General features: G+C 37.8%; 100 protein-coding genes, 10 tRNA genes, 2 riboswitches and 2 other annotated features (1 of these 114 running past the window's edge). Of the genes, 30 read left to right on the forward strand and 80 right to left on the reverse strand.

Features of this window, described 5'->3' with window-relative positions:
* Nucleotides 1-104: 104 nt before the first annotated feature.
* From JOC86_RS22290 to JOC86_RS22340, 11 genes are all read right to left on the reverse strand, one after another.
* Nucleotides 105-178 (reverse strand) — tRNA-Gly (locus tag JOC86_RS22290).
* 13 nt (nucleotides 179-191) lie between these two features.
* Nucleotides 192-268, reverse strand: a tRNA-Pro gene (locus JOC86_RS22295).
* A gap of 58 nt (nucleotides 269-326) precedes the next feature.
* Nucleotides 327-403: transfer RNA gene (locus JOC86_RS22300), tRNA-Arg, on the reverse strand.
* A 17-nt stretch (nucleotides 404-420) separates the two neighbouring features.
* Nucleotides 421-506, reverse strand: a tRNA-Leu gene (locus JOC86_RS22305).
* Between the two features lie 69 nt (nucleotides 507-575).
* Nucleotides 576-657 (reverse strand) — tRNA-Leu (locus tag JOC86_RS22310).
* Nucleotides 658-671: 14 nt separating this feature from the next.
* Nucleotides 672-747 (reverse strand) — tRNA-Lys (locus JOC86_RS22315).
* Nucleotides 748-752: 5 nt separating this feature from the next.
* Nucleotides 753-827, reverse strand: a tRNA-Gln gene (locus tag JOC86_RS22320).
* 87 nt (nucleotides 828-914) lie between these two features.
* Nucleotides 915-986: transfer RNA gene (locus JOC86_RS22325), tRNA-Glu, on the reverse strand.
* A 17-nt stretch (nucleotides 987-1,003) separates the two neighbouring features.
* A tRNA-Ser gene (locus JOC86_RS22330) sits at nucleotides 1,004-1,094 on the reverse strand.
* A gap of 9 nt (nucleotides 1,095-1,103) precedes the next feature.
* Nucleotides 1,104-1,178 (reverse strand) — tRNA-Asn (locus JOC86_RS22335).
* A 112-nt stretch (nucleotides 1,179-1,290) separates the two neighbouring features.
* Nucleotides 1,291-1,752, reverse strand: a complete 462-nt coding sequence (locus JOC86_RS22340) for a SprT family protein (RefSeq protein WP_205175347.1) — start codon at nucleotides 1,750-1,752, stop codon at nucleotides 1,291-1,293.
* Nucleotides 1,753-1,832: 80 nt separating this feature from the next.
* On the opposite strand from JOC86_RS22340, the gene cmpA reads away from it, so the two are divergent.
* The gene (gene cmpA, locus JOC86_RS22345; protein WP_205175348.1) at nucleotides 1,833-1,946 is read left to right on the forward strand and encodes a cortex morphogenetic protein CmpA; all 114 of its coding nucleotides are present in this window, start codon (nucleotides 1,833-1,835) and stop codon (nucleotides 1,944-1,946) included.
* A 185-nt stretch (nucleotides 1,947-2,131) separates the two neighbouring features.
* Here the strand turns inward: cmpA and JOC86_RS22350 are convergent, their stop codons facing one another.
* From JOC86_RS22350 to acpS, 14 genes are all read right to left on the reverse strand, one after another.
* Nucleotides 2,132-4,309, reverse strand: a complete 2,178-nt coding sequence (locus tag JOC86_RS22350) for a Tex-like N-terminal domain-containing protein (protein ID WP_205175349.1) — start codon at nucleotides 4,307-4,309, stop codon at nucleotides 2,132-2,134.
* A gap of 100 nt (nucleotides 4,310-4,409) precedes the next feature.
* Nucleotides 4,410-5,006 carry a PP2C family serine/threonine-protein phosphatase gene (locus tag JOC86_RS22355; protein WP_205175350.1) on the reverse strand — a complete coding sequence of 199 codons (597 nt, stop codon included), beginning with the start codon at nucleotides 5,004-5,006 and terminating at the stop codon, nucleotides 4,410-4,412.
* Nucleotide 5,007: 1 nt separating this feature from the next.
* Entirely contained in the window at nucleotides 5,008-5,796 is a 789-nt protein-coding gene (sigB, locus tag JOC86_RS22360; RefSeq protein WP_205175351.1) for an RNA polymerase sigma factor SigB, read from the reverse strand.
* On the reverse strand, nucleotides 5,774-6,241 hold the full coding sequence (rsbW, locus tag JOC86_RS22365) for an anti-sigma B factor RsbW (protein ID WP_472925697.1): 468 nt from the start codon (nucleotides 6,239-6,241) through the stop codon (nucleotides 5,774-5,776). The genes sigB and rsbW overlap by 23 nt, the downstream gene beginning before the upstream one ends.
* Entirely contained in the window at nucleotides 6,241-6,573 is a 333-nt protein-coding gene (locus JOC86_RS22370; protein ID WP_205175355.1) for an anti-sigma factor antagonist, read from the reverse strand. The genes rsbW and JOC86_RS22370 overlap by 1 nt, the downstream gene beginning before the upstream one ends.
* Nucleotides 6,574-6,730: 157 nt before the next feature.
* On the reverse strand, nucleotides 6,731-7,741 hold the full coding sequence (locus JOC86_RS22375) for a PP2C family protein-serine/threonine phosphatase (RefSeq protein WP_205175357.1): 1,011 nt from the start codon (nucleotides 7,739-7,741) through the stop codon (nucleotides 6,731-6,733).
* A gap of 10 nt (nucleotides 7,742-7,751) precedes the next feature.
* Nucleotides 7,752-8,153, reverse strand: a complete 402-nt coding sequence (locus tag JOC86_RS22380) for an anti-sigma regulatory factor (RefSeq protein ID WP_205175359.1) — start codon at nucleotides 8,151-8,153, stop codon at nucleotides 7,752-7,754.
* A 3-nt stretch (nucleotides 8,154-8,156) separates the two neighbouring features.
* Nucleotides 8,157-8,513 carry an STAS domain-containing protein gene (locus JOC86_RS22385; protein ID WP_205175361.1) on the reverse strand — a complete coding sequence of 119 codons (357 nt, stop codon included), beginning with the start codon at nucleotides 8,511-8,513 and terminating at the stop codon, nucleotides 8,157-8,159.
* Complete coding sequence (locus JOC86_RS22390; protein ID WP_205175363.1) at nucleotides 8,510-9,340, reverse strand: RsbT co-antagonist protein RsbRA; 831 nt, start codon at nucleotides 9,338-9,340, stop codon at nucleotides 8,510-8,512. Before JOC86_RS22390 ends, JOC86_RS22385 begins: the two co-directional genes overlap by 4 nt.
* Before the next feature lie 754 nt (nucleotides 9,341-10,094).
* Nucleotides 10,095-10,445 carry a type II toxin-antitoxin system endoribonuclease NdoA gene (gene ndoA, locus JOC86_RS22395; protein ID WP_006838214.1) on the reverse strand — a complete coding sequence of 117 codons (351 nt, stop codon included), beginning with the start codon at nucleotides 10,443-10,445 and terminating at the stop codon, nucleotides 10,095-10,097.
* Nucleotides 10,446-10,449: 4 nt separating this feature from the next.
* Nucleotides 10,450-10,734: a YlcI/YnfO family protein gene (locus JOC86_RS22400; protein WP_205175365.1), complete on the reverse strand. Its 285-nt coding sequence runs from the start codon at nucleotides 10,732-10,734 to the stop codon at nucleotides 10,450-10,452.
* A 145-nt stretch (nucleotides 10,735-10,879) separates the two neighbouring features.
* Nucleotides 10,880-12,070 carry an alanine racemase gene (gene alr / locus JOC86_RS22405; RefSeq protein WP_205175367.1) on the reverse strand — a complete coding sequence of 397 codons (1,191 nt, stop codon included), beginning with the start codon at nucleotides 12,068-12,070 and terminating at the stop codon, nucleotides 10,880-10,882.
* Nucleotides 12,071-12,313: 243 nt separating this feature from the next.
* Complete coding sequence (locus JOC86_RS22410) at nucleotides 12,314-13,327, reverse strand: LolA family protein (protein ID WP_205175369.1); 1,014 nt, start codon at nucleotides 13,325-13,327, stop codon at nucleotides 12,314-12,316.
* 211 nt (nucleotides 13,328-13,538) lie between these two features.
* Nucleotides 13,539-13,889 (reverse strand): holo-ACP synthase, encoded by a 351-nt coding sequence (acpS, locus tag JOC86_RS22415; protein WP_205175638.1) that lies wholly within the window; start codon nucleotides 13,887-13,889, stop codon nucleotides 13,539-13,541.
* Nucleotides 13,890-14,179: 290 nt separating this feature from the next.
* Between acpS and JOC86_RS22420 the strand changes: the two genes are divergently transcribed.
* Nucleotides 14,180-14,779 carry a rhomboid family intramembrane serine protease gene (locus JOC86_RS22420; RefSeq protein ID WP_205175371.1) on the forward strand — a complete coding sequence of 200 codons (600 nt, stop codon included), beginning with the start codon at nucleotides 14,180-14,182 and terminating at the stop codon, nucleotides 14,777-14,779.
* 218 nt (nucleotides 14,780-14,997) lie between these two features.
* Here JOC86_RS22420 and JOC86_RS22425 read toward each other — a convergent pair whose 3' ends face one another.
* The 3 genes from JOC86_RS22425 to JOC86_RS22435 all read right to left on the reverse strand — a co-directional run bounded on the left by JOC86_RS22425 (nucleotide 14,998) and on the right by JOC86_RS22435 (nucleotide 19,025).
* Nucleotides 14,998-16,530: a PH domain-containing protein gene (locus JOC86_RS22425; protein WP_205175380.1), complete on the reverse strand. Its 1,533-nt coding sequence runs from the start codon at nucleotides 16,528-16,530 to the stop codon at nucleotides 14,998-15,000.
* The gene (locus JOC86_RS22430; RefSeq protein WP_338021807.1) at nucleotides 16,523-17,002 is read right to left on the reverse strand and encodes a PH domain-containing protein; all 480 of its coding nucleotides are present in this window, start codon (nucleotides 17,000-17,002) and stop codon (nucleotides 16,523-16,525) included. Before JOC86_RS22430 ends, JOC86_RS22425 begins: the two co-directional genes overlap by 8 nt.
* Nucleotides 17,003-17,561: 559 nt before the next feature.
* Nucleotides 17,562-19,025, reverse strand: a complete 1,464-nt coding sequence (locus JOC86_RS22435; RefSeq protein WP_205175382.1) for a degradosome RNA helicase CshA — start codon at nucleotides 19,023-19,025, stop codon at nucleotides 17,562-17,564.
* Between the two features lie 874 nt (nucleotides 19,026-19,899).
* Between JOC86_RS22435 and JOC86_RS22440 the strand changes: the two genes are divergently transcribed.
* From JOC86_RS22440 to JOC86_RS22455, 4 genes are all read left to right on the forward strand, one after another.
* On the forward strand, nucleotides 19,900-20,268 hold the full coding sequence (locus JOC86_RS22440; RefSeq protein WP_205175383.1) for a group-specific protein: 369 nt from the start codon (nucleotides 19,900-19,902) through the stop codon (nucleotides 20,266-20,268).
* Nucleotides 20,269-20,287: 19 nt separating this feature from the next.
* A complete protein-coding gene (locus JOC86_RS22445; RefSeq protein ID WP_205175649.1) occupies nucleotides 20,288-20,788 on the forward strand; it encodes an RNA polymerase sigma factor in 501 nt (166 codons plus the stop codon).
* A gap of 1 nt (nucleotide 20,789) precedes the next feature.
* Nucleotides 20,790-21,017: a hypothetical protein gene (locus tag JOC86_RS22450; RefSeq protein ID WP_205175385.1), complete on the forward strand. Its 228-nt coding sequence runs from the start codon at nucleotides 20,790-20,792 to the stop codon at nucleotides 21,015-21,017.
* Between the two features lie 62 nt (nucleotides 21,018-21,079).
* Nucleotides 21,080-21,745 carry an HAD family hydrolase gene (locus JOC86_RS22455; RefSeq protein ID WP_205175387.1) on the forward strand — a complete coding sequence of 222 codons (666 nt, stop codon included), beginning with the start codon at nucleotides 21,080-21,082 and terminating at the stop codon, nucleotides 21,743-21,745.
* 163 nt (nucleotides 21,746-21,908) lie between these two features.
* Here the strand turns inward: JOC86_RS22455 and JOC86_RS22460 are convergent, their stop codons facing one another.
* Both JOC86_RS22460 and JOC86_RS22465 read right to left on the reverse strand, forming a co-directional pair.
* A complete protein-coding gene (locus tag JOC86_RS22460; RefSeq protein ID WP_205175389.1) occupies nucleotides 21,909-23,291 on the reverse strand; it encodes a UDP-N-acetylmuramoyl-tripeptide--D-alanyl-D-alanine ligase in 1,383 nt (460 codons plus the stop codon).
* A gap of 122 nt (nucleotides 23,292-23,413) precedes the next feature.
* Nucleotides 23,414-24,493, reverse strand: a complete 1,080-nt coding sequence (locus JOC86_RS22465; protein ID WP_205175391.1) for a D-alanine--D-alanine ligase — start codon at nucleotides 24,491-24,493, stop codon at nucleotides 23,414-23,416.
* Between the two features lie 295 nt (nucleotides 24,494-24,788).
* On the opposite strand from JOC86_RS22465, the gene JOC86_RS22470 reads away from it, so the two are divergent.
* Nucleotides 24,789-25,982, forward strand: a complete 1,194-nt coding sequence (locus tag JOC86_RS22470; protein WP_205175393.1) for a dicarboxylate/amino acid:cation symporter — start codon at nucleotides 24,789-24,791, stop codon at nucleotides 25,980-25,982.
* A gap of 83 nt (nucleotides 25,983-26,065) precedes the next feature.
* Here the strand turns inward: JOC86_RS22470 and JOC86_RS22475 are convergent, their stop codons facing one another.
* The 5 genes from JOC86_RS22475 to JOC86_RS22495 form a co-directional block, all read right to left on the reverse strand.
* Nucleotides 26,066-26,482: a universal stress protein gene (locus tag JOC86_RS22475; protein ID WP_239587801.1), complete on the reverse strand. Its 417-nt coding sequence runs from the start codon at nucleotides 26,480-26,482 to the stop codon at nucleotides 26,066-26,068.
* Between the two features lie 281 nt (nucleotides 26,483-26,763).
* Complete coding sequence (locus JOC86_RS22480; protein WP_205175397.1) at nucleotides 26,764-27,780, reverse strand: histidinol phosphate phosphatase domain-containing protein; 1,017 nt, start codon at nucleotides 27,778-27,780, stop codon at nucleotides 26,764-26,766.
* Between the two features lie 2 nt (nucleotides 27,781-27,782).
* Nucleotides 27,783-28,547, reverse strand: coding sequence for a DeoR/GlpR family DNA-binding transcription regulator (locus JOC86_RS22485; protein WP_205175399.1), 765 nt, complete (start codon nucleotides 28,545-28,547; stop codon nucleotides 27,783-27,785).
* A gap of 250 nt (nucleotides 28,548-28,797) precedes the next feature.
* Nucleotides 28,798-31,059, reverse strand: coding sequence for a metallophosphoesterase (locus JOC86_RS22490; protein ID WP_205175402.1), 2,262 nt, complete (start codon nucleotides 31,057-31,059; stop codon nucleotides 28,798-28,800).
* A gap of 389 nt (nucleotides 31,060-31,448) precedes the next feature.
* On the reverse strand, nucleotides 31,449-32,915 hold the full coding sequence (locus JOC86_RS22495; RefSeq protein ID WP_205175651.1) for a SulP family inorganic anion transporter: 1,467 nt from the start codon (nucleotides 32,913-32,915) through the stop codon (nucleotides 31,449-31,451).
* A 307-nt stretch (nucleotides 32,916-33,222) separates the two neighbouring features.
* Here JOC86_RS22495 and JOC86_RS22500 point away from each other — a divergent pair, with 307 nt between their 5' ends.
* The 3 genes from JOC86_RS22500 to JOC86_RS22510 all read left to right on the forward strand — a co-directional run bounded on the left by JOC86_RS22500 (nucleotide 33,223) and on the right by JOC86_RS22510 (nucleotide 36,382).
* Nucleotides 33,223-34,494 (forward strand): MFS transporter, encoded by a 1,272-nt coding sequence (locus tag JOC86_RS22500; RefSeq protein WP_205175404.1) that lies wholly within the window; start codon nucleotides 33,223-33,225, stop codon nucleotides 34,492-34,494.
* Between the two features lie 190 nt (nucleotides 34,495-34,684).
* Nucleotides 34,685-35,248: a GNAT family N-acetyltransferase gene (locus tag JOC86_RS22505; RefSeq protein ID WP_419096143.1), complete on the forward strand. Its 564-nt coding sequence runs from the start codon at nucleotides 34,685-34,687 to the stop codon at nucleotides 35,246-35,248.
* Between the two features lie 60 nt (nucleotides 35,249-35,308).
* Nucleotides 35,309-36,382 carry an NAD(P)/FAD-dependent oxidoreductase gene (locus JOC86_RS22510; protein ID WP_205175408.1) on the forward strand — a complete coding sequence of 358 codons (1,074 nt, stop codon included), beginning with the start codon at nucleotides 35,309-35,311 and terminating at the stop codon, nucleotides 36,380-36,382.
* Nucleotides 36,383-36,474: 92 nt separating this feature from the next.
* Here JOC86_RS22510 and sfsA read toward each other — a convergent pair whose 3' ends face one another.
* Complete coding sequence (sfsA, locus tag JOC86_RS22515) at nucleotides 36,475-37,200, reverse strand: DNA/RNA nuclease SfsA (protein WP_205175410.1); 726 nt, start codon at nucleotides 37,198-37,200, stop codon at nucleotides 36,475-36,477.
* 20 nt (nucleotides 37,201-37,220) lie between these two features.
* Nucleotides 37,221-37,994 carry a hypothetical protein gene (locus tag JOC86_RS22520; RefSeq protein ID WP_205175411.1) on the reverse strand — a complete coding sequence of 258 codons (774 nt, stop codon included), beginning with the start codon at nucleotides 37,992-37,994 and terminating at the stop codon, nucleotides 37,221-37,223.
* 152 nt (nucleotides 37,995-38,146) lie between these two features.
* On the opposite strand from JOC86_RS22520, the gene mgtE reads away from it, so the two are divergent.
* From mgtE to JOC86_RS22550, 6 genes are all read left to right on the forward strand, one after another.
* Complete coding sequence (gene mgtE / locus JOC86_RS22525) at nucleotides 38,147-39,508, forward strand: magnesium transporter (RefSeq protein ID WP_205175413.1); 1,362 nt, start codon at nucleotides 38,147-38,149, stop codon at nucleotides 39,506-39,508.
* 110 nt (nucleotides 39,509-39,618) lie between these two features.
* Nucleotides 39,619-40,911, forward strand: coding sequence for a hemolysin family protein (locus tag JOC86_RS22530; RefSeq protein WP_419096145.1), 1,293 nt, complete (start codon nucleotides 39,619-39,621; stop codon nucleotides 40,909-40,911).
* A 675-nt stretch (nucleotides 40,912-41,586) separates the two neighbouring features.
* On the forward strand, nucleotides 41,587-42,936 hold the full coding sequence (locus JOC86_RS22535) for a hemolysin family protein (protein WP_205175415.1): 1,350 nt from the start codon (nucleotides 41,587-41,589) through the stop codon (nucleotides 42,934-42,936).
* A 303-nt stretch (nucleotides 42,937-43,239) separates the two neighbouring features.
* The gene (locus JOC86_RS22540; protein WP_205175417.1) at nucleotides 43,240-44,418 is read left to right on the forward strand and encodes an FtsW/RodA/SpoVE family cell cycle protein; all 1,179 of its coding nucleotides are present in this window, start codon (nucleotides 43,240-43,242) and stop codon (nucleotides 44,416-44,418) included.
* Between the two features lie 94 nt (nucleotides 44,419-44,512).
* Nucleotides 44,513-44,727: a binding site (T-box leader), on the forward strand.
* A 224-nt stretch (nucleotides 44,728-44,951) separates the two neighbouring features.
* Nucleotides 44,952-46,649, forward strand: a complete 1,698-nt coding sequence (argS, locus tag JOC86_RS22545; RefSeq protein ID WP_205175419.1) for an arginine--tRNA ligase — start codon at nucleotides 44,952-44,954, stop codon at nucleotides 46,647-46,649.
* A gap of 510 nt (nucleotides 46,650-47,159) precedes the next feature.
* A complete protein-coding gene (locus JOC86_RS22550; protein ID WP_205175421.1) occupies nucleotides 47,160-47,741 on the forward strand; it encodes a YqaA family protein in 582 nt (193 codons plus the stop codon).
* Between the two features lie 111 nt (nucleotides 47,742-47,852).
* On the opposite strand, the gene JOC86_RS22555 is transcribed toward JOC86_RS22550, so the two are convergent.
* Nucleotides 47,853-48,137 carry a hypothetical protein gene (locus tag JOC86_RS22555; RefSeq protein WP_239587793.1) on the reverse strand — a complete coding sequence of 95 codons (285 nt, stop codon included), beginning with the start codon at nucleotides 48,135-48,137 and terminating at the stop codon, nucleotides 47,853-47,855.
* Nucleotides 48,138-48,201: 64 nt separating this feature from the next.
* Nucleotides 48,202-48,351: an Lmo0850 family protein gene (locus JOC86_RS25105; RefSeq protein ID WP_338021808.1), complete on the reverse strand. Its 150-nt coding sequence runs from the start codon at nucleotides 48,349-48,351 to the stop codon at nucleotides 48,202-48,204.
* A 232-nt stretch (nucleotides 48,352-48,583) separates the two neighbouring features.
* On the opposite strand from JOC86_RS25105, the gene JOC86_RS22560 reads away from it, so the two are divergent.
* Nucleotides 48,584-49,093, forward strand: coding sequence for a hypothetical protein (locus JOC86_RS22560; protein ID WP_205175423.1), 510 nt, complete (start codon nucleotides 48,584-48,586; stop codon nucleotides 49,091-49,093).
* Between the two features lie 153 nt (nucleotides 49,094-49,246).
* Nucleotides 49,247-49,660, forward strand: a complete 414-nt coding sequence (locus JOC86_RS22565) for a CBS domain-containing protein (RefSeq protein ID WP_239587794.1) — start codon at nucleotides 49,247-49,249, stop codon at nucleotides 49,658-49,660.
* 552 nt (nucleotides 49,661-50,212) lie between these two features.
* On the opposite strand, the gene JOC86_RS22570 is transcribed toward JOC86_RS22565, so the two are convergent.
* The 3 genes from JOC86_RS22570 to JOC86_RS22580 form a co-directional block, all read right to left on the reverse strand.
* Nucleotides 50,213-50,512, reverse strand: a complete 300-nt coding sequence (locus JOC86_RS22570) for a hypothetical protein (protein ID WP_205175425.1) — start codon at nucleotides 50,510-50,512, stop codon at nucleotides 50,213-50,215.
* A 291-nt stretch (nucleotides 50,513-50,803) separates the two neighbouring features.
* Nucleotides 50,804-52,507 (reverse strand): putative ABC transporter permease subunit, encoded by a 1,704-nt coding sequence (locus tag JOC86_RS22575; protein ID WP_205175433.1) that lies wholly within the window; start codon nucleotides 52,505-52,507, stop codon nucleotides 50,804-50,806.
* Entirely contained in the window at nucleotides 52,504-53,289 is a 786-nt protein-coding gene (locus tag JOC86_RS22580) for an ABC transporter ATP-binding protein (protein ID WP_205175442.1), read from the reverse strand. Before JOC86_RS22580 ends, JOC86_RS22575 begins: the two co-directional genes overlap by 4 nt.
* Nucleotides 53,290-53,508: 219 nt before the next feature.
* Between JOC86_RS22580 and JOC86_RS22585 the strand changes: the two genes are divergently transcribed.
* The gene (locus tag JOC86_RS22585; RefSeq protein ID WP_205175444.1) at nucleotides 53,509-54,711 is read left to right on the forward strand and encodes a DUF819 family protein; all 1,203 of its coding nucleotides are present in this window, start codon (nucleotides 53,509-53,511) and stop codon (nucleotides 54,709-54,711) included.
* Nucleotides 54,712-54,986: 275 nt separating this feature from the next.
* Here the strand turns inward: JOC86_RS22585 and JOC86_RS22590 are convergent, their stop codons facing one another.
* From JOC86_RS22590 to JOC86_RS22610, 5 genes are all read right to left on the reverse strand, one after another.
* On the reverse strand, nucleotides 54,987-55,847 hold the full coding sequence (locus tag JOC86_RS22590) for an AraC family transcriptional regulator (RefSeq protein ID WP_205175446.1): 861 nt from the start codon (nucleotides 55,845-55,847) through the stop codon (nucleotides 54,987-54,989).
* 256 nt (nucleotides 55,848-56,103) lie between these two features.
* The gene (locus JOC86_RS22595; protein ID WP_239587795.1) at nucleotides 56,104-56,700 is read right to left on the reverse strand and encodes a GNAT family N-acetyltransferase; all 597 of its coding nucleotides are present in this window, start codon (nucleotides 56,698-56,700) and stop codon (nucleotides 56,104-56,106) included.
* 128 nt (nucleotides 56,701-56,828) lie between these two features.
* Nucleotides 56,829-57,932, reverse strand: a complete 1,104-nt coding sequence (locus JOC86_RS22600) for an ABC transporter permease (RefSeq protein ID WP_205175448.1) — start codon at nucleotides 57,930-57,932, stop codon at nucleotides 56,829-56,831.
* Nucleotides 57,929-59,194 (reverse strand): ABC transporter permease, encoded by a 1,266-nt coding sequence (locus JOC86_RS22605; RefSeq protein ID WP_205175450.1) that lies wholly within the window; start codon nucleotides 59,192-59,194, stop codon nucleotides 57,929-57,931. The genes JOC86_RS22600 and JOC86_RS22605 overlap by 4 nt, the downstream gene beginning before the upstream one ends.
* Nucleotides 59,195-59,206: 12 nt before the next feature.
* Nucleotides 59,207-60,139 (reverse strand): ABC transporter ATP-binding protein, encoded by a 933-nt coding sequence (locus tag JOC86_RS22610; RefSeq protein WP_205175452.1) that lies wholly within the window; start codon nucleotides 60,137-60,139, stop codon nucleotides 59,207-59,209.
* A gap of 960 nt (nucleotides 60,140-61,099) precedes the next feature.
* On the opposite strand from JOC86_RS22610, the gene JOC86_RS22615 reads away from it, so the two are divergent.
* Entirely contained in the window at nucleotides 61,100-61,372 is a 273-nt protein-coding gene (locus JOC86_RS22615) for a hypothetical protein (RefSeq protein WP_205175454.1), read from the forward strand.
* A 181-nt stretch (nucleotides 61,373-61,553) separates the two neighbouring features.
* On the opposite strand, the gene JOC86_RS22620 is transcribed toward JOC86_RS22615, so the two are convergent.
* From JOC86_RS22620 to JOC86_RS22640, 5 genes are all read right to left on the reverse strand, one after another.
* The gene (locus JOC86_RS22620; RefSeq protein WP_205175456.1) at nucleotides 61,554-62,819 is read right to left on the reverse strand and encodes a LysM peptidoglycan-binding domain-containing protein; all 1,266 of its coding nucleotides are present in this window, start codon (nucleotides 62,817-62,819) and stop codon (nucleotides 61,554-61,556) included.
* Nucleotides 62,820-63,504: 685 nt separating this feature from the next.
* Nucleotides 63,505-64,143: a response regulator transcription factor gene (locus tag JOC86_RS22625; protein ID WP_205175458.1), complete on the reverse strand. Its 639-nt coding sequence runs from the start codon at nucleotides 64,141-64,143 to the stop codon at nucleotides 63,505-63,507.
* The gene (locus JOC86_RS22630) at nucleotides 64,121-65,239 is read right to left on the reverse strand and encodes a sensor histidine kinase (protein WP_239587796.1); all 1,119 of its coding nucleotides are present in this window, start codon (nucleotides 65,237-65,239) and stop codon (nucleotides 64,121-64,123) included. The genes JOC86_RS22625 and JOC86_RS22630 overlap by 23 nt, the downstream gene beginning before the upstream one ends.
* A 74-nt stretch (nucleotides 65,240-65,313) precedes the next feature.
* Nucleotides 65,314-65,880, reverse strand: a complete 567-nt coding sequence (locus JOC86_RS22635) for a hypothetical protein (protein ID WP_205175460.1) — start codon at nucleotides 65,878-65,880, stop codon at nucleotides 65,314-65,316.
* A gap of 119 nt (nucleotides 65,881-65,999) precedes the next feature.
* Complete coding sequence (locus JOC86_RS22640; protein WP_205175462.1) at nucleotides 66,000-67,382, reverse strand: L-cystine transporter; 1,383 nt, start codon at nucleotides 67,380-67,382, stop codon at nucleotides 66,000-66,002.
* A gap of 178 nt (nucleotides 67,383-67,560) precedes the next feature.
* Here JOC86_RS22640 and cls point away from each other — a divergent pair, with 178 nt between their 5' ends.
* Entirely contained in the window at nucleotides 67,561-69,006 is a 1,446-nt protein-coding gene (cls, locus tag JOC86_RS22645; protein ID WP_205175464.1) for a cardiolipin synthase, read from the forward strand.
* Between the two features lie 77 nt (nucleotides 69,007-69,083).
* Here cls and JOC86_RS22650 read toward each other — a convergent pair whose 3' ends face one another.
* The 4 genes from JOC86_RS22650 to JOC86_RS22665 form a co-directional block, all read right to left on the reverse strand.
* Nucleotides 69,084-69,935, reverse strand: a complete 852-nt coding sequence (locus tag JOC86_RS22650) for an EcsC family protein (protein ID WP_205175466.1) — start codon at nucleotides 69,933-69,935, stop codon at nucleotides 69,084-69,086.
* Nucleotides 69,936-70,578: 643 nt separating this feature from the next.
* Entirely contained in the window at nucleotides 70,579-71,364 is a 786-nt protein-coding gene (locus JOC86_RS22655; RefSeq protein WP_205175468.1) for an endonuclease/exonuclease/phosphatase family protein, read from the reverse strand.
* Between the two features lie 4 nt (nucleotides 71,365-71,368).
* A complete protein-coding gene (locus JOC86_RS22660; RefSeq protein WP_205175470.1) occupies nucleotides 71,369-73,006 on the reverse strand; it encodes a PTS transporter subunit IIBC in 1,638 nt (545 codons plus the stop codon).
* Nucleotides 73,007-73,319: 313 nt separating this feature from the next.
* Nucleotides 73,320-74,507, reverse strand: coding sequence for an MFS transporter (locus tag JOC86_RS22665; protein WP_205175472.1), 1,188 nt, complete (start codon nucleotides 74,505-74,507; stop codon nucleotides 73,320-73,322).
* A gap of 242 nt (nucleotides 74,508-74,749) precedes the next feature.
* On the opposite strand from JOC86_RS22665, the gene JOC86_RS22670 reads away from it, so the two are divergent.
* Entirely contained in the window at nucleotides 74,750-76,036 is a 1,287-nt protein-coding gene (locus tag JOC86_RS22670; RefSeq protein ID WP_205175474.1) for a Na+/H+ antiporter NhaC family protein, read from the forward strand.
* 584 nt (nucleotides 76,037-76,620) lie between these two features.
* On the opposite strand, the gene JOC86_RS22675 is transcribed toward JOC86_RS22670, so the two are convergent.
* The 5 genes from JOC86_RS22675 to JOC86_RS22695 all read right to left on the reverse strand — a co-directional run bounded on the left by JOC86_RS22675 (nucleotide 76,621) and on the right by JOC86_RS22695 (nucleotide 81,150).
* On the reverse strand, nucleotides 76,621-77,382 hold the full coding sequence (locus tag JOC86_RS22675; protein WP_239587797.1) for a (S)-benzoin forming benzil reductase: 762 nt from the start codon (nucleotides 77,380-77,382) through the stop codon (nucleotides 76,621-76,623).
* A gap of 355 nt (nucleotides 77,383-77,737) precedes the next feature.
* Nucleotides 77,738-78,043, reverse strand: a complete 306-nt coding sequence (locus tag JOC86_RS22680) for a PTS sugar transporter subunit IIB (RefSeq protein WP_205175476.1) — start codon at nucleotides 78,041-78,043, stop codon at nucleotides 77,738-77,740.
* A 168-nt stretch (nucleotides 78,044-78,211) separates the two neighbouring features.
* The gene (locus JOC86_RS22685; RefSeq protein ID WP_205175478.1) at nucleotides 78,212-78,532 is read right to left on the reverse strand and encodes a PTS lactose/cellobiose transporter subunit IIA; all 321 of its coding nucleotides are present in this window, start codon (nucleotides 78,530-78,532) and stop codon (nucleotides 78,212-78,214) included.
* Nucleotides 78,529-79,821, reverse strand: a complete 1,293-nt coding sequence (gene celB / locus JOC86_RS22690; protein WP_205175480.1) for a PTS cellobiose transporter subunit IIC — start codon at nucleotides 79,819-79,821, stop codon at nucleotides 78,529-78,531. The genes JOC86_RS22685 and celB overlap by 4 nt, the downstream gene beginning before the upstream one ends.
* Nucleotides 79,822-79,842: 21 nt before the next feature.
* Entirely contained in the window at nucleotides 79,843-81,150 is a 1,308-nt protein-coding gene (locus tag JOC86_RS22695) for a 6-phospho-beta-glucosidase (protein ID WP_205175482.1), read from the reverse strand.
* Between the two features lie 220 nt (nucleotides 81,151-81,370).
* Between JOC86_RS22695 and JOC86_RS22700 the strand changes: the two genes are divergently transcribed.
* Together JOC86_RS22700 and chbG are read left to right on the forward strand one after the other, a co-directional pair.
* On the forward strand, nucleotides 81,371-82,096 hold the full coding sequence (locus JOC86_RS22700; RefSeq protein ID WP_205175484.1) for a GntR family transcriptional regulator: 726 nt from the start codon (nucleotides 81,371-81,373) through the stop codon (nucleotides 82,094-82,096).
* 16 nt (nucleotides 82,097-82,112) lie between these two features.
* The gene (gene chbG / locus JOC86_RS22705; protein ID WP_205175486.1) at nucleotides 82,113-82,799 is read left to right on the forward strand and encodes a chitin disaccharide deacetylase; all 687 of its coding nucleotides are present in this window, start codon (nucleotides 82,113-82,115) and stop codon (nucleotides 82,797-82,799) included.
* Between the two features lie 758 nt (nucleotides 82,800-83,557).
* Here chbG and JOC86_RS22710 read toward each other — a convergent pair.
* From JOC86_RS22710 to JOC86_RS22725, 4 genes are all read right to left on the reverse strand, one after another.
* On the reverse strand, nucleotides 83,558-84,331 hold the full coding sequence (locus tag JOC86_RS22710; protein WP_205175489.1) for a divergent polysaccharide deacetylase family protein: 774 nt from the start codon (nucleotides 84,329-84,331) through the stop codon (nucleotides 83,558-83,560).
* A 231-nt stretch (nucleotides 84,332-84,562) separates the two neighbouring features.
* Nucleotides 84,563-85,477: a DUF1002 domain-containing protein gene (locus JOC86_RS22715; protein WP_205175491.1), complete on the reverse strand. Its 915-nt coding sequence runs from the start codon at nucleotides 85,475-85,477 to the stop codon at nucleotides 84,563-84,565.
* 159 nt (nucleotides 85,478-85,636) lie between these two features.
* On the reverse strand, nucleotides 85,637-86,092 hold the full coding sequence (locus JOC86_RS22720) for a hypothetical protein (protein WP_205175493.1): 456 nt from the start codon (nucleotides 86,090-86,092) through the stop codon (nucleotides 85,637-85,639).
* Nucleotides 86,093-86,096: 4 nt separating this feature from the next.
* Nucleotides 86,097-86,528 (reverse strand): VOC family protein, encoded by a 432-nt coding sequence (locus JOC86_RS22725; protein ID WP_205175495.1) that lies wholly within the window; start codon nucleotides 86,526-86,528, stop codon nucleotides 86,097-86,099.
* 199 nt (nucleotides 86,529-86,727) lie between these two features.
* Here JOC86_RS22725 and JOC86_RS22730 point away from each other — a divergent pair, with 199 nt between their 5' ends.
* Entirely contained in the window at nucleotides 86,728-87,432 is a 705-nt protein-coding gene (locus JOC86_RS22730; protein ID WP_205175497.1) for a DUF421 domain-containing protein, read from the forward strand.
* 351 nt (nucleotides 87,433-87,783) lie between these two features.
* On the opposite strand, the gene JOC86_RS22735 is transcribed toward JOC86_RS22730, so the two are convergent.
* Nucleotides 87,784-88,770 carry a Gfo/Idh/MocA family protein gene (locus JOC86_RS22735; RefSeq protein WP_205175499.1) on the reverse strand — a complete coding sequence of 329 codons (987 nt, stop codon included), beginning with the start codon at nucleotides 88,768-88,770 and terminating at the stop codon, nucleotides 87,784-87,786.
* Between the two features lie 123 nt (nucleotides 88,771-88,893).
* Complete coding sequence (tyrS, locus tag JOC86_RS22740; protein ID WP_205175502.1) at nucleotides 88,894-90,135, reverse strand: tyrosine--tRNA ligase; 1,242 nt, start codon at nucleotides 90,133-90,135, stop codon at nucleotides 88,894-88,896.
* 47 nt (nucleotides 90,136-90,182) lie between these two features.
* Nucleotides 90,183-90,396 (reverse strand) — a binding site (T-box leader).
* A gap of 422 nt (nucleotides 90,397-90,818) precedes the next feature.
* Here tyrS and JOC86_RS22745 point away from each other — a divergent pair.
* Entirely contained in the window at nucleotides 90,819-91,442 is a 624-nt protein-coding gene (locus tag JOC86_RS22745) for a hypothetical protein (protein ID WP_205175665.1), read from the forward strand.
* Between the two features lie 147 nt (nucleotides 91,443-91,589).
* On the opposite strand, the gene JOC86_RS22750 is transcribed toward JOC86_RS22745, so the two are convergent.
* Entirely contained in the window at nucleotides 91,590-95,678 is a 4,089-nt protein-coding gene (locus tag JOC86_RS22750) for a S8 family serine peptidase (protein ID WP_205175504.1), read from the reverse strand.
* 347 nt (nucleotides 95,679-96,025) lie between these two features.
* Here JOC86_RS22750 and JOC86_RS22755 point away from each other — a divergent pair, with 347 nt between their 5' ends.
* A complete protein-coding gene (locus JOC86_RS22755; protein ID WP_205175506.1) occupies nucleotides 96,026-97,276 on the forward strand; it encodes a helix-turn-helix domain-containing protein in 1,251 nt (416 codons plus the stop codon).
* Between the two features lie 136 nt (nucleotides 97,277-97,412).
* Here JOC86_RS22755 and JOC86_RS22760 read toward each other — a convergent pair whose 3' ends face one another.
* Together JOC86_RS22760 and sipW are read right to left on the reverse strand one after the other, a co-directional pair.
* Nucleotides 97,413-98,009 carry a TasA family protein gene (locus JOC86_RS22760; RefSeq protein ID WP_205175508.1) on the reverse strand — a complete coding sequence of 199 codons (597 nt, stop codon included), beginning with the start codon at nucleotides 98,007-98,009 and terminating at the stop codon, nucleotides 97,413-97,415.
* Between the two features lie 86 nt (nucleotides 98,010-98,095).
* On the reverse strand, nucleotides 98,096-98,638 hold the full coding sequence (sipW, locus tag JOC86_RS22765; RefSeq protein WP_205175510.1) for a signal peptidase I SipW: 543 nt from the start codon (nucleotides 98,636-98,638) through the stop codon (nucleotides 98,096-98,098).
* A 344-nt stretch (nucleotides 98,639-98,982) separates the two neighbouring features.
* Here sipW and JOC86_RS22770 point away from each other — a divergent pair, with 344 nt between their 5' ends.
* Both JOC86_RS22770 and JOC86_RS25110 read left to right on the forward strand, forming a co-directional pair.
* Nucleotides 98,983-100,761, forward strand: a complete 1,779-nt coding sequence (locus tag JOC86_RS22770; RefSeq protein WP_205175512.1) for a M4 family metallopeptidase — start codon at nucleotides 98,983-98,985, stop codon at nucleotides 100,759-100,761.
* Between the two features lie 235 nt (nucleotides 100,762-100,996).
* Complete coding sequence (locus JOC86_RS25110) at nucleotides 100,997-101,728, forward strand: UTRA domain-containing protein (protein WP_205175514.1); 732 nt, start codon at nucleotides 100,997-100,999, stop codon at nucleotides 101,726-101,728.
* 50 nt (nucleotides 101,729-101,778) lie between these two features.
* On the opposite strand, the gene JOC86_RS22780 is transcribed toward JOC86_RS25110, so the two are convergent.
* The 10 genes from JOC86_RS22780 to JOC86_RS22825 all read right to left on the reverse strand — a co-directional run bounded on the left by JOC86_RS22780 (nucleotide 101,779) and on the right by JOC86_RS22825 (nucleotide 114,337).
* Nucleotides 101,779-102,600 (reverse strand): PfkB family carbohydrate kinase, encoded by an 822-nt coding sequence (locus JOC86_RS22780; RefSeq protein ID WP_205175516.1) that lies wholly within the window; start codon nucleotides 102,598-102,600, stop codon nucleotides 101,779-101,781.
* Nucleotides 102,601-102,614: 14 nt separating this feature from the next.
* Complete coding sequence (locus JOC86_RS22785; RefSeq protein ID WP_239587803.1) at nucleotides 102,615-103,442, reverse strand: carbohydrate ABC transporter permease; 828 nt, start codon at nucleotides 103,440-103,442, stop codon at nucleotides 102,615-102,617.
* Between the two features lie 58 nt (nucleotides 103,443-103,500).
* Nucleotides 103,501-104,325, reverse strand: a complete 825-nt coding sequence (locus tag JOC86_RS22790; RefSeq protein ID WP_205175667.1) for a carbohydrate ABC transporter permease — start codon at nucleotides 104,323-104,325, stop codon at nucleotides 103,501-103,503.
* Nucleotides 104,326-104,525: 200 nt separating this feature from the next.
* Complete coding sequence (locus JOC86_RS22795) at nucleotides 104,526-105,818, reverse strand: ABC transporter substrate-binding protein (protein WP_205175526.1); 1,293 nt, start codon at nucleotides 105,816-105,818, stop codon at nucleotides 104,526-104,528.
* An 81-nt stretch (nucleotides 105,819-105,899) separates the two neighbouring features.
* Entirely contained in the window at nucleotides 105,900-106,889 is a 990-nt protein-coding gene (locus JOC86_RS22800) for an SIS domain-containing protein (RefSeq protein ID WP_205175528.1), read from the reverse strand.
* A gap of 324 nt (nucleotides 106,890-107,213) precedes the next feature.
* Entirely contained in the window at nucleotides 107,214-107,657 is a 444-nt protein-coding gene (locus tag JOC86_RS22805; RefSeq protein WP_338021809.1) for a DUF6220 domain-containing protein, read from the reverse strand.
* 522 nt (nucleotides 107,658-108,179) lie between these two features.
* A complete protein-coding gene (locus JOC86_RS22810; RefSeq protein ID WP_205175530.1) occupies nucleotides 108,180-109,211 on the reverse strand; it encodes a serine hydrolase domain-containing protein in 1,032 nt (343 codons plus the stop codon).
* Between the two features lie 197 nt (nucleotides 109,212-109,408).
* Complete coding sequence (locus tag JOC86_RS22815) at nucleotides 109,409-110,236, reverse strand: glycerophosphodiester phosphodiesterase (protein ID WP_205175532.1); 828 nt, start codon at nucleotides 110,234-110,236, stop codon at nucleotides 109,409-109,411.
* A 237-nt stretch (nucleotides 110,237-110,473) separates the two neighbouring features.
* Entirely contained in the window at nucleotides 110,474-112,771 is a 2,298-nt protein-coding gene (gene metE, locus JOC86_RS22820; RefSeq protein ID WP_205175534.1) for a 5-methyltetrahydropteroyltriglutamate--homocysteine S-methyltransferase, read from the reverse strand.
* A gap of 159 nt (nucleotides 112,772-112,930) precedes the next feature.
* A riboswitch (cobalamin riboswitch) is annotated at nucleotides 112,931-113,125 on the reverse strand.
* A 65-nt stretch (nucleotides 113,126-113,190) separates the two neighbouring features.
* Nucleotides 113,191-113,299: riboswitch (SAM riboswitch) on the reverse strand.
* Between the two features lie 411 nt (nucleotides 113,300-113,710).
* Nucleotides 113,711-114,337 (reverse strand): metal-dependent hydrolase, encoded by a 627-nt coding sequence (locus JOC86_RS22825; protein ID WP_205175536.1) that lies wholly within the window; start codon nucleotides 114,335-114,337, stop codon nucleotides 113,711-113,713.
* 505 nt (nucleotides 114,338-114,842) lie between these two features.
* Between JOC86_RS22825 and JOC86_RS22830 the strand changes: the two genes are divergently transcribed.
* Nucleotides 114,843-115,343, forward strand: partial view of a D-2-hydroxyacid dehydrogenase gene (locus tag JOC86_RS22830; RefSeq protein ID WP_205175538.1) — the 5' portion only. The gene runs 462 nt beyond the window's last position; 501 of the gene's 963 nt are visible here — the first part of the coding sequence; it begins with the start codon at nucleotides 114,843-114,845; its stop codon lies beyond the right edge, outside the window.

Raw genomic sequence — 115,343 nt, forward strand, 5'->3', positions numbered from 1 at the left:
GACTTGCTCATTTGTGTAAGAACCATGTTCTTACGTTGTAAATCTTTTAGAATTAACGTTGACGTTTTGTCTTGTTCAGTTTTCAAGGTTCAATAAGGTAATATTGGAGCGGGTGAAGGGAATCGAACCCTCATCATCAGCTTGGAAGGCTGAGGTTTTACCACTAAACTACACCCGCATATTAAATTCACTGGTCGGGAAGACAGGATTCGAACCTGCGACCCCTTGGTCCCAAACCAAGTGCTCTACCAAGCTGAGCTACTTCCCGATATGGCTAGAGTTAGTAGCGAATCAGTATCAGCTTCGCACACTAGTTAGATTAGGAGTGGCGCGCCCGAGAGGAGTCGAACCCCTAACCTTTTGATCCGTAGTCAAACGCTCTATCCAATTGAGCTACGGGCGCATAAATTAATGTTTGGTTGGTGCGGCCGAGAGGAGTCGAACCTCCACGGGGTTGCCCCCACTAGGCCCTCAACCTAGCGCGTCTGCCATTCCGCCACGACCGCGTAAAAGCGACATTCACTATGTTACATCTTATATTAATTTATGTCAACAACTTTTTTTAAAAAATTAAATGCGGGTGAAGGGACTTGAACCCCCACGCCTTGCGGCGCCAGATCCTAAGTCTGGTGCGTCTGCCAATTCCGCCACACCCGCGTATTCAATACAAATGGTGAGCCATGAAGGACTCGAACCTTCGACCCTCTGATTAAAAGTCAGATGCTCTACCAACTGAGCTAATGGCTCATTAATGGCTGGGCTAGCTGGATTCGAACCAACGCATGACGGAGTCAAAGTCCGTTGCCTTACCGCTTGGCTATAGCCCAATGTTGTACTCGTTTTTGAAGACGAGGATTCTATATTAACATCACAAGAAGTCGAAGTCAATAACTTTTTTTAAAAAAATAACATTATGACCCGTACGGGATTCGAACCCGTGTTACCGCCGTGAAAGGGCGGTGTCTTAACCGCTTGACCAACGGGCCATGTTCAAGATCATACATGGCGGAGAAGGAGGGATTTGAACCCTCGCGCCGCTTACACGACCTACACCCTTAGCAGGGGCGCCTCTTCAGCCACTTGAGTACTTCTCCTCAAAAAAATGGCTCCGCAGGCAGGATTCGAACCTGCGACCGATCGGTTAACAGCCGATAGCTCTACCACTGAGCTACTGCGGAATAATTTAGAAGCAGTTGATAAATCTTCGCAGTATTTGCTGCGACTCTTAGAATTATATAACCCTTTAGACCCTTTGTCAATGAGTTTTTATTCAAATTCTTTTAAGGTATTTTAACTTTTATTTTCCTTAGTTATTTTTAATTTCCCTCCACATTTTCCACAAACATACCTAGCTGTATTGATCCTCTTCTTTCTCTTAAAGAGTAACTGACATGATTGACAGGTGTAATAAATTACTTTCCTGTTAGATGTTGTTTTAGTTAATGGACTACAGAATCTAGGTGCTCCTACTCGATTTAATAGTTCTTTGAAATCACGGTCTCGATGCTGATAACCTTTCCCTTCTAAATGAAGATGATAGTGACATAACTCATGTTTAATAATTCCAGAGATCTCTTGTTCTCCGTATTCATCCAAATACTTTTTGTTAATTTCTATATTATGAGACCTCAGCAGATACCTCCCCCCTGTTGTTCTCAAACGCAAATTAAAATATGCTTGATGCCGAAATGGTTTATGGAAGTATTGAAGGGAAAGTCGTTCCACTAAGGACTGCAACTCGTTGTTCTCCAATATTAAAGCCTCCTTACTTACGAACATGACAACCTATTTTAACATATAGTAGTGATAACCCATTAAAAGGAGGAGAATTCATGCCTAATTGGCTTCAAAAACAAATGAGGAAGGCGTACTTAGAAAAGGACCGTTACCAAATTAAATTACTAAACCAATGTTGGTTTTTCTATAGAAAGAAGCACTGTTCATAGGAAAAAGTGGAATGTCTAGCTGGTATAGAGAAGTTCCAATCAAGGTAACAACTATAGCCACTTTCCCTGTTCCCACGCCCTATGGGAAACAGGAATAAAAGAAGACAAGCCTCTAGAAAGAAAATTCCCTTTCCAGACAGCTTGTCTCGTGACTTCGACTAGCTTTTTAACTAGATTAAAAAATTTTATTGATCTTTAGGAGCTAACATCGTAAGGGAGACTCTCCCCTTTTGAATTTCTACTCCTTCTACCCATACGGATACGACATCGCCAACTGAAACCACATCTAATGGATGTTTCACGAACCCTTTTTTCAATTTTGAAATATGAACAAGACCGTCTTGTTTGACTCCAATATCTACGAATGCTCCAAAATCCACTACATTTCTAACTGTCCCTTGAAGCTCCATTCCTTGTTTAAGGTCCTCCATTTTCAGTACATCAGTTTTAAGAAGAGGTTTTGATAATTCATCCCTTGGATCCCGACCAGGACGAACTAGTGCGTCCATGATGTCTTTTAAAGTTAGTTCCCCAATCTTTAGTTCCTCTGCAAGTTCTTTTTGATTAACATTTTCCAATCGGTTTTTAAATTCGTTGCTTCCAAGTTCATTTGCATTTAATCCTACTCGATTTAGAAGATTACGAACGGCATCATAATTCTCTGGATGAATCGGGGTTCTGTCTAATGGTTCATCCCCGTCGACTATTCTTAGAAAACCGATACATTGTTCATACGTTTTCGCTCCTAAGCGAGGGATCCCTTTGAGTTGTTGACGAGATGTGAATCTTCCTTCTTCTTCTCGTTTATTCACTATATTGTTCGCAACAGTCTTGGAAATGCCCGCTACATATTGAAGGAGTGAAGAGGAGGCAGTATTCGCATTTACCCCCACTTGGTTTACAACCGTTTCTACAACAAAGGTTAGAGACTCATTCAGCTTTTTTTGTGACACATCATGTTGGTATTGACCGACTCCAACTGATTTTGGATCAATTTTCACTAATTCTGCCAGCGGGTCTTGAAGCCTTCTTGCTATAGACACAGCACTTCTTTCTTCGACTTGTAAATTTGGAAACTCTTCTCTTGCAATATCTGACGCTGAATAAACACTTGCTCCCGCTTCATTAACAATAATATAAGAAACTTCAGTAGGAATCTCTTTTAATATATCAACAACAAATTGTTCTGTTTCCCTTGAAGCTGTTCCATTTCCAATGGCAACAATCTCAATATTGTATTTTGTAATCGTGTTTTTTACAGTTGTAATCGCTTCTTCTTTCTTCGCTTTTGGTGGATGCGGGTAGATAACATTAATGTTCATCATTTTTCCCGTCTCATCTACCACTGCCAGCTTACAACCCGTTCGGTAAGCAGGGTCCACACCCAACACCATTTTGCCTTTTAAAGGGGGGCTTAGTAATAGCTTTCTAAGGTTTTCTGAGAATATATGTATGGCTTGGTCTTCGGCTGTCACCGTTAGTTCATTTCTAATTTCTCTTTCAATTGATGGTTGAATAAGCCTTTTATACCCATCTTCTAACGCTTCACTTACAGCACCGGCAACTGTCGATCTTTCATTTTTTATTACCTTTTTATTTAAGTATCTAATCATTTCCTCTTCGTTAGGCTGTATCGATACTCTTATAATCTCTTCTTTCTCACCACGATTTACCGCTAGAATTCTATGAGGAACAATTTTATTCACAGGTTCGCTGTATTCGTAATACATTTCATATACATTTTTTTCATCTTGATCTTGATTCTTAACCTTTGTTTCAAGAATGCCTTTACGGAAGGTTTGGTTGCGAATCCATTCTCTATACATGGCATCGTCTGCGACAATTTCAGCAATAATATGCTGTGCACCAGTAATAGCTTCTTCAATCGTTGAAACTTCCTTCTCCTCTGAAAGGTATCGGTGAGCTTCCTCCGCTAAGCTACCTTCTACAGGAAATCCCAACATCCAGTTTGCAAGTGGCTCTAATCCCTTTTCCTTAGCAACCGTCGCTTTTGTTCTTCTTTTTTGTTTATATGGGCGATAGAGATCTTCTACTGTTTGTAATTTATCAGCGTTCACTATTTTCGTCTTTAATTCCTCTGTTAATTTACCTTGTTCCTCTATTAAACGGAGGACCTCCGTTTTTCTTTGTTCGAGGTTTTGAATATATGTCCAATTCTCCATAATAGAACGGATTTGAACTTCATCCATCGCCCCAGTTAATTCTTTACGGTAACGCGCAATAAACGGAACAGTATTTCCTTCTTCTAATAGTTGAATAACATTAACAATTTGTTTTTTATTTAGTCCTAACTCATTCGAAATTCGTTGAATTAAATGATCTTTTTCTAGAACCTGAACCACCTTATTACCTCCATCCTTTACAATCTATTTCAGTTTACCATAACTGATTATCCTATTTCTTATCTCTATTGAATTGGTTGAATATAAAGAAGCCTACTCTTTAGAGTAAGCTTCCTGCAATATAGGTAGTATCGTCAGATTTCACAGATAAACGCTGACTAATCTCATCCATGATTCCTGTAAGGGACTTCTTATATTGGAGTAAAGACTTTGTGCTTGTGATATTTAAGCCGTCAGAGTGGATTAAAAATTTTGAGTTTCTTTGGTATGAAAAGCGTTGAGTGCGGAATGATTGAGGTCTCCCGGAAAGATACCCGGTTACGGGAAGAGGATAAGTCATTTTTCCATCTGGTGAATATAGATAGAATCGAATATTCCCTACGCAGCTATAGACAAATTCTCCTGCCCTAAAGTACGCCTTAATAATGGCAACAGCAGCACCCCTTTTATGAAGAAGAGCTTCATTACAAAACCTCATTAGTGTATCTACATCTTGATCGTGATGTTTTTCAACCATTTCCGCCACTGCGTTTGAAGATTCATACGCAAATTTCCCGCTGCCTAATCCGTCAGCTAAAACACATACAAAATAATCTTCAGTAGCCGTTAAGAAGTAGCTATCTCCATTATATCTGTTCCCGTCTTTAGAGGTTTGTTTTGCAAAGACTTCGATATGATTCTTTAAAAGGTGCGTCATCTTATAAGCTCTCCGTGTTAAGCTCGGAGTGGATTGCATCCTTTAATTTCTCCACAGCTCTCCTTTGAAGTCTTGATACATGCATCTGGGAGATCCCTAGTTTCTCACCAGCATCTTTTTGACTGAGATTGTCCAAAAAGGTGTATTGAATAATGAGTTTTTCACGTTCAGAAAGGACGTGTAAAACCTTCTCAAGTACAAGTCTTTGGTCGACCTTCTCATAACCGCCATCTACATCCCCAACAATATCCAGAAGAGTGACCGTACTACCTTCAGAATCAGCCTCAATGGAATGGTCAACAGATAGGGCTTGATAGCTTTTCCCCATTTCCATCGCTTCCAAGACCTCTTCCTCTGTTACCTCTAAGTGGTCTGCAATTTCCTCGACTCGAGGTGAACGCTCGAGCTGGTTTGTTAATTCTTCTACAGTAGATTTAATCTTTGGGCCCAGTTCTTTTATCCTTCTTGGAACATGGACACTCCATGTTTTGTCCCTAAGAAATCGTTTAATCTCTCCTACAATTGTTGGAATAGCAAATGCTTCAAACGTTTTCCCATAAGAATCATCATACCTGCGAATGGCACCAAGTAATCCTATCATTCCTACCTGTGCGATATCCTCATGATAAGATTTACCTCTTGAGTATTTGCGAGCAATAGATTCCACTAAATTTCGATAGTGATGAACAAGATGATCCTGGGCTATTTCGTCATTATTTTCTTGGTATTCTTTTATCCAGCTCTTTACTTGTTCTTTCATATTTTGATTAGGTTGAGATAGTTTTGGCATCCCTCTCCACCTGCTCTCCTTCTAGGAATTTGGTCATAAAGACCGTTACTCCCTCCTTATGATGAACCTTTACTTCATCCATAAGACTCTCAATTAGGTAAAGACCTAACCCACCTTCCCTTAGGAACTCTACCGAATTTTCGGCATTATATGGTCCTACTTCTTCACGAGTTTTTTGAAAGTCGAAGCTCTTCCCGTTATCAGCAACCATGACTTCCAAACGATTATCATATAAAGCGAAACCAACGACCACTTCACCAGTCTCTTCTTTATATGCATGTTGAACAGCATTCGTAATTGCTTCACTTGTTGCAATCTTCAAATCTTCAATCGCATCATATGAAAAACCTGCTCTACTTGCTATACCAGATAATGTTAATCTAGTCACTCCAACATACTCAGGTTTTGCAGGGAGCTTCATCTCGATGTAATCAAATTCTTGCATCATTCAGCGCCACCTTTTACACCAGAATTTATATTCATAATATCTCCAAGACCCGTAATATCAAACAAGCGTCTTAGCCGATCAGATAACCCATATAAATATAACTGTCCTTCGTTTGAATTCACGGTTTTAAATAGGCCTACAAATACTCCAAGACCGGTACTATCCATATAGGTAACATCTGATAAATCAACATTTATCGTTTTCCCTTTTTCTTCAGCAGAAGACGATAAGGCTTCGCGTAGTTGCGGAGCAGTATAGGCATCTATTTCACCACTAACCTTTACATCGATTACTTGATTATTATCTTTCATATCTAGACTTATGTTCATTTACGTCACCTCATTTTGATATCACTTCAGTACATTTACCCTACTTTCAATAATGGTAAACATAAGTTAAAGTTGTTTTCGCAAAATGTTGTTACGAATAGAAAAGCAGAAGCAACTTGAACAGCTCACGAAACTAATTTCCATTTTTCAATAAAATTTAATGAACTCTTTTTAAAATAATGAGTGTAAAATCATCTCTTAGTTGAAAATGTTGCAGCTTCTCCAATTCCTTATAAACTTTTGTAACAATTTCTTGTGCAGGTAGATGAATATTTTTTTCTATATATCCAATTAAGTCTTCCCTTTCAATAAAACCTTCATCTGTTCGACATTCTGTTACACCGTCAGAAAGCAAGATTATCGCGTCTCCAACTTCCACTCTTTTTTCGTATTGTCTATACTTTGCTTTTTTATCAACACCGAGTAAAAGCCCTTTTGCATCCAAATCCTCAAATTGCTTTTCTTTAGCATGATAATAAAAACCAGGCTCATGTCCAGCTGAAGCATAGTGTAAAATATTTCTCTGTGTGTCGAACATACCATAAAACATTGTAATGAACATACTCGGGTCAACATTTTGTTCAACAACACGATTTAAGCTTTCTAATACCATATGTGGAAAAGATCGATTCTCCGGAAGACTATCCATCGCGTATTTAATCATTGACATGCATAATGCTGCCGGTATTCCCTTTCCGATAACATCTGCAATGGCAACGCTAATGGAAGATTGATCATCCTGTACAAAATGATAATAGTCTCCATTCATTTTTCTAGCGGGTACACTGATAGCACCGATATCAAGTGATTCAACATTAGGAATACTTGTACCAAGCAAGGTCTGCTGCATATTGGAGGCTATATCAATTTCCGTATTCAATTCTTGTTGTTTAGATCTTAAGCTTTGATGCTCCCTATAAGCAAAGCCATAACCAATCATCACCTCAAGAAGGATGTCAAAAGAGTGAAGAATCTTCTCAGAGAGATTCGGTTCCATCTCTTGGATGATACTTCTATGTAAACTGATAATTTCTTCAGGGGATATGTTATGTTCGATTGTCTTCCGGCTAAATTTCTGTCCTAAATAAAGTGCCTGTTCATCTTGTTGCTTTAAATAGGTTTCAATAATTTCTTTATATTTAAGATCCATTAATTCTCTAAAACTCATTGCTCTCCCCCTAGCGAATCCACTTTATCGCACGAATATCTGTTCCATCTCCCGGGGTAGACTCGACATTAAATTCATCCATTAAGCGCCTTACTCCTGGCAAACCGGCTCCTAATCCCCCAGATGTGGAATATCCATCCTCCATTACCTTGCGGATGTCATTAATTCCTGGCCCATTATCTAAAGCAATGATTCGAACACCTTTTTTTCCACTTTCAAATAGCTTTTCAATGCAAATTTGCCCATGACCGGCATATAAATAGATGTTTCTCGCAAGTTCAGAGATAGCTGTCGTGATTCGTGCCTGATCAACAGTCCCAAACCCAAGTTCACGTGCCACATTACGACCTAGTTGACGTGCTGCCACGATGTCCCATTCATTGGTAATCTTTACGCAGGATTGGATTTCCATAGACTAGTCCCCCAGTTCCTGTTGTAATTTCTCCAAACCTTTTTCTAAATCCATAGCGGTTAGGACATCTTCTAAACGAATTCCCAGTTCGATAAGAGTGATAGCAACTGCCGGCTGTATTCCGGTAATAACCACTTTAGCTCCCATCAACCTGGACATATTAATCACATCTCCAAGAACTTTTGCAATAAAGGAATCAATAAAGTCAATAGACGTAATGTCTAAAACAACCCCCCTAGCACTTGTTTCATGGATTTTGTGTAATAAATCTTCTTGAAATTGAAGCGCCGTTTGATCATCTAATTCCCACTGAATCGAAATTAAAAGACAATCATGAAGCTTTAGAATCGGAATTCTCATATCGACCCCTCCGTAGTAACAATTTTACGATTTGTCATTTCTAGAGCTTGTTCGATTCCTTTTCTTAACGTACTATTGGTATGGAATTGGTTTAAGTTAATTCCCAAATTCACAATCGTCTGGGCAATTTCCGGGCGGATTCCTACTAACATACATTTTGCGCCTACCAACCGAACCGCATCTGCTGCTTGTATGATATGATGAGCCACCATGGTATCCACAACCGGTACTCCTGTGATATCGATTAATACTACCTCAGCACGGTGGTTTACAACACCGCTTAGTAAGTTTTCCATAATCAGCTTAGCTCTTTCAGTATCAATGGTGCCAACTAATGGCATGACGGAAATCTTATCAAAAACTGGAATTAGTGATGCTGAAAGCTCCTGTAAAGCAATTTTCTGTAATGAAACGGTTCGATCCCATGTAGTGGTATAGGCATTGACGATTTCATTGTGCATCGGAGACATCCATTTATCGAGTTTATGTACAAAGTCTGCGTAATTCTCTTTATTAATCGTTCCTATTTCCATTAAACCATCGTAGACTATTCGGTCAAAAATTCTTAGCCCACTCGTTACAAAAGCTAACGGCCACCCAAGACGAACAACTTTCTCGGCAAATCCTTTTAATTTTGAAGAATAATCATCTGAATCTTCTAAATTTGAAATAATTAAATCAACAAAGTCATGACTCGTTTTGGAAAAAACTTGTTCAGAGATCACCTCTAAAACCTTTTCGTCAGCTTCTGCCTTTACCCTTTCTTTCCATTTTTCTACAAGGTCTGCCTTGTTTTCCAGTATGAAATCTTGCACTTGACTATACATGTAGTCATCTCCATTCTACCATATCCATTTTCTATTAATTTTCCTAAATTGAAGTTGTAACTTTATTTTAATGCTATTAATCATATACTTCTTTGAATCTCACTCAACCTTAATGAACTTTTTCATCCATGTTACTTTCCAAATTCCGTATATTAATATTATAAAGCTCATAGTATAATTTGTCATTTAGTGAGGAAAAGTGAAGATGGCTAGATTAGAGAGGGAATGGCCAAGGTTGCCACTTCCATTGGCAACGCCATTCTAACTGAACACCGTGAAAGCGAAAAATGACGGTATAAAAAAAGCTCTATGGTGCCACGAAAAACCGAAATAGAGAAAAAGACGGTACGAAAAGAGCTCTTTGGCGCCATGAAAAACCGGAATAGAGAAAATGAGGGTATGAAAGAGATCCATGATACCGTAAAAACAGAAATAATGTTATTACTTTTGTAGGTTTTATAGGGATCAGAGGACCTTTTGAGGACGTCATTTACTTTTCGAGTTTTTATGACCTTATAGACTTTTTTTAAGGTTGGCATTTTTCTATTGTATGCTTCACGACCACATACAACTAGCGGAGTGTCATTTTTCTTTTATACTTCCTCGTTTTATCAGCGAGCATGGTCCTTATGATTTGACTCGGCTTATGACTCCTGCCGGGTCTAAACACTCATGCCTGACAAGCATTACCAAGTCTTAAAGAAGCTTTTAAACACAACAAAAAAACACCCCTCGGATTGGAAGAGCGTTTCTTTTAAAACTGTATAAGTCCGACACTAATTTGTAGAGCGTCATCTACTTTTTCCATCATTTCATCATCTAGATGGGTAATTTTATCCGTTAAGCGCTGTTTATCAATCGTTCTAATTTGTTCGAGCAAGATAACGGAATCTCGTTCAAAGCCATATCGCTTTGCATCAATCTCAACATGAGTAGGCAGTTTTGCTTTTTGGATTTGGGCTGTGATAGCAGCCACAATCACAGTGGGACTAAACCGATTTCCTATGTCATTCTGAATGACTAGTACTGGGCGTACACCACCTTGTTCAGAACCAACAACAGGAGATAGGTCCGCAAAATACACGTCACCACGTTTAACAATCAAAGGTTTAGCCTCCGCTTACTAATCGTTCGACTGTGTGCTCTGCCTCGTATTCCGCTTGAATTGCCTCAGAAGCAATGGCCAAATTAATTTTAGCCATTTCCATATATCCGCGTCTCATAGATTCACGAATTTGGCGTTTCTTGCGTTCACGTAAATACATTTTAGTCGCACGATAAATAAACTCATTTCGATTCACATTTTCTTGTTCAGCAAAGCCGTCTAGTTCCGTTACGAGCTGTTGCGGTAAGCGAATTAAGATTTCTGTTGTTGTTGCGCTGGTTTCAGACACAAACTACACCTCCACAAATCACTACAAATACCGTTTCGTTTAAATACCATACCTATCATACCATCTATTTAGGCAAGATAAAAGACAAATTGTAAATTCTTTCTCTATTATAGGCTTAAAAGTGCTTTAATTATGCATATATCTTCTATTCTACATGATTTTTCAAAAAATCACTAGATACTAGAAGCTTATTCGACACTTCAATTGGTTTTTCGTTTTGAATATAAATTCTTGGAACACGATTTGATATAATACAAGGAATTTCGTAATTGATGGTATCAAGCCTTTTTGCGACTTCATCCATAGAAATAAATCCTTCTCCTTGACTGCCAATCAATGTAACTTTTTCACCTAATGGGATTTCTTCAGAGAGTTTCACCATACATTGATCCATACAAATCCTCCCGATAATCGGGGCTCTTTTATTATTCACTAAAATTTCTTGTCCCTGAAGCTTTCTTAACCACCCATCGGCATATCCAATTGGAATTGTACCAATCCATTCTTCTTGACTCGTTTCATAGGTTGCTCCATAGCTGACTTTTTCCCCTTCCGATAATTTTTTCACCAGAGATAAACGTGAATGTAAGGAGAAAACTTGTTTTAATTCAAAGGGTAATCGATCTTTTATTTCTATTGATGGCGAGAGCCCATACATTGAAATTCCTACCCTTACAGAATTAAAATGAGACTCTGCAAACCTTAAAGTTGCTGCACTATTGGCAGAGTGAATATATTTAGGAGGAATTTCCAGTGAATTCTTCAACTCTAAAAAGGTTTTCAGCTGCTTCCTATAGTAGCTTTCATCGAGTTCATCCGCTGTCGCAAAATGGGTGAATAATCCCTCGAAGACAAAATTTGATTGAGTGTTGATATATTCCTCAATCATTTTTAAATCTTCCACTTCCCTGACACCGATGCGCCCCATCCCTGTGTCACATTTTACATGTAAGTTCAGGAGATCATCTACATTTAGAAACTTTCTAGCTTCTTTTAACCAATCATAATAAAAAACAGTAAGTGAAATTTTATTCTCACAAGCAAGTTTAACATTTTCAGGTCTAGTAGCTCCAAGAACTAATATAGGAGCATCGATTCCGTTACGCCTTAACGCTAATGCCTCATCCAAAAATGCTACTGCGAGTCCATGGGCACCATTTTCAAGTGCTGTTTTGGCCACTTGAATATCTCCATGCCCATACGCATTGGCTTTTACAACTGCAAACATATGAACATCCTGAGGCAAATGTTTTTTAATAGATGTAACATTATGCTTTAGGTCATCTAAATTGATTTCAACCCATGTATCCCTATAAAATTGCGTCTGAGTTTCCATCTAATCACTTCCAAAATTAAAGACTCTCATTCAAACGAGAACGATAACTTTGATTATTCAACGAATATGGAAAACTGTCAAATACTAATAGAGAAATCTGTAAATGAATTGTTGGTTATCATTCCTTAAATTTCTCATACCACCAAATTATGAATATGCCCACTCGAGTACAAATATGAACAAAAAAAGAAAGACTGTTGCAAAGCTTCTTACCTTGCATCCAGTCTTTCTGTGAACTATTTATTACTTACTCATTGAACCCTGAACCGATTGGGCCACGGAAATCATTTCTTCCGGTGATAGATCTTGTGAAGCAAGCATATAGTCTACTCCATCAAAAGTCCAGCGGATGGAATGGTCAGTCATTGCCCCCATTGTATATCCAAGGTTTACGAGGTCTCCATTAACCGTTGTTGAAACGGTCATCGTTGGGATTACCTCTGACTTTTCTTGTACAAGTGTATAGGATTTTTCACCCTCATAGGTTAATACAACCCGTTTACCAGTTGATGTTAAAATCTCCTTTTCATCCACTAGTTCTGTACCCGTAATTTCTGTTGTCGGATACAGTACTGTAAACTCTGAATCACTGACCTTTGCATTAACTGGGACTTCTAATTGGGCTCCCGTCATGTTTTTCTTCATATCAAAATCTTTTTTCTCAAAGCTTGCTTTTGTATCCATTTTCGAAAACTCAACCGTTACAAGGGCATTTCGGTCCGCATCCATCACTTTAACTGAAGCAGGTGTTAAATCTTTTTTGTTAAAGCTGATTTCTTGGGTAGGAAGCATTTGGCTATTTTGGTATCTTGTTTTCGTTTCGAAAACATAATGGTTTTTCGTCTCTTTAAATTTAGCTTCCTTATCTTCCTTAATATCTTTTACGAGGGATTCAAATAAATACGCTTGACTACTGTTAGATGGCCATTCACTTTGAAACTTAAAGCTTTTGTTGAGGGCTGGTGTTAAAACAAAAACCCCTTCTTCATTTCTCAAAATCATTTGGCTTTGATCTCTGGCTTCATTTTTCAAATGAACACGATAATAATTGGGATCATTATGCCAAACCTCAACATCATATGTTTGCGGCTCTTCGCCTACTTGGAGGGTCATTTTGGCATCCGCCTTATACCCCTTGATATCTTCCACTTTTGCGCTAAGATCTTTAACAACATCTTCTTGCGATTTTGCTCCACATGCGGTAAGGACGAGAACCGTCACCATGGCTGCTAATAAAATCAATAATTTTCCTCTCATTCTTTCAACCCCTTTTGTCTCTGATACGGTTATGAGAGAGGGGAAAGCTTGCCACCCACAATGAACTTTCTTATCTTTATTCATCCGTCCTTTTAACAAAAAAGATGACAGAAAGTGATTAGAGAATGATCAAGCCTTGTCTCTCCTATTGCACTATGAATATATGAGACAACCTTGGGGATTATGCTATGAAAGATGACAAGCCATTTGATTATTTTTCAATCACAACCTGTGCCACAGCATACTCTTTACTATGACTAATAGATAAATGTACACCTTCTATCTGTGGCCTCATAATGTAGGGTTTCCCCATCGCATCCTTCATAATTTCGATATCCAAGAAAGACAAACGAGAACCGATTCCAGTTCCTTCTGCTTTCGCATAGGCTTCTTTTGCCGCAAACCTCCCCGAAAGAAATTCTCCTCTTCTATCACTACGCAACGACAAGTATTCATCCTTTTCCTTGTCCGTTAAAATTCTATCTAAAAATTTCGGTTGTTTACTGGAAAGGGCTTTAATTCTTCCAATTTCTACGATATCTACACCAATCCCTTTAATCATATTCATTTCATCTCCTTCTATTTATATAAATACAAGCATATGTTTCTGTACTAAGAGGTAAAATGAGTGCCATTCAACTCTAAAATCGTTACAATAATCATTAAGTAAGACTCTTTTCGTAAACTTTGTTGTTCTTGGTCAAATATGATAAATAATTCAAGATTAGTAAAACATCCATTGCTTTGATGAAAAATGCCCCGAAACCTTCATCATTATGGGTTTCTATTCTTGTTTGAAAAGCAGCGATCTTTGCGAAAACAGCCTTAAGTATAGTGTAGGAGGGGAAAAATTTGTTCGTTCGAACAGAAAGCTTCTCACAATTCATTCGATTCTATCCTATCATTTCCATCATCGTCTTTATACATTTGGTTTTATACGGCATGACTATTCTTCCACTTGTGCCTCACTTATGGGTATATGAACAATTAGCGGGAGTGAATCTTTATATTTTTAACGGTGAATGGTGGCGACTCTTTACCCCCATTTTCGTCCATATGGGATTTGCTCATTTCTTATTCAACTCATTTTCATTAGTATTATTTGGTCCAGCTTTGGAACGATTTTTAGGTAAGTTCTGGTTTGTAACCGTATATTTAGGTACGGGAATCATCGCCAATATTGCTACCTACTTATTTAAACCATTAACATATAGTCACGTCGGGGCTTCAGGAGCTATCTTTGGGTTATTCGGTCTTTACTTAGCCATGGTCATCTTTCATAAACATATGCTAACTCGACAAAATAAACAAATCATCCTTCCGATCGTTGTTATCGGATTAATCATGACCTTTGTCCAATCAGGAATAAATCTTACCGCACATGTCGTCGGTTTACTAGCAGGGGTAGCCATTGGCTGGGTTTTATTACCTCGGTTAAAAAGGACGTTTTAAGATTTAATCGGCGCTCAATATGTAACATCCGAATACGAACATTATAAGATTTTGTCGAACGGTCAATATCTATTAGAGTTTGGACAAATTAATGGCCGCAACGGACAAATTAGTTGACGTAATAGTCAATTCAGACTCATTTTTGGACAAATTAATGAATTTCAATTCCTTTATCATTAGCAAAGGGTTGACCCTATCATTAGGTCAACCCTTTACTCTTAAAATTCATCCATTATGGGGCCGTCATCACCCTTATGGAAATGAATCCTCGTACCGGTTGAATGATGATCTGGCTGATACCAATGATAGACTTCATTAATGGCTTCTGTTTCTAAGTCCACGACTTTCCCTACTGCACCGCCAACTCCAGATTTTATTGTTACACGTAAAGTCGCTAAGTCTTTTTTAGTCTGAAACCAACTCTCGGTTACCTCCAATGATTGAATACGATTCTTTTTCATATAAACGGTATGTTTCACAATGTTTCTATATCTAACAGCCAATTGATGATCGTTTATATTCCATCCCGCAGCTAGATATTTCCCATATCCTATCAAGAGTGCCGGAACTAAGAGTAATAGTGAATACAATCCTATAGGCCAAAAAATAATCGGCAAGGCAATGACAACAGGGAGAACGACTAAACAATGTCTAAATAGATATCTTTTCAGAGCACGTTTTGGTACGGTTTCATAATCTAAATCCAAATTATATTGAGGTAAAATGGTCGATAAAATATTCTCGATTTCTTTCTTTTTCACCATTGGCAGAAGTTTTATATCTGTACTGTCCTTATCCAGCACTGATCCCCCAGCACTCTCAATTTGAACGGTGGCGTACCCAAGAGGTTGTCGGATTAAATTCTCAAGGATGCGAATTCCTTGAATTCGATTAAGAGGAATCGTCGTTTGTTTCTTTTCAAGAAGACCTCTTGTAATAATGATATCTGTGTCTATTTTTTTCACGGTAAAGTTAGCATTCACAAGTATAGTACCAAAGATCGCTAATCCATAGGCGAGCAGTAATCCAAGGAGCACCACCACACTAACAATAAGAACGCCACTTCTGACAAATTCCTCTAGCTCTTTAAAAACCAACTCATAAGGAATAATTTCGTTAAACTGAGATAGAAATAGCATCGCACCACCTATTACGACACCAATTCCACCAGAGGTTACCGCCATGAGGATGAGGTCTTTAAATGACATCTGGTAAATGACTTCTTCCTGCTGTTTATCTTCGTGTTCGAGTTTAGATGAATTCCCTACTTTTTCGGAATTCCTTTGTTTTTTTGCATTATAAATAATCTCTTGAAGCTCTTTTGCATCCTCGAGAGAAATCGCGGTTAATTCCGCTTCTGCTTGTGATTTATCAGAAGCACCTGCTGTTTCTACCTTTATTTTCACCAAACCAAACGGTCTATGAATGATGCTTTCCGTTGAATTTAAGCTTTGAATTCGATCAAAGGGAATATATCTCTTTTTCTTAACCCATAAACCATATTCTATTCTAAGTTCATCATTTTCTATCCAATAGGTAAAACGCAGCCACTTAATGATCCCAAATGCCAGAACAAAAACAAGAGTAACGACAATTGCAAAAAAAGGAAGATTATCAATAAAGAAATTTCCAGATGAAGATTCACCGCGATTCAGAAAAATAAGGAAGATGAATGGAATAATTAATTCTTTTAATTGTTTTAAAAAGCTAGCAACCGCAGATATTGGATGAAGCTTCTTCTTCTCAGACATCATCTTCCGCCACCCTTGCTAATGAGGAAATTGAATCACGTAATTCATCTGCTTCATACATATCAAGTGCCGGAATCTCGTGGGTCGTAGCAGCAGTAGAAATGGTAATCGTCGCAAGCTTATACTTTCTTAAGATCGGACCCTGAACAGTATCGACATGTTGTACCCTGACCATAGGAACTAGAGTTCTTTTAATAATAATGACTCCGTGCTGCAATTCAATTTCTTGTTCTCTTACTTCATACCTCCATCTTTTCCAGCGAATGTATGGAATGATTCGAATAAACAAAATTGCATAAATAATCGTAAAAACTACTGCTATTAAAGAAACCCAATAAGGCCAATCAAATATAATCGTTAACACAATGCTTGCAATCGTTAAAATTCCAATAATTGCGGAATGAATCATTCCATATAATCTCCAGACCGTTAATGCACGTTCTGAGATCCTTCTATTGGGTGCTCTATTCACGCCTACCCCTCCCAAAAACTAACATATTATCTATACCTTTCTATTGTATACGAATCTGTAGTCCTTTTGGTTTCATCTTCAAGGAATTCGGACGAACATACAAGAATACTTTATGATAGCATAGTCATGGACAACAGACTTCATACAAGAAAAGCAAGCATCTTCAGGACCGACAATAAAGCGGATCTAATAATTACTCACGCTCAAATTTATGAGTAAGGGCAAAATTATGTTGGCGCGGTCAGTTTTTGTGGAGAAAACCATGATAATTTGTAATAGGATAGGTTTCCGAAGCTTTTAAGGTCGTATTTTTACTTTAGTAGATTTTTATGGCATCATTGAGTTCTTTGCTTACCTTCATTTTAGATTCTGCTTGTTTTCATGGCATCGTGGAGCTCTTTTCTTACCATGATCCTCACTTTTGCGATTTTTCATGGTATCATTAAGCTCTTTTCTTACCACCATCCGCACTATTTTTGATCTTGAACTCCATGATTCTCTACATTATCAGGACTAATAAAAAAAGAGGCTAACCCATATGGATTAGCCTCTTAAATCATTAAGATTCTTTTCTTGTGCGGCGGTTTCCGCGTTGTTGTTTACCTCTTGATGAAGAGTTGTAGCTTCTGCCGCTTCTTCCTCTTGAAGAGCCACCTTTTTTATCTCCTCTACGGAAATCACGCTTATCTCTTCCTCTTTTTTGTGGAAGTGGGCGTTCTTCTGTAATTTCAACAGGGGTATTGTCAGGCTCTTTTGTCAGGATGCGTAGTGCAGCTGCTACTACTTGTTCAGGTGTGTGACTTTCCATAATTTCCTTAGCCATTGCTTGGTAATCTTGAAGCTCATTATTTTTGATTGTTTCTACGATTTTTTCCATCGCTAAACGTTGTTGTCCTTCGAGTGCTTCATTACGAGATGGCGGCTTCATTGGAGTCATACGCTTCTTCGTTGTTTGCTCAACGATACGAAGGTAATTCATTTCTCTTGGCGTTACGAATGTCATCGCCATACCTTCTTTGCCTGCTCGTCCAGTACGTCCGATACGGTGAACGTAGCTTTCTGGATCTTGAGGAATATCGAAATTATAAACGTGAGTAACCCCAGAAATGTCTAATCCACGTGCAGCAACATCTGTTGCCACTAAGACATCAATTCGACCTTCTTTAAATTTGCGAAGTACGCTCATACGTCTAGCTTGGCTTAGGTCTCCGTGAATGCCCTCTGCTAAATAACCACGAATATTTAATGCTCTAGCTAGTTCATCAACACGACGTTTTGTGCGTCCAAAAACGATCGCTAATTCGGGTGATTGAACATCCAATAATCTTGAAAGAACATCAAATTTTTCTTTTTCATGGGCTTTTACAAAATACTGCTCAATGTGTGGGACAGTCATTTCTTTCGATTTCACACTAACCGTTTCAGGGTCAGTCATGAAATTCTCAGCAATTTTTCTGATTGGCCCAGGCATTGTTGCAGAAAATAACAGAGTTTGGCGATTTTCCGGTACATTTTTCAGAATGGACTCAATATCTTCAATAAAGCCCATGTTCAACATTTCATCTGCTTCATCCAGTACAAGTGTTTGTACATTTTGAAGCTTTAATGTGCGACGGTTAATATGATCCAATAGTCTACCAGGTGTTCCCACAATAATGTGTGGACCTTTTTTCATTGCTCTAATTTGGCGTTGAATGTCTTGTCCACCATAGACAGAAAGTACACGGACATGCTTATCATATCCGACTTTGTAAAGCTCTTCAGATACTTGAATCGCTAATTCACGTGTTGGAGCAATAATAAGACCTTGAACATTCGGTTCTTTAACGTTGATTTTCTCAACCATTGGAATTCCAAATGCAGTTGTTTTACCTGTACCCGTTTGTGCTTGACCAATAACATCCTTACCTTCTAAACTAACAGGAATTGTTCCTGCTTGAATAGGCGTTGCTTCTTCAAATCCCATACGCTTAATGGATTTAAGCGTAGAAGGACTTAATTCTAAATCTGAAAACTTTGTCAATGTTTCTCATTCTCCTTCTAAACATTAAAACGTTTATTTTATTGACATATTCGACATTTTTATAAAGAAAACCCGGCTAAAAACAGAAGAAAATTTCAAACAACCTTTATATATCACGCTTCAAAATACAGGATGTTCCAATTCTCTCTTCTTCATACCGAGGGTTAAGTTATATAGTAAAGCCGCGTTATCCTTATCGGCAATTTAGGGCATAACCCTACCAAAAAAAAGACACTCTTCTGTCGAAGAGCTTTTGCACAAAATGTGAACGATGTTAGAAACAATCTTAACACTAATATAGGAAGATTTCAATTGTATCAGAAATTGTCGCGCTATTCTTGTTTTAGAAAACGCAACCCATTTTCGAACAATTCTTCTCGATCATCATTATGGCAAATGAAATGCTCCGCTTCAGAAAATAAAAATCCTTTTTTTCTTACAAGGGATTTCTTTGAAAAGGAATTCAGTAAATTTTAAAAGATCCCTTCATACAAAACAACATCCCTTCTATAGCTTCCCACAATTGTTTAGGATTTATATACTATACCGCCTCACATAATGAACCCATTTTTAAACAGGATCAAAAGTGCTTCGATCAAGAGACTTTTCACCCTCGTTTAATCATCTTTTCTGAGAAATCTATTAATTGGAAGCTCCTATCACCATAATCCGAAAATCCAGGAATAAGATGTATAAATGCCGGGCGAGCAGCTCGACCTCATAGGGTAAAAATTTTCCAATTATTAACCTCATTAACCTTCCTCGAGTTAAATTCAATTTTCGGTTAGTTTCCACATTACAAAAATAAAATGAACCTTTCCAAAGGGATAACAGTATAAGAGGTAAAATAACATTACAAAAGGATGGATTTATTATGGATACTGGATCTCTACTATCATTGATTATTACTCCTGTGTTGATTACGATTATTTTATCGATATTAATTCCAATGCAAAAGAAATACATCGTAAGAAATGAGAAATGTAAAATTGATTATAAAAAATCAGAGATTATTTTTCAGTGGAATCGTTTTGACTATGTTTCAATAGCCGTTGCCATTTATGCGACTTTGAATACCTTAACTTTGTTTTTTCTGATCGCTAATGGCGAGGATTTTACAAACTCCTTCGTTCAATTCACTTCCAATCAGGCTCAAACATGGACATTTGTTGGATTTTTATATTTTATCATTCGAATTTCACAAATTTTAAAAGGGATTAAGGAGCTTAAAATGCATGAATAATGATCACCTCCAATCCCTAATGCTTCGATATCAGAAGGGTGACGAGGAAGCTTTGGAACACCTTTATGTCTATTTAAAGGGTCCGCTTTACGAGTTTTTATTTAGGTATTGTCGAGATGAACAGTTAAGTATAGACCTAGTACAAGATGCTTTTGTAAAATTACAACAGAATAAGGTTTCTTTTGCACCAGAAAAAAGTAATATAAAAACGTATTTATATCAAATTGGGTATAATTTGATGATAACAAAATTAAATCGACGAACGAAATGGAGGAAACTTCTTCCCTTCTTACTTTTTGAGAGAAAGCCTTCTGAATTTGATGATGAACATCTTAGTTTGCGCCAGCTATTAATGCAGCTACCAGAAAAACAAAGGGCCATTATTATTTTGCACTACTTTGATGACATGACACAAAAAGATATCGCTGAGGTTTTAAACCTTCCACTTGGTACAGTTAAGTCCCGTCTACACCATGGAATAAAAACGTTAAAAAGTATGATTGAAAAGGAGGACGACTAGTATGAAGCATCCAGATGGAAAAATTAAAAAACTGGTTGAAGAAGACCGTGTAAATATTCCTGAATTCCAGCTAAAAAAGCGAAAAATGGATTTCTTCATTGATTATCTTGCATCACCTGTTATAAATCCAATAGAAGATATTGCAGATCACACTTCAACGATTCTCCTAATCCATTTTACCCCGATTATTATGACATTTATTGGTGTGGGCGTTTATTTTCTCGTTTAACATGGAACTACAAACCTTGTTTCGTAAATGGGCTAATTTCAAATCAGAAAGTTGGAGGGAAATTGAAAGCTATTTTATTTGATTTGGACCGAACTTTACATGATCGCGATGCTTCTGTACAGAATTTTTTAAAGTATCAATCGGATTGGTTACTTCGGGACCACCCTAGTCTGGATGTTGAAGCTTTTAAAGAACGGTTTTTCGTTCATGAAAAAGGTGGTTATGTTTGGAAGGATATTGTCTACGAAAAGCTTGTTGAGGAGTTCTCACTTGAAGTGACGGGAGAGCAATTATTGGCTGATTATGTTGATCATTTCGCACAGCATTCTCAAGAAATGAAGGGTGCGTCGGAATTATTGACTTTCTTGAAGAATCAAGGTTTTAAACTTGGAATGATTACAAATGGAAAAGGGGCCTTTCAGGATGCAACCATTGATTCTTTAAAAATCAGAGACTTTTTTGATGTAATATTAATTTCTGAATATGAAGGGATAAAGAAACCAGATCCCTTTTTGTTTGAAAAGGCTACACAGGTGCTAGGCCTGACGCCTAAGGAATGTGTGTATGTTGGAGATCATTATGAGAATGATATTGTGGCTGCGAAGAGAGTTGGACTTAAGACAATATGGTTAACGAATAAAGAAATTGCCCCCTGTTTCTCTGAAGCGGAAAGGATCATTCGCTCTTTAGAAGAATGGTTAAAAGAATTAATTCGGGCTGTCCCATAAGGGTCAGGAACCACTGCGATTGTCCATATAAAGAAAAATTCTTACAGGTTCTTCTTCTATATATGGAAGTCGGGGTTCCTGACATTTTGGTCTTGGACAGTCCTTATTTTATTTGAGTCAAATCGGCACTATAAGTTTTCGTTTTAAAAAGCATGCTTGCTTATTATGAACTACTCTTTAAGTATTCTATCACTTCCTCTAATTTCATCCCTCTAGAGCCTTTTACAAGAATTAAATCATCGCTTTCCACAATTGACTTTACTTGCTTTGCCAATTTTTCTTTATTTTCAAAAGATGTGACTCTCTCTGTTCCTAGATTTTCTGCAGCACCCTTTGCGATATGGGAGGCTAAGTTTCCAAAGGTGAAAACATAATCGATGGTTGAAGTAGGGATATCCTTCCCTACTTCATAATGGAAAGTTTCCTCCTCTTTACCAAGTTCAAGCATATCACCAAGGATCAGAATTTTTTTGTTGAAGCCTTCTAATGTTGACACAAGTTCAATTGCCGCCCTTACTGATGTTGGGCTCGCGTTGTATGCATCGTTGATGATTTTTTCACCATTTTCTCCTTCTATAAGCTCCATTCTCATCGCAGTTAGCTTTAATTTTTTTAGAGCCTCTGGCATTTCTTCATAAGCAACTTTAAATTCATCTGCTATAAGCATAGCAGCAAGGGCATTTAAAATATTATGCTGTCCGAGAACAGGCAGGGAAAAAGCAATTTCTGTTGATTGATTTGTATAAAATAAACTTCCATTTGGTGTCGACTGGACCTTTGTTGGATAAAGGTCGTTTTGTGCCGTCTTCCCAAAAGTTTTCGTTTTAAATGAAAAATCGTTACCGAGTTGGTCTTGAATAAGTGGCTCTTCGCCAAAATAGACTAGAAGACCGTTCTTCTTAAGACCTTTGGTAATTTCTAGTTTAGCTTGGGCTATACCTTCCCTTGAACCTAAGTCCTGAAGGTGGGATTCACCGATATTGGTGATGATTGCTGCGTCTGGAAGCGCAATATTCGATAATTCTTCGATTTCACCGAACCCACTCATACCCATTTCAAGGACTGCTACTTCCGTAGTTGGTTCTAATGCAAGAATGGTGAGCGGCAGACCGATATGGCTATTATAATTACCTTCCGTTTTTTGGACACGATATTTTAATGACAGTAGATTGGCTGTCATGTCTTTAGTTGTTGTTTTACCGTTGCTTCCAGTGATGCCGACTACTTTTAGTCCTAACTGTTTCCGGTACGAAGTTGCCAATTGTTGAAGAGCATTTAGTGAATCCTCCACAATGATAATTGGAAGGTCTGTTGGAGGATTAGGAACGTCCTTTTCCCAAAACGAAGCTGCTGCACCGTTTTCAATTGCTCCTCTGACAAACTTATGACCGTCTACATGCTCCCCCTTAAAAGGAATAAATAAATTCCCTGCTTCGATCTTTCTAGAGTCAATACAAACATTCTTAAATAAGACATCCTGAATCTCTGTAATGTCGTTTTCAACCGTTATCATCTCTGCTAACTGGGCAATGCTTCTCTCAATCATTCATCCTACTTCCTTTCAAGGAATTTAGGGACGGTTCTCGATCGCGTTAATGCTTTAAAGCGATCGAGAACCGTCCCTCAATGGTTTAATGTGTTAAAGAGTGTTGTCACGCTTTAGGTTTGTTACATGGTGTGCTTGATGTTTTGTTTGTCTTCGTGACGCTCGAGTGCTAGTGTGACAAGTTTTTCGATTAGTTGAGGGTACTCAACTCCTGTGTGCTTCCAAAGAAGAGGGAACATGCTGAATGGCGTAAAACCAGGCATTGTGTTCACTTCATTCATGTAGATTTGACCGTCTTCTGTAAGGAAGAAGTCTGCTCGAACAAGTCCTGAACAGTCTAATGCCTTAAACGAATCAATAGCAATTTCTTTCATTTTTTCATAAATACCTTCTGAAATTTCAGCAGGAATAATTAAAGCCGTGTCACCATCTTCATATTTCGCTTTGTAGTCATAGAAGTCTTTCTTTGGAACAATCTCTCCCGCAACTGAGCATTGAGGATCATCATTTCCTAGGACACCCAGCTCGATTTCACGTGCTTTTACTCCCTGTTCAATAATAATTTTTCGATCAAACTGGAAGGCTTCTTTAAAAGCCACTGCTAGTTCTTCACGATTGGTACATTTACTAATTCCTACTGAAGATCCTAAATTGGCTGGCTTAACAAAACAAGGGTAGCCAATTTCCTTCTCGGCGATTTCATATGCCTGATCTTCTTCCTTCTCCCATGTACGACGAGTAAACCAAACATAGTCTACTTGTGGAATACCCGCTTGGGCAAATAAGTTTTTCATGATTACTTTATCCATTCCCGCCGCAGAAGAAAGAACCCCATTTCCAACGTAAGGAAGGTTTAATAAATCTAACATCCCTTGAACGGTTCCATCTTCACCATTCGGTCCATGAAGTAATGGAAAAATGACATCATAGGATTCACTGCCTGTCGAGTTTGCAGTCGACAATGTTGTACTTAATGCATTCGGGGCAATCGCTTCTCCCTCTTTGTATTCCAATACTTTAATATCCTCTACAGGACCTTGTAATTGCGGTCCTTTAATCCATTCACCCTCTGTGGAAATATAGATGGGGAACACATCGAATTTATCAGCATCAAGTGCTCCTATAACAGCTTTTGCTGTTTGGAGTGAAACTTTATGTTCAGCGGATTTACCACCATATAATAAACATAGTTTTGTTTTCATGTAAAAATAGACCTCCAGTTAAACATTAGATGTTTCTATTTTATCACTTTCATAAAAAAGAAAAAGAAGGATTCAAAAGGAAAATTTTAAATGAACCATTCAGATTATTAATTAGACACTCGCCCACTCCTATATATCTATGATCATAGTGAGTTGTCCTGATACCATCATACACTAACTGAATATTAGTAATTATTTTATTGTTCCGCCTTATTAGTATTCTATTAACAAATGAAGAAAACCTCGGTATAATCCACGTAAAGTAAACAGCTGTTTATACAAGGGGGACATCATGATGAAAAAGCTAGGTTTACTACCCAGAATCCTTATAGCCATTGCATTGGGGATTGCAATTGGTACCATTTCACCAACCTGGTTAGTTGAAGTGTTTGCAACATTTAACAGTTTGTTTGGTAATTTCCTTGGATTCGCGATTCCACTCATTATTATTGGATTTATCGCTCCTGGGATAGGAACAATGGGTAAGGGAGCTGGAAAGCTATTAGGACTAACAACGTTTATAGCCTATAGCTCAACCGTTTTAGCTGGATTGCTTGCGTTTTTTGCTGCAAAGGGATTATATCCTACTATTTTAGCAAATCAAACTTCACAAGCTTTTGAAAATCCTGAAGAGGCATTGGCAAAAGCACTATTTACAGTGGACATGCCTCCCGTTATGGGCGTTATGACGGCTTTATTAATATCATTTACACTAGGGTTAGGTATGGCTTCTCTTAAAGGAGATCGACTTCTAAATGTCATGAATGAGTTTAGGGACATTGTTGAAAAGGTCATTGAGAAGATCATCATCCCTTTACTTCCACTTCATATTTTTGGAATATTCGCGAACATGACTTATGGTGGACAAGTTGGAGCCATTATGTCCGTTTTCGCCAAAGTATTTATTATGATTATTGCTCTTCATATTTTATATCTTATGATTCAATATACAATTGCGGGTTCAGCACGAAAACAAAACCCATTTAATATGATTAAAAACATGTTCCCTGCTTATTTCACGGCACTAGGAACACAGTCTTCTGCCTCTACTATACCTGTTACATTGGAACAAACGAAAAAAATGGGGGTACGAGAAAAAATTGCGGACTTTTCTGTTCCATTACTAGCCACGATTCACTTATCAGGAAGTACGATTACAATCGTAAGTTGTGCTATGGCGGTTATGGTGATTCAAGGGGAAACTGCAACATTAGGGACCATACTTCCGTTCATTCTTATGTTAGGTGTAACAATGATCGCCGCTCCAGGCGTTCCTGGTGGAGCAGTTATGGCTGCTTTAGGGCTACTTGAATCGATGCTTGGATTCAACTCAACTATGGTTTCATTAATGATTGCATTATATTTGGCACAAGACAGCTTCGGAACAGCATGTAACGTAACCGGAGACGGAGCCATCACTGCCCTGACAGACAAACTAATGAAAAAAGACAAAAAACCAACCAAACAAACCCAACAACAAGCAAGCTAACGAACCTTTACCACTTTAAAGCACCCAGGGACGGTTCTCGAGTGCGTTAACGTATTAACGCGATCGAGAACCGTCCCCTTTTTTTATTTTACGACTAAGACTGGGCGATCTGCTTTCTGGACGACTTTATGACTGACACTGCCTAATACAAGCTCTTGTATGGCGTTTAGCCCTCTGCTTCCCATTACAATAAGGTCTGCATTAGCTTCCTGAGCTTTCGAGATAATCTCTTCTGCCGGGTCTCCTTTTAGGATTTCGACTACATATTCGATGTCGTTCTCATCTAGTATTATAGAGACTGGACTTAGCTTTTTATCACGTTCTCGTTGTAATTGATTAGGATCAATCCCCAACCAAGCATCGTGTTTTGAAGCCTCATAATCTACAACATGGACAACATTCAAGGTGTAACTCTTTTGACCCTTCAATATCTTCACAGCATGTTCTGCTGCCTTTCGCGAATGCTGTGATCCGTCAGATGCCAACAAGATTTTCTCCATCTTCGCCACCCTTTATCTCCTTTATTATCATTATTCTATCTGAAATCAGCCTATGACGAAACTCATTTGCTCAAACCTTCACAAATATCTATATTAAAAAACGCTAGCCTCTGCAAATAAACCAAATTATGAAGGGAGGTTGCTTTCTCCCTTCAATCATGGCTTGACAATACACAAAATAAAGCTAGGCATAAGGAGACGGACATGGATAGACTTTTTCATCTTTTTACTCGATACTGAAAATCCAAGACACTGATTTTATTATCGATCTTTTATTGACCTTAATTGAGGACGGATATCTGAAGAGGTTTCATGATTCGTTTCCTTTGATTAAAAGTTGCAATCTCGGTCACTCCTGAGTTTAAGAGGTCACGAATACTTTGATCAACATATGCGCCTAAATCTTCAGGAAAGTGAGCATCTGAGGATACAGTGAACGGTACACCATGAGAAGCTAAAATAGACATAAATGTTCTACCTGGACATTTTTCTTTGACTGGGAAACGATAGTAAAGCCCTGAATTTACTTCAGTGGCGACATTATGTTGGATTAAACACTCTGCAATTATATGATAAAAAGGAAGTAAAGACTCAACTTTTGGAATATGATTAAACACCTTTATATTATCAAGATGCGACATATAATCAAATAGCCCGCTTTCAATCCCCTTCTGTACAACACTGAAAAACTTAACGTATAAATCCTCTAGAACATACTCTTGAAAATGAGCTTGTGTTTGTGGATTATCAAATCCCCATCCATCTATAAAATGAATAGAGCCATTTATAAAATCGCATTCTATTGGACCTAATAGCTGATGTAATTCACCCTCTGCTCCCTCAAAATAGTCCGCTTCAATTCCTACTCTTAACGTAACACCATAGTTTTGCCACCGCTTTTTTGCTTTCTCTATTGCTACAAGAAATTCTTCCATGTTCTCAGTCATAACCTGATTTAGCCATTTACTCTGTAATTGACCAATATCTGATCCATCCAGCCTCATGTTTCCTTCAAAATAATTCCTAGTTTCCTTGAAGCGATATAAATGCTCTACTATACCTACTTCTTTTATTCCTTTTTTTAACGCTTCTTGCAGGTAAAGGTCGATCCATTCCTGATCATAAGCCCCTTTAATCAGTCTTTCTGATAGTAGATCCATTGTGTGCGTAAGCCATTCTTTCGTATGATTCAGTCGATGATTAGATTTTTTCGCCGTTTCATAAGACCTTAACGTTCTTTCCAACCATTTCATGGAATAAGGCCCTTCCTCCAAATGTACATGGTAGTCACACAACATATTTATCCCTCAATCCATTGAATATTGTTAAAATTTTGATTCGATAAAAACTCATTTGGAATGGTTCTGTTTGAAATCATGTACTGAAAAGAAGAGATTGAACACATCGAAACATTTGTTTCCACCCCTATTTTAGAAGAGTCAAAAAGAAGAAATGCGTCGTTAGAATTTTGAGTCATAAGCGAAGAAGCAGATGACTCATCATTATGAAAATCATATACTCCATCCTTTGTAATCCCTCCACACGATACAAAAGAAAGATCGAATTGACAATGACTTAGGTTATGAATGGTCCAAGGACCAGACACTGTTTGAAGATGGGAATTGATCGCTCCTCCTAGAAGAATAACCTCCCCATCAAACCTTTTTACATCAGAAAGTTCGGTTAATAAATTTGCTACTGCCAATGAATTGGTAATTACAGTAACATTCCTTGCCTTTATATTTCTTGCGACATGCAATGTGGTCGTACCCATTCCTATCGCAACACAATCACCATCTTTAATATATGATGCCGCTTTTTTCCCCACTCTCTCTTTCTCTAAATAATACGTAGTTATTTTCTTTTCAAATTTTGATTCCATTACAAATTCATTCGCTCTAACGGCTCCACCATGAAATCGTTTTAAACTGCCTTTCATGGCTAAAATTCCAAAATCTTTTCTAATTGTTTCAGGTGTAACGTTTAATTTTTGGGCCATCTCGGTAACCAGCACTTTGTTCCGAATCTCTAACTCTTTTAATATTAATAGATGTCGTTTCTTCATATCCTTGTTTCCTCGCATTTTCTAATTCGTTTCATTAGGTAAGTAAAAGTGACTGCCCCAATCAGCCCGGAAACGCATGGTTTATTAAAAGGATTTCTATAAACCCAAGTGTCAGGAACCACAACTTCAATATGTAGAAGAAATTCTCAGGGACATCTTCTAAATATGGACAATCATAGTGGTTCCGGACCCCTTTTATAGAAATTGTGTTACCTGAACTTATGATGGGGACAGCCTACTTAACAACTAATTAGTTAGGAGCTTTAATAGCTTGATCATCTAGCCTAATATCATCAATCGCCCAATACCAATTATTCTTTGCATCGAACATTCTCCAATGAAGCTGCATTGTAGTAGCTCCTTTAGGTACTTGTATTGCACGAGTTTCATACTTATTAAGGGTATGCTGCCCACTATTATCAGAAGAATTGTCGTTACTATAGAGTAGAACTCGTTTCTCATCTCCCGTATTAAAGGTAGCGGTCACTTCTGCCTTTTGAATTCCTTCTTGCTTATAATGTGAGGCAAACCCAATAAACATTTCTGATTTACCCTCAATGCTAATAGCAGGTGAAGTTAAGGTACTATCGAAAAATCCTTTGGAAGCCGGCGAATTTTTGTCATCCCATTCATCCGGGTCTGCCACAGCGATCACACCTTCTCCAAGAGAAAAGTCTCCACGGTTTTGACCATCCGCACTTGTCCAAAATTCTTTCGTTGTGAAACTCCAGCCTTGCCATTCTGTTGTCCCTATAGGCATATCAGTACTGTTTGTAACAGTCCACCCATTAGGGGCAGTATGGGTATAGCCAAGGATTGAACTTGGAATATTTTCATCTGTTGCTGGTTTTAACAAGGATTGTAAGGGATTGAAATTTTCTCCAAAAGTCATATTTACTAATACTTGAACGGTTTTTGCATCAACCAATGTTTCTTTTTCATATACCTTTACATTTATCGGCGATTCACCATTCAACTCTTCTGAAGGTGTTGCATTAACGGAAAGAGTCGTCTCTTCACCACCAGCTAAAGTGTATGGAATTTCTTCTTTACTCAGCACCCAGCCTTCCGGAGCATCTACTATTACCTTTCCTTCTGTTTCTTTTTTACCGTGATTTTTTAATGCTATATTCAGCATTGTGGAATCGCCGTTCTGTAAAAAGGAAGGAGTTGCTTGTGCAGAAACCATCTCTAAAGCCTTCGTCGTTCCTTTCCCTATTAATGTTCGTTTACTCGAATTTCCAAACGAATCTTTCGCTATGACCTCAACCTCATAGGTTTTCCCTGGTTGTAGTCCACTAATAGGAAAACGAAGTGTTTTCGGCATCGGATCATAATAGAACTCTGAAAAGGCTGTTACACTTTTCTCGACCTGTCCCGTTTCTAGATCCTTAGCATTAATTTCATAAGAATGGACTAGTAAATTATCCTTTGCTTGAGGAAACTCTACCGTTAGACTGTTTAATGTGGTTTGGTTTTCTACTATGGTTGCTCTATCCTTTTTTCGGAAAGTTGGATTCTTGTCATCACGGTCTTCAGTATACTTAAACTTTTTTGATTTTGCAGGATGCTTTATCACCCATGGTTCGCCTGCCCAGTCATCTTTATGAAAATCTCTTCTTTTAACAACTACTTTATTTTTATACACTTCAACAACTAGCCCTTGGCTAATGTTGCCGTTTTTAGGAGGATGGGCACCTTGAAGTTTTCCTGGCTCCAATTCTAAATAGCTAACAGAAGATGTACCTATGGATGTAAAATCTTTTTGATGAATGGTTCTAGGATCCTCCAATGGGTAATGGGAATGTCCAGAGAACGTAATGACTTGAGGATAATTCTTTAATGTATCATATAATAACTCTTTGTTTTCCTCTGTCCCCCATAGATGACTTCCATAAACTGTATCTTTTATATGCTGATGAAGAAAAACAAAGATCGGTTCACCAGGATTATCCTTTTCCGCCGCTTTTAATTGTTCACCTAACCATTTAATTTGATCTACTGAATACAACCCATGTGTTGTTCCACTCTCTGGACTGAGGGAAATAAAATGGTAGCCACCAACCTCTTTGTGATAATAGATGGATTCCATTCCCGTTTCTTCAAGAAAACGGTCTTGGGCAGCACTCACCGAAAGGCCATTCCAATAATCATGGTTCCCCATGGTAAACATAGATTCAGCTTCATCTTTTTTCGATTCATCATAAATTGAGAAAAACCGCTCATACTCAGATTTATACCCGTAATCAGTTAAATCCCCTACAACGACAAATGCATCTTGTTCTGGAGCCACTTTGTTCAATTGATCCATAGCGGATTGAAATTTTTTCACATCTGCATCTGAACTATTATCAATATGAACGTCACTAATAACAGGAAAAACTAACTCTGGCTTTCTATTATGTTTTTCAATATTTGATTCTTCTGAGAAAGCCTGAACATTTGTAAAGCTAGTTGTAAAACCAATGCTTAATGCAACCAATATTGCTCCCATTCTTGTCCTTTTTTTCAACACGTTTTCCTCCTTGAAAGTGAAATTAATTGGTATTACTTGTTTTTATGTGGCTTATACTCTTTATAATAATGGATCCATATTAATTTCCCTTTAATGTTTAGTTAACTTAGTGTTAACAAATCAAAGAATAGGAGCAGTATTTTTTATTTGGAATGACCCTTCATAGGAAATGCGCAAACACCTTCTCCTTTTCAAGTAAATAAGGTAAATCAAGTAGTGTAAATATTTGGGGCTAGTTTGACTTCAAGGGTTTAGTGCTGGAGCTGGGTTAAGACAAAAATTTCAACGTTATCAATACATAGTACTTTCAGGAATTCTTATAAAACAAAAAGCCCGCCCCTTTACCGCGTTAACGCGACCAGGGACGGACCTTATATTTATACAAATTAATGGCCTGAAAGTTTTGCACCTTCTTTATTATGAACGGCAAGTTTGTCAATGAGGAGTGTACTTTCTTCGTTTACTCCTTTTAGATTGACAACCGCCCCATTTGCACGAAGTTTTAGCACGATACGGTCAATAGCATTAACTCCTGAATCATCCCAAACATGCGCTTTTGATAAATCAATTTCAATAAATCGAACATCTTCATTATAATCAAATGCTTCCATGAATTCTGTTACAGAAGCAAAGAATAATTGTCCTGTAACATAATACACGCGTTTTTCCGCCGTTTGATCCAGGGTGGACGTTACGTGCACCTTTGAAATTTTTGCAGCGAAGAATAATGCACTCAAAATAATTCCAGCAAACACACCTTTTGAAAGATCATGTGTTACAACAACTGTTACTACCGTTACAAGCATAACAAGGGAATCGGAAACAGGGGCATGCTTCAATGCTTTTAAAGAGCCCCAATCGAACGTACCAATGGAAACCATGATCATAACTCCAACTAAAGCTGCCATTGGAATTTGAACAACCAAGTCCCCTAAAACGAGAATTAGGAACATAAGAAATAGCCCTGCTACCAACGTGGAAAGACGCCCTCTTCCCCCAGACTTAACATTTATGACCGATTGTCCAATCATGGCACATCCAGCCATCCCGCCGAATAAACCTGAAACGATATTCGCAATACCTTGTCCTCGTGACTCTTTATTCTTATCGCTTGCTGTATCTGTCATATCATCAACAATCGAAGAAGTTAAAAGCGACTCAAGTAATCCGACTATCGATAATGCTAATGCATAAGGAAAAATAATCGATAACGTTTCAAAATTTAATGGTACATCAGGAATAAAGAAACTCGGTAAAGAACTAGATAGTTCTCCCATATCTCCTACCGTCTTTACACCAGCATTCGTAGTGATCGCCACGATGGAAATAATAATGATTGCCACAAGTGGTGATGGAACTGCTTTTGTTATTCTAGGAAATAAATAAATAATGGCTAAAGCTCCTGCAACAAGAGCGTACATCACCCATGTCGCACCTACAAATTGTTCTAATTGCGCCATAAAAATCAAAATCGCTAATGCGTTTACGAATCCAACCATAACAGACCTGGGAATAAACTTCATGAACCTAGCTAGTTTAAATACTCCAAAAAGGATTTGTAAAACTCCTGTAAGAATCGTTACGGCAAATAAATATTGAAGACCGTGTTCTGCTACTAAAGTCACCATGAGTAATGCCATTGCTCCAGTGGCAGCAGAAATCATTGCCGGGCGTCCACCGACAAAAGCAATAACAACCGCAATACAAAAAGAAGCATAAAGACCCACCATTGGATCTACACCTGCGATAATTGAGAAGGCAATTGCCTCAGGAATAAGTGCTAGCGCTACGACGATTCCCGCTAGAATATCCCCTCTTACATTGCCAAACCATTCATTTTTAATGTTTTGAATCAATCATTGCACCTCTTTCATTCATTTTTTTATTTCTTTTCCCGCAGAAAAGATACCGTCCAAAACATGAGTTATCATACCTATTTTTCGAAAATCACACAACCATCATTGTAAGCGCTATTTTCATATAATATCTCTTTAAAACTATTAAATACTCTCATAATCTACTTATGTTAACAAAATGTACATTTTTTAAAGTTTAAGTATTCGGAAAACAAAAAACACATTGCGAAACTTTCGACTCACGAATTTTTATTTATATAATTTCAAAACAGAATTTGGTAGCATTGTAACTGGAGGGATAGTAATGAACCTTAATGCGAATGCACCCATTATGACAAAATTTTATTATGGATGGATGGTTGTGGCGATCGCTGCCCTGAGTGTTTTTTTCTCTGGACCTGGGCAGACCTATTCCGTTTCTGTTTTTATCGATTCCTACATAAATGAATTCGGTTGGAGTCGCTCAGAGGTTTCAACCATTTACTCCGCTGCAACATTACTGTCTGGTCTTTGTATGTTCTTTGTAGGCAGGTTTATTGATCGTTTTGGTCAGCGAAGAATGATGGTAATTGTGTCTATAGGATTAGTGTTAGCATGTTTGTGGAACAGCTTTGTTATGAATATGATTATGCTCTTTGTAGGTTTTTTTCTCATAAGATTGCTTGGTCAAGGTTCAATGACCCTTATTCCAAACACTCTTGTTCCCCAGTGGTTTATTACGAATCGCGGAAAAGCGTTGAGTTATATGGCTATTGGAGGATTTGCAAGTTCTGCTCTATTCCCCCCTTTAAATACATGGCTAGTTACTCAATATGGCTGGAGCTTTTCTTGGAAGTTCTGGGGCATAATTATCCTGCTTGTTTTTACACCTCTTGCTCTCATCTTTGTTAGAAATAAACCAGAAGATGTTGGATTATTGCCTGACGGAAGAGAGGTAAGACACTCGCAGGATGGAGAAGTTCAAGAGGAAGTAGAGGGTTTAGAAGTTAACTGGACATACCAAGAAGCTATACGGACAAAATCCTTCTGGCTCATCTTGTTTTGTGTCAGTATCCCAGCACTAATCAATACAGGACTCACCTTTCATTTAATCTCTATTTTCAAATGGAATGGTCTGTCTGCTGGATCAGCTGCAATGGTACTAAGTCTCATGGCCTTGATTGGATTTCCCGTAACTCTGATTGCAGGAAGAATTCTTGATCGTGTAAAAGTAAACTATATCCTCGCAGCTATTTTTCTTGGAGAAATCATTTATACCCTTTTTCTTTTTATAACCAAATCTCCTTGGATGGCGATTATATTCGGAGTCTTGTGGGGAATTAGTGGTGGTTTTGAACGGATTGCTCTTAATTATGTATGGCCTAGTTATTTTGGAAGAACGGCTCTCGGAAGCATTAAAGGAACGGCAGCCACAGTAATGGTTCTTGGCTCTGCATTCGGTCCTTTACCTTTCGGATTTGCTTACGACCAGTTTGGTGGATATACAGAAATCTTATTACTTAGCTTATTTTTCCCAGCGTTAGGAATACTTTGTTCGATTCTTGCAGTGAAGCCTGAAAAAGAAGTTGTAAGTTAGCCCAAGGGATTGCTCGTCAACGAGTAGTCTCTTTTTATATTGCTTATTCTTTCACTTTTTGTCTATAAACCTGCACCTCTACCCTGACACCTCATAATGATCAAACGTCCTTAACAATCACTTCTCTCTTACTTATGGCCCTGCTTTATGTTTTAATAGAATTAGAAAATTCAAATAACAAAGGGGCTTTATGATGAAAATAGCAGGAAATAAGGTGACATTAAAACCAATAGATGTACAAGATATTCCAGTCCTTTGGGAACTGACATATGGAGAAGATCATCCACAATGGAAAAAATGGGATGCCCCCTATTTTCCTTTTAAAATAATTGACTTTGACACGTTCTTTTCACAAACAAAAGAAAAAATAGAAAAGGGGGAAGATACTCGACGTTTAGGGATTTTTGTAGGAAACGAGCTGATCGGAACGGTTACCTATTATTGGGAGTTCAAGGCAACGAAATGGTTAGAAGCGGGGATCGGCATTTATAACCCTTCTTATTGGAATGGCGGTTATGGAACGGAGGCTCTTTCTCTTTGGGTTGACCATCTGTTTAAAACCCTAGATATCCCAAGAGTGGGTATTACAACATGGTCTGGGAATATTAGAATGATGAAAGCTGCTGAAAAGGTTGGCATGCAATTAGAAGGTCGGATGCGAAAATGCCGATACTATAACGGAGAGTATTATGATTCCATCAGAATGGGCGTATTAAGAGAAGAATGGGAAGCTTTATCCGCGGCTTGGGCTTAGCTTTTTTCTTATAGCTTGATTTGTGATACGCTGATGAAAAATGGACAGAAGAGGTTTTGTATGAAAACAGTTGTTCTTGTTGGGGGCGGTCACTCCCATCTTTATTGTTTAAAGCAATTGCAAAAAGAAAGACACTCCGACATGAATTGGGTGTTAGTCTCCAATTCAAAGTACCAATACTATTCTGATATGTTCGCTGGATATACAGAAGGAATTTATTCTGATGAGGATTGTAGAGTTAATCTTGAACAGCTTTGTGAGAGGTCGAAAGTTTCTTTTGTGCAAGGAACTGTTCTTTCGATTGATCCGCATCAGCAGGTCATTCTGACGGATCAGGGGCATATTCAAAGATATGATATTATCTCATTTAATATCGGGTCAAAAAACACCACAGATTTCGTTGATGGATTAGATCAAAATAACGAAAGAACTAGACTGAGTCACTTGGTTCCCGAGAAAATCGATGTAATACGAGAAGGGGAAAATCCAGTCATAATCGGGAATGGATTTAAGGGATTAGAATTTGGGCTTTCCCTACTAGCTTGGAAAAAGAACCAGCAAAAAGAGAAGCCAAATGTGACTATTATTCACTCAGCTCCATTAGAGGCTCGCTCTATTGGTTTTGAAAAAATGTCTATGTTGGTACAGGAAAAATCAGGTTCATTGATCGCATCTAAGCCTAAGAGTATTGATGATGCGTTTATCTATACAGAAGATGGTCGGAGGATCCCGTTTAGTCATCTTATCGATATAGGTGAACCAAGTGCTCCAAAAATATTTCAAAGTAGTCCCTTAAAAGTCGATGACAAAGGGTTTCTACTTACACACCCAACCCTTCAAAGCGTCTCAAAAGAAAATGTTTTTGGTGTGGGGAGTTGCACCTCTATTAAGAAAGGTTCTGAAACGTCTAAAGGACATGGAATAAAACAAGGACCATTTCTATGGGAAAATATTCATCATCTTATCGGAGGCAAATCTCTTACTCCATATAAGCCAAGAACTTATCGCTTTTCGATTATGTCTACAGGCGGTAAAAAAGGACTCCTTACATACGGTAGATATTCTTCTTACGGAAAATGGCAATGGAAGCTTAAAAACCTCCTTAATCGTAGGTACATAGCAAAATACAAGTAAAAAGGGACGATTCTCTAACGCTTTAAAGCAATCGAGAACCGTCCCGCAGTGCTTTACCGCATTAAACCATTCGAGGACCGTCCCGCAGTGCTTTAGTGTGTTAACGGGTAGACCGGTATTGCTTTTCTTAGGGTTATTCCGTTGGGGTTGATTTTACAGGAGCGTCCGTAAAATGACACGCCTTCATGAGCAGCGTCCTTCATAGCCTTTGAAAATTGCGGGTCAATATGTGAGGCAGGGAGGATCTTCCTTGCATCGTTTCTTTGGACGATGAATAGGACACTTGTCTCGTAAACATTTTCCTTTTGAAGGTTCTGTAGTTCTGACAAATGGCGAGTTCCTCTTGCCGTCACCGCATCAGGAAATAAGGCTACCCCATCTTCGACCATTGTTACACTTTTCACTTCAACCAGCATCTTGCGAGTTCCGTTTTTCTCTCGTAACAAAAAGTCAAACCTCGATGCCCCCACTTTGAACTCTGCCCGTTCATATACCCATTGATCAAACTCACTTAATGCATTCATTTGAAATGCCTTCATAACCAACTGGTTAGGGTACAATGTATTCAATGAGACATACCCTTCTTCTCCGGGCACCCGACACATAACAGCTGTCCACTTTGTTTTTCTATTTGGATTAGTTGCTTTCTCTAACCATATCTCCACATTTGGCAGTAGAATTTCTTTCAATCGACCAGGGTCAGCCAAATGAACCTCTACGATTTCGCCAGAGGATAGCTCACACTCAAGAATGAATCGATTTACTCGTCTGAGGAAGATTGCCTGTATAAGATTCTGTTTAAATAATAGTTCCGTCATTCACCTATTCCCTTTCCCACCTACTTTACTAAAGCACTCCATTCATTTGTTTTCCGATCAAATACCAGAAATCCATCTGCTGGAGTTTTCATCACTGCCTCATAATCTTCATACATGGCATCCATATTTAAGTAGTCGCCCATTACCCAAATTGGAATTTCAAGCTTTCCTCTACTTTGTATACTTTTTTCGATCGAGATAACCATTCCTTCTTTCATTTTATCCTTGAAAGAGTATAGTACTTCTTTGGAAATGAAAGGATAGTTTTTCCCTTTCTTTAAGCCAAAAAAGAGCTTTTGCCCTTTTAAATGACTTAGTTTATAGGATACCGTGGACCCGAGCATAGAATAAAAATCATTAAGATTACGATAATAGGTCTTATTGAACCATCCATCGTCATGTGCTAAATAAGCGAACTGATTGTTTAGTTTAGAATAAAAAGGAGGTTGGAGATGTTGTTTGGTATGGCCTAAATAAAGAAGTTCGGCAATTTCTTGACCTTCAAGTTCATCAACCCCTGCTTCTTCTTCGAAATCAATCCAACAAAAATCCCCGTATCCATAAATATCATCATGTGCAAGCTTCTGAATCTTTTCCGATTCGACAAATTCTAATAATGTATGCATATTAAAAGACCCATGGTCATACTGGTGATTCAGTAATAACAAATTATTTAGCTTAAATGGTAAGTTTTTTGCGAACTCAAAGAACTCAATCCCATATGACAAGACATACTTCTTGTCAGCATTCTCATGAATATAGATAATATTTCGGATTTCTCCATTCTGCTTCATTCCCCTACCTCCAACCGTAACAAATAACAAAAGGATATATAGAGTCATTTTATCAAAAGTAGGCAAAATAAGTAAAAAAATTAAGTATTTTTTAAAATTTATTATCGGCTATAATAGGAATATTTAAGAAAGAAAAATAGGGAGGACTGCAGATGATCACTTCTTTAACAGAAGAACAAATTTCAACTCTCATCCAAAAAAATTTAAAAGAAGGAAATAAGACGGAGCTTCAAACAATCTTAGGTCAATTGCACCCCTATGATATGGCCATTATTTATACAAATCTACCTGAAGATTACAAACTAAAATACTTACTTCAATTAAGTATCCCGATATTGGCTGATATGATTCAGGAACTCTCACAAGATGATCAAATCAGCGCTCTCCAAAAATTGGGGAAGGAAAAGTCCGGGAAAGTACTCGATGATATGGATAATGATGATATTGCCTCATTATTAGACCAAATGTCACCTGAGAAAATAAAGCAATTTTTGTCAGGAATGAAAAAAGAGGAATCTTCTATTGTTCAAGATATGATGACCTACCCTTCGGAGACTGCTGGTCGATTAATGACCAATCGTTTTGTTTGGATCCGACATTATTATAATGTTCGTGAAGCTGTAGACAAGTTAAAGTCATTCGCAGAGTTCGCCGAAACGATTAACTATTTATATGTAATTGATGAAAATCGAAAACTTGTGGGGGTTGTCTCTTATCGCGACTTACTTTTAGCCGATATGAACGATACGATAAAGAACATTATGTTTGAACGAGTCATTTCTGTACCACTTCTAACGGACCAAGAAGAAGTCGCACGTATGATTGAACGTTATGATTTTCTAGCCATTCCTGTAGTCAATGATGATGGAATTTTAAAAGGAATCATTACAGTGGATGACATAATTGATGTCGTTATTCAAGAAGCGAATGAGGATATTGAGAAGCTATCGGCTTCTGGTAAAAGTATTGATTTTGAAACGAAGCCCCTTATCGCAGCCTATCGTCGACTCCCTTGGCTTGTATTATTACTATTTATCGGACTTGTTTCAGGAAGTATTATTTCTTCCTTTGAAGATACCTTATCTAAAGTGGTAGCCCTCGCATTCTTTATGCCCATGATTGCAGGTATGACTGGGAATACAGGAACACAGTCACTGGCAGTTGTCGTAAGAGGCTTGGCTTCAAAAGACATCGATATGAAAACCGTGATTCGTTTAATCAGTCGTGAATTCGCAGTTGCAATCATCATTGGGATTACCTGTGCTCTCTTAATCAGTATGATTGCTTATGTGTGGCAAGGCAGTACCGTCCTTGGTTTTGTTGTAGGTGCCTCCCTTTTTATCACATTAATTATTGGAACGATGGCTGGAACGATTATTCCGTTAATTCTTTATAAACTAAATATCGATCCTGCAGTGGCATCAGGACCATTGATTACAACGATTAATGACATCCTTTCATTACTGACCTATTTCGGTATTGCCTCCTATTTCATTCATCATCTTATGCAATAACGATTACTTCATGAAGATTAGGGAAACATAACAAAAAGATTTCTATGGACGGGAGGTGACTAAGGGCTTTTTGTTCATTCTTGTGAATGAATCACTTATGCCTAATGCCATTGATTACATTGAAATTATTCCTTGTCGTTCTTTTAATTGCCTTAACTGCTTTTTTTGTTGCCTCTGAATTTGCGATTGTTAAAATAAGAGGATCAAGGATTGACCAATTAGTATCAGAAGGAAATCAAAAAGCCTTAGCAGCTCAAAAAGTCATTAGTAACCTTGATGGATATCTATCTGCCTGTCAGTTGGGCATCACCATTACAGCTTTAGGACTTGGATGGTTAGGGGAACCTACTATTGTTGTTCTATTGAATCCTATTTTTGATACCTTAGATATTCCTACCTCTGCATCTCATATTATTGCTTTTATCATTGCCTTTACTGTGATTACATTCTTACATGTAGTCATCGGGGAACTTGCGCCGAAAACATTTGCAATCCAAAAAGCAGAGGCTATTTCCTTACTTACAGCAAAACCTTTAATCTGGTTTTATCGAATTATGTACCCTGCCATCTGGGCGCTTAACGGGTCGGCACGTGCAATAACCAGCTTGTTCGGGATCAAAAGTGTGTCAGAGCATGAAGTGGCACACTCCGAGGAAGAATTACGAATTATCCTCTCAGAAAGCTATGAGAGCGGGGAAATTAATCAGTCAGAGTTTAAATATGTTAATAAGATTTTTGAATTCGATAATCGGGTTGCTAAGGAAATCATGGTTCCTCGGATGGAAATAGTTAGTCTCGAAAAAGATACTTCTCTAAAGGTCATTTTAGATGCAGTAAAAACGGAAGGCTACACACGTTACCCAGTAACAAACGGAAACAAAGATTCCATCGAGGGTGTCATTAACATTAAAGAAATTTTGACAGATTGTTTAAGGAATCATTGTCCAGAGGAGGAACCACTAAACCATTATATTAAGCCCATTATTCGTGTAATCGAGACCATTCCCATCCATGATTTACTACTGAAAATGCAGAAGGAACGAATGCACATGGCTGTACTGATCGATGAATATGGCGGGACAGCAGGAATTGTAACAGTAGAAGACATTTTAGAGGAAATCGTCGGTGAAATCCGGGACGAATTTGACATTGATGAGCTCCCGCTCGTTCAAAAGTTAGCAGAAGATCATTTTGTCATTGATGCAAAATTACTTATTGGACAAACAAACGACCTTCTCGGAACCAACCTTTCTGATGAAGATGTTGATACAATTGGCGGCTGGATGCTCACACAAAAATACGACCTAACCCAAGGTGATACAATCGCTTCAGAAGGCTTCGCATTTACGGCCAAAGAAATGGAAGGTCACCATATTATGTATGTTGAAGTTAAGAAGGAATGACATCATTTGGGACTGGGAATCCCTGAACCACTGCATAAGACCCTCATATGGATACTAATGGGTTCACATGATAGGTGAAAAACAGTAAAACACAAGTTAAATTGCAGATTTATTCGCTAGTTTTTCATTAATCCATTCATAGAAATACCTTACGGAAAGATATGAAAGACATTTTCCTGTTCTACTAGGAGATTTGTGGCTGTCTAATAAGTCAATTTTCAACTATTGGATCAGTTTCCTTGTCCTGATTTGAAAATGCACAACTTTTTAGATTTTTATGCACTAAAATTTTGAGCAAATGTACGAGATCCCAAAATTTATGCACATGTTAATCTGTAGAAATACTATTAGAACTTCAACCATAGCCCATCCGATTCATGGATGGGCTATTCTATTAAAAAATTCTTGTTTCACATCTAATGCGATACAAGTTATTAAGCATAGAGAATGGCTTGATTAGGTAATGATTCTATTTATGAAAAATCAACCAATAGTCCACATATTTTACAGTAGAAACGAATAAAATATGATAAATTTAATTAAGTTTGATGGTTTGACTGACAGGTTACATTTTCCTTATAATTATCTAAACTATATTAATAGTTTTAAGATAAAAATATTTTTCAAACCCACAGGAGGTGACTCCTTACTCGCATTGCGGGTCAAGGAAACTTATTGGACATATTTAGTTTGGTGCTTGTCGCTTTATTAATTGCTTTAACAGCATTCTTTGTTGCTTCTGAATTTGCTATTGTGAAAATTCGTAGTTCTCGAATCGATCAATTACTTGAGGAAGGAAATCGGAATGCTATTTCAGCGAAGAAAGTGATTACCAACTTGGATGAGTACCTTTCAGCCTGTCAACTCGGGATTACTCTTACAGCCCTTGGTTTAGGGTGGTTAGGGGAGCCTGCTATCGCTGATCTATTACATCCTTTATTCGATGAATTAGGGATATCTGCTTCATTATCCCACGCAATCTCCATTGGTATTGCCTTTACGGTTATTACCTTTTTACATGTCGTCATCGGTGAGCTAGCTCCGAAAACACTAGCGATTCAAAAAGCAGAGGCGATCACCCTCTTATTCTCTAAGCCACTTATTTTGTTTTATAAAATCATGTTCCCTTTTATATGGACATTAAATGGCTCGGCCCGGATCATTACAAGATTTTTCGGACTCAAAGCCGTATCCGAACATGAATTAGCTCACTCTGAAGAAGAATTACGAATTATTTTATCAGAAAGCTATAAAAGTGGTGAGATTAACCAATCTGAATTTAAATATGTAAATAAAATTTTCGAGTTTGACAATCGAATCGCAAAAGAAATTATGGTTCCAAGAACTGAAATTATCTCTTTTTCAAAAGATGACAACCTCGAAGAATTTCTTAATATAGCTAAAGTCGAGAAATATACACGTTATCCTGTTATTGATGGTGATAAAGATCATATCATCGGATTAATTAATGTCAAAGAAATCTTTACGGACCTTATTCAAAAAGAGATCCCTGAGAAAACCATTGAAGGATATGTTCGCCCTATTATCAGAGTAATAGATACAATCCCGATACACGAATTACTCTTAAAAATGCAGAGAGAACGAATTCATATGTCGATTCTGATGGATGAATATGGCGGTACATCAGGACTCGTGACCGTAGAAGATATTATCGAAGAAATCGTCGGGGAAATCCGGGATGAATTCGATATGGATGAAGTTCCGTTAGTGCGAAAGGTAAAAGAGGACCATTTTATCATTGACGGAAAAGTTCTTGTTTCTGAAGTTAATGACCTACTTGGCATTAATATAAATGATGAAGATATTGATACAATTGGTGGTTGGGTTTTAACCGAAAACTATGAAGCCAAACAAGGGGATACCCTCTCCTATGGTTCATTCGAGTTTAAGGTAAAAATTATGGAAGATCACCAAATCAAATATATTGAAGTAAGAAAACGGAAACAACTTATTGAAAACCATGCTAACCCCCCGCAAATTACGAAGCCAGAAGCGGCTTCCTAAATATTGTTAATAAAGGAAAGGCTAACGAAATGGGATATTACTGTCCATTTTGTTAGCCTTTTTGCTATAATCAATGGGTGTATAGGTTCATTGTGGAAAAAAATGAATTTTGTTAGCATAGTAATGATTGGGATTTATGAGTAAGATCTTTTTTAACTATGAAGATTGGTCATCATAAAATATCTTCGATTCTGACCTCTCCCTTCTGACATAAGCTACACAGGAAATTGATTATCGGCTAATAGCAATAAAGTTTGCGAAAACAACTTTTTAATATATAAAGAGAAAACTAGGTGAAATATTATGGAGACCCGTCAAAAATTTGCAGATAAATTTGACTGGGGTTTGGCTTTCTTATTGTTTTTATTTTTTATCGTAAGTTCTATCGCAATAAGCAGCGCCCAAACCTCTGGACAATATGGGGAAATCAACTTTGTCTTTAAACAAGCCTTTTGGTATGTTGTTGGTTTTTGTATTATTGGATTTGCCTTATTATTTGATCCTGAACAATATAAGCGTTTAGCTTGGTATGCCTATGGTTTTGGTATGCTGCTATTAATTTTACTTTTCTTAGCACCTGAGAGTATTGCCCCTGAAAAGAACGGGGCAAAAAGCTGGTTTGAATTAGGACCACTAGGTGCTCTCCAGCCTTCAGAGTTTATGAAAACTTTCCTGATTCTCACATTAGGAAGAGTGATCTCTATTCATCATGAAGTAACCGTCAGAAAGACATTACAAACAGATTTTCAGCTTTTACTTAAGATCGGGGGAATTACCTTCCTTCCGCTTGCATTTATCATGCTTCAACCTGATTTAGGAACAGGACTTGTTATCATTGCGATCATGACAGGGATGATTCTTGTATCAGGGATTACTTGGAAGATTATCGTTCCTATCTATAGCGGTATTGCCCTATTAGGCGGAACCATTTTATCATTAGTTATTTGGGCTCCAGAATTTTTAGAGAAATACTTAGGTGTGAAGCAGTATCAATTTGGACGGATTTACTCTTGGCTTGATCCATATAACTACAAAGAGTTAGAAGGTTATCACTTAGTTAACTCATTAAAAGCGATTGGATCAGGACAAATTTTCGGTAAAGGGTTTCAAGACAGAGAAGTGTATATACCAGAGAATCATACCGATTTTGTATTTAGTGTAATTGGAGAAGAATACGGTTTTATTGGGGCAAGTGTTGTCATCAGCCTATTTTTTCTGCTTATTTACCACTTAACCAAGACCTCTCTTGATACGAAAGAACCATTTAATGCGTATGTATGTGCTGGGGTCATCAGCATGATAACATTCCACGTCTTTCAAAATATTGGGATGACCATACAGGTACTGCCGATTACAGGTATTCCATTGCCATTTATCAGTTACGGAGGAAGTTCCCTGATGGGAAATATGTTAGCTATAGGGCTTGTTTTCAGCATGAGGTTTTATCATAAAAATTATATGTTCTCTTCTGATGAATCATAATAGAAGAAGTGACTGGATGGGTCGCTTCTTTTTTTCCATTAAAACCCCTTGATTTTGTTTGAAAGACGTGTATAATATCTTTTAACTAAATCTTGGTAAATCAATGAGGAAGAGAGTAATTTTGACAGGGAACTAAAGCGAACTAGGAAATGGTGAAAGCCTGGTGTGAACTTCAAAATGAAACGCACTTCTGAGAAACCCTTCTGAAATGATAGTAGGCGGGGTCGGGTCCATCCCGTTATTTGATGAGTTGCCCTTTTAGGGAAACAGAGTGGTACCGCGGGAATATACGATAATCTCGTCTCTATTTAGAGACGGGATTTTTTTATTTTTACAAAAGGCTCTTTTCTAAAAGATTGTGGTTTTATATATCGAAAAACAAACCATCGATAAAGGAGTTGATTAGAGCGGAAATCAATTACTTCTCTATTTTGATAAATAGTAACAAAGTTTACAAAAACAGCCTTAAAAAAGAGGGGAAAATTTTTGAAGTGTTCAAGTCGCTTAAGCTTTTCTAAATTGGAGGGAGAACAATGACAATCGATACATTAAAGACATTTTATTCAGAAGCTCTTCATCAAAAACTAAAAGAATTTCTAACGATTGATGAAGTCTATCAGCTCATTGAAACACCAAAATATTCGAACCACGGGGACTTCGCCTTCCCTTGCTTTCAACTGGCAAAACTTAAAAGACAATCACCGCAACAAATTGCAGAGGAGTTAGCTAGTGAATTAAACGACACAGCCTTTTCAAAGGTTGAAGCGGTAGGTCCATATGTAAATGTATTTCTTAATGGAAAACTACTGGGACCTTCGATAGTCGATAAGGTATTAACATTGAAGAATGACTTTGGATCACATAGTTTTGGTAAAGACAAAACAATTGCTATTGATATGTCTTCACCAAACATCGCTAAACCATTCTCAATGGGACATCTGCGCTCTACAGTTATCGGAAACTCTTTAGCATTATTGGCGAATAAGTGTGGATACAATACGGTTCGAATTAATTATATTGGAGACTGGGGGACTCAGTTCGGAAAGTTGATCGTTGCGTATAAGAAATGGGGAGAGGAATCCAAAGTAAGACAGAATCCCATTGGCGAACTTTTTAAGCTTTACACTAAATTTCACGAAGAATCAGAAAATGACCCTAATCTAGAAGGAGAAGGAAGAAAAGCTTTTAAGCTTCTCGAAGACGGGGATCCCGAGATTACAAGGTTGTGGAAATGGTTTCGGGAAGAATCCCTAATGGCCTTTAAAAAAATCTATAAACTTTTAGGAGTAGAATTTGATTCTTATAACGGTGAGGCTTATTACAACGATAAGATGGAAGAGGTTGTGGAACAGCTTAAGCATGCTCACCTGCTCGAGACATCTAAAGGGGCTGAAGTCGTTAGATTAGATGAACTAAACCTTCCTCCTTGTTTAATTAAAAAGTCTGATGGTGCCACACTTTACGCAACACGTGATTTAGCATCTGCGCTTGATAGACAAAATCGATACAAATTTGATCAAGCTCTTTATGTAGTGGGACAAGAACAAGGAATTCATTTTAAGCAAGTTTTTTCTGTATTGGGTAAGTTAGGATATCAATGGTCCGATGAAATGAAGCATATTCCTTTTGGATTATATTTAAAAGCTGGGAAGAAAATGTCTACAAGAAAAGGAAGAGTTATTCTATTAGAGGATGTCTTAAATGAAGCAATCAAGATTGCCCAAGATAATATTAAATTAAAGAACCCTGACCTTAGCTTTGCAAGCGAAGTAGCAAAAGCGGTTGGAGCTGGTGCTGTAATATTTCACGATTTAAAAAATGACCGACAGAATGACATTGAATTTTCCCTGGAAGATATGCTCACATTTGAAGGCGAAACCGGACCTTATATTCAATATACACATGCAAGAGCTCAGTCCTTACTTAGAAAAGCTTCAGATGTGCAAATCAAAGATTTTCATGGCCTTGACGATCATGAAAGCTGGGAAATCATTAAGCTTTTACATCAGTTTCCACAAATTACTGAGAAAGCTCACAATGATTCCTCCCCTTCTGTGCTTGCAAAATATTTACTGCAAACCGCAAAAGCTTTTAATAAATATTACGGAAAAACAAAAATTCTAGTTGAAGATGAAGAAAAGATGTCTAGATTAGCACTTGTAGAGTCTGTCACACTTGTGTTGGAGGAAGGTCTGTTCCTATTAGGGATTTCCGCTCCAAAAGAAATGTAATATAAGATAGATCTTTTTGTAATGAGTGTTGTTATTTAACCCGCAGCCTGAATACACTTCGCGCACCTTCTTGCTAGGCTTGGTCACTGTTCCCGCAGCGGTCTACGTGTATTCAGACTGCTCAATGCTTCTAAAATATATTTCCGACTTATCTCAGGTAGCAACAAACTTTTAGAAAACAGCCTATAAGAAAGAATAGGAGCTATCCAAACCAAAGTGTTAGGAACCAAAACTTCCATATTGAGAAGAACTCTCAGGACACCTTCTAAAGACAATAAAGTGGTTCCGGACCCCTTATGGGAAAGTCCCTTGCTTTTTGCGAAAATACAGTGTCGATATTTCCCGAGAAATGATCATTTATTAGTCGCATTATGTCTATCTAAATAGAAGTAAGTTACCTTCGGAAATATGTATTTCCCTTTAGCCATTATAGGTATTGGATGACGAATGACATTAGAAAATGCTATACTTCTAATGTTCTAATCTAAAATTAAAGGAGCCTACATAAATATGTCTGAAATGATCCATTCTCTTGAGGTTTGGTTATTAGAGTATGGGGTTTGGGGATTAATTTTGGTCTCATTTGCTGACTCATCTTTTTTTCCTATTCCACCGGATGTTCTACTTATTCCTTTGTCACTTGCTAACCCTAGTTCTGCTCTTCTTTATGCTTTTTACACAACTCTTGCATCTGTTCTAGGAGCAATATTTGGTTGGTTCATTGGAAGGAAAATTGGACGTCCAGTCCTGATCAAAATTTTCTCTGAAGAAAAGATTCTAAAGGTTGAAGAAGCTTTTAATAAATATGGACCGATGGCCATCTTAATTGCAGGCTTTACTCCAATTCCTTATAAAGTTTTTACAATCTTTGCAGGGGTATCAAATATTCCGTTAAGAATCTTAGTGATTTGGTCTATTATTGGACGGGGTCTTCGTTTTTTCTTAGAAGCGATTCTTATTATGACATTAGGTGCGAAAGCAAAGCCTTTCATTGAAGAAAACTTTACAATGGTTACGATTGTAGCAGGAGTCGTATTGATCGCGCTCTTTCTTATATATAAATTGCTTCAAAAGAGGAAGCAGGTTGTTTAACGGAAGCCCCTTGAGAATCTAATTCTCAAGGGGCTTTTATTTACCTCTTTTTTTTTTTACCTATATCACTTGGCAAAACAAAAAACACCTAACAAATGTTAGATGCCTTATTTATGCTGTATTTGAATCATCTTGAGGAGTAAGTTTGACCGTTTTATGAGCTAAAGATACTCGACCTTTTATATATTTTTGCGGATCGTAAGAAATATTTTCATGTTTAATCCTTTGAATCTCCATTTCAGCGAACATTCCTAAGGCTCTAGATACATTATCAAGCGCTAACTTCAGACTTTGAGGATCATGGTACAATTTCCGATTCATACAAAGGTATGACATTTCATCTGCTTTCTGCCGAATCTCTTTGAGAGTCTCAATGTCAAACATAGCATGATGCATTACACATCCCTCCCCTTCTAATTTATATATATCGTAAAATGAAAGGGATTATGCCTGTCCAGGCTTAAGAATCATGTGATAATGATTTTGGTATTGGTTGATAGGCTTTAAGGGATTGAATAAGTTCCGATCTAGATTTGGTCTTGGTGATATTGACTCCGACTTTCGAAAGTTTTGATACAATTTTTTTTAACCGATCATTTTCTCTCGTCACAAGTTACACCCTCTTTATAAATGTGTGGTTACCTAATAGTACGATTTTAGCCGAGAAAAGTTTCAGTGGATTTAAATTTTTTTTTTGTTTTTTTATAATACCACCAATTAATTATATTAATCTCATCTATTTTTGTAACATGAAGGAGCACTCGTACTTGCTTCTCTTTTTTATGCCATAAATCTTGTACACCTGAATATACATTAGATGACAAAGTATAGGAGGGGTATAAATGAGGAAGATCCTCTTTAGTATTATCATTGGAATGATCAGTTTGATTATTTTACCCAGTAGCTCTATAGCTATCACTAAAGACCCTATCCTTCAAAGCATTGATAGCCAGTTAACCGAAGGAAATCATTACTATCGAACCGACTCTGTAAAGCTTCTGGATTTTAAAGACTTGTATCTAGAAGTGTACTCAGCAGATGGAAAAACCACTACAACCGAAAAAATCAAAGTCCTCTTTATTCAATATCAAGAGACTCGAGATACGCTTTTCCACTTTGAAAAAGGAGATATTTTCTACTATAACCTCGATAAGGGTGTATTACTATCACCAGATATGGTGGGATCTAATGAGGAAATAAAGTCATTTATTGATAAACATGAAGAGAACATAAAAAAACATATTACAACAGGATCCTTTATCCTATTGTTTTCCCTAATCGTCCTTTGCGTATTCATCATCCCATTAGCTGCAGCAATCTTCCACCGCAATTACCCATCATCTAACACATAAAGCAAAAAACCTGACATCCCTCGACAAATATCGGGCCGTGCCTGGCACGCGTCGATATTTGTCGATTGCAGGTAATTTCTAACTTGTATATTTTTAGACATTCCTCTCATACTATGGTTGTACTGCCATATTTGAATGAGGAGGAATTTTTTCATGAGAGTACGTGATATCATGTCAACAAATGTTGAAGCTTGTTCTGGGCAGGATTCACTTCAAGCAGTAGCAAGCAAGATGAGTTCCCTGAATGTTGGATCTGTACCAGTTGTCGAGAATGGTCAAGTAGTCGGTATGGTTACAGACCGTGACTTGGTAACAAGAGGTTTAACGCAGAGTGCTCAAGGAAACATCTCGCAGGTTATGTCAAACAATGTTGTTACTATTTCTCCAGATGCATCTTCTGAAGAAGCTTCTGCTCTTATGTCCCAACACCAGGTCCGCCGTTTGCCTGTCGTTGAAAACGGACAACTTGTTGGAATGCTTGCTTTAGGTGATTTGGCAGTACAACAAAAATCGGATCAAAGTGCTGGAAGTGCACTAAGTCAGATCTCACAAAATCACCTTCACTAAACACAAAAGCGGAAGCGCCTCGAACAGCCCCGACAAGCATAAGACAAGACGCATAGAAAGGTGGGTTTTCCTTTCTATGTGGATTGGCTTATGACTCGAGGGGCTAGGCGCTGTAGCTGGACGGTTACAAAAGCGGAAGCGCCTCGATGGAAAAGATGAAGGGCTAAGGTCGCCACGTCCTGTGGCAATGCCTTTCTGAGCAATATCCTGTAGGCCTCCGACCAAGCGTAAGACAAGACGCCTGTGAAAGATAGTTTCTCTTTCCTAAGCAGATGGCCTTATGACTTGAGTGATCTGGCGTTTTAACTAAACGAAAGAAGGAGTTGACTCTAGGTCAGCTCCTTCTTTCGTCATTATTTTCATATAAAGGAAGGATTTTCTGTTTTCGTGTAGAAATTCAATAAGACATCCACATTAAGAGGAGGCGTCTTATGAGTAGTACTGCAAAGCATCACCGTCGTGAAGTTCGCAACTTTCGAAGAGATAATCAGAAACGCATGCTATTAGACAGTTTTATCGATTTCTTTTATATGATATTTGGAATTTCGATCATTACAGGTGTCCTTTTATTTGTGTTAAATTATTGGGTTTGGGTGTAGTTTTTGCATCCACTGCTGCTTGCACAATGTCGTTAACCAGTTCATGATCCTGAATAACAAACGGAAGCTCTTCAGGTTCTACCCATATGCGACAACCCGATTCATGCTCTCTTTTGAATTTATATTTTTTCAAAATATCCATTCGGTAAAAAAGCTGATAGCCTACCAATGGGTATTTCCCATGTGGATTAATTAAAGGATTATGTTCATGACTCACTTCTATAAAGCCTATAAAGGTTGATTTCCCCTTCACATATCCTTCCTCCCAGACCTATCTATGAAAGGCCTCTTTCACTTCTTCCCCTGCAACGCCATGTACGCTGGTGACCTTCCCTAATGGGGGTACTTACCTTTCCCATACCAGGTAAGATCTACTGGTCCACTATTCCACTCGACTCTTATCATAATCATAAAAAACACCCTTTTGGCTTTTTTATCTAGGCTGTTTTCGTAAAACATTGTTTTTATACGATAAGGATTTAGTTGATTTCCGCTCCAAACATCCTTTTTGAAAATAGCCTTTATCTATAAAAAGTAATAATAATCAGGACCGTTCAACAATCTCGATTAGTTTTCGTAACCCTTTAGATTGGATAAGTTTAGAACCATTATATAAACCAAAAGCTAGTGCTCCAAATGAAAAGAGAAGTAATACCACGATCCCTATAACCGTTACAAGAAGCGGTTGATCCCCTTTCCAGACGGCCACATTGTAAAGAAAGCTTATCGGTGTCGTTTTTAACATTTCAAGGTTGGATGCCATATTGGCCGGTACTGTAACACATGCCCAGATCATGACAGCAAAAATAAAGTAAATAAAAGAAACAACCATGATCACAAAAGAGGCAACCCCATTAATTCTCTCATTAACTTTGTTCGGATTATACCTGGCACCAGTTAATCCTATATATAGGCTAATTCCTGAAATCCCTAGTGACAATATTGCAATCGCAACAAGTCCGATCAAAAGGTAATGAATCTGCCAATGAAAGAGTATGGTCGCAATTCCTTCTAGTACTGCCACTAAGATAAAGACCAGAACCCAATTTGCTACTAGTTTAGATATCAAGATATCCAGAGGCTTGATCGGCAACGATTGCAGAAAGTCAACATTCTCTCCCTCCCTGCCAAAGGAACTAGACATCAACATACTATTTCCATAGGAAAACATAAAAAGGATACCCACTTGAGTGATAGCCCACGATAGATAGGGAGAAGTTAATGCTTGATTTGCCAACTCTTGGTTACTGGCCATAAAGACAAAAGGCACAATAATTAGGACAGCTAATGGGGCAATCGCCATCCACTCTCTAACATCTCTCTGAATCATTCTCCATTCCTTTATGATCAATATTTTACGTGGTTTGTACACTTTAAATTTATTTTTTGTATTAGAATTACGCTTCTTTTTTATGCTTTGCCCATGCAGCTTAGAGAAGCCTTTTCCCATTCCCATCTCTGTAAAGGACAGGGAGAGGATAAAGATAATGAAAGACAGGACAAAGAAGCCTATAGGAACAAGTATTAATAAAGGCAGCTGCTCTCCCGTTTTTGCGGCTAACATACTTTTCCCCAACCATACAAAAGGAAACCAATTTGGAAATGAAGGAATTCTTTCGAGTACATTGACCGAACTATGATCATAAGTGTTTAAAAGATTAGGTACTTGAAACATCATCACTAGAATAAAGGTCGTAACTCCTGACATCACTGTCATTAATTCCTTCGCACGTGACTTCGGGAGGATTTGGACTAGCCCTAAATTAATAAAGGCAGATAGAGTTAATCCAAGGAAAACCATACTTAAGCACATAAGAGGTCCGGCCCACAGCAAATGGAGGGAGGCACCGGAATAGTACAAAAAATAATACATTGACACAATACTAATGATAGCAATCAATGTAGGTCCTCCCACAAAGGAACGAATCAATTTCATTTGAAAAATGCTGCTCTTTTTAATAGGTAATGAGTTAAGAAAGCTTAAATCATCTGATGTAAATAAATGATTAAACATTTCTGGAATCCCAGTGATCATGGTCAAAAGAAGTACGATCATAAACAATAAAGTAAATAAATGGATCGTTATAGAATCAGGCCAAACAGGAGAAGTTTTCATAATGGTATTTATGATATAAATGCCAATCATTACACCGAGAAATGCAACAAATCCATATAGTAGCTTCCTTGTTTCTTTTAAGGTTTTCCACCGATTTCTTGTCAGCTGCCATTCGAGCTTTAATAAATTCATTTTCGATCCTCTCCCTTTAGAGCTTGAACTGCATGAATGACGTCTGTCCTTTCTCCTGTTAGCCTTAGGAAGATATCCTCTAACGAATCATCCGCTTTTTCCGCTTTGTTTCTGATTTCTTCCATCGTACCGGTCGTAATTAATCTTCCATCTTGTACGATAGCGACTGAGGTACACATTTGTTCAACGATTTCAAGAATGTGGGAGGATAGAAAAATCGTTTTCCCTTCTTTACTTAAGTTAGTGAGAATGTCTTTTAGTGTTCTTGTACTTTTCGGATCAAGGCCCACTGTCGGCTCATCTAAGATGATTATTTCGGGATCATGGATGAGTGCCCCGCACAATGTAATCTTTTGCTTCATGCCGTGTGAGTAATTTTCGATATAATCATCTGCTCTATGTTCTATTTCTAACAGTGATAAATAATGGTTTGCCTTTTCCTCAAATACTCCTTCATCAATATGAAAGACCGATGCCATAAACCGTAAAAACTCCCAGCCTGTTAACTTTCCATAAATATTAACTTTATCTGGGATATAGGCAATTTTCTTTTTGGCTTCTATAGGATTCTCTTGGACATTTATTCCTAATATGTACACATTCCCTTTTGTAGGCTCTTCCAGTCCTGTTAACATTTTAATCGTTGTCGTTTTCCCAGCCCCATTAGGCCCTAGAAACCCAAAGATTTCACCTTTTGAAATTTGTAAATTCATGCCTCTTACTGCATAAAAACCATTGTATTCCTTCGTGACATTTCCTAGCTTTATTGCATAGTCATTCAATCTAAATCCCCCTTGTAAATTTCTCTCTATCTACCATTGTAAATTATATGTTTTTTCAAAAAAAGTAATATATTAGAAATCCGAACGAAGCTGTTAAAAATAATCAAAACTATTATTTTAAGATAATTAATTTTTCCACTATTCCACCTTTTGAAAAATTGGTGGATTAAGCGTTTTCAATGATATGATAGAAAATAGAGAATGTTAAGGAGGTTTAATATGGTATTTTATAGTACACCGTTAATTCAAGATCCTATGGCGATCTTTGCTTACTTAGTCGCTGTAATAGGTCTTTTATTTGTCTTAGGGGAGTCGAAAAACCCTTTTCTACAAAAGTTCTTCCACTATGCTCCACCTTTGATTTGGACTTATTTCATTCCGATGCTTTCTACCACTTTGGGCATCATTCCAGCCGATTCAGCTCTTTATGATTTTGCGTCTACTTTTATTTTGCCTGTTGGTTTATTATTGCTTTTGTTATCAGCAAATGTGCCAGCAACACTGAAGCTAGGTCCAAAAGCCCTTATGATGTTTTTTGCCGGTACATTGGGGGTCATCATTGGGGGGCCGATTGCACTGGCGATTTTCCAGCCATTCCTTCCTGAGGAAGCTTGGACAGGAGTAGCAGCACTAGCTGGAAGCTGGATTGGTGGGAGTGCCAATATGGCAGCTTTAATTGAAGCTACTGGAACACCTGATCATATCCTATCTCCCATCATTGTTGTAGATACTGTTGTCGGCTACAGCTGGATGGGAATCATGATTTTCCTTGCTAGTTTTCAGCATAAATTCAACAAATGGAATAAAGCAGATAATTCGATTATTGAAAAAGTTAGTAAAGATATGGGAGATTTTCAACAAAAGAATGCTCGTCCTATCGAAGTTCCTCAATTAGCGGCGATTCTAGGTCTTGGTTTCGGAGTGGCCTATGTCATTCGCAGATTTTCAGAATTACTACCTGAAACGTCCGTTCTATCAGCGGGAACATGGACGATTATGATTATTTCTGCTGTTGGGATCCTTCTGTCCTTTACAAAAGTGAGTAAGCTTGAAAGCTATGGAGCAAGTAAAGTGGGATATGCTGGAATCTACATTCTTCTTGCTACAATCGGGGCAAAAGCCGACTTAGCTTACGTGGTGGATGCACCACAATATGTTCTACTCGGGATTGTCTGGTTATCAATTCATATTCTTGTTATTTTCACAGTTGCCCGTTTATTACGTGCGCCACTTTTCTTTGTTGCCGTTGGATCCCAAGGGAATATTGGCGGGACAAGCTCAGCGCCTGTTGTCGCTTCGGTCTTCCAGCCATCTCTTGCACCAGTTGGATTATTAATGGGGATATTGGGAAATGTCGTTGGAACCTATGCAGCCGTTGCCTGTGCTGCAATCGCCCAATGGGTAAGTTCGTTTTATTTTTAATCAGAAAGAGGATGACCCAATGCTAAAGGGTCTCCTCTTTTTTCGGTTTTGGTGCCTGTGTAAAGTGACAATAATGTTATATAATTTGGAGCCTCAAACTAAACATAACCCCGATCTATTTTTAAGACGGAGTAAAAATAAAAGGCACTGTTAGAGATAAGTATTGATTATGATCAATTTCAAAAAGACCAGTCAGATTTTTTCTAACTGGTCTAATAAAGATTTAACGGAATAACACTTCTGTAAATATAATAATCATCCAAGTTTATCGCTAACTATTTTTCCTCTACTGGCATCCAAATTTCGCTATATACATTTTCCGAAGTACCATTGTGCTGTGTAAAAGAAATTCCAGGTATATCTGCTACTTTATAATCTGAAGAAGGCAACCATTCAGAATAAATTTTAGCGGTAGTTTCTTGAAGCGTAACAGGAAAGGGTCCTTGATTAGGGAAAATTGCCCATAAACTTTCTTCAATAGAAAGTTGTTCTAAATCATCGAATGCATTTTCTTTTGTAGTTGCAAAACCAATCATATGAGTCAAACTTCCTTTTTCTTCCAAGAAATCGTCATCAAAATCATAAGATACATTCAAGACTTGATGAGGATATAAATCAGCTAATTGATGCATTTCATTTCTTTGTTGTTCGGTAATTGACTGAGCTAGTTCTATGATAGCATTATTTTCACCTTCGAATTGAATTGGCACTCTTTTAGATACACCTACTATATTAAACTTCTCTTTCTTTTCAATTTTGAATTCCATTGAAATTCCTCCTTTTATATCTATAAAGAATGAAAATTTGGGAAATGATTTTTGAATTTTGTTTTTTGTTACTTCTGAAGGTAAAAAACCACTCCATTCACGGAAGGCTCTTGAAAATCCTTCTATAGATTGATACCCATATTTATAGGCAATATCTGTCACTTTTGCTCCGTTAATTAATTCAACATTTGCAACTGATAATCTCCTATTTTTGATATACTCATACAATGACATTCCAGCCATGAACGAAAACATTCTTTTAAAATGATAATCAGATAGTCCTACAATTTTGGATATATCTTTTCCAGAGATTTCTTCCGTCAAATGTGATTCAATATAGTCCATTAAATGATTGAATTCTTGTAACATTCATTTCCCTCCTTTATAAATACATATTATCGGTAAAATTTATTTTTCACTCGATATTTTATATACGGAATTTATCGGAATTTGTCTTTCATGATTATTATAGGCACTTTAACAATCATTTCTTAACATTCTATATTAGCCATCTATGACGATAAATAGCTATTAAACGTACTCAACTTGGTCTTAAACAAAATATCATTATTGGTATCAGAGGCTTTATTCATTAGCACATCCACTGCAATAGATACCATTCCATTTATATACTACTTGGTTTTACATAGTTCATATATACACGAAAATTAACACCACTTCTTTTGCTGTGTTTTTCTTTCATTCGTGTAAATTCTTTAAAACCAAGTTTTTCATATAGTTTTACTGCATTTGTATTTGTATCGGCAACTTCTAAAATATATTCATTATATTGCTGTAAAGAAAATAAATGGTTTATAATAGCTGTCGCAGCTCCTTTTCCCCTAAATTTAGAAGCTGTCGCAATAAATTCAACAGAAGCTATTTTATCTCCAGTTTTTATCGGAGGTTTTTGAAATTCAGGTTTTAAAAAAATGTAAGCAAGTGTGCCTTTGTAAAATCCTAAATGTTTTCTCAATTCCTTTTTGTTCAGATAAACGGTAGAACGTTCACCATTGAGACAGGCTGCTATACCAGCAATTCCATCATCTATGATCGCAACATAAAAAAAATCAGCAACAAACATATGCTCCAGTGCTTCTACTAGTTTGGTATTATCTTTTGTAAAATAATTTAGGTGCTCTCCAAAGCCGTCAACAAAAATCTCACTTATCTTCCTTTGTGCGCTGTCCCCTAATTCACTTGCTCGTTTAATTTCTATCATTATTAACCGCCCTCTTTGTAATGAATATTTATCTACCCTCGACCTTAATTACAATGATTCAATTCTCTCGTTGAAAGAACATGAATTGTGGTTTTCAAATCTTTATTGCCATGACAACCGGGTCTTCTTTATGTTCCCCTTCGTTCCATAAGGTTAATGCCTATTCCCATCATGAGGACGCCCATGAGGAGGAGGATGCTGATCGGGAAGAGGACCGTGCTGATGGATTGTCCGTAGACTGTAACACCTTTAAGTAATTCTATTCCATATGTGATGGGAACAACCTTTGAAAGTCCTAGTAATATATCTGAAGAAACGATTTCTAGTGGCCAATAGGCACCGCCAATCATCGCCATACTTACAGCCACCAGTGGAATCACTGCGTTAAACTGTTGAACCGTTTTAACCAAACCTGTTATTAACATTGAGAGGGCAACAATAGCAAACACATATGGCACCAATACAATGAGCGTCTTTGAAAATCCTCCATAAAAATGAACATCCGATATATACCTGAATACGAGAAAGACTAGCAATATTTGAACATAACCTAGAATGAAGCTATATACTAAATTAGCAGCATACATTTGCCATTTCTTTAGCGGGGATAAGATCATCCGATCCCACACTCTCCATTGCTTCTCTTCTAAAATATGAAGAACAGTAAAAGCGATCGTATAAATAACAAAGAACAGTGTAAAGCCGAACAACCCCTGTAGTTTACGATCGAAGATAACGGTTCCCTCTCCCCTGAAATTTTCCTTCTCTATTGTGAATAAAGGGTCTTTAGAGTCCTTCATGATTGTTTCTATTTCCTGTCTTTGTTTATCAGTATCAGCGACTGCCATAACGGATTTTACCTGATTCGTTTTTTGATAGATACTCCCAATAAATTGCTCAACAAGTTTTATATTTTCTGATTCAGAAGCAATAATCAGCTGATATCGATCGTCCATGAGGTAAACACCTACTTCTCTCTTTCCTTCCGATACCAGCTCGTTAACCTCGGCTTTCTCCATATATTCGAAAATATAAGCATCTGATTCCTCTAATGACATAACAATAGGGTGATCTTTCCCATTAGGTAAATCAGAATATACAGGAACAGTCACTTGACCAATATTACCTTGGCTTGTAAAAAGCGCAAACAGAACACAGAAAAGAGACATGAAAATAAATGTCCAAGGTTTACGGATAAATAATCGGAACTTCGCAAGTAGGATCCCGTTCATACCTCTCCCCCCTTTCTCGGAAAAATAAAGCTAGCCATCACCATTAAGGCGGCACCAAAAGCAAGCAACCAATATAAATTTGAAGCCACATCGGCTAATGGATAGCCTTGAAAGATTTTCAAATAAGCCATTAATCCATTACCATTAGGAATCGCTTCTCCCACTCGCTGCATCGTTTCCGATAGGTCTCCGATTGGAAAAAAACTTCCTCCTAAGAACGCCAACACCGTAACCAAAATGGATGAGTAAATTCCAGAGAAGCCCTCTGACTTAGCTCGGTAATTTAGCGATGTAAGAAGTGCTGCGATCCCACCGACAGCAAAGCTAAGACAAAGAGTAACGATGAAAAAGGAAAATAAATCTGGCCAATGTACTCCATAAACAAGCGCTGTTACTCCATATAAAAGACAGAGCTGAAGAAACGACAGTATAATAGAAGAGGTAACAACACTAGAAAAGTAGACGGCTTTTGAAACATTTGCTAGAATCAATCGATCAAATACATGCCAAGCCTTTTCCCGATAGGCAAATGAGCCAATACTTGAAGCTACATAAAGAACAAACATAACACTCATTCCTACCGTATAATAAACGATGGAGCCAATTGGTTCACGACTAGAAACAGAAGTAACCTCCCCTTCTACCGTATCGCCTATCTCTACTTCACCCAAATCCACCCCTGCTTGACCCAGCCTTGTCATTGTCGTTAATTGACTCTGAAATTCTATCAAGACATCTTCTACTACGTTTGAACTCAAGCTCTTCCCTTCATTCACAGTTAATGTAAGTGAAGGAACTTCATCACCTTTGAGATATATAGATTCTAATAATGTATAAGAAAAGTGCTTAGGAACCTCAATAATCGCTGTATAGTCATCATTTTTCTTCACCTCCTCTAGTTGGTCGGGGGAAATAGATTCTAGAGAAAAGAACGATTTCATTTCATCACTTCCAAAGATTTCATCTCTTAATACCTTAATAGGTTGAATATCCTCTGCTCCCTTTAATAGCTCAACTTTTGCAGCTTCTGGAATGGATCTACTTTCAACTTCTTTTTTTAAAATCTCAAAGTCCTGCTCTGATGAACCATGCTCTACAAACGCGACTTTTGCCTCTATTTTTGGTGTTTCACTTTGCATTACCCCACCTAAAGCAATGCCCAGTATTGAAATTAATACAAGAGGCATCCCCAATAAGATTAGAAGTTCATGTGGGTTTCGTATAAAAAGAAGTAATTGCTTTTTGATTAGATGCCAATACATCTGATCTCCTCCTTAATCCCTTAATGCTCTTCCCGTGAGATGTAGAAATACATCTTCCAAAGAAGGAGTCTTGATTTCAACAGACAAAGGTTTTGCATCTGTTTCCTCTGCATACTGAAAAATCTTATGAAAGAGATTTACTTCTCTTGGAACGACGATCGTAATCGACTTATCTTCAAAGGTAATATGAGCCACAGATGGATCTTCTCTTAAACGTGAAATTAATGCTTTATTCATTTTTTCCAATTTAATTTCAATCGTATTTTCAGCTGATAAAATTTTCTTAATCTCATCCTTTGTTCCAGATGCAATAATATTTCCTTTATCCATGATGTAAATCCGATTACAAAGGTATTCGACCTCTTCCATATAATGACTCGTATAGAGGATGGTCATATCGCGTTCCTCATTTAATCGTTTGACCGTTTCTAATATGTGATTCCTTGACTGAGGATCGATTCCAACTGTCGGTTCATCCATAATGATTAATTCTGGATCATGAAGAAGAGCTACCCCAATATTCAATCTTCTTTTCATCCCTCCAGAAAAATGTTTAACAAGATCTTTTTTTCGATCTTCTAATCCAATTTGGTGGAGGATTTCTTCTGTCTTCTTTTTAAGCTGACTTCCAGACAAACGATGAATTCTCCCGAAGAACTCTAGATTTTCTTTTGCAGATAAATCGTTATATAGAGCGATTTCTTGTGGAACCACTCCTAATCGACTTCGAAGTTCACCCGGTTTCTTTAAGATACTTTGATTAAACAAACGTACATCTCCATGTGTTGGAGCAATCAAAGAAGAAATCATGGAAATTGCGGTTGATTTTCCCGCTCCATTCGGTCCTAACAACCCAACGGTTTCACCTTTCTCTAAATACATATTAATGTTATCCACTGCTTTTGTTTTCTTATAATGCTTTGAAAGCTCTACTACCTCTAACATTCCTTCCGCCTCCTTATCCACTACTATTATTGTAAGCAGAAGTGACTTCATCCCCCACTATCTCGCGTCACTAATAAAAGAAGATTCACGTGACTTAAGTCATATTTTTTTCAAAACTGGTGCCTTGAACTGCTTTCTTTATGTCTTAGAAAAGTACCTGGAAGGCTTTATGTCATGGTGGGGTGACACAGTATTAAGGAAATGGGTTTTATATTTGGCTATGGAGTATATCCGGCTCATTATTTGGGAGGTTTCAACATTAAGTAAAGCTTGGGAATCTCCTTTGATATCGTCAATTATGCTTTTTCAGATTTTTTCATACCCATTCAAGCTCATTAGCTCATCTTTATTCTGTAAGATTTCAACCTCGAGAACGTGCGAGGATAGTTTTTACGAAGAATTTTTGTCTGTAACTGTTATTTTTCTAAAAATATAGTTGAAGAACAAAACTCCGGTGGTGAAATCCCATTATCTGGGTATTGAAAACCCGAATTTGATTAAGGTCTAAGAAAAAGGGTGTTCATCTATGCGATGAGTGCCCATATTGGAGCAAGTTATAAGAAAAAGAGCATTCAACTATGCGATGAGTGCCCTTTTTGGAGCGAGTTATAAGAAAAAGGGCATTCATCTATGCGATGAGTGCCCTTATTGGAGCGAGTTATAAGAAAAAGGGCGTTCATCTATGCGATGAGTGCCCTTTTTGGAGCGAGTTATAAGAAAAAGGGCATTCATCAGAGTTATGAGTGCCCTTATTGGAGCGAGTTGTAAGAAAAAGGGCGTTCATCTATGCGATGAGTGCCCTTTTTGGAGCAAGTTATAAGAAAAAGGGCGTTCATCTATGCGATGAGTGCCCTTATTGGAGCAAGTTATAAGAAAAAGAGCATTCATCTATGCGATGAGTGCCCTTATTGGAGCAAGTTATAAGAAAAAGGGCATTCATCTATGCGATGAGTGCCCATATTGGAGCAAGTTATAAGAAAAAGGGCATTCATCTATGCGATGAGTGCCCTTTTTGGAGCGAGTTATAAGAAAAAGGGCGTTCATCTATGCGATGAGAGCACAAAATTAGGTCGATACACAGGAAAGAGGTTGTTCATCAGAGTAACGACCGCCCAAATTTGGTCAGGAACATTAAATTTGACCCAATTTAGTAATCCAGATGCAAGGAATGACTTATTTATTTGTCCGACTTCGACAATGATTTGTCCGTTAGGATCTATAATTTGTCCATAATGACCATTATTTTGTCCGAAATCAAAATATATTGACCATTCGACAAATTTCGGTATCTTTCAACACCTATCGTTGTCGACAAGCTCGCTGGATTTTAAAGGTTATTTTCGAAGTTATCAAACGTAATAAAGCCTTATTTCTATTAAGAAATAAGGCTTTTTTAGGCTTAGACTTATTATTCCTACTTTACCACCATAATATTTTTTCTTACAAAAGCCCAATTCTGAGGGAAACGAAAGCGGAGCCGCCAATAGGTGGTTCCTAGCAAATTGTATACATCCATCAATTCATATTTTGCCTTCACACTCTTCACATCCTCGAACCAAACCGCATGTTGGAGGGAATTACTCGTATAGCGGTAATGAGGTGCTTGCGCCTGAGAATCAAATTGAATCCGCACACCATTTGAGATTGCACGATTTTGAGCGGGAAGGGCCGGTAGCATGGTCGCTATTCTATTTGGAGTCTGGGGATGGATCCAGTCATATCCGTAAAGGGCCATCGCCATCATTAGTTTTCGACGATTGACCAAGCCTGTGGCATACCTTAGTACCTGTTCAACCCACCAAACAGGAGCAATCGGGTCTGGTGGACCAACAGCATAACCATAATCAATTGTCATAACAGCCATAATATCTACCACTTGACCGATTCCCCTATAATCAAGAAAACCTGTTAGTCGATTTGTTGGGTCATCACTTGATTTTGCATGAACATTTATTTGTAATATACGATTACCGAGCTCCGTTTTTAATTCACGCAAAAATGAAGTAAAGTCATTGCGTCTTGCAGGAGGTACAAACTCAAAGTCAATGCTCACCCCTGCATAGCCTTTGTTACGGACTGCAGTGCCGATATTCTTAATCAGTGTCCGGCGAACAGACGTGTTTAATCCTTCATCCGCTAACTGTGTGCTGAATGTACCGTTTTCATAATTACTGACAACCATTAGTGGCCGGATGTTGAACTGTCTACATGCTGTTAGAATTTCCTCATCAGTTACTTCTATTAAAGTTCCTGTACGATTAAAAGAGTAAGTGAATACCGCAAGATACGTAATACTACTAGAAACCTCTCTTAAGATTTCAAGATAAGGAGAAGGATCAAATGCATCGATAAAAACAAGTGACTGCATTCGATATTTTTGCCAAGTTGGAATGCGGAGTCGCTGTCCAACTGCCAAAACATTGGGGTTAATTGTTGGGTTTGCGCTGATGATAGCCTGAATAGTGGTACTAAACTGTTGGGAAATCCGCCAAAGCGAATCTCCTGCCTTAACCTGATAATATCTTTCAGGCGGTGTTTGATCGGGGATATACATGTTCAGCCCAGGAATAAGAGCACTAGAAGTTAGACCATTCACTTGCATTAATATGGATTGTGGAACCCCTGAAAAGGTTGATATTTTCCATAATGTATCACCGGGTTGTACTGTATAAATTGCCATAAGAATCCCCCATTTAAGAAAAGACCTTTATTATTATACTTATTTACCAATGGCTACGGTGATGATGGAATTATTTTAGCTTTACGTAATCTTAGAGTGAGCAAACGGTGGAAGTTGTCGAATTTTGAAGAGTAATCGATAGAAGGTGTAAAGTTGAAAATGAAACACTCAATTTTGAAAATGAAAACCAGAAACTTGAAAATAAAATGCATAAAGTTGAAAATGAACTTTTATTTAAGCTTTAATCAGCTAATTTATAATAAAAAACCTTCTCAATTATAAGCACATTTTCATGAGGCACAAATCATTTATCAAAAAAGGGTAACATTCATTTAAGTTCACGACATTCTTTTCACGAATTATGTAAAACTTGTATTGAGTTTTTGGATTTCTTTTGTGTCTGTTAAATTGTCAGTATCGATTATTGCCAAGAAATCTTTATATCTATGAAAGTAAAGAGTAAAACTATAAAGTCTAGAATAATTCAGTTCAAGAACTTACTATAGTCCGGGGATTCAGTCGCCTTCCATGATATATCGATCGCTTCCTCTATTTTATCGATCGTATTCGCTTATATATCGGCATTTCGACAATTAACGACATATTCCCGCCCACTGCATTCGGTGATACAAATCAAAAAAGCAGCCAATTACCGTCCAATTATTGTTACTTTAATTTTTCCCCCTTAAACCACATCATTCTTTATAGCATAAATGGCTAGCTGTGTACGATCTCTTAAATGTAACTTCTGTAGAATTTGTGTAAGGTGATTTTTCACTGTCCCAACAGAGAGATGGAGTCTTTGGGAGACCTCTTTGTTCGTTAGCCCTTCCCCTACAAGCTTTATAACAGCCAATTCTCTTGATGTGAGCATCTTTATCTCTTTACTTGAAGGAGGCTTTGATTTTTCGAGTAGTCTTGGCATCACTTTTGCGGCCACCTCTTCATGAATGGACATCCCTCCATTCATACAACTTACCACTGCAGATAGCAGCTTATCACGATCTGATGTCTTTAGAAGAAAACCACTTGCTCCGAGCTTTAATGCTTCGAGGGCATATTCGTCATCATTAAATGTAGTGAGAATTAACACTTTAGTCGCGGACCATCTCTGTTTTATTTCCCTTGTTGCTTCTATTCCGTTTAATTCTGGCATACGAATATCCATCACAACAAGATCAATGAGGTGACTCTCCATAAATTGAAGAGCTTCCTTTCCATTAGTTGCTTCTCCAAGGACGTTCATTCGTTCATCTTGTTCTAACATTAGCTTCAATCCTTGTCTTACGATATCTTGATCTTCAACTAATAAAATGTTCCACATGATTACTCTCCCCCTTCACTGGAAGCGATCCCTCAATGATGAATTCTTGATCTGCTTGATAGATATGTAGTTTTCCGCCTATTTCTTCCATTCGCTCTGTCATGCTTTGAAGTCCGAATCCTTTTTCAAATTCAAAAGTTCTATGGATTTTATTTGCCACCCTAAATTCTAACCCTCCAAGAGCATCTCGCCCTAATAATACTTTCACCTGGCGAGATCCCGAGTGGCGCATCGCATTGGTGAGTCCCTCTTGAATGACCCGATACAGAACCACACTTTGTTGATTTGATATCGCAAGAGAAAGCACTCCTTGCTGAGTGGTTAACTGGACCATAATATGACTCTCTGATTCTAGTTTACGAATAAGCTGGAGCAGAGATCCCAATCCTTCCATCTCATCTGTCTTCAAAGCTTGCACGGCTGTTCTTGTTTCTTCTAAACTACTTTGAGCAAGCTGACGGAGTTCCTTCCATTCAACCTCTTGATATCGGTGGGAAAGAATTTCAATGTTCATTAAGAGTCCTGTTAGCTTATGACCAACAGAGTCATGAATATCTCTTGCAATTCTTGTTCTCTCTTCTACCCTTACTGCTTTCTCTGCTTCATATTGAATTCGCTTAAGCTTGCGATACTCTCCTAATAATTGCTCGTATACTTCCTTTTGATCGAGTTTTTCCCGGAAGAGTTGATTAATGAAGAAAGACAGGATAAGGACAAAAATGGATAGGATAACAGGGAGCGTTTGAATTCCGATAAGATACCAACCGACTGCCATTTCTACTGCTACAATAAATAGAAATCGGACATAATTAGTTTTAGGAAGCATAAAGGCAGCTTCAATCGATAAGTAGAGAAGGATCCCTAAGCAATAGGGAGAAAGCTCGACCCCCAACATGGCAAACCCAATAAAAGAAAGTAGGATGAATAATATATGAGGTTTCTGATAGATTGGTAGAAAAAAGTATAAAGCCAACGAAATGGTACCCGCAGTGATGATTGTGATCAGGGTCGAAGGTGAAGGATAGCTCTCAATAACATAGCCTCCCCAAAGGAAACAAAAAATAAGAATTCTTATAAAGTATAGCCCCATTTCCATCCCACTCTCTCTTTATTACTTTGAAATTACTAAAATAAACCAAAATCGTCAATAGAGGGTTAAAGGGATAAGGACTAGTTGGTTGAAATATAAATGGTTAACGCTGCAATCATTACACCTAATACCAAACCTATAATGATACTATAAAGCATTATTTGTTTCGTATAACCCTTTAGCTCTTCATCACTTTTTCTATCTATTTTTCTTTGTTCAATGACTAGTCCAATATTAAGTATCATGAGCATAAATAAGTACAAACCAATAAAATAAAGAGGGTTAATACTATGTATAAAAGGCTCGTTCCCTGGTACCAACAGCCATTGGAAGAAAAATAGCAAAGCCATTATGCTTTGAAAAACAACAAGCATCTTCATCCTTGCTTTTGCTTCTGCCCCAAGCTTTTCATGCTCATATTCTATAAGTTTTTTCATTTTTTTTGAAAACACCGTCACGAGTGGTGTACCATTTTTCGCTGCAGCGATAGACTGCATTAAAAAAATGACGACAATGCCTAGTAAAAAAGTTTTTCTCGAAGCCTCCCAATAGACGGCGAGTAAAAACAGCACAAATCCCACGGCCATTAAGCTATTCATTAATAGAAACTGATGTTTTCTTAGTTGTAAAAGCTCATTTTTCCCCACTTGTCTCACCTCTTACTTTTCATTACGGATGAGTGCGGAAAAAGTTTCAGAAGGTGATTAGGAAGTGCTGGGAACCACTTTTATCAAGTAGTGGTTCCCAGCACTTTTCAGTATTATTTTTACGCCTCGGCCTCTTGAACCCCATCATAGGTTTTAGTATCCAATTCACCCGTAGCCTTACTTGTAATCACTCCTGAAGTCATGGCACCACTTACGTTTACAGCCGTCCGTCCCATATCAATTAACGGTTCTACCGAGATAAGGAGACCTGCTAGGGCAACTGGAAGGTTCATGGTTGAGAGAACTAGAATCGCCGCAAAGGTTGCTCCTCCTCCAACTCCTGCGACGCCAAATGAACTAATCGCAACAACGGCTATTAAGGTAAAAATGAAAGACGGCGTCAATGGGTCAATTCCAACTGTCGGAGCAATCATGACAGCAAGCATCGCAGGATAGACTCCTGCACACCCATTCTGACCGATCGATAGCCCAAATGATCCCGAAAAGTTTGCTATTCCCTCTGAAACTCCAAGATGCTTAGTTTGGGTATTAATGTTAAGTGGAAGTGTTCCGGCACTGGACCTTGAAGTAAATGCAAACGTCAATACCGGGAACACTTTTCTCATATAGGTTAATGGATTCAGCCCTGCAAGTGTTAGCATGATTAAATGGACAACAAACATAATAATGAGCGCAACATACGAAGCTACAACAAATTCACCCAGATTCATGATGGCATCAAAATCACTCGTTGCAACGGTTTTGGACATAATGGCCAACACCCCATAAGGAGTTAACCGAAGAACAACCGTCACGATTCTCATGACGACAGCATAAATGGAATCGATGATTTTTTTGAAAAATTCAGCGGCTTCAGGCTCTTTTCTTTGTACTCCCAAATAAGCCACTCCAATAAAGGCCGCGAATATGACAACGGCTATCGTCGATGTTGCCCTTTGACCAGTAAAATCTAAGAATGGATTTGCTGGTAATAGTTCAAGAATCTTCTGGGGATAGCTCTGTCCTTCAAGTGCTCCTGACCGTTCCTCTAATTGTTCTCCTCTAGCGGTCTCTGCATCTCCCTGTTCAATTTGAATCGCTTCTAAATCAAAGCCAACCGTCGTTGCAATTCCAATAGCTGCTGCGACCGCTGTCGTTCCTACAAGTAATCCAATGATTAACACCGATATCCTTCCGAGATTGTGAGATCGTTTTAATTTTGTAAAAGCCGAGAGAATAGAAATAAACACAAGTGGCATAACAATCATTTGAAGGAGCTTTATATAACCAGACCCGACAAGGTTATACCATTCAATCGATTGTGTTAAATTTTCATCCGTCGCCTCATACACCCACTGTAATCCGAGGCCGAACAGAATCCCTAATCCTAAAGCGGTAAATACCCGTTTCGAAAAGGATACATTTTTTCTTTGCAAATAGTATAAAACACCAATAAGAACAAGAAACGCCACAATGTTTAAAATGACATACCAAATATTCATATTTTCCCTCCTCTTTCTGTTTTCTTCGCTGTAAAAAGGGCTATCAGGCTGAGGCCTAGTGTATTCTATGATGAAAAATGAAAAGATATGTTTTTACGTATTTTTTTTACAATTCCTATGAAGCTCGGATATACTAGTAGCTATATTGAAAGAGAATGTAAAGAGAGGTATGACAAAAATGGACATCCTTTCATGGTTATTAGGAGCCCTGCTTGTATTAAACGTTACACTTGCAACGGTTGTAATCTTTTTAGAAAGAAAAGATGCGAGTGCCACATGGGCTTGGTTGATGGTGTTACTATTCATTCCGGTAGTTGGTTTCATCTTGTATTTATTTTTTGGGCAAAACTTGAGTCGACGGCGACTGTTTCAATGGGAAGGCATAAAAAAAATCGGTATTGAAGAAATGATCTCCAAGCAGATCATGGACCTTAAGCTGAATTCGTTTCTGTTCCGTGATCAAATCACTGAAAAATATAAAGATCTCATCTATATGCATCTGATCAATAACGATGCTGTATTGACACAGGATAATGATGTAAAAATCTATACACATGGTGAAGATAAGTTTAGTGCTCTTTTATCGGATATTGAATCAGCCAAGGATCATATTCATCTGCAATATTATATTTTGCGGAAGGATGAGCTTGGTAAAAGGCTTTTACAAAAGCTCATTTTAAAAGCTAAAGAAGGGGTAGAAGTTCGAGTTTTGTACGATGAAATGGGATCAAGGGGAGTTAGGAAGAAATTTTTTCGAGACCTCATTCAAGCTGGAGGGAGGGTTGAGATTTTCTTTCCCGCTCGCATCCCATTTATTAACCTCCGAATGAATTATCGTAATCACCGTAAGCTTGTGATTATTGATGGAAAAGTAGGATATGTTGGAGGGTTTAATGTTGGGGATGAATACTTAGGATTGAATCCGAAATTTGGCTATTGGCGAGATACCCATCTACGAATTATGGGAAGTGCGGTTCAGGCAATGCAGACACGATTCATACTAGATTGGAATCAAGCTTCTTCTCATGACATCGAGTTTGATTCAAACTATTTCCCCAAGCACTCTTTTGATGGAGCAGCCGGGGTGCAAATCGTGACGAGCGGCCCCGATTCTGAATGGGAGCAAATAAAAAACGGATATATAAAAATGATTTCATCCGCTGAGAAAAGTATCTTTATCCAGACCCCCTATTTTATACCGGATGCCAGTCTACTTGATGCATTAAGAATTGCAGCTCTATCGGGTGTAGACGTGCGGTTGATGATTCCGAATAAGCCCGATCACCTTTTTGTGTATTGGGCAACATATTCCTATGTAGGGGAGCTCCTGAAGGCAGGAGCCAAAGTATATATTTATGAAAATGGATTTATTCATGCTAAAACCCTTGTCGTCGATTCAGAGGTATCAACTGTAGGGACAGCTAATATTGATGTTCGCAGCTTCCGTCTTAATTTTGAAGTGAATGCGTTCATTTATAATGACAAGCAATCGAAGCAGCTTACTGAGATCTTCCAACGGGATATGAAGCTTTCCACTCCGCTTACCCTGGAAGACTACCAAAAACGGCCGCTCAAAATCCAATTCAAAGAAGCTGTATCAAGATTGCTCTCCCCCATACTATAAGGTGCCAGGTACAAAACCGCGGTTTTGTACCTGGCACCCACCCATTCAAATGGAACCATCGACCTTTTCATCCATCATTAACTTTTCTCCGGCTCCATTTCCTCTCCTGAATCTACGGTCTCCAATTTCTCCAGTCTCTCGATAACCCTTCTTTTCTTATAGAGCATTCTTCCTGTTTCCCCAATGTCATTGATCATTGATTTATTGATGAGTGAACCAAAGATCATCCCTGCTATCGGGATCATTTGAAATAGTTTCTTCCACCCGAAATTGTCACGATAACTCATCATCACTTCTCTCCACCCCTGGAGTTGGGATAGAGTTTCTTCTTTCTTAACGGCTCCGGTTGATGTATAAGCCGAAAGCTCCTTAAGAATCGATTGCTTCCCAACTATATCAGACGAAACAAACTGCAGACATTTAACGATGAAAATTCTCTCCTGTTTATCGTTCGGGTCATATCCATAGCTCATGGCTATTTCTTGAAGTGTCTTTAGAGAGATTCCAAGAATTAATGGGATATCAATCGTCAATGTGAAGATTCCACCAATCCCTGTTGTTGCTCCTTGCGTCATCGCAATCCTTTTCCTTGAAGTAGCGATATTTTCACTTATCTCATCCATAACGCTTATCGGCATTTCAGATATCAGGGATAAATCTACTTCCTCTTCCCCCGTTTTCTTAGTAAACCGTTTAAACATTTCTTTTTCACTAATCAAATAACGCCCACCTGAGTGAATATAGCTACCTAATTCATCAAGAGCTACCCCAAGCTTATTATGAACGATTTGAGGAGTGATTCGGTCAAGAAGCTTGAACGGCAGACGTCCCAGCTTCTCCCAAAACCACAATCCATTTTGATCCTTTTCCCATTTATGTATGATTTCTAGTTCACCAAGTAATTCACTTTTGGATTCATGACTATTCAAATCCGCTTCATCCCTTCGTAACTAATCGTCCCTTCATTATAGCAAATCGTCTCTGTCCCCACCCGTATTTTGTCGAAACCTCGTTACAACCTTTCCCTATCGCCAATAATGTCCTTGACACGATTATTGGGAGAATGAACTCAGGGAAAATGGATTCTTAAGAAGGATTTACCTAATGGAGAATATACTATTCATGCAGAAATAGAGACGAAGGATGGTTTTAAAGTAACTACGAGTAAGCAGACTGTTCAAGTTACACAATTTCCGGAAACACAATAGTGCCATAATGAAAAGAGCAGCCTCCTTTTTGGGGATGCTCCTTTTCATTATCGTTCGTTTCGATAACTATTCATTCCATTTTCTGTTGTTCAAGCTCAAACAATAGAGGATCCACGACTATAGAATTAGTGAAGTAAATGGAAATGCACAACTTTTTGATTTTGTGCACGAGAGTGACGAGTTATTGCACAAGAATCGAATTTTATGCACTAAAACTCTGAGTAAATGCATGAGATTCCAAATTTATGCATATGTTAAAATTTTGAAGCTCCAGCATGGTTTCAATCCGTTACCAGATCGATTTTTTCCTGCTTAACACGGTTAGCAATATCATTAACAATAAAAAAGCAGCACAATGCCCGCTTCACCATTCTATTTCAACACCATAATGGTCGGAAACAACAGGTTCGTTCTCACCATTAAAAATAACAAATGAATGTCCAACTTTTAAACTTTGATTGGTTAAAATCAAATCAATTCGAAGTGCTTGTTTATTTTCATCCCAACCAGCGATATCTCCTTCGACCGTGATCCCTTTATCCTTCACCTCCGCTAGTTGATAAGTGTCATATAATTCTTTTCCTATTAAGTAATCATAGCCTTCATCACAGATAGAAGCATTGTTATTAAAATCACCCATGAGAAAAGCCGGTTTACTTAGGTCGATTAGTGAAAGTAAGGCATCTACTTGAGATCGAAAAGGCTCCTCATCATCCTTCCACCAGCCAAGGTGGCAAGAGTAAAATGAAAGCTCATTTCCAAAATAGGAAATCGTCACGCCGATCACTTTTCTTGTTTTCCAATAACTCGTATCACTGCTCCGTGAAACAAAGAAGGATTGTGTATCAACAATGGGATGCTTCGTTAATAGCGCGACCCCTTCTTCATAAACATCATAGCCGATGTGGGCAAAATCCCACACCAGCTCATAGTCCTCAACACCTAACCGTTTGAGTTCATCCAATAGGATTAGACAATAGTTGTCTTCCCTCAATGGATCTTTGACAATCGGTCTCTCCATTAATTGGCTGACTTCTTGTAAAGCAATGACATCATAATTTTTCTTAGCAATCACACTAGCTAAAGTCTTTATTTTGTCCATCTGATTGTCTTCCTGCCAGGAATGGCAATTTAACGTTAATAGCTTCATCGATTTACGCTCCGAGCAAATCTTGAATATCAGATTTCAGGACATCCGCTTTCGGACCATAGATGGCTTGAACACCTTTATCCTTCATGACTAGACCTAGCGCACCATTCTTCTTCCACTCTTGTTCAGTCGCAACGATAGTAGTGTCTTTTACTGTTACACGCAATCGAGTCATACAAGCATCAACGTCTTCAATGTTTTCTCTGCCACCCAACAAATCAATAAGTACCGGCGCTAGTGAATTTTCGCTAACCTTACCACTACTTTGAGAACCCGCTTCTTCTTCAATATAGTTCCCATTACGCCCTGGTGTCGGGAAATTAAATCTCTTAATCAAGAAATTCGCCACTCCAAAGTTCAATCCAAAGAATACTAGACAGGCGATGAAGAAATTAACAAGATCTAACCAAAGACCAGCCTTCACAATCATGGGAGTACGAGTTAATAGCTCGATAAAACCGAATGAGTGAACTCGAATATCGATAATATCCACTATTGCAAATGCTAACCCCGTCATGATGGCATACACTACATATAGTAATGGAGCAGCAAACATGAACATGAACTCGATAGGTTCTGTCACCCCTGTTAAAAATACGGCTATTCCCGCTGAAAAAAACATCGATTTGTATTTTGAACGTTTCTCTTTATCAACATTACGATACATGGCATAAGCAATCCCAATTAATGCTGCTGTTGATAAAATCATTTGACCAACTTTGAAACGGGCTGGAGTAACATCATTTAATAGCTGTTTATAGCTTTCCGTGTCACCAGCACTCAAGAAATTATTTAAGTCCGCAATCCACGCAAGCCATAAAGGATCCTGCCCGGCAACTGCTGAACCAGCTCCAGATCCTGTTAAGATCGTATACGTTCCGCCTAACTCTGTATAATTCATTGGGACCGTTAACATATGGTGTAATCCAAATGGTAGCAATAAACGCTCTAACGCTCCGAAGATAAAAGGAGCAATAACTGGTGCTGAATTGCGTGAGGTTGCAATCCATTGACCAAAATCATTTAATAGTCCTTGAATAAACGGCCATACAATCGATAACAGAACAGCCGTTACTACAGCCCCACCGATTACCACGAATGGGACAAAACGTTTCCCATTAAAGAACGATAAGGCGTCTGGTAATTTATCAAAATTATAATTTTTATTAAATAGGTTCGCTCCAAGGAAACCAGAGATGATCCCGACAAACACACCCATATTTAAAGCCGGTGCCCCTAGTATAGAAGTAAAGTAATCAGCTACAACAAGCTCTTGTCCGAATAAGGAATGGATGGTAGTTCCAGGCTCAGCAAGCATGTCCCCATTCACTCCAAAAATGGCCCCCGTCATTCTATTAATTAGAATAAAAGCGATCAGTGCTGCAAAGGCACCTCCAGCACGTTCCTTAGCCCAGGAACCACCTATCGCCACTGCAAATAAAATATGAAGATTGGTAATCACTCCCCAGCCAATATCCTCCATTACACGCGCAATCGTTTGCACTATTGTGATTTCTCCCCCTACCATCGCCACAAGCTTTCCTAATGAGATCATGATCCCGGCAGCAGGCATGACAGCTACAACGACAAGCAAGGCTTTCCCGAACTTCTGCCAAAAATCGAACGAAAATAATTTCTTCATCTCATTTTCCCTCCTTAATGTATGGGTTTTCAAAAATTTAAAAAAATATATTTCTAGTAATCTTAGTTCAAATTAATTTGTGCAACCGTTTGCTTCACTTATTTTAATAAAAGGGCTTTCAAAATGCAATAGCCATTTTGGAATACCCCATATGAATAGAAAAAACTATTTGAACTTGTCGAGAATGGAGATTTTTTTGACTGGAATGAGCCTGTTTTTTGTCCAATAGTCTGGTTAAAATATCCGGAATCCACGATTATTGACCTCTCGACAAACCCCGACATCCATCTCTGTCTACTACTCCATAACACAACTAAGATTCCTGTACCTGCCTAAAAGTCAGCGTTTCTTTTTCCAACTTCATTAACCAGAAAGACAAAACAACACCTAGTAAGGATAAAGCAGCAAAAAACAGATATACTCCATAGATATTAAAAGAATCGTAAACAAGTCCCCCTGCGAATGTACTGAACCAATTTCCAAGTCCGTTCCCTATAGCCGCGTAAACCGTAATCGCCGTAACGGTAATACAGGAAGGTGTAATTTCTTTTATATATTGAAGTCCTGCTGGAATAAACAACCCTATAGAGAGTCCTTGAATTACCGCAGAAGAGTAAACGAGCCATAAGCTTGGTTCAGTAAAATAAAAGATCCATCGTACTAGAGAAGCAATCCCTGCAAGAGTGGCAATAGGTAAAAGTCCGATACGAGCAATCAGATTTCCCGCTACTCTCATAAATGGAATTTCTGATAAGACAGCAATCATAAACGCGATTCCAATTCCCGTGTAGGTCCCACCAGAGTCCTCGACAAAAAGTCCAAAATAAGTATTGTTCGCAAGATTTGGACCAAACACTAAGAACGTGATTGCTAAAAATAGGAGGAACTTCTTCATTGTGAGCAGCTCCTTCATGCCACTTTTGATATTAACAGCGGTGGATGCCTTCTCTTTTGGTGCATGTAACGCTAATAATGACGCGATAAGCAATGAAAGGAAGAATGCATAGAAAATCACTCGAGGTCCCATCCATCCTTCTGAAAGATGTCCCATGACAAAAACGGCAACCCCAAACCCTAATGAACCGAATAATCGAATGTTTCCATAGTTCACTCTTACTTTAGATGTATATTTCAACGCGATACTATCTGAAACGGGAATAATCGCACTTTGAAAGATAGCAATCATAACCGCTATCGCTATTAACCACAGATATTCATGTAAAAAAACATAGCCAATGCCAAATACACCGGCTACTGCCGTTGCAATAGACAATACTTTTGCCGGCTTACTCGTTACATCACAAATAATTCCCCATATCGGCTGAAAGAAAATCATGGTGATTGGACCAATCGACATAATCGTTCCAATTTGATAACCGCTTAATTGTTCGACTTCACTTAAATAAACACTTAATAATGGAAATAAGCTTCCCACTCCAAAGAAGGCGAAAAGGTAAAATCCTTGTAAAGTTAATATATGCTTTTTAATAGTATGATCCATCCATCAAATCCCCCATATTGGACTGATTTTACACTCTTCTTATAGTAGTCTTATCCCTAATAAATGTAAACGGTTATTATTCCGTTTGGTAGATCGTAATACCATAATTAAAGAGTGTCCAATTTTCAATTTGACTTCTCTCCTTAAACGCATTAAAGTATGGTGATAGATTATAGAGTCAAAATTGATTTTTCACTAGAAAATCATTGGTAATGAAACAGATAAAAAAGGAGTGCCCACCATTGGATAATCAACAAGGAAAACTCGTGGCCCTACTACCTTTAGTGGTCTTTATTCTTTTATTCTTAGGTTCGGGAATGATAACGGGTGACTTCTATTCTATGCCGATATTAGTAGCGATCATTATCGCAGCTATTGTTGCCTTGGTCATGAATAGAAAAGAAACCTTTTCTATTAAAATAGAGAGATTTGCAAGCGGAGCCGGAAACCCAGACATTATGATCATGGTATTTATTTTCATCCTTGCCGGTGCTTTTTCAAGCGCTGCAGATGGAATGGGTGCCGTGGATTCAACGGTTAATCTTGCGCTTTCAGCTTTACCAGAGAATCTATTAATTGTCGGTCTTTTCATCATTGGTGCCTTCATTTCCCTATCAATGGGAACTTCAACAGGTACCATTGCCGCACTCGCTCCCATCGGAGTAGGGATTAGTGGAGAAACTGACATTTCATTAGCGCTTTCGATGGCAACGATTATTGGAGGGGCCATGTTCGGGGATAATCTCTCGTTTATATCGGATACAACCATTGCAGCCGTCCGAACACAGAAAACAAAAATGAAAGATAAGTTTAGAGTAAACTTCTTTATCGTTCTACCTGCAGCTATTATTACGGTTATCATTTTATTTATCTTAACTTTCGGCAATGAATCGACTGTCACTTCAGAAGCGTATAATTGGCTAAAAGTTATTCCATATATAGGCGTTTTAATTGCCGCTTTAGTCGGGATGAACGTTTTTATTGTGTTAATCGGAGGAATCATCCTCACGGGGATCATTGGAATGTCAGACGGAAGCTACTCACTGACAAAATTTTTTGGTGCGATTACTGACGGGATTACGGGAATGGCTGAAATTGTCATTCTTACCCTTTTAATTGGTGGTGTCGTTGAGCTTATCCGTTATAATGGCGGGATTCAATATCTGCTTGAGCTAACAACAAAGAAGATTCGTTCCAAAAAAGGGGCGGAGTTTGCAATCGCTGGTCTTGTCAGCTCGACAAACCTTTCAACAGCTAATAATACCATTTCTATTATTACAACAGGTCCATTAGCAAGAGAGCTTTCGGAAAGCTATAAGATTGATAAACGGAAGTCAGCAAGCATTCTTGACATCTTTTCTTGCAGTGTCCAAGGAATCATTCCTTATGGGGCTCAAGCATTAATTGCTGCAGAGGTTGCAGGAATTTCTCCTGTCAGTCTTATACCTTATGGATACTACCCAATACTCATTGCTATTTGCGGCGCGATTGCCATTTGGATTAACTATCCTCGTTTTTCTAAAGATTAATCATTATAGGCTCTTTTCGTAATGATTTTGGTTATTTAACCCGCAGCCTGAATACACTTCGCGTACCTTAGGGTGACCCGTGAGCCTCCTCATTACGCCTGAGAGGTCTCTCTTTGGCCACTGTTCCCGCTAGGAGTATACGTGTATGCAGGCTGCTCATTGCTTCTAAAATGTATTTCCAACTTATCGCAGGTAGCAACAAACTTTTAGAAAACGAAAAAATGGGGCTGTCTGATTAATATTAGACGCCCCATCTTAACTTTATAAATATTGATTAATCAATGCTTCTTCATGGTTTTTACCCATTTGGGACAGCCAGAATTCCTACTACAATTCACGTATTGTTCTTCATGTTAACTGTTGATGAAATATATCACTCATTTTTTATTTTTCGTTTTAAAAATTATACAATTTTTCATCCTAGCCCTCTCTATACTAAGAAGAATCATCATTTTCCTTGTCTTGAATGTGGTAATGCACAACTAATAAAACAAAGGACTATCCTAAAGAAGTCAAGAACCAACCACAGAAAGATCATCTTCTATCTTTGTCGGTTCCTGACCCTTTTTGGTCTGCCCCACTTTTTAGTTCAGTAAGTCATTAACATGATAGATTTTACCGCTTTCAATCTCTTTATTTAAAAGGAGCTCCACAAGTGCTGAAGCAACGGTCTCTGTACTTCTAAGCATCCCTCTTTCTTTGTATTGCTTGAACTGATCAATATCAGCAAATGCCTCTTTATTAGCAGAACGAATGACACCCTGCATTTCCGTATCCATCACTCCCGGGCTAAAGGCAAAGATTCTTTCACGTCTTTTGTGATTAGCAAGTTCAAGAGCAACGGTTTCGGTAAACATGTTCAATCCTGCTTTTGTACTACTATAGGCACTCCACCCATGTACAGCCCGACTTCCGGCACCAGAAGTAATATTCGCAATCATGACGTCTTTCCTATTTGTACGTTCTAAAAACATATTTGTAATGATCATGGGGGCAAGCAGGTTAACATTTACACTTTTTTGGAGCTGGGCTGCCTCCATATTGCCGGCAGTATTAATGGGATCTACCATACCAGCATTATTTATAAGGTAGATGTTTTCCACGTTTGGTTGATTCACAATCTCCATTATTAACGAAAAAGAATCTTGAATCCCTTCTACTTTAGATAAATCACATGGAAAGTGCTGATAAGTAACACCCTGTACTTCCGCGTACTGTTTCACTTCATCGCTTTCCGATCTCGACACTGTTAATAGATGGATACCATTATCAACTAGCTGCTTGCAAATCGATTCACCTAGTCCTCTAGACGCTCCTGTAATGATGGCATACTTCACTTTGCTCATCCCTTTCCCTTCATCTGCTTCCAAACCTTATCATATAGAGAGGAATGTGTAATCTCAACTATTTAATACAAAAGTCTGTTTTCGCATAGATTGTTACTTTTCGAACAAGAGTAGATTCGAGGCATCTTTTCGTTCAAACAATAAATGTTTCACTAGTATTGAATTATTTTAGATAGTTGTAATGACTAAAAGCAACAAAGTTTACGAAAATAGCCATACAAAAAAGCGAATGCTCCAACGAGTCCAAAACACTTTTACCTACTACAGATATTTATTCTGTATTAAGAGGTTTATGTGCTTTAAACAATCGTTTGAACATACGCTAGTTAGATTACATTTTTCGAAGATGAAATATTTATTTTTGTAAAAGCTCTTGGGCTTGCTCTAACACTTTTTCTCCATTCATCATGCCATAATACATTTGATTGATAATATCTACTTTTATATTATAAGGCGCTGACTTTTCAACGATTTTAGAAGATAAATAACGGACTTGCGGGCCAATGAGGATGACATCCAGCTTATCTAAATGGTTTCCTAAGTCCGACTCTGAAGTAGCATTAATTGTAGCGTTTACCCCTTTTTCTTCTGCAGCTTTACGCATTTTTTGGACTAGCATACTGGTTGACATCCCAGCTGAACAAACTAACATGATATTCATTTATTTTACCCCCTCTAATTATTGGATGTTTTCGTAAAACGTATTGTTAAAGTTAAATAAGTGAGGATTCTGTATCCCTTTCTATGCTTGATGTCAGAAGGGAGCAGTTAGAATCGCGATAGCCCCATTTCTTAACTCATTAAACATAACAATATATTCGAAAAGTTTCTATTTATTTTGATGAATTTCAATAATCTCTTGTGCTAATTCTTTCACTGTGAGTGAATTCATTAGATGGTCTTGGGCATGAATGAGTAGAACTGTTGGGTTCTCTCCTTCACCTGAGGCTTCTTTCTGTAAGAGTTTCGTTTGGAAATGATGAGCTTCGTTAATTTCCGTCTCTGCTTCTTTCATTTTAGCAGCCGCTGCATCAAATTGTTTAGCTTTCGCCACTTGAATGGCTTCCATTGCAGAGGATCTTGCGTTTCCTGCGTGTAAAATGATCTGAAATGAAATCTCTTCCAAAGATAAATTTTTCTCTACATTCATGCTATCAAATCACCCTTTTCATCATTTTTCTTTAATTGCGCTCGTTCTGCTGCCATTAGGAAAGGAATATAGATCATGATGGCAATCGCTAAATTAATTATTTGAAGGAATACACCTTTCCAAGAGCCTCCACTTACAAGATAACCACTAATGATCGGTGGAGTCGTCCATGGCAGGATTGCCACTGTTTTTGGAACAATACCAAGACTTAGGGCAAAATAAGAGACAATGGTGAGAACAGTTGGTACTAATATAAATGGTATAAGCATAATTGGGTTTAAAACAATCGGTAAACCAAATAATACTGGTTCATTTATGTTAAAGACCCCTGCAGGAGCTGAAAGTTTTCCTACAGTACGATAATGTTTCGATTTTACAACAAGGAAGATGGCTATGATTAAGGCTATAGTGGTACCCGATCCACCCATAAATACATAGGAATCGAAGAAAGGCTTCGTGACAATGTAAGGCACATCATTAGCACTTATTCCGGAAGAAAATAAGCTTTGGTTTTCTTCGATTAATGGTAGATAGATAGAATCTATAATAGGTCCCAAAATATTGGTTCCATGTAATCCAAAAAACCATAATAAGTGATTTAAGAATGCAATAATAATAGCCGTCGGAAGTGAGTTAGATAAAGCTTGCAATGGTTCCTGAATAACCTTAAACACGATTTCGTGTAAACTAACTTCTGCAAAGGCAGTCAAGAGTGCTTGAAGTAGACCAACAAGAATCAAAATAATCGTCGCAGGGATTAACGCTTTAAAGGATTTTACTACTCCTTCTGGAACCCCTTCAGGCATACTGATAGTAAATTTTGAGTTAATGAGCACTCTAAATAATTCTGTAACCACCAATGAGGTGACAACGGCAACAAATAGTCCTTGAGCTCCTACCCAGGCAAAGGATATCCCCCAGTCCTCTGTAACAGGGGTCAAAATAATAAGAGATGCTACAGAAATGAGAGCCGCTGACAGTCCATCTAAGTTATACGATTTCGCTAAATTATAGCTTATAGAAGCAGCTACTAATAAGCTTAGAATGGCAAATGAACCGTTCCAAACATTACCCCCAACCGATTTCCATCCTTTTCCGAAGATCTTGAGCATAAAATCCTGAAATACTTGGACAGGAAAATTATTAATCAAAATGGCTAATGATCCTACAATAATCAGCGGCATTATTGCTACAAACCCATCACGAACAGCTACTAAATGTCGTTGAGAACCTATTCTCCCGGCAATCGGCATAAATTTGTCTTCCATAAACCCCATTATTTTACTCATCATTAATTTCCCCCATAAAAATTAATTGAATTGCGGTAAAAACTGTTTATGTGCCTCTAGCAATTCATCTAAAAGAATCTTGGCTGTTTTTTCATTTGGCACTAAAGGATTCATTACCATCGCTTGATAGGCTTCAAAATAATCTCCTGTCAGTGCGGCTCTAATCACTAATTCCTCAAGAGCTTTCATTTGTTGAATCATTCCTTTTACTGAGAGAGGAATGGAACCAACCGCCAATGGCATAGGACCTTCTTTGGTGATCACAGCGTTTACTTCAATAACTGAATCTACAGGTAAATCGGGAATCGCTCCTTTGTTGAATGTGTTAACCGTTTGGATATCGAGAGAATTATTGTAAATACTGACCATTAAACTACAGGCAGCATCACTGTAATAGGCACCTCCCCGTTTCTCTAATTCCTTTGGCTTTTCATTTAACGCTTCGTCTTGATATTGAATGAAAAGTTCTTTTTCAACTTTTCTAACAACCTCTGCTCTTGTTCCATTTTCTCTAAATGCCTTTAGATCTTTTTCTAACACCTCATCTGTCTGAAAGTAATATTGGTGATAAGGATTAGGTAGCATTTGTAATGATTGGATAAATTCTGCTGACCATCCAAGGGAAACAATATTTGCAGGTGAAAAATCAATTTCCTTCTTCATTAGTTTTTCAAGGACCTCTTGTGTTTTATCTACTCCTTTAATGAAAACACGCTTCCCAAACACAAAATGGTTCATTCCCAAAAACTCGATTTGTACTTCATTCGGATAACAATTCATCATTTCTGCAACACTGTTTTTCATATTAAATGGAATATTACAGACTCCAATAACCTTGTCATGCTTACTGTTTTTCAGTAGTGCCTCTGTAACAATCCCCGCTGGATTTGTAAAATTTATCAGCCATGCGCTAGGACAAATATCATGGATGTCTTCACAGATGTCCATAAGTACTGGAATGGTTCTAAAAGCCTTAAAAATGCCTCCAGGTCCATTTGTCTCTTGTCCGATTACCCCATGGCTTAACGGGATTCTTTCATCCTTTTCTCGAGCTGACAGTCCACCAACACGAATTTGTGCCGTAACAAAATCAGCACCAATTAGGGCTTCTCGTCTATCAAGAGTCCATTCTAACTTAATCGGGACAGATGCTTTCGCAATCATTCTTTGTGCTAATGCCCCTACTGTCTCAAGCTTGTCGTTTCCCTCTTCAATATCAACAAGGGTTATATTGGATACTGGGAAAGAGTCATACCTTTGAATGAATCCCTCGATTATCTCTGGTGTGTAACTAGATCCTCCCCCGATAATGACCACTTTTACAGACATTCTGTTATCTCCCTTCAAGTTGTAAGCGATTTCTTATTAAGAAATGTATCATACAAATTTTCAGTTGTCTATATATTGTAATAACAAATTATTGTATTTATGAACAAATAATCAAATTTGTTATTACAAATTTTTATTTATGTTAATATAAAATCAATAGTGAAAAAATTCCCTTTATGTTATAACAAGTATAAGGAAACAAGTGGAAGGGAGAAGGATGATGAAGGACACACATGAAGGCAAAGCCTTACATTCTCATATAAAAGAAGAAATTATCCAGTTAATCAAGAATGGGGAATATAAGCCCAATATGCAGCTCCCAACAGAAGCAGAGTTTTGTAAAAAGTTTCGTGTAAGTAGAACGACGGTACGTACAGCGCTGCAACAGCTTACTCTTGAAGGGTATGTCTATCGAAAACAAGGGCGCGGGACATTTATTGCTGAAAACAAAGTTAGTCAAACCTTAACGTCAACAATTGATAACTATAATGAACAGCTTAAAACCCAAGGAAAAAAACCTAAGATTAAAGTATTAAATCTGGATGTCATTCCAGCCGAATCAACCATCGAAAAAGCTTTACACTTAAAAACTGGGGACCCCGTTAACAAATTGGAACGAATCCGCTACTCTGACGATGTTCCACTGCAATATGAAATTGCTTATTTACCTTGGTTTAAGACCCCTGGATTAAATAAAGAGGAGTGCGAAAAATCTCTCTACAAATTCTTAGAGACACAATTTAACTTGAAAATAAAACGAACAGTTGAAACGATTGAGTTATTGATTGCAGATGAAACAGTTTCAGAAAAAATTAGAGTTAAAGTTGGCACACCTTGTTTTAAAATTGAAACGACAGCCTATTTAGAAGATGGGACAATTATTGAATTCTCGAAAGCTATTTTCAGAGGAGACAAGGCCAGCTTCCTTGTTGAAAGAACCTATTAATGGAGGGGGATCTAATGTGGGAAAAATCATTGTAAATGCAGATGACTTCGGCTTATGTAATGGGGTGAATTATGGAATCGTGGATTCGCACCAATATGGAATTGTTAACTCTACAACCATGCTCGTCAATATGCCTGGAACAAGGCATGCCGTAGAATTAGCAAAACAGTATCCTTCTTTAAATTTAGGGATCCACCTAACACTCACATGTGGGAAACCGGTTCATAACGAAGTGCCATCTCTTATAAATAAAGACGGGTATTTCCGTTTAACAAGCCGATTCCGTGATGACTTATCAATTAATCTTAAAGAAGTAGAATTAGAATGGGATGCTCAAATTCAAAAATTCCTATTATTTAATCTACCATTATCTCATATTGATAGTCACCACCACATTCACGGGTGGGAACTCCTTGCACCAGTCATTCAAAAATTATCAAAGAAATATAATCTCCCTGTAAGAAATGTCTATGATCAAAAGATTTCGGATCTCTCATATTTTACAGAAAAGTTTACTATGGACTTTTATGGAGAGAAGGTTTCAAAAGAGTTTTTCTCGGAATTATGGAGGAATATTGGAGAGGAAGAAACGATTGAAGTAATGTGTCATCCCGCTTACATAGACTCCTACTTAAAGAATTATTCTTCCTATTGTGAAGAAAGATTGGTAGAGCTGGATGTTCTTACTTCTGTTACGATTTAAGTTGGGTGTTTTATAGGAATCTGGTGCAAAAGCTCGAGTGTGAATACAGGAAGAACAAAAGTCTATTCCAGATGTAATGAAAGCGATTTTCCCCAAGCTCGCAACTTTTCATTACAGTCGAAGAAGCATAAGCAGTTGATTTCTTAATCAAAACCGGCTAGTTTAAACTCGAAGCTTCAATGGCCAGATCCAAATGTATGTTATGGGCACTTCACCAAAAGCATCCATCAACTTAGTGAATGTTTTATCGAGATTCATATGTGATGTTATGGCTGTTTATACTGGTAGAAACAAAGAATATTAATCCTGATATCAGGTTGTAGAGGACGTTATTTTTGCTTTTCTGGATTTTCACGACCTCATACGGCTCCTTTGAGGACGTCATTTTCGCTTTTCTGGATTTTCATGACCTCATTCGGTTCCTTTGAGGGTGTCATTTTCGCTTTTCTGGATTTTCACGACCTCATACGGCTCCTTTGAGGGTGTCATTTTCGCTTTCCCATTACCCTTATCGACAATCTCCCTTATCTCATTTCCAAGAACAAAAATTTGAAACTTCCAGTTAGATCACGACTTGTATTAGGAGAGCTGGAAGGCTTGGGAGCCTTCCCCCCTCATTCCTGACTTGGATTTGAATTCTGGAGAAGGACTGAATTAAAACAAGTTCATTTGATCGTTATCGACCCCTATGTATTTTATATTGTCCTATAAAATAAAAAAATGCCCTTGAACTCATATTGAATTCAGGACATTTTATCTCAAGGCATGCTTTTATCAATATATTTATATTCATTAATTAGCCCAGACAATGGGACCAGTTCCGCTTTCTGTTGGTAAAGTGGGATAAATTCCTTCAGCATGGATACAACCTTTGTACCTGTAACTCCGACATGACCAATCGCAATGGACTGGTCATCCCTATCTATTTCTTCGGAAAGCTTTTTAGCTTGTTGTAAAATATGCTGCAATGTGTAAACATCATCAAAAAATAACTTATTCTCTAATAAGGGGACGCCTAATTCTTCCGCCAGCTTAGGTATAACGGTTTTTCCTGTTGTTTTACTATCCAGATAATATAGTCCGTTTTCCTTACACACTTCTAGAACGATTCTCATTACTCGTTCATCTGCTGTAGCTTTCGAACCCATATGATGATTCATTCCTACGGCATACGGCACTGACTTAATAGCATCCTCTACCCTTTTTCTAATTTCCTTATCACTCAAATCGGTGGTGATCGCTCCTGGTCCAAGCCAGCTTTTCTTTCCTTTAATAGGCTCCATAGGCATATGAACGATGACTTCATGCCCATTTTCAAACGCGTGACTGGCGTCCTGTGTCGAGGTTGATAAAAACGGCATGATCGCCACTGTTAAAGGAACATCGAGGGCTAACAATTCATTCGTACCTTTCATATTATTCCCTAAATCATCAATCACAATGGCAAGCTCTTTTTTTGGAATCACTGTTTGCGCATTGGCAATAGCATTAAACAGAATGAAAAAAGAAAATACAAGTGAAAGAACTCTCATAATGGGACCCCTTTTTTTCTTATATATTGCCCAAATGAGAGGGAAAAAATTTATAGGTTGTATACATTTATTAAAACCATTTTTTGATGTGTTAGTCTTTTTATCGAAAACTTTTTCTGGAATTTGTTCTTACCTTTTACACTATTACTTCGGCTTCTTCTGATCACCTTCAAGGTAGTTATCGATTTCTTGGCACAAAAAAAGGTTGTCACTTAAGGACAACCATTACTTTTATTTAAACAAATTGGCAATCGATTCAAACAAATCTTTAAAGAAATCAAGGATAGATTGGATAAATCCTTTGCTATCTTCACTAACCGAATCAAGCTTATCTTGGAGTGTGGAGGTAATGTCTTCAAGCTGCTTCTTAACATTATCAAAGTTAATATCAAGATCCTTCATTTTGTTAAAAAGATCAATAAGCAACTGGCGGTCTTCAGGACTAAGCTCAATCTTAAGGTCCTTAAGCTTTTCCTCGACAATTTGTTCTACTTCTTCTTTTGTTGCTGGATTCTGTTCAGCAATTTCTTTTTTGATTTCAGTAAGGAGTTCACTGACCTTTTCTTGGTTCATCCCTTCTTTATCGGCAAGCTTTGTGGCTAGATTTAATTCATCATTGGCCACCTCCATACGGACAGTATCAAGCTTTTCTCCACTTACTTCGTATGCCTTGTAAATCCCGACAAGTGCGGAATGACCACTTACTTTAATAGGTGATGCCACTTCCACAACAGCATCCTCCACTCCAGCGGTCAATAGCGCATTAGCATACATTTCATCTGTTACCTGGGTGATGTTTCCAGGAGTCGCCCTTTCAATGACAAGGCCTTCGCCTTTTTCTTTACGCGTGATTTTCGCAGAAGAAAACATTCTAGCATTCCGGTCTTCTCCCTCAATATACTTCACTAAATCTTCACCAGTCGCTGTAATTTCCTCTACTTGGCTTGAGTCTGTTACACCTAAAGCTTCTTTCACTTCTTGCTTCTGGGAATCTGATAAAGATTCACCGTAAACCACAATGGGTAATCCAAACTTTTCATTAATCCCTTCATCTGTTTTATCATTATCTGCTGCAAATGCCTGATTGGCCGATACACCGACTAATAAGGCAATCATAAGTAAAATTTTATTAAAACGCTTCAACATTCGAATCGTTCTCCTTTTTATACAAGTTTATGATCTCTACTATACCACATGATTTTGAAACGAACTTAGCCTTACACTCCACCTCCTCCTATAAGACGTATAGAAACGAGATGAGGTTTCATTTTTTGCGCAAAAATAAAACACCCGATTGGGTGCCCATTACTGATTAAGTTTAAAAGGTGCTGATTGAATTCGTTTCACTTTGTCCTTTGAATAAATCGCTACTCTCATTTTATCTGAACCTTGAAAAACCCTTTCAGGATTCAACATTTCAACAGTAAGATTTCCTTTGTCATCCGGTTGGAAGGTCGTTTCTCCTATGATTTCACCTTTGTGAATGGTAACATTTTCCCGAGGACCGAAGCTGACTCCTCCACCTTCATCACCTGTTATCGTAATGGAATATGTGGAGTTTGGATCTAAATTCTCTGCCATTACTGATATAGAAACCGCATTTGAACTTTTGAAGGAAAGCCGGATTGCTCCATGCCCTTCACTCAAACGCAGCTCCGTTGTTTTTTGAAGGATAGTGATTTCTTCTGTTTTACCTTCTGATTCTGCTGAATGGCTACAAGCAGCTAGTAACAGAACAGCTAGAATCCCTAGCCTTTTCAAAACCTTACCCCTGAACAATATCAGCAAATCTTTCTTTAAAAGCTGGACTTAATTCGCTCCAGACATCAAACGCGTTATCGTCAGGATCATAAAACACAAAATTTCGTCCAGGATGACCCCGATCTTCAATTTCACCTACCTTAACCCCTTTATCAGCCAGCTCTTGGTGTAAATCCATCAATTCTTTTTCGCCGTCTACTTCAAAGCTCATGGAAAACCTTGAATTGCCATCACAATCTATAAAGTTTGCACATTGTCCTTCCTTTGCTTTCACAAGGAAAAAACTTTGATTAGCCATATTAATGATGGCCATTTTTCCACTTTCGTCAAGGTAACTTGGGATCGCCCCAAGTTGATTTGAATACCATTTGACAGATTTCACCACATCGGAAACAGGAATATATGATGTGCCCACTCGCAATAAACGTTCACTCATTTAGTCCACCCCATCCTTTCATTAATATTACCTATTCAACAACAGAACGGATATTCCTCTAATATTTTTATTGAAAAAATGATGGCAAATTGCCAGGAAATGATCCAAAGTTAACATAAATCATCTTGTATCATAATTAAAAGTGAGCAGTGTCATACTAAGTAGGAAATTCAACAATGATTCATTAGGGAAGGATTCTATGGATTTTTTTAGTGGTCAGGAAACTCTCACCGTTGTTCAGTGGGCTTTGAGAGCTGTAGTTGGATTTTTCTTTTTGCTATTTGCTGCAAAAATTATGGGGAAACGATCGATTTCTCAACTAAGGCTGCTCGATTTTGTCATGGCATTATTACTTGGAAATATTATTGCTCACCCCCTATCAGATGAAGGATTAGGATTAAAAGGATCGATGACGACCATGACGGTACTCGTTCTTTTATACTCTGCAGGTGTTTACATCAGCTTAAAATGGCCTGTCATAAGACGATTTCTCGACCCCTCTCCAGTTCCTTTAATTCGTAATGGCGAGATTCTCTATACAAATTTATCGAAGGCAAGAATTACTCTTGATGATCTATTAGCAGAGTTACGAAAAGAAAAAATAGAAGATGTCCAAAAAGTAGCCCTTTCTTTATGGGAAGCAGATGGATCTCTTACCACCTTTCTTCATCCTCAGCATCAAACCGTCACGGCTAAAGATATCAATCTAACACCGCAGCCATTTTCTTTCCCGATGACGGTTATTAAAGATGGAAAAATCGTCAAAAAAGATTTAGTCAATTTAGGAAAGGATGAACAGTGGTTAAAAAACGCTCTGCAACTGAATTATCAGAAAAGCGTAAATGATATTTTGTTAGCTACTTTGGATCACAGTGGAAAGTTAAAGATTTTTTTATACAAATAAATAGACAGAATCTATTTTGGATTCTGTCCTTTTTTAAAAGGTTAGTACAGGAACGTTGCTTTCCTCTTGTTTTTAATTGGAATTGAGATTTTTGAAATAAAGTCGAACTAACTCGTTTGCTTTTCTAGTGAAAATCTTAAATCATCTTTGTTTTCGAGTAAATTTTGAGCTTTGAGTTTAGGTTTAATCGCCCTTTTTTCAACTTTAAGGCTTTTATTTTCAACTTATACTGTTTTATTTTCAACTTTTAGCATTCTATTTTCAACTATCCCTATTTTATTCTCAACTTTCGGCTTTTATCGATTTCTCGACATCAAACGACAATTTCCCCCACCTTCATCACCTGCAAAGTTATTCCAACCCATCACTCGGAAAAACAACGCCAATCTGCTTCCGAATCTCATCGATGATTTCCATCGTGGTAATCGAGTTTTCAATCGAATTCGTTTCTGACTCCGTTTCTCCTTCTTGTGCAAGTCGAATAAATTCTTCTGCTTCATAAAACATGGTTTTAGCTTTTTGAGGCTGCGAAAGCTCCTCTTTTTCACCATTTCTATAGAAGATCTCTACTTTTTCTGGAGTATGAATTTTATCAATAACAAGATTTCCATCTTCACCTTGTATTTCAGCAGGGAGATTAGAGTTCGTGATTTTAGAGTACATGACCACTGCATCCATATCCTTATACTTCAACACGACACTTCCTTCTCCATCTACACCTGATTCGAGAAGCACTCCTGTTGCCTTAACACTTTCTGGTTTTCCAAATAGGACAACTAGGGGATAGATACAGTAAACACCAATATCCATGATCGACCCATTTGAAAATTGCGGGTTAAAGGCATTTAGCACGGTTCCTTCTTTATACGCGTCATAGCGTGAAGAATATTGACAATAACTTGCAAAATATCTGCGGATTTTCCCTAATTTATGTAGATTCTCTTCCACCACTTTAAAATTTGGAAGCAAAGTAGATTTTAAAGCTTCCATTAAAAGCACATTATTTTCTTTGGCAACTCCAAACATTTTCGAGGCTTCTTTTGCATTGGAAGCAACCGGTTTTTCACAAAGTACATGCTTTTTATTTTTCAAAAATAGGCTGGCATGCTCTGCATGGAAAGCGTTTGGACTAGCGATATAAACTGCCTCAATATCATTACTAGCCGCCATAGCCTCTAGATTAGTAAAAGTTGTCTCTACACCATATTTACCTGCAAACTCTTCTGCTTTTTCTTTCGTTCTAGAATAAACAGCCGTAAGCTCAAACCCATTTACTTCTTGGGCTGCTTCTATAAATGCATCGGTTATCCAATTTGTTCCGATGATCCCAAATTTCATTGTGGATGATCCCCTTTCATTAACTTTTTATCCCCTTATCATAATTCATGATGAGGGTGGAAGCAAAGGATTTAAGTGATATAGGGGCTCTGGACTATTATGGCCAGCCCCTCAGTCTACCTGCTAAATCAACTTCACAAACTTTCGCTTCCCAACTTGAACAACCATCCCATGCTCTACCTTAACGACAGTATGAAAATCGACAATTTTCTCACCATTCATTCTCACGCCACCATTTTGTATCATTCGTCTTGCTTCGCTTTTTGATGGTAATAGCCCAGCGGTAACAAGAAGGTCGATCATTCCAATTTCTTCATCTCCATGCCATACTATTGTTGGTATTTCATTCGGGATTCCGCCTCTTTGAAAAACAGAAGTAAAATGCTCTTCTGCTTTTTCCGCCGCCTTTTCTCCATGGTACATACGAACAATGGTTTTGCTTATTAACATTTTTGCATTGCGAGGATGAAGCTCTCCATTATCCAACCCGAGTTTGAAATGACTTTTCTCTTCTAAACTAAGGTCTGTAACCAGATCAATATATTTTGTCATTAAGTCATCCGGAATCGACATCGCTTTTCCGTACATTTCGTTTGGATCTTCGTCAATTCCAATATAATTCCCTTTCGATTTAGACATTTTTTCGACACCATCTAAACCTTCAAGCAATGGTAGGAGGATGACGACCTGCTTCTCCTTCCCAAACTGCTCCTGCAAATGTCTTCCCATCAACACATTAAAATGTTGATCCGTCCCGCCAAGTTCAATATCACTTCCAAGCTCTACGGAATCGTACCCCTGCATTAATGGGTAAAAAAACTCATGTAAAGAGATGGGTTTCCCTACATCTAGGCGATTGGCAAAATCATTTCGTTCCATCAATCTTGCCACCGTTATTTTCCCTGCTAAATGGATGACATCTTCAAGATGCAGCTTTGACAGCCATTTTGAATTGTAAAAAAGCTCGACCCTTTGCACATCAAGTACTTTACCGAATTGCTCAAAGTATGTTCTCGCATTATACTTCACTTCTTCGTCAGTAAGCTGCTTTCTCGCAACCGATTTTCCAGTCGGGTCTCCGATCTTACCAGTGAAATCACCAATAATAAGCTGAATGGTGTGACCGTTATCCTGGAATTGCTTTAATTTGTTTAATACCACCGTGTGACCGATATGAACGTCAGGGGCAGAAGGGTCTAATCCTAGCTTCACCTTTAAAGGCTTCCCCGTTACTAACGACTTAGCAATTTTTTCTTTTAATTCTTGAGAAGGAATAATCTCATGGACTCCATTTGAATAGATGGCATACTGCCTCTCCATTTCCTTCTCTTGTTCTTGTGACAGCTGTTCTATAAATGTTTCCATTTCATTAACCTCCTTGTTTTTTGAAAAATAAAAAACCACATCCCTAAAAATGGGACGTGGTTATACGCGGTACCACCCAAATTGAAGATCTTATCTTCCACTCAACGTTTTAACGGTACGACCGTTCTTTGCTACAAGTATTGGTTCACAAAGAATGCTCAAGGAGGTAATTCATCATGATCTTTGTACCGATTCACACCTACCACCGGCTCTCTTCAAACAGGGAGATCATTGACTACTTATTCCCATCATCACTTTTTTTATAAATTAGACTAATTTTAGCGGATTACTTGTAGGAATTCAATAGTTTTTTAATTTCCTTGTTTCTAAACCTGTTGAATATCCTGCAAATAGGAGTGACATTTATTAAAGCAAAATACCAGTCTGGTTGAATAATGAAGCATTCATAGAATTTCCATTTAGAGATGATTTTCTTTCCTTGACTAGGATATAAGTAGGTTCATGTTTGCTGGATTATCGTCAAATTACTGAAGATCCCCGTCCTATGGCATACGATAAGACTCAAAAGGCTTACAAATCTCATCTATTGTAATCTAGGAACAGGGACAAGAGGAAATTAGTAGGGGCAAAAAAATAGGCCATTTACCCAATTGTTTTATTTTTACATTACGATAAACTGTAATAACGTAAGAACAAAAATTAATAGGGAGAGTGAATGGTTTATGAAAAAATTGCTATCTGGTCTTGTAACAATGCTAGTGTTTGTTCTTGTTGCTTCTACTGCATCAGCTTCAAGTAATACGGTTGTTAATCTTAAATCTGAAGTAGAAAAAGAGTACACGATTAAATCGTTCGACTATTTAGCTGTAGATGGAAAAGTTGTGGATTCAAAGACTATTGTGAATAACAAATCAAACAGCAATGACATAAAAGTAACCATGGTTCTACCTAAAAAGAATAAAAACGGCGATTGGTTGGCGTATGGATTTACGAGCCGGGAAAGTTTGCAGGCATTTATCGAAAAAGATAAACAGAGACTTCAAAACAATGTAGAGATCATGGGCAGCGGTACTTGCTGCACTGATTTCTATGAGTATAAAAATAAAGGCGGACAGTATATTTATTGGAGAGACGGGTTTAAAAACTTGCCTTCTAGCTGGAATGATAGAATTTCCTCTTTAAGCACGGCATCACCTTCTGCAAGCTATTCGACGACGCTGTGGGAGCATACTTCATATCAAGGGTATGGCAGAGGAGTCTTCTTTAGACACTCCGACTGGTGGGGTAAAACAGCTAATTTGGCTTGGGATTGGAATAACGAGGCTTCGGCGATTGAAATCAATTAATAGGAGATTATCAATGACTAGGTAAAGAAGTTTTAAGATCACTATTTTTTCATTTGATTTAATAGAAATGGAGAATAGTGATTTTTTTGTAAGAGAAGAGGAAGCCCTGGATGGCTTCCTCTTCAAATACTGGAGTACCCCTTTACGTTAGGGGGTAACTCCCAAGTCTTCTAAAATTGATTCTAGTGTTTTTCCATCATAATTTTCTAATGGTTTAGGAGAGTTCTCTACATGCTCATTTTGCTTGAGATAGTTAGTTTGAACATACTTAATGTCTTTGCTATTAACCGTTCCATCAAAGTTAATATCAGCTGCCCGGTTATCAGTATTCCATGCATCTTGGATATCAATCGCGTCTAATACATCAATCACGTTATCCTGGTTCACATCACCAGCCGTAATACGTATTGGGTTAACCCCATGGTTCATACCAATCAGCTCCCCATTATGCTCATAGCCAATTTGCTGTTCACTTTTCGTAACAAAGTGACCTGGAACTTTCATCTCCAACGTATAAGGATCTTTACTTAATGGAAGCTTTTCAATGATATATTGTGCATTGTCGATTGATGATGATGCGTCAAACTCGCTTCCTTTAGAATCAATGAACCTCACTGATGCACCAACCTTTGACCAATCTTTTTTATCTAAGTATTCGCCTCCTTCTGGTCCCACATAAAACCCTTCAGGTAAAACATTGCCATAGACTCTATTAAACTGTGGCGATACCTCAATATTTGCACCTGCGTTTAGTACTTTGATTGTTTCATTATTTCCATTTGTTACTTCGACTGTTGGATTGATCTCAGCTTGCTGTATATATTGTTCATCTTGTACTTTTAATGTAACCTCGACCACTTCCGAATGGTCAAATACACCGTTAGCTTCATCAAATTGAACTGATACCTTATCTCCATCAACTTTTAGCGTAGCTTTATTTACAAATGAATCTGTAAGCTTCGCAGCAACTAGCTCAACAGATTTCATGCCCCAAATTTCTCCGAAGGTCCATTTAGCTTTACTTAGTTCATTTAAGTTATCCAACACTAGTTTTGCATGAACCGTATCACCTGTGTTGGCTTCAACTGTTTCACTCTTCGCATACGTTACAGCTGTTCCTTCTTGGACAAAGTAATATTGCTTTCGTAAGCCTTTATTTCCTGCCATATCGTACCCATCCATTGTAAAGGATAACGCTGGTGTAGACTTATCCATGGCAATTTCGTCTACAAATTTCCCTTCCTTATCCATGTAAATAGGCGATGAAGGAAAAGGTGAATTCCATGTATAGACCATGAAATTAGATGATTGATCAACATCAATCCCGACCTCTTGCATCTTTTCTACGTGAGGGTCATCGATTTGAATGTCAAATGGGTATGTTTCTTGACCTGGTTTATATTCAAGGAATGGTGAACCGCTTTCATCAAGTGAACTTTCAAATTTAGGATCATCAATATCAATAAACACATCACGCGTTTCTGTTATTACTTTTCCAGAATGCCCTGTTGTAATAAATTTCAGCTTGTAATGACCAGGCTGTGCATAGCTTACTTCTTGTGAAATTGGTTGTTCGGAATCACCTGTGAATTTATTATACATCCCTTGGAATGCCATTAAGCCATAATTTATATTTTCAGAGCTATTCTTAAGGTCAACTGTCCCAATAAACCCTAAATCCTTCCCTGTTTCACCATCTTGAAGAACCACATCCATTTTAGCCATTGGTGAACTTAAATTAAAGTCTACAAACATCGCCCGATTTCGATATCCATCAAAACCGTTGTTTAAATAAAATGGTGATAATGCTGGGTTAAAGACCTCGAGATAATTTAACCCTTCCTCTGTAACTCTAAAGTTGAATGGAAGACGGTAACGTTCTGATGAATTTTCTTTATTAGTAAGCGTGATATAGCCCTCATAAACACCTGTTTTTGCTGATTTTGGAACCGTTAGGAAGACATTATTTTTCTTTTCTTTATTGGCCTTTACCTTAATCTTCTTACTTGAACTTACCTTTACTCCATTTTCTTTGAGGCTATTCGTTCCTTCGATTACATTTTCTTCTATCGAAACTTCAAAGGTTTTCGCTTTATCACTATTGTTGGTGAGACTTAAGCTTTTCATCACCCGTATATGATTGCCGGCTTCTCCAAAGTGTTGACCAAAGCTTACTCCCCCCGTTGGATTTTCAATTGCTACTAATTCTTCCCCATCCGGAATGAGCGTTTCGTCCTTCACTTGAACCTTCATCTGACTATGAACCGCTTGATAAGGATCGACCCTTCCAGCACCTACTTCAAATACACTATACTCCCCGTTTAAAGGTTCTGCCGTGTTCATGAGTATGGTTTTAATATCGTCTGGATCCAGATCAGGATTTGCCTCTAACAATAGTGCTGCGATTCCTGCAGTATGCGGCGTTGCCATTGATGTACCATTAAGTCTTGCATAGGCGTACGTATAATCATCGGTATCTTCATGATTAATCATGAAAGAAGGGTACGTAGAAAGGACACTTACTCCAGGAGCAACCACTTCTGGTTTCATATCATAATTTTCTCGAACGGGTCCTCTAGAGCTAAAGTCAGCTAGCTGATCCCCTTCTGTTTTTATTGTTTCAAAGTTATCGAACGTGAAGGTTTTCATTCCATTAGCAATCGCTGCTTTTAATTGTTCTCCCGCAGCTTTGGTCATTGAAAATGCCGGAACGAAATCAGTCGATTCTCCAAGATTGTAGCCAACATGACCATCCACATTGTTATACATGATGACAGCTGCTGCTCCATGTTCTTTAGCAAATTTGATTTTGTCATTAAGGGCAAATTCCCCACGCTGTACAAAAGCAATTTTCCCTTCAACTTCTTTACCCGTATAATCCTGAGAATTTCCTAAGCCGACATCAACCAGTTCAAGAGAATTTCCTTCTAGCTTTGCAAAGTCATCAGCAAAGCTTCTACCCATACTTACGATGTCAGTAGACCAATCCCCTTCAGTGCGGCCAGTAAATGTTGCTTGAGACATAGGAACATCACTTGCCCCAACGGTTAAGGCAAATGCTGCTGTACCCGGTGAACCTACTGTATAATCTTCAGGTCCTGCGTTACCTGCAGCTACTACAGCCGTTACCCCATTTAAAACGGCATAATTAATAGCAGTGCTTGTTGGGTAGTAAGGATCATTTATGTCAGCCCCTAGTGAAAGGTTGATGACATCCATTCCATCCTCAATTGATTTTTCAATCCCTGCAAGAACGTCTTCCGTTGTCCCGCTTCCATAAGGTCCAAGCACACGGTACACATAAAGGTCGGCATCAGGAGCAACTCCTTGAACAGACACTTCACTATCGTTTACGTTCTGACCAACAATTGTGCCGGAAACGTGTGTACCATGAGAAGTATAATAAGAGCTACCCCACGGAGCATATTCTGGTTCATTTGTATTTTCCCAATCTTTATACGTTGCTTCCATTGGATCTTGATCTTCATCGACAAAATCATAGCCACCTTTATAGGCATCCTTTAAATCTGGGTGGTTATAATCAATACCCGTATCTAAAACGGCTACCTTAATTCCCTCACCTGTAATGCCTTCCTTATGTAGTTCATCGATTTTCAAATAAGGAATACTTTCAACGGACGTGGTGATTTCTCTGTCTACATCTTCAGGAAGGTCTTTCTTAACCGGGTCAACCGTGAACGTCTGATTTTTATATACCGCTTGGACTACTTCCGATTTCATAAGTTGTTCGACTTGATTTGCTGGTAAGGTCATAGCTACACCGTTATAGGCTGTTTTATAAGTAGCGGTAATATCGTTTGAAATGCTTTTCCCTTTGGCATTCTTTTTAGGAAGAATTTTTTTGATGTCTTCTTTAAAGGCTTTATGCTCTTTTTCTACCTGTATATTTGCCTTTTCTTTATCCATTTTCTTCCCATTTGCTGCCGCTTCTAGCACAGCAACTTTACTAGGCTTTGATTTAAACTGAACAATGACCGATACTTTCTTTTCTTCCTCTAACTCACCTGCTTTAAATCCTTGTAAGCCGGTATGATCTTGCAATTCTAATTGCTTTAATGCTTTTCTTTGTTCATCTGTCAATGAAGATAGAATGTCTTCCGTCTTCAGTTTAGATGCCGTTACCTCTGGTATAAATACGGAGTTTCCTGGTGATGCTAGCAAACCAATAGACAGACTAATGGCTGCTGTTTTTTTAACAAACGAATTCACTTTCATATACACCCAACTTTCTTAATTATAGATTAATAGTAATAGAAAAATTAGTAGAGGAATCCTTCCTTTCATAAGCTTTTAATAATTTATTGAATTGTAATTATAATGTTAATATTCTTTCATCTCGATGGCTATTGGGGTTTTTATACGTGACTTTCGATCTGCTTATTCTTCGAAACCAGCAAAAAAATGCTCATTACTTTGTATTTTTGATAGAAAAGAACTAAATACAACTCTCAATTTTGGGTTTTATATTTTATTAAAGGAAAATCTATGATAATAGCAAATATGAATAAGTATTCGAAATAATAGAAAAATATACACTTTTAATCGTAAGGGGTGAATTTTTTATGCTAGAAGGGGAAATTATCAAGTTTTACCGAGAAACAGCTGGTCTTACTCAAGCTCAATTAGGAGAAGGGATTTGCACGGCTACACATGTAAGTAAAATTGAAAGAGGGAAAACAGCCTATTCTGCAGACATTATTTCTTTGTTTTCAGAGCGATTGGGGATTGATATTCAAAAAGAGATTGAGTCCTTAAAAGGAATAGACAAGCAATTACAGAATTGGCATACCGCCATCATTATGCAAAGGAAGAATGTGGTGGAAAAAATTAAAAAGGAATTAGAGGCGTCTCCCTTCATAGATTCCTCGAAATATGCAGCGCATTACCAACTACTGAAAGCAAGGTATTATATTTTGCATCAAGAGGGAGAAAAAGCAAACAGCATAATAAAGGATATCCAAAAACAACACCCTAACCTTACTCCATACGAAAGAAATCTTCTTCATCATATTCAGGGGATTTACTACCTAAACAACTACAACAATTCTAATAGTGAGCATCAGCAAAAGGCGATCCAAGTGTTAAAAGAAATTAATATCGACGAATATGGAAATCCAGAATATTATTATCACCTTGCTGTAGCTTACCACTGTATTGACTCTAAAGTAATGGCCTACCGTTATGCAGACAAAGCTCTTCGTTACTTCAAAAAGACAAACAATTTTCTTCGCGCTATCAATGCAGAATCCGTTATGCTGCTGCAAATCGGAAGTGATGTTTATCTTGATTTCCAGGAGATGGTTGAGCGCTATGAGAATCTTATTCATGACAGTGAAATGTTGGGTGCCCTCGATAAAAAGGGGCTATTACTCAATAACCTCGGTAATGAGTACAAAAAGCGAAAGGAGTATGCCCTTGCCAAGAAATATTTTAAGCAAGCACTTTCAATAGAAGCTGAGACACCTATTAGCTATTTAAAACGTTTAAGCAATTATGTGGACACCTGTCTAGAAGGAAAACTTTCTAGAAAAACAACACTATTGAAAAAGGCGAAAGAAGGTTGCTCCCTAGCAAAACAATTGGACAGTAAACTGTACATTACGTTATTCAAGCTCCTCATTTATCGAATCGAGAATAATATGGAGCAGTACTACAGCTTTATCGAGGAAAAGGCCCTGCCACAATTTCAATCTAGCAAACACGTTTTATGCATCAATAGGTATGGAAAAGAGCTATATGAATATTACGTAGATTCTGACCAACACCTTAAAGCCCTTCAACTTTCTAAGCTCTTCATGTGCTCAATTTCGTAACTATTCCATATATACTACTCCTAACTGACAAACCATTCCCAAGAAACCTTCGATTAAATGAAGAGGGTTTCTTGGGAATTTATCAATTTAAAGCTTTTCAAATTCTTCTTGTACGAAAATGCTTTAAATCGTAGTATTACTCTTCATAAAGCGTTCCTTCTGTCTGTTCTGCATTAAATTTCCATTGTACCTGCAGGGCATCCCCTTGAAATTCATTTTGATCTTCCCCATTATCTACGAATTCAAATAGAACGAGAATCTTTTCCTTCTCTCCTACTTTAAGTCCATCGGGTCTTGTATCATTCCCTACAAAATCATCAATTTCCGTTATATCCGGTGTTTGGTTTTGTAAATCATATAAAGTTGTTTCCACTACAGGAGTAGTAGCATTCGCTTGATTGTAAAGAATCGTAACTTTAATATGTTTCGCAAAATCATCATTATTGTTTTGCTTAGCATCATTAACTGTGTATGATGTCTCCAATAAAACTTTTGAAATGTCTAGTGACCCATCATTGGATAAAGTAAATTCACGTTGAATCTCATCCCCTGGTTTAAGGTTGTCAAGATTGACAATCGTTTCAGGGTCCACCGATAAATCTAACGTACCTGCAGCAAATGTATTATTCGTTACCTCACTGTCGCTAAAGTAGGCGTATGTCCCTCCTCCCATTAATGAAAAACCTAATGCCGCTGTCATAAGTCCCTTACTTACTTTTCCTGTAAAGCTCATCGATAAATTCCTCCCTATTGTATGTAACTTATATTTATTAATCTCTTAACTGCCGTATTGACAGCTAAAAGGAATAACCAAATGATTCAGGCATTTTTTGCCTCGACTTTTTTCAGTTCCTTCACAATGGTACGTCCTGCAGAAAACACTAAAAGCAGACCAGGGATGAACAACAATAAGGCAGATCCTGTTTTAGAGGTAGCGTAATTCACTATGTATCCTGCATATGGAACTGTAAAGCTTGTATACTTCCCTACGATATTTTGAGATAGGACGTAGTCGGAATCGGGTCCATCATTGTTATCTCCTTTTGTTGTGTACAACCACTGCCCGTTGGCTTTTTTAACATCTATGATTCTATGAGTAATGAGTTTGTCTTCAGAATGAAACGTAATGATATCGCCTTTCTGATAGGCTGTACCTTTTTTGGCTAGCTCAATAACGATGATAGAGCCTGTTTGAAATGTCGGTTCCATGGATCCAGATAGCACCGTTTTCAATTGATGACCTAAAATGGTGGGTTCCCCTCCAGATGCTTTTGTTGAAAGAACAATTAAAGTCAACAGGCATAATAGGATAAAACCCACGGCGCTCCCTACCTTACAGATGATTCGTATGGCTTTCTTCATCGTTTTCCACTCCTTGTCCATTATTTTTTGATTCTTATTTTCCGGTTCATTGTTGACATTTCTGGTGTGAGCCACTTAATTGATTTCTGATCCTTCTCACCATACTTGCTCCTGTTGAAAACTATATATCAATCGTATTTAAATAACTGAAAATTGTAAATTGGGTTATTTTTCTATAAATTAATAGTTTATTTTCAATTTTTCGCGAATAAACACAGGGAAAGTGTTGAATGCTGGCGTTTTCAATAACCCAATTGACCGTTGATGGAACTTTCAGAATAATTAGTGGTGAGTTTCAAAACTTTTATTAAGAGGTGATTAAGGTGAAAAGAAAAAGAAACAAAATGAAAAAGAAAGCAATACCTGTGGTTTTAGCCGCTTCCTTTGCAATCTCAGGACTAGCAGTACCAGGAAAGAACGTCTTAGCCAACGAACAAGTAAAATTGAATCAGGAGCTACAGACCCCTTCCTACATAATAGGATCTTGGGATGCACCTGAAGGATTAAGCAAAGAGGAAGCAATGTACTCTTTCCTTCAATCAAAAGTCCTTCAACCAAAAAGTAAATCATTGAATACCGTTAGCAACGCAAAAGAACAATTTAAAATCGTTAGCCAAAAAGCAGACAGTAAAACAAAAACGTATCACTTTAGAACCGTTGAACAAGTCGATGGTGTTCCAATTTATGGGTCAGAACAAACTATTGCACTTGATAAGAACAATAATGTTACCGCTTACTTCGGAAAAGTAACACCTAATCTATCTAAATCCTCTATAAATACAGAGGCAGAATTGACTGAGGAAGAAGCTTTAGAAATTGCAAAATCTAGTATTGAGGAAGAAATCGGGGAGGTAAACGACTATGACGGAATAGAGTCTGAACTAGTCCTTTATCCAAACAACGGAAAGCTTCAACTTACGTACCTGATTAAAGCCTCTACTTCTATACCAGCACCAGGGTATTGGCATTATTTCGTAGATGCGGCAACAGGTGATATCGTGAAGAGCTTCAATAAGATTCATGAAGCATCTCCTGTATTAGAATCTAGTGAAAACAGCTTTTCATCATCAGGTGCCGAAAAAGTTTCACCAAAAGCTTTACCTGCAGAGTCAGAACCTGTTACTGCCAGAGGAATGGATATCTTTGGGGATCTACATTCTTTCCAAGCAGTAAAGGACACGACTACGGGTGAACATTATTTATTCGATGGTACAAGAGCAGATGGGGTCCACACTTTTGAAGCTGGGCGGATGCCTGAATTTAGTTTCATCTTATTGTCGGCACTTCTTGGATTTACTGGATTTGAGGTAAAGAGTTCCTCTAACTTCTTCTATGACCCAGCCGCTGTTTCGGCCCATACAAATGCTGGGAAAGTATATGATTATTATCAAGAAAAATTCAATCGAGATTCTCTTGATAACGAAGGAATGAAACTTATTTCTACAGTCCATATCGGAGACAAGTGGAATAATGCTGCTTGGAATGGTAAGCAAATGCTTTATGGAGATGGCGATGGTCAAAGAATGATCTCTCTCTCTGGTAGTTTAGATGTTATTGGCCATGAAATGACACATGGTGTTATCACAAATACTGCTGACTTAGTCTATGAAGGGGAGTCTGGTGCAATCAATGAGTCGATCGCAGATATTATGGGAGCATTTATAGAAAATAAACCAGGCGAAGACATGTGGTTATTAGGAGAGGATGTTTGGACACCGAATACACCAGGTGATGGTCTCCGTTCAATGAGTGACCCAGCATCTGTCTATCTCGGCGGATACACTGAATCTGGCTATTACCCTGACCATTACGATGACCGCTATATAGGAGAGTTAGATAACGGCGGAGTCCACATCAATAGTAGTATCAATAATAAAGCCGCACACCTTATCACCGCTGGCGGTACCCATTACGGAGTAACCGTTACGGGAATCGGAAAGGATAAAGCAGAGAAAATTTTCTATCGTGCCTTAACACTTTATCTAACAGCTTCTTCTGACTTTAGCCACATGCGTGAAGCAGCTGTTCAGTCAGCTAGGGACCTTTATCCAGATAAAACTGGAGAACCATCAGCCGAAGTACAAGCTGTTATGGCTGCTTATGATGCTGTGGGAGTAGAATAAAAACTTTATCAAAAATACCAAACAAGGACTGGTTGTCTCATGACACCAGTCCTTGTTTAATGTTCTTATAACAACTAAATTTTATCGACTTATCTTTTATGTCATAAAAACTTTTATTCTTATATTCCTATTTCGCTTCATCATTTATTTTAATGATGAAACGATTTTATATGACTTAAAACCGCTTTTGTATTATAATATTATATAACGACTTAATTAAGGGAAGGATATTACCATGAAACTAAATAATTCAAGCTCTCGTCCATTATACGAGCAATTAAAGAACAGTATTAAGGATTCTGTCGAAAAAGGCGACTTTCGCCCTTCTGAAAAAATTCCAAATGAAGGAGAATTATGCGAGCGATACGGAGTTAGTCGTATTACTGTAAGGAGGGCCATTAAAGAATTAGTAAGTGAAGGACTTTTAGAACGAAAACAAGGGAAAGGAACGTTTGTTACTAGACAGAAGGTGGCCAGAGAATTAGTCCATGTGAATGGTTTTACTGATTTTAGCAAACAGTTGGGGAAAAACCCATCAAAAAGAGTATTAGCATTAGAGGAGTTAAAAGCTTCAAAAGAGATAGCTGAAGCTCTTCAAATAGAAGCAGGCACAACCGTATTAAAATATGCCCGTCTCATGTTTATGGATAAACAACCATTTGTTCTTGATGTATCCTATTATTCACTTGATCGTTTCCCTAATCTAACTCAAAAGATACATGAATATGAGTCTTCCTACGATGTTTTGAAAAATTTATATCATACAAACATAGACTCTTCTATTCCTAGTAAAAAAATACTCACTGTCACTCCAGCTACCATTGAAGATGCTGAATACTTAGAATGTGAAATAGGAGATACCTTGTTTAATATAGATAAAACACTTTATGACGAAAAAGGAATTCCGATTCACATATCTAATTATAAAGTTCCCACCTCCGATATAGCGTTTACTATTTCAACATAAATCAAAGGAATAGACCTTATGCCACATGGCTAGTTCTATTCCTTCTCTTTTCATCCTATTAATTGTTTTCCACATCCAAATGCTCCATTTACTTCACAGGTTTTCGCTGCATTTTTGGCCGCTATTTCTAAAGATAATTCTATAGATAAACCATTAAAATGGGTTGTTAAATAACTTGCAATAAATGAGTCACCGGCACCTAGTGTATCAACAACATTTGCCTTTATGATTCCTTGGCTATATCTTTTGTTTTTACTTGACATTACTACCCCCAAAGATCCCCTTGTTATAATAACATTCGGTGTTCCCAAACGATGAATGATCATCAATAATTCCTCAATTTCATGGTCTGAGAGATGGCTTCCAGAACAAAAGGCAAATGTAATATGGGGACAAACCTTTTCAAGAAGCTCTTCTGTAAAATGATTAGAAAAATCATAAGAAATAGGCAGTATACTCTTTAACTGCTGCAACTCTTCATCCAGATGACTATATATACTTGTATGGAGTACGTCGTAATTCTTTATATATCCATACTCTTCTTCCGTTAAACGCAGCTTTAATTTTGACTGAATGCCTCCTTTGTTTGATTTAATAAAAATCCTGTCACCCTCTTCATTTAAATCAACATATGCTTTCCCGCTCTCACCTTCTGCAATCCTTATTAAACTTGTATCAACCTGATTTTGTTTTAGAGAACGAAGGATATGCTCTCCTTCTACGTCATTCCCTATAATACCAATAAAGGCCGTTTTCTTAGCACCGTACTGCTTAGATAAAACAGCTACATTCAGAGCATTCCCTCCTGGAAACATTTCATTGCGATCTTGATAAATATCTACTACATTATCGCCTATTGCTATTAAATTCATTACGTCACCCCTTCTTATCCTTTTAAACTACCTGATGAAAGTCCTCTTACAAAATATTTCTGCATAAATAAGAATAATATTATAATAGGTAGCGCTGATATCATGAGTCCTGCCAACAATACTCCCCAATTGGTTTGGAGTGCATCTCTAAACTGCATCAGTCCTGCTGGAATCGTCTTTAAGGATTCAGAGTCTACGAATATCAACGCAAACATAAACTCATTCCATGTAAAATAAGCGGTTAGAACAATAGCTGTTAATAAGATCGGTAAATTCATTGGAATAAATATTTTAGTGAGTATCCTCCATGTATTGCACCCGTCTAAGAAAGCTGATTCCTCTAAGTCTTTCGGCACTTCTAGAAAGGCAGCCCGAATTAAAATAAGTGTTATTGGAATTCGATAAGCAACATACGGCAATATTAACGCAAGATACGTATCGTGAATCCCTAGCAATTGGATTAGTTTATATAATGGAACCAAACTGACTTGAGGAGAGAGCATCATCCCTCCCATACAAATGATTAATAAGATATTCTTCCCTTTAAACTCAAATCTTGATAATCCGTACGCTCCTAGTGCGCTAAGAAACACTGTCAACAAGCAGGTGCTAACGGTAATGATCAAACTGTTAAGAAAATAGGCTGATATCCCCGTATTCCAAGCATGTACATAATTGGAAAATAACCATGCTTGAGGAAGCGCCCAACTATTAGCATAGATTTCCTCCGTCGTTTTAAATGAATTTACCACCATCCAAAAAAGTGGATAAGCAATGATGATAAAATAAACAATTAGAATGGTATAGATCGAGGCTGAACCAAGAATGGTCTTTTTATTCAGTTGTTTCTTTAAATTTGGGTGAGGCCGATATTCAACAGACGCTTTATTAGTCTCCACCTTAACCATCCTCTCCTGTTTTAAACACCTTCATTTGAATGATTGAAACGACTAGCGTTAGGATTAAAATAATTGTAGCAATGGCGGACGCATACCCCATTTCATCCCTGAAAAAAGCTGAATTATATAACAACGTCCCTAATACTTCACTTGCATTTCCGGGTCCGCCGCCCGTTAAAATATATGGCTCGTTAAAGACAGTAAATGCCCCTGTTAAGGTAATGAGCGTTGCTACGAAGAACATTTCCCTTACTTGTGGAACCGTAATATTTATAAACTTACGAATCCTCCCTGCTCCATCCATTTCTGCAGCTTCATACAATTCCCTCGGGATATTCTGTATTGATACCACAAACAGCATCATAATATATCCGATACTTTGCCACTGAGAAACCGCAATAATAGCAAAGATCGCTGTCTCCGAATCCCCTAACCATGCTTTTGTATGCTCGTCTAACCCTACTAATTTTAATAATCCATTTAATATCCCTACATCTGGGTTATAAATAAAGTTAAATAACAAGGCAATAACCGAGATTGAAATGACAACCGGAAGAAAAAATACGGTTCTAAAGATACCGCTTACAAGCCTCGTAATCGGATCTTCTAATATGGCTGCTAAAATTAACCCTCCAAATACTTGAAAAATAATAGAAATGACGGCATACCAAATGTTATTTTTTAAGGCTATATAAAAAACCTCATCCTTGAAGAGATTAAGGAAATTTTCAAATCCAACGAATACCTTTTCAGGAGAAAATGCAGAGAATTCATAGAAAGCAAAGCGAAAGTTTTCAACAATAGGGTAGTAAACAAAAAGAGCCATGAGAAACAAACAGGGTGCTAAATATAAATAGGGAACGAGCTTACTTTTTGGCAATTGACTCACCTCTTTTTTTAAAAAAGGCTGTCCCAAAACTGAAGGTAGAAGGAACCACAACAATATAGAAGGCTACTTGCAACATTATCTATATACGGACTAACAATGTGGTTCTTAAACCCTTCCTGAGACAGTCTTTTCCTCATTTAGTTTTTTGAAGATGCTTTTACTTCTTTGGCCGCTTCTTGAACATCAGACATTACTTCTTCTGGTGTTTTGTTACCACCCAGCATCTGTTGGGTCCCATTTAAATAAGCATCGACAATTTCAATATCTAGAGCAGTATCTAACCATAAATAAGTCTTATCCGCATTTACGATTAAATCGATCGCTTCTTGTTGAAGGGGAGAAGCATTTTCTGAGTTTGTTGTTCCTTTTACTGCGCTATATTCACTGACCTCTGTTAATTGTTCTATCCCTTTTTCTTTTGAGGTTAAAAACTTCACAAATTCCATCGCTTCTTCTGGATGTTTCGTTTTAGAAGAAATCATTATTCCTTCAGGGGCAGCTGTGATAGAATTAGGATTCCCTTTTCCACCCTCTATGGTTGGGATATTAAATACGCCTAAATCTTCTTTTAATGTTGGTTCAATCAGACCAATTTCAGCTAATTGGAAAAATCCAATGGCTGCTTTCCCACCAATAAATAATTCCCGAGCATATTGATGGTCTACGGAGTTCACCCCTTTATTAAAGTAAGGCTCCAGTTCCATAAATTTTTCTAATGCTTTTACATATCCAGGGTGCGAGAAATCCCCTTCTACATTTTGACGATCGTAATCTTTGGCAATCACATCTTCTGGAACCATAAGTTGATTTAAGGAGCCGATATAATGGGATATAGTCCAAGGTGCTTTACTTCCGAAACTTATAGGAGTGATACCAGCATCTTTAATTTTTTCTGAGACAGTTATGAAATCACTCCATGTTTTAGGAACTTCAAGATTCAACTCGTTAAAGATGCTTTTGTTGTAGAAAAAGGCTTTTCCATCCGTTGACCAAGGTACCCCATATATTTTGCCATCAAGGGTGAAGGGTTTGAACTGGGACTCAATAATTTGGCTAGACCATTCCTTATCCTCATTGACAGCACCTGTTAAATCTAATGCTTGATTAGCGCGAACGAAGTTATAGGCAAATTCTCCACTCCAAGAGAAAAAGACATCCGGAGGGTTTTTGGATCCTAATACAACTCTAATCTTTTCTTTATAAGAATCATTTAATACAGCTTCTGTTTTGATTTTGATGTTAGGGTGTGAGGCTTCAAATTCCTTCACTGCCTCTTCAAAGAATTGCTTTTTAGGCTCAGTCGGCCAACGATGAAAAAAGCTAAGTTCTATAGTGTCACCGCTAGATTCTGAATTACTTGTTGAAGAACAGCCGACCAGAAGTGTAAAAATTAGTATGAAGCTCATACCAATAGTAAATAATTTTTTCATTTTTCCTTCCCCCTCAGAAAGAAATTTTTAATAGATGTGTACAAGCTGGAAAAGCGATACATCGCTTTTCCAGCTAAGATTTTAATAGTCTACTTTCCACATGTATCTTCGTTTTGATAGAGGGTGGTTGCGGTTTTCGGCTAAGTTATCTGCGTATTTTCTTAAAACATAGTTTAATACAAGTGGTGCAATATAACCTTTTACATCTTCTTCAATTCCAGAAAATTCAAAATCTTTAGCATCCAAAACCACTAGTTTCTTCCCATATCTCTTAGAGAATGCTAGAGCTCTTTCTTCTAATGGCCTTGTTTCATCTAATCCAAGAAGAATGATAAATGGAGTCTCTTCATCGATAATTTCAAATGGTCCATGGAAATACTCACCTGCGTGAATGGCATGGGAATGGATCCATTGCATCTCCATTAAGATACAAATCGCATATGAATAGGCAATACCATAGTTGGCTCCACTAGCCATTGTATAGATAATTTTTTCATCTTTATATTGCTGACCAAAGTTTACAGCTTTTTCATGATATAGAGAAGCCGCTTTCTCATAAACTTCTTGCAGATTTTCTAGGCTTCTCTCCATCTTCTCGAAATTAACATTATTTTCAGCTACTTTTAGGACTCCGAATACTAATTGATATAAAACTGAGTAATTCGTAGTGAATCCATTTGCCTCTTGGCCCCACTCATATTTTAATACAACTTCTGATGCCTTGGCTAAGGGAGATTCTACCTCATGAGTGAGAGAAACCGTTAAAGCTCCATTCGATTTAGCAAATTTCGCCGCTTCTACTGTTTCTGGTGTATTTCCAGAGTGTGAACATAAAATAACCAGCGACTGAGTCCCAAGCTTTGCATGATTTCGATGAATAAACTCATTAGAGCTATAAAGATGAGCGTCAAGCTTTTTAGCTTCACGGTCAAAGACATACTTACTTGGGTACATTAACGCTGAAGATCCACCACATGCTACAAAAAAGACATTCTCAATATTTCTTTTTTCAACTTCACTCAATGCATTTTTCACTTGATTTTTCACATCTACTACTAATTCAGTCGTCATTAAAACTCCTCCTATAAAGAAATAAAATAGTAAAACCCCTACCCTCCTTATGACTAAAACAATATACAACATGATATAACATTATATATTGTTATATTTTAATCAATAGTACACCTCACTAAAGTCACTGTCAACAGAATTATCAGAATATTTAATCGACAATATTAGACAATTAGTAAGCTTTGCTTTGAAAAAATGATACTAAAAGTAATGAAAAACCAAAAAACCTTTGGATTTTCTGCTTCCTATCCAAAGGTTTTTTGAGTTTAGTTTATTTATATATCAGAATTTAGTTCTTTTTTGGAGTATCCCTTTTATCTAACATTAAATAGATTGATCCTCTAAATGTGATGGTGATATTTCTTGCTTGTTTCTCTTTTTCAATAACGAAACGGCACGCCCAGTCACTTTGAGAGAAGCCCAAAACATTATGATAGCTATGACAGGATGAGCAGCTGCAGCCCAAGGTAAAACGGTTGTAACATTCGCAGTAAAATACATCATAAAAATCAAACCGAGGAGTGCCACACTTTGCCACTTTGCCCACAATGGTAATTGACCAACGAAAGCCGTCACTAGCATTAAGATCGGTACAAGCTCAAATATATGGACGAAAATAGTGTGCTTTGACCAATTTACTGGATCTACAAAAATGGCTAATCCTGCAAAAAATACTTGAGTGACAATACAAAGGGTAAAAATAATGGCAAAAAGGACAAAACCGATTCTCGCCAAACGAATTCTGTTTGTTTCTTTAGAATTTCCCACTAAATTTTCCTCCTTTCTTAAAAAATTTAATCAATTTATATTTTCACAGTTAAAGGTAATACGTTTAACAAGCCTGAGCCTTAATTTGCGGTCAGTCTGTAGTCTTATTTATAAAAAAACAACATTCCTTCCTATTGCAAGAACGTTGTTTATGGCCTCGATTCTGCTTATTTGTCCGTAAGAGATGATAATTTGTCCAAGATCGGCTATAATTTGTCCGATTTGGTTGATAATTTGTCCGTAAACACCAATATATTAACCGTTCGACATTTCTCAGCAAATTCCGCCTCCCCTCCACTGCACCAACTCAGATTTTATCGAAACAAGTAATCTCTCTTCAAATATTGTTACCAGTGCCAAAAAACAACGCTCCTGCCTATAGCAAGAACGTTGTTTGAGGAATTGATTCTGTTTATTTGTCCATAAGTGATGATAATTTGTCCGTAAACACCAATATATTAGCCGCTCGACATCTTCCAACAAATTTCGCCGCAGCTTCCCGCACCTACAACTCCAACCGTTCTACCCAAACAAGTAATCTTCAATCGCTTTCGTAATATTAAACGGACCTCTTTCTTTATTTGAAGGAACCACTAATTTATATCCCGACTCAGGATATACCGATGAATGAAAGCTTACACCTGGGTCATATCCCATGACATGGTACTTAAAAATCTTATCTTCCTTTTTATTGATCCAAACGCCATAACCGTAGTACGACTCTTCTTTAACACAGATATGAGGCTTCAATAGCAGATTCGTATATTCTTTACATAATAGTTTATACTCCAGTAACCCTTCCCATAATCTCATCATATCAGGGGATGTGATATATGCTCCTCCATCAGCTCCACCTTTGATTGGAATCGAGTAGGTATTCGTTCGCCATGTTCCATCATCTACACTGTCTATATAACCAAATGCTGTATTTGCTGGCAGTTGATCAAGAGAAAAGTATCCCGAACCCTCCATTCCACATTGATTAAAAATCTCTGTTTCAATATATTCAGTAAAACGTCTGCCTGTTTGTTGTTCAATCACTAATCCCAATAGGATAAACCCGGCGTTATTATATTGAAACCTCTCCCCCGGTTTAAACATCATAGGCTGCATTTGAAACATGGGAAGAAAATCTTCTAAGCCCTTTAATAGATACATCGGTCTCTCTTTCCAAAGATCCTCAAAGTCATCCATAACGTCTTCATCAAAATAATCGGGAACCCCAGAACTATGTGTTAATAAATGATGTATTGTAATGTTTTTATCAAATTTCGGAAGTTCAACTTCTAGACAATCCGTAAGTCGAGATTGAAAAGAAATGATCCCTTTTTCCACTAGCTGACAAATACCTATTGCCGTAAATAGTTTGCAGCCTGAAGCAATTCCAAAGCGTGTATCTACTATATTTAATTGCTTTTCCACTCTATTTGCATAACCAAATGCAGATTGATGGATGACATCCTTTTCATTCTTCAATAGTACTGCTCCAGAAAAATCCACTTTATCTACAGTCTCTTTCACGACGCTTGTAAGCTCAGTAGTATTTGTTACCATATCTCCAGCTCCTTTACTGTACCTTCCGAACCGTTATTTGGAATTTGATTCTCTAATAATTAATATTTACTTTATCATTTCCACCACAACCCTTTTCCTAGATAAAGAATACTTCTCTTTTAAAATTAGAAATCCTCCTAAGATACCCAAACAAAAAAGACCGAGCATCATTTATTGCCCGGCCTTACGATAACAATTTATTTATTTCTAGGATCTACATAATCAGGATAATCGGTAATAATAGCATCTACATCCATTTTCAATAGAAAATCTGCTGCCTCTTGGCTGCGTACAGTCCATGAAGATATCTTCATATCAAAAGAGTGCACTCTATTTACTAAGTCTTTCGTAACGATTCTGTAGCTTGGGTTAAAATAATCTGCATACATTGAGAATTCTTTTAATGCTTCATCAGTTGTATCAGTGATGGATGAGGTTAGTACTCCGACTGGAACCTTTGGAAGAAGGGAATTTATTTTTTTCATGGAATCAAAATGAAAGGATTGAATAATAATTTTTTCATTTTGCGGTTTATCAAGGTTCCGTTCTTTTAACTCTTCAGCGACTTCTTCTTCAATTCCTGGATATAATTCAGGTGCCTTTAATTCTATTAAAATGCCCACTTTCCCATGATATTTATCAAGAATTTCATCGAATGCAGGAATTTTTTCTCCCGAAAATTGTTCCCCCATCCAGCTACCGGCATCAAAGCTTCTAAGCTGATCAAAGGTTAAGTCCTTCACTTGCCCTGTTCCATCAGTTGTTCGATTAATCGTTGTATCATGAATGATAACTAACTCCCCGTCCTTACTACGTTGGACATCAATCTCGATATAATCAGCTTTCATTTCTACTGCCTTGTCAAATGCTGCGATTGTGTTTTCTGGTGCGTACCCTGCTGCACCACGATGGGCAACATTATCCACCTGTTTCAAATTCCCATTTGATACTGCAGCATCGGCTTGTTGAAATGGACTAAAAAACAAGGTTAACGCAACACCTGCACCTAATAACGTATTCTTCATCTCCTCAGCTCCTCTACATAGTTGATTCAAAATCCATCTTACTTTACGAATGTGTATTCCATATGTAGAGGCTATGTTAGCTAAGTTAAAACATTATGAAGAAAGGTAGGACGATTATCACGCTTTTGTTTACAACTATAATCAAGTTGAATCCATGCTCTTTTAAGTGTCATTTCCACCAAAAAAAGAGCAAACACCAAATGTTCGCCCCTTCTATTTCTCATTTTCTTTTCAAAATTATTCTTTATTAACGAGCAGCCTTTCCCTTGCCAGCTCTGCTGCTTCAACCATCACTTTAAGCGAAGCAATTGTCTCTTCAATTCCACGCGTTTTCAACCCACAATCCGGATTGATCCAGAATAGCTTTGGATCGAGAACCTGAAGGGCACGGTCAATGTTTCTCGTGACTTCTTCTAGCTCTGGTACACGTGGACTATGGATATCGTATACCCCTAGACCTATACTGTTATCATAAGTGTTTTGTTCAAACGCATGGATTAATTCTCCATGACTTCTTGAGGTTTCAATTGAGATCACATCAGCATCTAAAGCTTTAATGGCGTCTATAATATCCTCAAAGTCTGAATAACACATATGGGTGTGAATTTGCATATCATCTTGGACCGAAGAGGTTGTGAGTTTAAAAGCATAAACGGCAGTATTAAGATAGCTGGACCATTGCTCACGCTTTAACGGCAAACCTTCTCGAAGGGCTGGTTCGTCTACTTGAACCATATGAATCCCATTTTCTTCGAGAGCTTCCACTTCTTTTCGAAGCGCTAGAGCTATTTGGTTGACAATAGCAGAACGTGAGAGATCATCTCGTGCAAATGACCAATTTAATATCGTAATAGGCCCTGTTAGCATTCCCTTTACTGGCTTATCTGTTAGTGATTGGGCATATACCGTTTCCTCGATTGTCATCGGCTTCTTAAATGAAACGTCTCCAAAAATAATCGGCGGCTTCACACATCTGGATCCATAAGACTGTACCCAGCCGAATTTTGTAAATTGGAAGCCAGCTAATTTTTCACCAAAATATTCAACCATGTCGGTTCGTTCGAATTCTCCATGAACGAACACATCGAGTCCGATCTCCTCTTGAATGTTAATCCATTTTTTAATTTCGGCTTTAATATATACTCGATATTGTTCATCTGTTAGCTCACCTTTACGCCACGTTAAACGCGTTTTTCTCACCTCTGAGGTTTGCGGAAAGCTTCCAATTGTAGTAGTCGGGAGCAATGGAAGTTGGAATGCCTTCCCCTGAGAACCTTTACGGATTTCATAAGGTGATTCCCGCTTAGCTTTGTATTCAGCTAGATTTTGAATCGTTTCTTGGACTTGGATATTGTTTCTCAATGGTGATTGATTTAACTTTTGGATGGCTATGGTTGATGATTTCATTTCCTCTTCAATCGCTTTAACACCATCTTGTAATCCTTTAGTTAAGGTAACAACTTCTTGTAACTTTTCATTTGCAAATGAAAGAGCATCCTTTAGCGTACCATCCAGCTTTTCTTCATTCTTAACCGTTACAGGAACATGCAATAAGCTTGATGATGGCTGTACAATGATACGATCTTTTGACACTATTTCCGCAATGGCAGTAAGTGTTAAAGATTTCTCCTCTAAATTCGCACGCCATATGTTTCGTCCATCAATAATCCCTGCAGCAAGAACCTTATCCTGCGGGAAACCAGATGATTTTAAAGCTGTAAGGTTTTGACCGCGGTCATGAACAAAATCAAGTCCAATCCCCTGAACTGGTAATTTCACGATATCTTCATAATGTTCTAGACTATCAAAGTAGGTTTGCAGGATCACCTTTATATCAGGTGCCGCTTCATGTAGGGTTTGATAAACGTCAGTAAATAGAGCAACCTCTTCTTTTGAAAGCGTCGTCGATAAAATCGGTTCATCAACTTGAACCCACTCGACACCTTCAGTTTGTAACTCGCATAATATCCTTGCATATAGCGGTACAAATTGTTCTACTACTTTCCTAAACTCACTTTTCTTATAGCCTTTTGAAAGCTTTACAAATGTGACGGGGCCTAATATAACGGGCTTTCCTTCAATATTTAGCTTTCGTTTCGCTTCCTTATAAAAATGAAGTGGACGGTTTTCGACAAGTGTAGGCACTGCCACGTCTAGCTCCGGAACGATATAATGATAGTTTGTGTTAAACCATTTCGTCATTTCAGCTGCAACAGCACCTTTCGTACCTCTTGCTATTTCAAAATATGTTTCAAGAGGAACTTTACCACCACTGTACTCAAATCGGTTTGAGACTAATCCGAACATAACCGCTGTATCTAGAACATGATCGTACAAACTAAAGTCACCAACTGGAATCAAGTCAATTCCTTCATCCTTCTGTTTCTGAAGGTGACTTAAATAAATTTCCTCCATTCTTTTTGAAAAAACCTCTTTTTCTAATGTACCTGCCCAAAATTGTTCAAGTGCCTTTTTCCATTCACGGTTTTCACCAATTCTTGGATAACCTAAATTGGAGCTTTTCACTGTTGTCATCGTATTTTTCCTCCTCTTTTATTGATCTTTTCGTACTCAACTAAAAAATCTCTCTTCCCAAACAATAGAAAGAGAGATTGATACGCATACCTAACTAGAGTTGAGATTTCTGGTTATCTCAGCCACGTATTCCTCACTCCTCTCTATATCCTCGTAGAGCTTTAGAGCATACAATAGGCAGGTCTCCTGACTTAGGTTTACCGCTTCCTATCCCTTCCCATTTCAATTTAAAACAGTGGTTCATTGATAAGTCGCTCCCCATTACAGTGGCGGGACCGTCCCGGATTTTCACCGGTATTCCCTTTTAAGCTGTGCTTAATTTTCCCCAACAGCACCTAATGTATTTTGTATTAAATTGTTCAATAAAAAACGAATGCCTCCCTAATTCAATAGAAGGCATTCGTCATTTATAGAATCCCCTCTTATTTGTCAAAGCCGTAGCTTTGCAGGAATTAGCACCTTTTCAACAATTCGTTGAATGGTTGCCGGGCTTCATAGGGCCAGTCCCTCCACCACTCTTAATAAGAGTTTCAATATATTGTTATTTCCTTAATTTAAATGACATCATAGCATGATGAATAAGTGTTGTCAAAAGAATTTTCGAAATTATTTTTATTAAACAAAATTTGTCTTTATAGTCTATCGGTAACGTAAAACAGTGCAAAAGCCAATATGACAGCATCCAAATGGGTCTTAGATATCGTGAAACAAAGCAAAATCAAAATAACGGTATCCAAAGAGACTTTGAATACCGTAAACCTGATCGAATTAGATCTTTTCCACCTTTCTTCAATCATGGAACCGTCACGAGCCATTACATTGGAATAATGACTTTCTTGACTATTAAAATTTGCAGGAGTGAAATTTTTGGGATTTTGGGCTGATGGATGTTAAAAGTACTCAACCCTATCATTCTTTCATTTTTTCATAAAGGCCTTATTAAAGCTCTTTTGATGACAGAGGCAGGAAAAACTTCACCCCTCGTTTATTAAAGGGCAGCAGTTTCATATCAGCCAATAAGTGACTAGCATATCCTGAGAAGCAGGTAATGAAAATCCCCGCTACTCCTAAGGATTCTTGAAAATAATAAGCAATCACCCCAAAATAAAGGAGCCCAATTATAGAGTGAGTATAACTTCTATGAGATACAAGGGACGCTATGATAATATAAATTCCGAATAACCAAACCCAGTTTTCCCCTAATGACAATCCTCCTGCTAATACCCCAATGCCCGCTACTGTAAGCATATGTCGCTTCGTAATGAAGGAGGCAATGATCAGAATACCGATTCCCGCTCCAATCCCTAACCATTGCTCCTGACCAACACCTTTTAGATAACTGTAAATCATCATTAGGACACCAATAATTTGTGCAAGCGTTCTAAAAAATTTATGGGAGGCCGTGAATGTATTTCTTAATTTCCCGTTCACATCAAGGTCAGGGATTAAACCTGACACACCTCCGAACCCTACGAGAGAGAGGGTCGTTATCGGATCTGTTTGTAATGTGTTGGCAACGATAAACCCCGTTGTTGCTCCTATCGCCATATGTGCTGTGCCGTTCACTCTCTTTTCCACCTATCTCTTTTAAATTCATACTTTTAAAATCTACTATTTTGTTAGATTAGATAAATTCATCTAACTTATGATTTCAAGCAGTATTTATCATTATAGGATAATTTTTGATAATAAGTAAGGCATTGAACGCTTAAATTCAAAAAGGGAGATCATCACTCACCCTAACATGGTGAAATATGGATATAACCATACGTGTCTAAAAAGGAGAACAAATTGTTAAATTTAACGATTTTACACATTAAAAATGACCATAAAATCAGCTCTTGAGTAAGTGATTTTTTAACAAACAAAGCAATCGAGTCATTTGGATTCACTTTGGAACATAAATCTTTATGAAAAGATTTGTTGGTGAGGAAGGCGTGAGATCCTTCCGCTCCAACTAATGCTTTTCAACTAATACAATGTTTACGAAATCAACTTAAATAAACAGAGTATTCTTTCTTTTATCCCCCTCTGCTAAAATAAAAATAAGATTAATAATAGGAGGACTCATATGAAAAAAAGAACAATCATTATCACCCAAGAAATCGACCAAGCTCATGCTACTAAAATAAATGAAATCCTTCCAGATTGGGATGTATTCATTGGAAAAGACCGTTCTGTTTGGGAACCACATGTAAAAAACGCCGAAATCATTGTTGGATGGAAAAAAGGAATGGAAAAGGAATGTATTCATGAAGATTCTTCTCTTCGCTGGGTACAGAGTTGGAGTGCTGGTATTAATAGCATGCCGCTGCAACAATTTGAAGAAAATAACATACAGCTCTCGAGTGCAAACGGTGTTCATGCTTATCCCATTTCCGAAACCATTTTTGCCCTCATGTTAGGATTAACTCGTAAAATCCATACATATGTGAGAAACCAAGAAGAGAAAAAATGGCACCATTCAAATATTAAACTAGAGATTCACGAAAAAACGATTGGGATTATCGGTGTTGGTGCGATCGGAAAAGAAACAGCTAAAATTGCTAAAGCTTTTGGAATGACGGTACTA

The sequence above is a fragment of the Rossellomorea pakistanensis genome (assembly GCF_016908495.1).
Taxonomy (GTDB): Bacteria; Bacillota; Bacilli; order Bacillales; family Bacillaceae_B; genus Rossellomorea; species Rossellomorea pakistanensis.

Excerpts from the sequence above, each read along its gene's own strand:
- JOC86_RS22450 (WP_205175385.1), top strand. The coding sequence starts at position 20,790 with ATGAAGCATCCAGATGGAAAAATTAAAAAACTGGTTGAAGAAGACCGT.
- JOC86_RS22655 (WP_205175468.1), bottom strand. The coding sequence starts at position 71,364 with ATGAAGCTATTAACGTTAAATTGCCATTCCTGGCAGGAAGACAATCAG.
- JOC86_RS22510 (WP_205175408.1), top strand. The coding sequence starts at position 35,309 with ATGAAAACAGTTGTTCTTGTTGGGGGCGGTCACTCCCATCTTTATTGT.
- JOC86_RS22750 (WP_205175504.1), bottom strand. The coding sequence starts at position 95,678 with ATGAAAGTGAATTCGTTTGTTAAAAAAACAGCAGCCATTAGTCTGTCT.
- sipW (WP_205175510.1), bottom strand. The coding sequence starts at position 98,638 with ATGAAGAAAGCCATACGAATCATCTGTAAGGTAGGGAGCGCCGTGGGT.
- acpS (WP_205175638.1), bottom strand. The coding sequence starts at position 13,889 with ATGATTAAAGGGATTGGTGTAGATATCGTAGAAATTGGAAGAATTAAA.
- mgtE (WP_205175413.1), top strand. The coding sequence starts at position 38,147 with ATGATCACTTCTTTAACAGAAGAACAAATTTCAACTCTCATCCAAAAA.
- JOC86_RS22665 (WP_205175472.1), bottom strand. The coding sequence starts at position 74,507 with ATGGATCATACTATTAAAAAGCATATATTAACTTTACAAGGATTTTAC.
- JOC86_RS22505 (WP_419096143.1), top strand. The coding sequence starts at position 34,685 with ATGATGAAAATAGCAGGAAATAAGGTGACATTAAAACCAATAGATGTA.
- JOC86_RS22385 (WP_205175361.1), bottom strand. The coding sequence starts at position 8,513 with ATGAGAATTCCGATTCTAAAGCTTCATGATTGTCTTTTAATTTCGATT.
- JOC86_RS22810 (WP_205175530.1), bottom strand. The coding sequence starts at position 109,211 with ATGGTAACAAATACTACTGAGCTTACAAGCGTCGTGAAAGAGACTGTA.
- JOC86_RS22735 (WP_205175499.1), bottom strand. The coding sequence starts at position 88,770 with ATGAAATTTGGGATCATCGGAACAAATTGGATAACCGATGCATTTATA.
- cmpA (WP_205175348.1), top strand. The coding sequence starts at position 1,833 with ATGCCTAATTGGCTTCAAAAACAAATGAGGAAGGCGTACTTAGAAAAG.
- JOC86_RS22630 (WP_239587796.1), bottom strand. The coding sequence starts at position 65,239 with ATGGAAATGGGGCTATACTTTATAAGAATTCTTATTTTTTGTTTCCTT.
- JOC86_RS22480 (WP_205175397.1), bottom strand. The coding sequence starts at position 27,780 with ATGTTGTGTGACTACCATGTACATTTGGAGGAAGGGCCTTATTCCATG.
- tyrS (WP_205175502.1), bottom strand. The coding sequence starts at position 90,135 with ATGGAAACATTTATAGAACAGCTGTCACAAGAACAAGAGAAGGAAATG.
- JOC86_RS22465 (WP_205175391.1), bottom strand. The coding sequence starts at position 24,493 with ATGAAAACAAAACTATGTTTATTATATGGTGGTAAATCCGCTGAACAT.
- JOC86_RS22725 (WP_205175495.1), bottom strand. The coding sequence starts at position 86,528 with ATGAGTGAACGTTTATTGCGAGTGGGCACATCATATATTCCTGTTTCC.
- JOC86_RS22440 (WP_205175383.1), top strand. The coding sequence starts at position 19,900 with ATGGATACTGGATCTCTACTATCATTGATTATTACTCCTGTGTTGATT.
- JOC86_RS22380 (WP_205175359.1), bottom strand. The coding sequence starts at position 8,153 with ATGGAAATCCAATCCTGCGTAAAGATTACCAATGAATGGGACATCGTG.
- JOC86_RS22730 (WP_205175497.1), top strand. The coding sequence starts at position 86,728 with ATGGATTTTTTTAGTGGTCAGGAAACTCTCACCGTTGTTCAGTGGGCT.
- JOC86_RS22445 (WP_205175649.1), top strand. The coding sequence starts at position 20,288 with ATGCTTCGATATCAGAAGGGTGACGAGGAAGCTTTGGAACACCTTTAT.
- rsbW (WP_472925697.1), bottom strand. The coding sequence starts at position 6,241 with ATGCAAGAATTTGATTACATCGAGATGAAGCTCCCTGCAAAACCTGAG.
- JOC86_RS22695 (WP_205175482.1), bottom strand. The coding sequence starts at position 81,150 with ATGTCTGTAAAAGTGGTCATTATCGGGGGAGGATCTAGTTACACACCA.
- JOC86_RS22460 (WP_205175389.1), bottom strand. The coding sequence starts at position 23,291 with ATGATTGAGAGAAGCATTGCCCAGTTAGCAGAGATGATAACGGTTGAA.
- JOC86_RS22475 (WP_239587801.1), bottom strand. The coding sequence starts at position 26,482 with ATGGAGAAAATCTTGTTGGCATCTGACGGATCACAGCATTCGCGAAAG.
- celB (WP_205175480.1), bottom strand. The coding sequence starts at position 79,821 with ATGAGTAAAATAATGGGGTTTATGGAAGACAAATTTATGCCGATTGCC.
- JOC86_RS22620 (WP_205175456.1), bottom strand. The coding sequence starts at position 62,819 with ATGGCAATTTATACAGTACAACCCGGTGATACATTATGGAAAATATCA.
- JOC86_RS22410 (WP_205175369.1), bottom strand. The coding sequence starts at position 13,327 with ATGAGAGGAAAATTATTGATTTTATTAGCAGCCATGGTGACGGTTCTC.
- JOC86_RS22625 (WP_205175458.1), bottom strand. The coding sequence starts at position 64,143 with ATGTGGAACATTTTATTAGTTGAAGATCAAGATATCGTAAGACAAGGA.
- JOC86_RS22685 (WP_205175478.1), bottom strand. The coding sequence starts at position 78,532 with ATGAATGTAGAGAAAAATTTATCTTTGGAAGAGATTTCATTTCAGATC.
- JOC86_RS22585 (WP_205175444.1), top strand. The coding sequence starts at position 53,509 with ATGGTATTTTATAGTACACCGTTAATTCAAGATCCTATGGCGATCTTT.
- JOC86_RS22795 (WP_205175526.1), bottom strand. The coding sequence starts at position 105,818 with ATGAAAAAATTATTTACTATTGGTATGAGCTTCATACTAATTTTTACA.
- sfsA (WP_205175410.1), bottom strand. The coding sequence starts at position 37,200 with ATGACGGAACTATTATTTAAACAGAATCTTATACAGGCAATCTTCCTC.
- JOC86_RS22770 (WP_205175512.1), top strand. The coding sequence starts at position 98,983 with ATGAAAAAGAAAGCAATACCTGTGGTTTTAGCCGCTTCCTTTGCAATC.
- JOC86_RS22595 (WP_239587795.1), bottom strand. The coding sequence starts at position 56,700 with ATGATAGAAATTAAACGAGCAAGTGAATTAGGGGACAGCGCACAAAGG.
- JOC86_RS22375 (WP_205175357.1), bottom strand. The coding sequence starts at position 7,741 with ATGAGTTTTAGAGAATTAATGGATCTTAAATATAAAGAAATTATTGAA.
- JOC86_RS22780 (WP_205175516.1), bottom strand. The coding sequence starts at position 102,600 with ATGAATTTAATAGCAATAGGCGATAATGTAGTAGATATTTATCAAGAT.
- JOC86_RS22700 (WP_205175484.1), top strand. The coding sequence starts at position 81,371 with ATGAAGGACACACATGAAGGCAAAGCCTTACATTCTCATATAAAAGAA.
- JOC86_RS22710 (WP_205175489.1), bottom strand. The coding sequence starts at position 84,331 with ATGAGAGTTCTTTCACTTGTATTTTCTTTTTTCATTCTGTTTAATGCT.
- JOC86_RS22540 (WP_205175417.1), top strand. The coding sequence starts at position 43,240 with ATGGAGACCCGTCAAAAATTTGCAGATAAATTTGACTGGGGTTTGGCT.
- JOC86_RS22675 (WP_239587797.1), bottom strand. The coding sequence starts at position 77,382 with ATGAGCAAAGTGAAGTATGCCATCATTACAGGAGCGTCTAGAGGACTA.
- JOC86_RS22660 (WP_205175470.1), bottom strand. The coding sequence starts at position 73,006 with ATGAAGAAATTATTTTCGTTCGATTTTTGGCAGAAGTTCGGGAAAGCC.
- JOC86_RS22745 (WP_205175665.1), top strand. The coding sequence starts at position 90,819 with ATGAAAAAATTGCTATCTGGTCTTGTAACAATGCTAGTGTTTGTTCTT.
- JOC86_RS22485 (WP_205175399.1), bottom strand. The coding sequence starts at position 28,547 with ATGAAGAAACGACATCTATTAATATTAAAAGAGTTAGAGATTCGGAAC.
- JOC86_RS22600 (WP_205175448.1), bottom strand. The coding sequence starts at position 57,932 with ATGAACGGGATCCTACTTGCGAAGTTCCGATTATTTATCCGTAAACCT.
- JOC86_RS22715 (WP_205175491.1), bottom strand. The coding sequence starts at position 85,477 with ATGTTGAAGCGTTTTAATAAAATTTTACTTATGATTGCCTTATTAGTC.
- sigB (WP_205175351.1), bottom strand. The coding sequence starts at position 5,796 with ATGCCAAAACTATCTCAACCTAATCAAAATATGAAAGAACAAGTAAAG.
- alr (WP_205175367.1), bottom strand. The coding sequence starts at position 12,070 with ATGGAAACTCAGACGCAATTTTATAGGGATACATGGGTTGAAATCAAT.
- JOC86_RS22755 (WP_205175506.1), top strand. The coding sequence starts at position 96,026 with ATGCTAGAAGGGGAAATTATCAAGTTTTACCGAGAAACAGCTGGTCTT.
- JOC86_RS22565 (WP_239587794.1), top strand. The coding sequence starts at position 49,247 with ATGAGAGTACGTGATATCATGTCAACAAATGTTGAAGCTTGTTCTGGG.
- JOC86_RS22590 (WP_205175446.1), bottom strand. The coding sequence starts at position 55,847 with ATGTTACAAGAATTCAATCATTTAATGGACTATATTGAATCACATTTG.
- JOC86_RS22555 (WP_239587793.1), bottom strand. The coding sequence starts at position 48,137 with ATGCATCATGCTATGTTTGACATTGAGACTCTCAAAGAGATTCGGCAG.
- JOC86_RS25110 (WP_205175514.1), top strand. The coding sequence starts at position 100,997 with ATGAAACTAAATAATTCAAGCTCTCGTCCATTATACGAGCAATTAAAG.
- JOC86_RS22575 (WP_205175433.1), bottom strand. The coding sequence starts at position 52,507 with ATGAATTTATTAAAGCTCGAATGGCAGCTGACAAGAAATCGGTGGAAA.
- JOC86_RS22640 (WP_205175462.1), bottom strand. The coding sequence starts at position 67,382 with ATGAATATTTGGTATGTCATTTTAAACATTGTGGCGTTTCTTGTTCTT.
- JOC86_RS22610 (WP_205175452.1), bottom strand. The coding sequence starts at position 60,139 with ATGTTAGAGGTAGTAGAGCTTTCAAAGCATTATAAGAAAACAAAAGCA.
- argS (WP_205175419.1), top strand. The coding sequence starts at position 44,952 with ATGACAATCGATACATTAAAGACATTTTATTCAGAAGCTCTTCATCAA.
- JOC86_RS22560 (WP_205175423.1), top strand. The coding sequence starts at position 48,584 with ATGAGGAAGATCCTCTTTAGTATTATCATTGGAATGATCAGTTTGATT.
- metE (WP_205175534.1), bottom strand. The coding sequence starts at position 112,771 with ATGACAACAGTGAAAAGCTCCAATTTAGGTTATCCAAGAATTGGTGAA.
- JOC86_RS22760 (WP_205175508.1), bottom strand. The coding sequence starts at position 98,009 with ATGAGCTTTACAGGAAAAGTAAGTAAGGGACTTATGACAGCGGCATTA.
- JOC86_RS22390 (WP_205175363.1), bottom strand. The coding sequence starts at position 9,340 with ATGTATAGTCAAGTGCAAGATTTCATACTGGAAAACAAGGCAGACCTT.
- JOC86_RS22500 (WP_205175404.1), top strand. The coding sequence starts at position 33,223 with ATGAACCTTAATGCGAATGCACCCATTATGACAAAATTTTATTATGGA.
- JOC86_RS22355 (WP_205175350.1), bottom strand. The coding sequence starts at position 5,006 with ATGACGCACCTTTTAAAGAATCATATCGAAGTCTTTGCAAAACAAACC.
- JOC86_RS22800 (WP_205175528.1), bottom strand. The coding sequence starts at position 106,889 with ATGACGACTGAATTAGTAGTAGATGTGAAAAATCAAGTGAAAAATGCA.
- JOC86_RS22425 (WP_205175380.1), bottom strand. The coding sequence starts at position 16,530 with ATGTCTGAGAAGAAGAAGCTTCATCCAATATCTGCGGTTGCTAGCTTT.
- JOC86_RS22680 (WP_205175476.1), bottom strand. The coding sequence starts at position 78,043 with ATGAATATCATGTTAGTTTGTTCAGCTGGGATGTCAACCAGTATGCTA.
- JOC86_RS22605 (WP_205175450.1), bottom strand. The coding sequence starts at position 59,194 with ATGTATTGGCATCTAATCAAAAAGCAATTACTTCTTTTTATACGAAAC.
- JOC86_RS22815 (WP_205175532.1), bottom strand. The coding sequence starts at position 110,236 with ATGAAGAATACGTTATTAGGTGCAGGTGTTGCGTTAACCTTGTTTTTT.
- JOC86_RS22370 (WP_205175355.1), bottom strand. The coding sequence starts at position 6,573 with ATGAACATAAGTCTAGATATGAAAGATAATAATCAAGTAATCGATGTA.
- JOC86_RS22550 (WP_205175421.1), top strand. The coding sequence starts at position 47,160 with ATGTCTGAAATGATCCATTCTCTTGAGGTTTGGTTATTAGAGTATGGG.
- JOC86_RS22790 (WP_205175667.1), bottom strand. The coding sequence starts at position 104,325 with ATGGCTCTTTTTGTTTACTACCCTATTGTTGAAAACTTTCGCTTTGCT.
- cls (WP_205175464.1), top strand. The coding sequence starts at position 67,561 with ATGGACATCCTTTCATGGTTATTAGGAGCCCTGCTTGTATTAAACGTT.
- JOC86_RS22470 (WP_205175393.1), top strand. The coding sequence starts at position 24,789 with ATGAAAAAGCTAGGTTTACTACCCAGAATCCTTATAGCCATTGCATTG.
- JOC86_RS22520 (WP_205175411.1), bottom strand. The coding sequence starts at position 37,994 with ATGAAGCAGAATGGAGAAATCCGAAATATTATCTATATTCATGAGAAT.